At 75.2% G+C, this 115,343-nt stretch carries 85 protein-coding genes (1 of these 85 running past the window's edge); 53 read left to right on the forward strand and 32 right to left on the reverse strand.

All coding sequences use genetic code 11. The annotated features are described in order from the left end of the window. The 9 genes from ABZ881_RS02170 to secA form a co-directional block, all read left to right on the forward strand. Nucleotides 1–114, forward strand: a 114-nt coding sequence (locus ABZ881_RS02170) for an adenosylhomocysteinase (protein WP_358481565.1), incomplete at its 5' end; no start/stop codon positions are given. 79 nt (nucleotides 115–193) lie between these two features. Then, a complete protein-coding gene (locus tag ABZ881_RS02175; protein ID WP_344029581.1) occupies nucleotides 194–673 on the forward strand; it encodes an NUDIX domain-containing protein in 480 nt (159 codons plus the stop codon). 11 nt (nucleotides 674–684) lie between these two features. Further along, entirely contained in the window at nucleotides 685–1,371 is a 687-nt protein-coding gene (locus ABZ881_RS02180) for a dTMP kinase (RefSeq protein ID WP_358481113.1), read from the forward strand. Between the two features lie 47 nt (nucleotides 1,372–1,418). Beyond that, nucleotides 1,419–2,096 carry an MtrAB system response regulator MtrA gene (gene mtrA / locus ABZ881_RS02185; protein WP_344029587.1) on the forward strand — a complete coding sequence of 226 codons (678 nt, stop codon included), beginning with the start codon at nucleotides 1,419–1,421 and terminating at the stop codon, nucleotides 2,094–2,096. Nucleotides 2,097–2,118: 22 nt separating this feature from the next. Next, nucleotides 2,119–3,924 (forward strand): MtrAB system histidine kinase MtrB, encoded by a 1,806-nt coding sequence (gene mtrB / locus ABZ881_RS02190; RefSeq protein WP_358481114.1) that lies wholly within the window; start codon nucleotides 2,119–2,121, stop codon nucleotides 3,922–3,924. Next, nucleotides 3,921–5,651 carry an LpqB family beta-propeller domain-containing protein gene (locus ABZ881_RS02195; protein WP_358481115.1) on the forward strand — a complete coding sequence of 577 codons (1,731 nt, stop codon included), beginning with the start codon at nucleotides 3,921–3,923 and terminating at the stop codon, nucleotides 5,649–5,651. Before mtrB ends, ABZ881_RS02195 begins: the two co-directional genes overlap by 4 nt. 149 nt (nucleotides 5,652–5,800) lie before the next feature. Continuing rightward, nucleotides 5,801–6,529 (forward strand): phosphoribosyltransferase family protein, encoded by a 729-nt coding sequence (locus ABZ881_RS02200; protein WP_358481117.1) that lies wholly within the window; start codon nucleotides 5,801–5,803, stop codon nucleotides 6,527–6,529. Nucleotides 6,530–6,860: 331 nt separating this feature from the next. Then, complete coding sequence (gene raiA / locus ABZ881_RS02205) at nucleotides 6,861–7,511, forward strand: ribosome-associated translation inhibitor RaiA (RefSeq protein ID WP_358481119.1); 651 nt, start codon at nucleotides 6,861–6,863, stop codon at nucleotides 7,509–7,511. A gap of 208 nt (nucleotides 7,512–7,719) precedes the next feature. Then, entirely contained in the window at nucleotides 7,720–10,608 is a 2,889-nt protein-coding gene (gene secA, locus ABZ881_RS02210) for a preprotein translocase subunit SecA (protein ID WP_358481120.1), read from the forward strand. Between the two features lie 6 nt (nucleotides 10,609–10,614). On the opposite strand, the gene ABZ881_RS02215 is transcribed toward secA, so the two are convergent. Then, on the reverse strand, nucleotides 10,615–11,310 hold the full coding sequence (locus ABZ881_RS02215) for an Rv3235 family protein (RefSeq protein ID WP_358481122.1): 696 nt from the start codon (nucleotides 11,308–11,310) through the stop codon (nucleotides 10,615–10,617). Nucleotides 11,311–11,514: 204 nt separating this feature from the next. Here ABZ881_RS02215 and ABZ881_RS02220 point away from each other — a divergent pair, with 204 nt between their 5' ends. Genes ABZ881_RS02220 through ABZ881_RS02235 form a run of 4 tightly spaced genes read left to right on the forward strand, consistent with a single transcriptional unit; the run spans nucleotide 11,515 to nucleotide 14,240 of the window. Beyond that, nucleotides 11,515–12,063: a MarR family transcriptional regulator gene (locus ABZ881_RS02220; protein WP_358481123.1), complete on the forward strand. Its 549-nt coding sequence runs from the start codon at nucleotides 11,515–11,517 to the stop codon at nucleotides 12,061–12,063. A gap of 10 nt (nucleotides 12,064–12,073) precedes the next feature. Then, nucleotides 12,074–13,057 carry an ABC transporter ATP-binding protein gene (locus ABZ881_RS02225; RefSeq protein ID WP_358481125.1) on the forward strand — a complete coding sequence of 328 codons (984 nt, stop codon included), beginning with the start codon at nucleotides 12,074–12,076 and terminating at the stop codon, nucleotides 13,055–13,057. Beyond that, nucleotides 13,054–13,818, forward strand: a complete 765-nt coding sequence (locus ABZ881_RS02230; RefSeq protein ID WP_358481127.1) for an ABC transporter permease — start codon at nucleotides 13,054–13,056, stop codon at nucleotides 13,816–13,818. The genes ABZ881_RS02225 and ABZ881_RS02230 overlap by 4 nt, the downstream gene beginning before the upstream one ends. Nucleotides 13,819–13,835: 17 nt before the next feature. Next, the gene (locus ABZ881_RS02235) at nucleotides 13,836–14,240 is read left to right on the forward strand and encodes an HAD-IA family hydrolase (RefSeq protein WP_358481128.1); all 405 of its coding nucleotides are present in this window, start codon (nucleotides 13,836–13,838) and stop codon (nucleotides 14,238–14,240) included. A 99-nt stretch (nucleotides 14,241–14,339) separates the two neighbouring features. On the opposite strand, the gene ABZ881_RS02240 is transcribed toward ABZ881_RS02235, so the two are convergent. Together ABZ881_RS02240 and ABZ881_RS02245 are read right to left on the reverse strand one after the other, a co-directional pair. After that, nucleotides 14,340–14,624 (reverse strand): antitoxin, encoded by a 285-nt coding sequence (locus ABZ881_RS02240; protein ID WP_344029619.1) that lies wholly within the window; start codon nucleotides 14,622–14,624, stop codon nucleotides 14,340–14,342. 19 nt (nucleotides 14,625–14,643) lie between these two features. Beyond that, nucleotides 14,644–15,915: an alpha-hydroxy acid oxidase gene (locus ABZ881_RS02245; protein ID WP_358481131.1), complete on the reverse strand. Its 1,272-nt coding sequence runs from the start codon at nucleotides 15,913–15,915 to the stop codon at nucleotides 14,644–14,646. Between the two features lie 58 nt (nucleotides 15,916–15,973). Between ABZ881_RS02245 and ABZ881_RS02250 the strand changes: the two genes are divergently transcribed. Then, nucleotides 15,974–16,111 (forward strand): hypothetical protein, encoded by a 138-nt coding sequence (locus ABZ881_RS02250; RefSeq protein ID WP_358481133.1) that lies wholly within the window; start codon nucleotides 15,974–15,976, stop codon nucleotides 16,109–16,111. Further along, nucleotides 16,108–16,239, forward strand: coding sequence for a hypothetical protein (locus ABZ881_RS02255; protein ID WP_358481135.1), 132 nt, complete (start codon nucleotides 16,108–16,110; stop codon nucleotides 16,237–16,239). Before ABZ881_RS02250 ends, ABZ881_RS02255 begins: the two co-directional genes overlap by 4 nt. Here the strand turns inward: ABZ881_RS02255 and ABZ881_RS02260 are convergent. After that, nucleotides 16,215–17,045, reverse strand: coding sequence for an RNA methyltransferase (locus ABZ881_RS02260; RefSeq protein WP_358481138.1), 831 nt, complete (start codon nucleotides 17,043–17,045; stop codon nucleotides 16,215–16,217). The genes ABZ881_RS02255 and ABZ881_RS02260 overlap by 25 nt on opposite strands. Between ABZ881_RS02260 and ABZ881_RS02265 the strand changes: the two genes are divergently transcribed. Next, nucleotides 17,044–18,486 (forward strand): wax ester/triacylglycerol synthase family O-acyltransferase, encoded by a 1,443-nt coding sequence (locus tag ABZ881_RS02265; protein ID WP_358481140.1) that lies wholly within the window; start codon nucleotides 17,044–17,046, stop codon nucleotides 18,484–18,486. The genes ABZ881_RS02260 and ABZ881_RS02265 overlap by 2 nt on opposite strands. Nucleotides 18,487–18,503: 17 nt before the next feature. Next, nucleotides 18,504–19,010 (forward strand): hypothetical protein, encoded by a 507-nt coding sequence (locus tag ABZ881_RS02270; protein ID WP_344029630.1) that lies wholly within the window; start codon nucleotides 18,504–18,506, stop codon nucleotides 19,008–19,010. A gap of 19 nt (nucleotides 19,011–19,029) precedes the next feature. Here the strand turns inward: ABZ881_RS02270 and ABZ881_RS02275 are convergent, their stop codons facing one another. From ABZ881_RS02275 to aroA, 3 genes are read right to left on the reverse strand one after another with little or no spacing between them, the layout of a single operon-like run. Further along, nucleotides 19,030–19,860 carry a hypothetical protein gene (locus ABZ881_RS02275; protein ID WP_358481142.1) on the reverse strand — a complete coding sequence of 277 codons (831 nt, stop codon included), beginning with the start codon at nucleotides 19,858–19,860 and terminating at the stop codon, nucleotides 19,030–19,032. Between the two features lie 20 nt (nucleotides 19,861–19,880). Next, the gene (rsgA, locus tag ABZ881_RS02280) at nucleotides 19,881–20,891 is read right to left on the reverse strand and encodes a ribosome small subunit-dependent GTPase A (RefSeq protein ID WP_358481144.1); all 1,011 of its coding nucleotides are present in this window, start codon (nucleotides 20,889–20,891) and stop codon (nucleotides 19,881–19,883) included. Between the two features lie 2 nt (nucleotides 20,892–20,893). After that, a complete protein-coding gene (gene aroA, locus ABZ881_RS02285) occupies nucleotides 20,894–22,189 on the reverse strand; it encodes a 3-phosphoshikimate 1-carboxyvinyltransferase (RefSeq protein WP_358481147.1) in 1,296 nt (431 codons plus the stop codon). Nucleotides 22,190–22,224: 35 nt separating this feature from the next. On the opposite strand from aroA, the gene ABZ881_RS02290 reads away from it, so the two are divergent. Both ABZ881_RS02290 and ABZ881_RS02295 read left to right on the forward strand, forming a co-directional pair. Beyond that, nucleotides 22,225–23,052, forward strand: a complete 828-nt coding sequence (locus ABZ881_RS02290; RefSeq protein WP_358481148.1) for an SOS response-associated peptidase — start codon at nucleotides 22,225–22,227, stop codon at nucleotides 23,050–23,052. After that, nucleotides 23,049–23,660, forward strand: a complete 612-nt coding sequence (locus ABZ881_RS02295) for an alpha/beta family hydrolase (protein WP_358481150.1) — start codon at nucleotides 23,049–23,051, stop codon at nucleotides 23,658–23,660. Before ABZ881_RS02290 ends, ABZ881_RS02295 begins: the two co-directional genes overlap by 4 nt. Before the next feature lie 13 nt (nucleotides 23,661–23,673). Here ABZ881_RS02295 and ABZ881_RS02300 read toward each other — a convergent pair whose 3' ends face one another. From ABZ881_RS02300 to ybaK, 4 genes are all read right to left on the reverse strand, one after another. Continuing rightward, entirely contained in the window at nucleotides 23,674–25,101 is a 1,428-nt protein-coding gene (locus ABZ881_RS02300) for a gluconate:H+ symporter (RefSeq protein ID WP_358481152.1), read from the reverse strand. Between the two features lie 143 nt (nucleotides 25,102–25,244). Then, nucleotides 25,245–27,488: an EAL domain-containing protein gene (locus ABZ881_RS02305; protein ID WP_358481154.1), complete on the reverse strand. Its 2,244-nt coding sequence runs from the start codon at nucleotides 27,486–27,488 to the stop codon at nucleotides 25,245–25,247. A 43-nt stretch (nucleotides 27,489–27,531) separates the two neighbouring features. Further along, nucleotides 27,532–28,335 carry an SAM-dependent methyltransferase gene (locus ABZ881_RS02310; protein ID WP_358481156.1) on the reverse strand — a complete coding sequence of 268 codons (804 nt, stop codon included), beginning with the start codon at nucleotides 28,333–28,335 and terminating at the stop codon, nucleotides 27,532–27,534. Between the two features lie 85 nt (nucleotides 28,336–28,420). Further along, nucleotides 28,421–28,900, reverse strand: coding sequence for a Cys-tRNA(Pro) deacylase (ybaK, locus tag ABZ881_RS02315; RefSeq protein ID WP_358481157.1), 480 nt, complete (start codon nucleotides 28,898–28,900; stop codon nucleotides 28,421–28,423). A gap of 234 nt (nucleotides 28,901–29,134) precedes the next feature. Between ybaK and ABZ881_RS02320 the strand changes: the two genes are divergently transcribed. The 3 genes from ABZ881_RS02320 to ABZ881_RS02330 all read left to right on the forward strand — a co-directional run bounded on the left by ABZ881_RS02320 (nucleotide 29,135) and on the right by ABZ881_RS02330 (nucleotide 31,950). Then, nucleotides 29,135–29,815, forward strand: a complete 681-nt coding sequence (locus ABZ881_RS02320; protein WP_344029654.1) for a sigma-70 family RNA polymerase sigma factor — start codon at nucleotides 29,135–29,137, stop codon at nucleotides 29,813–29,815. Next, the gene (rsrA, locus tag ABZ881_RS02325; RefSeq protein ID WP_344029656.1) at nucleotides 29,812–30,180 is read left to right on the forward strand and encodes a mycothiol system anti-sigma-R factor; all 369 of its coding nucleotides are present in this window, start codon (nucleotides 29,812–29,814) and stop codon (nucleotides 30,178–30,180) included. The genes ABZ881_RS02320 and rsrA overlap by 4 nt, the downstream gene beginning before the upstream one ends. A 243-nt stretch (nucleotides 30,181–30,423) precedes the next feature. Next, the gene (locus ABZ881_RS02330; protein WP_344029659.1) at nucleotides 30,424–31,950 is read left to right on the forward strand and encodes a histidine kinase N-terminal domain-containing protein; all 1,527 of its coding nucleotides are present in this window, start codon (nucleotides 30,424–30,426) and stop codon (nucleotides 31,948–31,950) included. Nucleotides 31,951–32,260: 310 nt separating this feature from the next. Here ABZ881_RS02330 and ABZ881_RS02335 read toward each other — a convergent pair whose 3' ends face one another. Further along, the gene (locus ABZ881_RS02335) at nucleotides 32,261–32,512 is read right to left on the reverse strand and encodes a WhiB family transcriptional regulator (RefSeq protein WP_043277332.1); all 252 of its coding nucleotides are present in this window, start codon (nucleotides 32,510–32,512) and stop codon (nucleotides 32,261–32,263) included. Between the two features lie 432 nt (nucleotides 32,513–32,944). Then, a complete protein-coding gene (locus ABZ881_RS02340) occupies nucleotides 32,945–33,895 on the reverse strand; it encodes a diacylglycerol kinase family protein (RefSeq protein WP_344029664.1) in 951 nt (316 codons plus the stop codon). A gap of 68 nt (nucleotides 33,896–33,963) precedes the next feature. Here ABZ881_RS02340 and ABZ881_RS02345 point away from each other — a divergent pair, with 68 nt between their 5' ends. Continuing rightward, a complete protein-coding gene (locus tag ABZ881_RS02345) occupies nucleotides 33,964–34,392 on the forward strand; it encodes a hypothetical protein (RefSeq protein ID WP_358481158.1) in 429 nt (142 codons plus the stop codon). Here ABZ881_RS02345 and ABZ881_RS02350 read toward each other — a convergent pair. Beyond that, complete coding sequence (locus ABZ881_RS02350) at nucleotides 34,389–34,874, reverse strand: GNAT family N-acetyltransferase (RefSeq protein ID WP_358481159.1); 486 nt, start codon at nucleotides 34,872–34,874, stop codon at nucleotides 34,389–34,391. The genes ABZ881_RS02345 and ABZ881_RS02350 overlap by 4 nt on opposite strands. Beyond that, nucleotides 34,871–35,485, reverse strand: a complete 615-nt coding sequence (locus ABZ881_RS02355) for a histidine phosphatase family protein (RefSeq protein WP_358481161.1) — start codon at nucleotides 35,483–35,485, stop codon at nucleotides 34,871–34,873. The genes ABZ881_RS02350 and ABZ881_RS02355 overlap by 4 nt, the downstream gene beginning before the upstream one ends. Nucleotides 35,486–35,656: 171 nt before the next feature. On the opposite strand from ABZ881_RS02355, the gene ABZ881_RS02360 reads away from it, so the two are divergent. The 8 genes from ABZ881_RS02360 (at nucleotide 35,657) to ABZ881_RS02395 (ending at nucleotide 45,593) form a co-directional block, all read left to right on the forward strand. Further along, nucleotides 35,657–36,748, forward strand: coding sequence for a serine protease (locus ABZ881_RS02360; protein ID WP_358481162.1), 1,092 nt, complete (start codon nucleotides 35,657–35,659; stop codon nucleotides 36,746–36,748). Nucleotides 36,749–37,001: 253 nt separating this feature from the next. Next, a complete protein-coding gene (locus ABZ881_RS02365; protein ID WP_358481163.1) occupies nucleotides 37,002–38,180 on the forward strand; it encodes a malic enzyme-like NAD(P)-binding protein in 1,179 nt (392 codons plus the stop codon). Between the two features lie 311 nt (nucleotides 38,181–38,491). Then, a complete protein-coding gene (locus tag ABZ881_RS02370; RefSeq protein ID WP_358481165.1) occupies nucleotides 38,492–41,320 on the forward strand; it encodes an EAL domain-containing protein in 2,829 nt (942 codons plus the stop codon). 98 nt (nucleotides 41,321–41,418) lie between these two features. Continuing rightward, the gene (locus tag ABZ881_RS02375; protein ID WP_358481167.1) at nucleotides 41,419–42,498 is read left to right on the forward strand and encodes an ATP-binding cassette domain-containing protein; all 1,080 of its coding nucleotides are present in this window, start codon (nucleotides 41,419–41,421) and stop codon (nucleotides 42,496–42,498) included. 8 nt (nucleotides 42,499–42,506) lie between these two features. After that, the gene (locus tag ABZ881_RS02380; protein ID WP_358481168.1) at nucleotides 42,507–43,172 is read left to right on the forward strand and encodes an ABC transporter permease; all 666 of its coding nucleotides are present in this window, start codon (nucleotides 42,507–42,509) and stop codon (nucleotides 43,170–43,172) included. Next, a complete protein-coding gene (locus ABZ881_RS02385) occupies nucleotides 43,169–43,879 on the forward strand; it encodes an ABC transporter permease (RefSeq protein ID WP_358481169.1) in 711 nt (236 codons plus the stop codon). The genes ABZ881_RS02380 and ABZ881_RS02385 overlap by 4 nt, the downstream gene beginning before the upstream one ends. Then, nucleotides 43,876–44,787, forward strand: a complete 912-nt coding sequence (locus tag ABZ881_RS02390) for an ABC transporter substrate-binding protein (protein ID WP_358481170.1) — start codon at nucleotides 43,876–43,878, stop codon at nucleotides 44,785–44,787. The genes ABZ881_RS02385 and ABZ881_RS02390 overlap by 4 nt, the downstream gene beginning before the upstream one ends. Continuing rightward, entirely contained in the window at nucleotides 44,784–45,593 is an 810-nt protein-coding gene (locus ABZ881_RS02395; RefSeq protein ID WP_358481171.1) for an MOSC N-terminal beta barrel domain-containing protein, read from the forward strand. The genes ABZ881_RS02390 and ABZ881_RS02395 overlap by 4 nt, the downstream gene beginning before the upstream one ends. Here the strand turns inward: ABZ881_RS02395 and ABZ881_RS02400 are convergent. Further along, the gene (locus tag ABZ881_RS02400) at nucleotides 45,565–46,977 is read right to left on the reverse strand and encodes an Nramp family divalent metal transporter (protein ID WP_358481174.1); all 1,413 of its coding nucleotides are present in this window, start codon (nucleotides 46,975–46,977) and stop codon (nucleotides 45,565–45,567) included. The genes ABZ881_RS02395 and ABZ881_RS02400 overlap by 29 nt on opposite strands. Before the next feature lie 253 nt (nucleotides 46,978–47,230). Here ABZ881_RS02400 and ABZ881_RS02405 point away from each other — a divergent pair, with 253 nt between their 5' ends. The 3 genes from ABZ881_RS02405 to ABZ881_RS02415 are packed head-to-tail and all read left to right on the forward strand — an operon-like array spanning nucleotide 47,231 to nucleotide 50,667. Then, entirely contained in the window at nucleotides 47,231–47,491 is a 261-nt protein-coding gene (locus ABZ881_RS02405) for a hypothetical protein (RefSeq protein WP_344029695.1), read from the forward strand. A gap of 40 nt (nucleotides 47,492–47,531) precedes the next feature. Next, nucleotides 47,532–50,312: an FtsK/SpoIIIE domain-containing protein gene (locus tag ABZ881_RS02410; RefSeq protein WP_358481176.1), complete on the forward strand. Its 2,781-nt coding sequence runs from the start codon at nucleotides 47,532–47,534 to the stop codon at nucleotides 50,310–50,312. After that, nucleotides 50,305–50,667, forward strand: coding sequence for a hypothetical protein (locus tag ABZ881_RS02415; protein WP_344029701.1), 363 nt, complete (start codon nucleotides 50,305–50,307; stop codon nucleotides 50,665–50,667). Before ABZ881_RS02410 ends, ABZ881_RS02415 begins: the two co-directional genes overlap by 8 nt. A gap of 52 nt (nucleotides 50,668–50,719) precedes the next feature. Here the strand turns inward: ABZ881_RS02415 and ABZ881_RS02420 are convergent, their stop codons facing one another. From ABZ881_RS02420 to ABZ881_RS02435, 4 genes are all read right to left on the reverse strand, one after another. Further along, nucleotides 50,720–50,896 (reverse strand): DUF6104 family protein, encoded by a 177-nt coding sequence (locus ABZ881_RS02420; RefSeq protein WP_093340837.1) that lies wholly within the window; start codon nucleotides 50,894–50,896, stop codon nucleotides 50,720–50,722. Nucleotides 50,897–50,959: 63 nt separating this feature from the next. Then, the gene (locus tag ABZ881_RS02425) at nucleotides 50,960–54,841 is read right to left on the reverse strand and encodes a multifunctional oxoglutarate decarboxylase/oxoglutarate dehydrogenase thiamine pyrophosphate-binding subunit/dihydrolipoyllysine-residue succinyltransferase subunit (RefSeq protein ID WP_358481186.1); all 3,882 of its coding nucleotides are present in this window, start codon (nucleotides 54,839–54,841) and stop codon (nucleotides 50,960–50,962) included. 145 nt (nucleotides 54,842–54,986) lie between these two features. Further along, nucleotides 54,987–55,766: a hypothetical protein gene (locus ABZ881_RS02430; RefSeq protein WP_344029707.1), complete on the reverse strand. Its 780-nt coding sequence runs from the start codon at nucleotides 55,764–55,766 to the stop codon at nucleotides 54,987–54,989. Nucleotides 55,767–55,966: 200 nt separating this feature from the next. Further along, nucleotides 55,967–56,983 (reverse strand): LLM class F420-dependent oxidoreductase, encoded by a 1,017-nt coding sequence (locus ABZ881_RS02435; RefSeq protein ID WP_358481567.1) that lies wholly within the window; start codon nucleotides 56,981–56,983, stop codon nucleotides 55,967–55,969. A gap of 132 nt (nucleotides 56,984–57,115) precedes the next feature. Here ABZ881_RS02435 and ABZ881_RS02440 point away from each other — a divergent pair, with 132 nt between their 5' ends. After that, entirely contained in the window at nucleotides 57,116–58,087 is a 972-nt protein-coding gene (locus ABZ881_RS02440; protein WP_358481188.1) for an acyl-CoA desaturase, read from the forward strand. A gap of 68 nt (nucleotides 58,088–58,155) precedes the next feature. Here the strand turns inward: ABZ881_RS02440 and ABZ881_RS02445 are convergent, their stop codons facing one another. Further along, on the reverse strand, nucleotides 58,156–58,842 hold the full coding sequence (locus ABZ881_RS02445; RefSeq protein WP_358481189.1) for a LysR substrate-binding domain-containing protein: 687 nt from the start codon (nucleotides 58,840–58,842) through the stop codon (nucleotides 58,156–58,158). Nucleotides 58,843–58,885: 43 nt separating this feature from the next. Here ABZ881_RS02445 and ABZ881_RS02450 point away from each other — a divergent pair, with 43 nt between their 5' ends. Together ABZ881_RS02450 and ABZ881_RS02455 are read left to right on the forward strand one after the other, a co-directional pair. Further along, nucleotides 58,886–59,275 carry a DUF5997 family protein gene (locus ABZ881_RS02450; protein WP_358481190.1) on the forward strand — a complete coding sequence of 130 codons (390 nt, stop codon included), beginning with the start codon at nucleotides 58,886–58,888 and terminating at the stop codon, nucleotides 59,273–59,275. Nucleotides 59,276–59,328: 53 nt separating this feature from the next. Further along, complete coding sequence (locus ABZ881_RS02455) at nucleotides 59,329–60,036, forward strand: alpha/beta hydrolase (protein ID WP_358481192.1); 708 nt, start codon at nucleotides 59,329–59,331, stop codon at nucleotides 60,034–60,036. 78 nt (nucleotides 60,037–60,114) lie between these two features. Here ABZ881_RS02455 and katG read toward each other — a convergent pair whose 3' ends face one another. The 3 genes from katG to ABZ881_RS02470 are packed head-to-tail and all read right to left on the reverse strand — an operon-like array spanning nucleotide 60,115 to nucleotide 64,423. After that, on the reverse strand, nucleotides 60,115–62,328 hold the full coding sequence (gene katG, locus ABZ881_RS02460; RefSeq protein ID WP_358481569.1) for a catalase/peroxidase HPI: 2,214 nt from the start codon (nucleotides 62,326–62,328) through the stop codon (nucleotides 60,115–60,117). Nucleotides 62,329–62,353: 25 nt separating this feature from the next. Then, nucleotides 62,354–62,809: a Fur family transcriptional regulator gene (locus tag ABZ881_RS02465; protein ID WP_358481193.1), complete on the reverse strand. Its 456-nt coding sequence runs from the start codon at nucleotides 62,807–62,809 to the stop codon at nucleotides 62,354–62,356. 54 nt (nucleotides 62,810–62,863) lie between these two features. Further along, on the reverse strand, nucleotides 62,864–64,423 hold the full coding sequence (locus tag ABZ881_RS02470; protein WP_358481194.1) for a long-chain-fatty-acid--CoA ligase: 1,560 nt from the start codon (nucleotides 64,421–64,423) through the stop codon (nucleotides 62,864–62,866). Between the two features lie 206 nt (nucleotides 64,424–64,629). On the opposite strand from ABZ881_RS02470, the gene ABZ881_RS02475 reads away from it, so the two are divergent. The 3 genes from ABZ881_RS02475 to ABZ881_RS02485 all read left to right on the forward strand — a co-directional run bounded on the left by ABZ881_RS02475 (nucleotide 64,630) and on the right by ABZ881_RS02485 (nucleotide 70,371). Beyond that, complete coding sequence (locus tag ABZ881_RS02475; protein ID WP_358481197.1) at nucleotides 64,630–65,553, forward strand: ATP-binding cassette domain-containing protein; 924 nt, start codon at nucleotides 64,630–64,632, stop codon at nucleotides 65,551–65,553. Further along, on the forward strand, nucleotides 65,550–66,407 hold the full coding sequence (locus ABZ881_RS02480; RefSeq protein ID WP_358481198.1) for a hypothetical protein: 858 nt from the start codon (nucleotides 65,550–65,552) through the stop codon (nucleotides 66,405–66,407). Before ABZ881_RS02475 ends, ABZ881_RS02480 begins: the two co-directional genes overlap by 4 nt. Nucleotides 66,408–66,489: 82 nt before the next feature. Then, on the forward strand, nucleotides 66,490–70,371 hold the full coding sequence (locus tag ABZ881_RS02485; protein ID WP_358481200.1) for an ABC transporter ATP-binding protein: 3,882 nt from the start codon (nucleotides 66,490–66,492) through the stop codon (nucleotides 70,369–70,371). Between the two features lie 26 nt (nucleotides 70,372–70,397). Here ABZ881_RS02485 and ABZ881_RS02490 read toward each other — a convergent pair whose 3' ends face one another. Then, entirely contained in the window at nucleotides 70,398–71,891 is a 1,494-nt protein-coding gene (locus tag ABZ881_RS02490; protein ID WP_358481202.1) for a GAF domain-containing protein, read from the reverse strand. Nucleotides 71,892–72,150: 259 nt separating this feature from the next. On the opposite strand from ABZ881_RS02490, the gene ABZ881_RS02495 reads away from it, so the two are divergent. Then, nucleotides 72,151–72,879: a response regulator transcription factor gene (locus ABZ881_RS02495; protein ID WP_358481204.1), complete on the forward strand. Its 729-nt coding sequence runs from the start codon at nucleotides 72,151–72,153 to the stop codon at nucleotides 72,877–72,879. A 351-nt stretch (nucleotides 72,880–73,230) separates the two neighbouring features. Further along, the gene (locus tag ABZ881_RS02500) at nucleotides 73,231–75,231 is read left to right on the forward strand and encodes a PhoX family phosphatase (protein ID WP_358481571.1); all 2,001 of its coding nucleotides are present in this window, start codon (nucleotides 73,231–73,233) and stop codon (nucleotides 75,229–75,231) included. Here the strand turns inward: ABZ881_RS02500 and ABZ881_RS02505 are convergent. The 4 genes from ABZ881_RS02505 to ABZ881_RS02520 form a co-directional block, all read right to left on the reverse strand. Continuing rightward, complete coding sequence (locus ABZ881_RS02505; RefSeq protein WP_358481206.1) at nucleotides 75,228–76,025, reverse strand: hypothetical protein; 798 nt, start codon at nucleotides 76,023–76,025, stop codon at nucleotides 75,228–75,230. The two genes, ABZ881_RS02500 and ABZ881_RS02505, sit on opposite strands and share 4 nt — an antisense overlap. 266 nt (nucleotides 76,026–76,291) lie before the next feature. After that, nucleotides 76,292–76,540: a hypothetical protein gene (locus ABZ881_RS02510; protein WP_358481207.1), complete on the reverse strand. Its 249-nt coding sequence runs from the start codon at nucleotides 76,538–76,540 to the stop codon at nucleotides 76,292–76,294. Between the two features lie 342 nt (nucleotides 76,541–76,882). Then, nucleotides 76,883–78,928, reverse strand: coding sequence for an NAD(+) synthase (locus ABZ881_RS02515; RefSeq protein WP_358481209.1), 2,046 nt, complete (start codon nucleotides 78,926–78,928; stop codon nucleotides 76,883–76,885). A 45-nt stretch (nucleotides 78,929–78,973) separates the two neighbouring features. Beyond that, nucleotides 78,974–80,758, reverse strand: coding sequence for a GNAT family N-acetyltransferase (locus tag ABZ881_RS02520; RefSeq protein ID WP_358481211.1), 1,785 nt, complete (start codon nucleotides 80,756–80,758; stop codon nucleotides 78,974–78,976). 407 nt (nucleotides 80,759–81,165) lie between these two features. Here ABZ881_RS02520 and ABZ881_RS02525 point away from each other — a divergent pair, with 407 nt between their 5' ends. Next, on the forward strand, nucleotides 81,166–81,984 hold the full coding sequence (locus tag ABZ881_RS02525) for a PRC and DUF2382 domain-containing protein (RefSeq protein ID WP_358481212.1): 819 nt from the start codon (nucleotides 81,166–81,168) through the stop codon (nucleotides 81,982–81,984). Nucleotides 81,985–81,993: 9 nt separating this feature from the next. On the opposite strand, the gene ABZ881_RS02530 is transcribed toward ABZ881_RS02525, so the two are convergent. After that, the gene (locus ABZ881_RS02530) at nucleotides 81,994–82,563 is read right to left on the reverse strand and encodes a helix-turn-helix domain-containing protein (protein WP_358481214.1); all 570 of its coding nucleotides are present in this window, start codon (nucleotides 82,561–82,563) and stop codon (nucleotides 81,994–81,996) included. Nucleotides 82,564–82,644: 81 nt separating this feature from the next. On the opposite strand from ABZ881_RS02530, the gene ABZ881_RS02535 reads away from it, so the two are divergent. Continuing rightward, nucleotides 82,645–83,685, forward strand: coding sequence for a zinc-binding dehydrogenase (locus ABZ881_RS02535; RefSeq protein WP_358481216.1), 1,041 nt, complete (start codon nucleotides 82,645–82,647; stop codon nucleotides 83,683–83,685). Between the two features lie 5 nt (nucleotides 83,686–83,690). Here the strand turns inward: ABZ881_RS02535 and ABZ881_RS02540 are convergent, their stop codons facing one another. Further along, on the reverse strand, nucleotides 83,691–84,605 hold the full coding sequence (locus tag ABZ881_RS02540) for a glycine betaine ABC transporter substrate-binding protein (protein WP_358481218.1): 915 nt from the start codon (nucleotides 84,603–84,605) through the stop codon (nucleotides 83,691–83,693). A 395-nt stretch (nucleotides 84,606–85,000) separates the two neighbouring features. On the opposite strand from ABZ881_RS02540, the gene ABZ881_RS02545 reads away from it, so the two are divergent. From ABZ881_RS02545 to ABZ881_RS02580, 8 genes are all read left to right on the forward strand, one after another. After that, nucleotides 85,001–85,393 (forward strand): DUF1707 domain-containing protein, encoded by a 393-nt coding sequence (locus ABZ881_RS02545; protein WP_358481219.1) that lies wholly within the window; start codon nucleotides 85,001–85,003, stop codon nucleotides 85,391–85,393. A gap of 173 nt (nucleotides 85,394–85,566) precedes the next feature. Next, on the forward strand, nucleotides 85,567–86,409 hold the full coding sequence (locus ABZ881_RS02550) for an ABC transporter ATP-binding protein (RefSeq protein ID WP_358481220.1): 843 nt from the start codon (nucleotides 85,567–85,569) through the stop codon (nucleotides 86,407–86,409). Continuing rightward, nucleotides 86,406–87,497, forward strand: coding sequence for an iron chelate uptake ABC transporter family permease subunit (locus ABZ881_RS02555; RefSeq protein ID WP_358481222.1), 1,092 nt, complete (start codon nucleotides 86,406–86,408; stop codon nucleotides 87,495–87,497). Before ABZ881_RS02550 ends, ABZ881_RS02555 begins: the two co-directional genes overlap by 4 nt. Beyond that, the gene (locus ABZ881_RS02560) at nucleotides 87,494–88,543 is read left to right on the forward strand and encodes an iron chelate uptake ABC transporter family permease subunit (RefSeq protein WP_358481224.1); all 1,050 of its coding nucleotides are present in this window, start codon (nucleotides 87,494–87,496) and stop codon (nucleotides 88,541–88,543) included. The genes ABZ881_RS02555 and ABZ881_RS02560 overlap by 4 nt, the downstream gene beginning before the upstream one ends. 37 nt (nucleotides 88,544–88,580) lie before the next feature. Then, nucleotides 88,581–89,366, forward strand: coding sequence for a class I SAM-dependent methyltransferase (locus ABZ881_RS02565; protein WP_358481226.1), 786 nt, complete (start codon nucleotides 88,581–88,583; stop codon nucleotides 89,364–89,366). Next, entirely contained in the window at nucleotides 89,363–91,147 is a 1,785-nt protein-coding gene (locus ABZ881_RS02570; RefSeq protein WP_358481228.1) for an ABC transporter ATP-binding protein, read from the forward strand. The genes ABZ881_RS02565 and ABZ881_RS02570 overlap by 4 nt, the downstream gene beginning before the upstream one ends. After that, nucleotides 91,140–92,942, forward strand: a complete 1,803-nt coding sequence (locus ABZ881_RS02575) for an ABC transporter ATP-binding protein (RefSeq protein ID WP_358481230.1) — start codon at nucleotides 91,140–91,142, stop codon at nucleotides 92,940–92,942. The genes ABZ881_RS02570 and ABZ881_RS02575 overlap by 8 nt, the downstream gene beginning before the upstream one ends. Then, a complete protein-coding gene (locus ABZ881_RS02580; protein ID WP_358481231.1) occupies nucleotides 92,866–93,747 on the forward strand; it encodes a siderophore-interacting protein in 882 nt (293 codons plus the stop codon). Before ABZ881_RS02575 ends, ABZ881_RS02580 begins: the two co-directional genes overlap by 77 nt. A 6-nt stretch (nucleotides 93,748–93,753) precedes the next feature. On the opposite strand, the gene ABZ881_RS02585 is transcribed toward ABZ881_RS02580, so the two are convergent. Further along, on the reverse strand, nucleotides 93,754–95,877 hold the full coding sequence (locus ABZ881_RS02585) for a multicopper oxidase domain-containing protein (RefSeq protein WP_358481233.1): 2,124 nt from the start codon (nucleotides 95,875–95,877) through the stop codon (nucleotides 93,754–93,756). Between the two features lie 177 nt (nucleotides 95,878–96,054). Between ABZ881_RS02585 and ABZ881_RS02590 the strand changes: the two genes are divergently transcribed. Then, nucleotides 96,055–115,343, forward strand: partial view of an amino acid adenylation domain-containing protein gene (locus tag ABZ881_RS02590; RefSeq protein WP_358481235.1) — the 5' portion only. It continues 1,345 nt past the right edge of the window; 19,289 of the gene's 20,634 nt are visible here — the first part of the coding sequence; the start codon lies at nucleotides 96,055–96,057; the stop codon falls past the right edge of the window.

The raw sequence follows: 115,343 nt of genomic DNA on the forward strand, positions 1-115,343 counted from the left end.
AAGGTGCACGTGCTGGCGCTGGGCGGGGAGCTGACGAAGCTGTCCAAGGACCAGGCCGAGTACATCGGCGTCGACGTCGAGGGCCCGTACAAGCCGGAGCACTACCGCTACTGAGCAGGTCCGCTCTCCCGACCGGCGGCGCGGTGGCCTCGACGGCCATCGCGCCGCCGGCGCGTGTTCAGGATCGGTGACGATGATCGAGATCGGTTCCGGGGACGGCTGGGTGCACTGCGCCGCGGGCCACCGGCACTGGGGCCTGTTCGGCGCGGCGGGCCTGCTCGTCCGGCACCGCGACGACACCGACCCGCCCGGCGTGGACCGGGTGCTGCTGCAGCACCGCGCGTCCTGGAGCCACCACGGCGACACCTGGGGGATCCCCGGCGGCGCCCGGGACCGCGGCGAGCCCGCCCGAGCGGCCGCGCTGCGCGAGGCCGCCGAGGAGAGCTCGCTGGACACTGCGGCGGTGCGGCTGCTCGACGAGTTCGTCGACGACCACGGCGGCTGGAGCTACACGACCGTCGTGGTCCGGGCCCCGTCCGCGCCGCCGGTGGCGGTGCGCGGGCGGGAGAGCACCGAGCTGCGCTGGGTGCGCACCGACCGGTTCGACGAGCTGGCCCTGCACCCCGGCTTCGCGACGAGCTGGCCGCGGGTCCGGCTGCTCGGCACCGGTTAGGCTCTGCGCCCGTGGGACGGCTGGTGGTCATCGAGGGACTCGACGGTGCCGGCAAGCGCACCCTCGCAGCGCGGCTGACCGCCGAGCTGGTCGCGGCCGGTGCGTCCGTGCGCACCACCGCCTTCCCCCGCTACGACGACGACGTGCACGCCGAGCTGGCCCGCGACGCGCTCTACGGCCGGATGGGCGACCTGGCGTCCTCGGTGCACGCGATGGCGGTGCTCTTCGCGCTCGACCGGCGCGCCGCCGCCCCCGGGCTGCGCGCCGACCTCGATGCGCACGACGTGCTGCTGGTCGACCGGTACGTCGCCTCGAACGCCGCCTACAACGCCGCCCGGCTGGGGCAGGACGCCGCCGGCGAGATCGTCGGCTGGGTGCGCGAGCTGGAGGTGCAGCGGTTCGGCATCCCGGTGCCCGACCACCAGCTGCTGCTCGCCCCGCCGCGCGAGGTGGCCGCCGGGCGGGCCCGCGCCCGGGAGCTCGCCGAGCCGGGCCGGGCGCGGGACGCCTACGAGAGCGACGACGGGCTGCAGGCCCGCACCGACGCGGTCTACCGGCAGCTCGCCGCCGCGAGCTGGCTGAGCCCGTGGACGGTCGTGGGAGCCGACGGCGCTGCCGGAGCCGACAACGCTGCTGGAACCGACGGTGCTGCCGGGGTCGCCGGGCTGGCCCGGCAGGTGCTCGCCGGCCGCGGGTAGGGCCCTCCCCGGTCGCCCTCCGGAGCCGGGGTGGGATATTGGGACGCATGAAGTCGCGCGTGCTGGTGGTCGACGACGACCCGGCCCTGGCCGAGATGCTCACCATCGTGCTGCGGGGCGAGGGGTTCGAGACCGCGGTCGTCTCCGACGGCACCCGGGCGCTGCCCGCCGTCCGGGACTCGCAACCGGACGTGATCCTGCTCGACCTGATGCTGCCGGGCATGAACGGCATCGACGTCTGCCGGGCCATCCGGGCGGAGTTCGGCATCCCGATCGTGATGCTCACCGCCAAGAGCGACACGGTCGACGTCGTGCTGGGGCTGGAGTCGGGTGCCGACGACTACGTCATCAAGCCGTTCAAGCCCAAGGAACTCGTCGCCCGGATCCGGGCCCGGGTGCGGCGCAACGAGTCCGAGCCCGCCGAGCAGCTGTCCATCGGTGAGATCGACATCGACGTGCCCGCGCACCAGGTGACCCGGGCCGGCCGGCCGATCGCGCTCACCCCGCTGGAGTTCGACCTGCTGGTCGCGCTCGCCCGCAAGCCGCGCCAGGTGTTCACCCGCGAGGTTCTGCTCGAGCAGGTCTGGGGCTACCGGCACGCCGCCGACACCCGGCTGGTGAACGTGCACGTGCAGCGGCTGCGGTCGAAGGTGGAGCGTGACCCGGAGCGCCCCGAGGTGGTCCTGACCGTCCGTGGGGTGGGGTACAAGGCCGGGCCGCCGTGATGGCGGAGCCGGTGCGCCTGCGATGAGCCGGCTCGGTATCCGGCGCCGGCTCGGCCGGCTGCCGGGCGTCGGGCGCCTGGTCCGGGGGCTCGCCCCGCTGCGGGCCCAGGCGCACGAGCTCGGCGCGCTGGTCGCCGCGTCCTGGCGGCGGTCGCTGCAGCTGCGGGTCGTGGTGTCGACGCTCGCGTTGTCCTCGGCGGTGGTGCTGGTGCTGGGCCTGGTGCTGCAGAGCGAGATCGCCGAGCGGCTGCTGCAGAGCAAGATCAACGGCGCGCTCGTCCAGGCCGAGACCGGCCGGGTGGTACTCGAGGGCGAGCTCTCCGGTGTCGACCCGGACCGGGAGGGCGCGCAGGAGATCCTCAACGCGGCGCTGCAGCGGCTGACCAACACCGAGGACGCATCGCCCGGCACGTCCACCGCCGGTGAGTTCCGGGCGGCCCTGACCAGCGGGATCGGCAACGGGCCCGAGGTCTTCTCCGGCCCGGTGGACGAGGTCACCCCGGAGCAGCGGGCCACCGTCGCCGAGGGCGGTGTGAGCCGCCAGTACACGACCGTCGACGGCGTGCCGACCCTGGTGATCGGGCAGCCGGTCTCCACCGCGGGCCGTGACCTGCAGTTCTATCTGCTCTTCCCGCTGGAGGGGGAGCGGCTGACGCTCAACCTGGTGCAGAGCACGCTGATCGTGGGCGGGCTGGTGCTGCTGGTGCTGCTCGCGGCGATCGCCAGTCTCGTGACGAGGCAGGTGGTGCGGCCGATCCGGGAGGCCGCCGACGTGGCGGAGCGGTTCGCGGGCGGTCATCTCGACGAGCGGATGGCCGCGCGGGGCGAGGACGAGGTGGCGCGGCTCGCCGAGTCCTACAACGAGATGGCGGGCAGCCTCGCCGCCCAGATCGCGCAGCTGGAGGAGTTCGGCGCGCTGCAGCGCCGGTTCACCTCGGACGTCAGCCACGAGCTGCGCACCCCGCTGACCACGGTCCGGATGGCCGCCGACGTGCTCTACGCCTCCCGCGACGAGCTGCTCCCGGCGCTGCGCCGCAGCTCCGAGCTGCTGGTGACCGAGCTGGACCGGTTCGAGGAGCTGCTCGCCGACCTGCTGGAGATCTCCCGGCTGGACGCCGGCGTCGCCGAGCTGGGCGCCGAGCAGATCGACCTGTCCGCGGTGGTGCGGCGCGCCGTCGGAGCCGTCCGTGGCCTGGCCGCCGACGCCGGCACCGAGCTGGTGCTCGACCTGCCGTCCGGCGAGTACGTCGAGGCCGATCCGCGGCGGGTCGAGCGCATCGTGCGGAACCTGGTGGCGAACGCGATCGACCACGGCGAGGGCATGCCGGTGGAGGTGACGATGGCGGGCGACCCCGCGTCGGTGGCGGTGCTCGTGCGCGACCACGGCGTCGGCCTGCGGCCCGGCGAGGCGGACCTGGTGTTCAACCGGTTCTGGCGGGCCGAGGAGTCCCGGGCGCGGCGCAGCGGCGGCACCGGCCTGGGCCTGTCGATCAGCATCGAGGATGCCCGGCTGCACGGCGGCTGGCTGCAGGCGTGGGGCGAGCCCGGCAACGGATCGGCCTTCCGGCTGACCCTGCCCCGCCTCGTGGGTGGTCACATCTCCGCCTCTCCGCTGCCGCTCGGCCCGCCGTCGGGTGATGACGACACCGAGCGCCGCCGGGACGGCCGCCCCGGCACCTCGGTGCCGACCCCGCCCCGCGGCGTCGTCAGCCGCCGGGAGGAGACCCGGCCGGCGTGCGAGGACGAGGTCCGCGCGCTGCGCGCCGACGAGCCCGCCCCGGTGGTTCCCGCGGAACGGGCGATCACCGACCCGGGGGTGCAGCGGTGAGCGGGGTGCTGCACCGGTTCATCGGCGGGCTGGGGATGCTGATCTGCCTGGTCGTGCTCGCGGGATGTGCGAGTGTGCCCGACCACTCCTCGGTGCAGGTGCTGCGGCAGACCGGGGACACCGGGGCGGCCGTGCCGGACGGCCCGATCGAGGACGCCGACCCGCTCGGCCTGGTCCGCGAGTTCGTCTACGCCTCCGGGCGGCCGGACGACCGGCACGCCTCCGCCCGCCGCTACCTCGCCGCCTCGGCCGCCGACTGGGACGACGGCGCCTCGCTGACCGTGCTCACCGAGCGCTTCGACACCGTGTTCGCACCGGACAGCGCCGAGCACGGCGGGGACCGGGCGGTGGTGCGGCTGCGCGGTACCCGGCTCGGCACGGTCAGCCCCTCGGGTGCGTTCGAGACGGCCACCGGACCCGTCGAGATCGACATCGGGGTCGTCCGGCAGGAGGACCACTGGCGGATCGACCGGCCCCCGCCGGGAGTCATGGTCCGGCTGTCGGACTTCCGGACGAACTACCGCTCGCTGCGCGCGTGGTTCGCCGATCCGCAGCGCGGCACGCTGATGTCCGATACCCATTACATCCCCAGTACCCGGCCGATCCAGCTGGCCTCCCGCGCGACCGAGGTGCTGCTCGGCGGGCCCTCGGCGGGGCTGGCCGGTGCGGCCGTGACGATGTTCCCGGCGACCGCCCGGCTGCGCTCGGCCGTCGCCGAGTCGCCGGACGGGGTGAGTGTCGTCGATCTGACCGGTGTGTCCGGGTTGTCGGTGGCCGACCGCCGGCTGCTCGCCGCCCAGGTCGCCCTCACCCTGGCCGAGGTCAGCGTGCCGCGGGTGCGGGTGCTCTCCGACGGCGAGCCGCTGCTGCCCGAGCTGCCAGAGATCACCCGGGACGACGTCGCCGGCCTGGTGGCCGCGCCCGACCGGCTCCCGGCGTTCCCGCTGGTGGTCGACGGCGGGCGGGTCCGGCAGCTGGCCGACGGCGGCCAGGACACCCCGGTACCGGGACAGGCGGGCAACGGCTCGTTCGACGTGGTCGAGGCGGCCGCCTCGGCGCGCGGTGACGGGATCGCCGTCGTCTCCCGGGAGGAGACCGGGACGCACCGGCTGCTGACCGGCCCGATGGAGGGTGAGCTGACCGCGACCCCGGTCTCCGGTGCCGAGGTGACCTCGCTCAGCTGGAACGGTGCCGGCGACGAGATCTGGGCGGTCGCCGACGGCCGGCTGCGCCGGGTGCTGGTCCCGGCGACCGGGCCGCCCGCCGAGGCGCCGCTGGACACCCGGCGGCTGGACGGGCTCGGCGAGATCGCCGACGTGGCGCACTCCCGGGAGGGTGGCCGGATCGCGGTCGTCGCGGGCGGCACGGCCCTGGTCGGCCCGGTGGTGCCCGGGGAGGGCGGCGAGGCCGCGATCGGGCCGCTGCGCGAGCTGCGCCCGAACGAGCTGCAGGACGTCGTCGCCGTGGACTGGCGGTCGAGCGAGCAGCTCGCCGTGGCGTCCGACTCAGACCGCCCGGTCGCACTCGTGACGATCGACGGCCTGACGCTGGACCCGGTACCGGGCACCAACCTCACCTCCCCGTTGCGTGCGGTGGCCGCCGCTCCCGGACGGCCGATCTACGTCACCGACCGGACCGGCCTGTGGAGCTACACCGGCGGTGACCTCGACGCGTGGCGGCAGACGGTGGGTGCCTCCACCGCTGCCCGGCCCTTCTACCCGGGCTGAACCGGCGCCGGGGACCAGCCTGCACCGGCGGGCGGCCGGTGACCGGGCCGGTTCGCCGCCTGTGGACAGATCCGGCACTTGTGGACAACTCCGGGTTCCGGGGCCCGGTCCGGGGCTCCCGGCGGCCGGCGTCGGGCAGCATCCCCGGCATGACCGCTCCGGCCCCCTCACCCCTGGCGTCGCTGCTCGACCTGCTGTTCCCGCGGACCTGCGGTGGCTGCGGTGCCGGGCCGCCCGGCAGCGGCGGCTGGTGCCCGTGGTGCGCGGAGAGCACCGCGGGCCCGTGGTCGGTCGGCGTGCCCGGCGCCGGCCGGGTCGCCGTGGCCGGGCGCTACCGCGGGCCGCTGCGCCGCGCGGTGCTGGCCTACAAGGAGCGCGGCCGCCGCGATCTCGCGGCGGACCTGGCCGGGTTGCTGGTGGCCCCGCTCGCGGTCGTGCTGCCGGTGGCGGCCGGGCGGGCGCCGCCCCGCATCCGGCTGGTGCCCGTCCCGTCCCGCCCGGCGGCGGCCCGGGCCCGCGGCGGCGACCACGTGCTGCGGCTGTGCCGGGCGCTGGAGCCACGGCTCGCGGCCGCCGGCCTGCCGGCGAGCACCGCCCCGCTGCTCGCGCTCGACCGCCGGGCCCGGGACTCGGTCGGCCTGGACGGGGCGGCCCGGGCGGCGAACCTGGCCGCCGCGCTGTACCCGGCCGGCCGCGGGCGGGCCGACCGCGGGCGGCGGCCGCCGCCGGACCCCGGTGCACCGGTGGTGCTGGTCGACGACGTGGTCACCACCGGGGCGACCCTGCGGGCGTGCCGGCGGGCCCTGCGCGGGCTGGGCTGCGAACCGGTCGGCTCGGTGCTGCTGGCCGACGCCACCACACCCGGCCGAAAGCAGTGACCGCCGTCACATCCGTCCGACGGGTCGGGGGCGCGTCCGGGCGGCCGCCTCCGATGGCCGGTGAGTGCCGCATCCGACGACCCGCCGGTGGGTGCAGGAAGTGACGGCCGGGTATCACCCGGTTGCCGCGTGCCGGTCGCAGAACGGGATCGACAGCGGGCCGAACGTCCCGCTTCCGGGTCGACGAGCGGCCTGTCCCGTCGGCGGATTTCCCGATAGCGTCCGATGAACTCCGACCCGATAGCACACCAGGAGGAACGACCGATAGCCCACCCCCCGGGGCCGTCGTCGAGTCCCGGGTTCAGCACGAGGCGAAGCGAGGGATGTCCGAGTGGAAATCGTCGTCACCGGCCGGAACGTGCAGGTACCGGACCACTTCCGCGGTCTGGTCGAGGAGAAGCTGACCCGCCTGGAGCGGCACGATCACAAGATCGTCGGAATGGAGGTGGAGCTCTTCCACGAGCCGAACCGCCGACAGCAGAAGTCCTGCCAGCGTGTCGAGATCACCGGCCGCGGCGGCTGCGGTGCCGTGGCCCGCGCCGAGGCGTCGGCGCCCGACTTCTACGCAGCCCTCGACATGGCCGTCGGCAAGCTCGCCGAGCGACTCCGCCGTTCGCACGACCGTCGCAAGCCCAGTCGGCGCGACCGCGTGCACGCCTCGCGGGTCGCCGCGAACGCCTCCGCCGTCGCGCTGATGGAGGCGGCACCGCCCACCACCGACACCATCCCCGCGCCCCGCTCGCACGACGAGTCCCTTCCCGGTGCCGAGTTCGAGGAGCAGTGGGCGGCGGAGTACCTGCCCGGCCGCATCGTGCGCGAGAAGACCCATCAGGCCGACCCGATGACGGTCGACGAGGCACTGTCCCGGATGGAGCTCGTCGGACACGACTTCTATCTGTTCGCCGACACCGACTCCGGGCACGCCTCGGTGGTCTACCGGCGTCGCGGCTACGACTACGGAGTGATCAGGCTCGGCGGCTGACCGCTCGGCGCGGGTGCCCGGCCGTCCGCGGCGGCACCCGCGCCCGGCGGTGCCGTCCCGTGCCCCGTTCGCCGCCACCGGTCGCGGCGCGCGGGGCCTCGCCGAAGCGGCGCGGGACCCGCGACGGCGGGCCCGTACCATGGGTTTCGGGGCGGTGTGACCTCGTCCGGTGAGTGACACCCGTCCCGTGTCCTGACCGCGAACGTGAATGAGGTCGGCAGTGCCCTTCCTGAGTCGACTCCTCCGGGCCGGCGAGACCAAGCTGGTGAAGCGGCTCGGCAAGATCGCCGCGCACATCGACGGCCTGGAGCCCGAGTTCGAGGGCCTCACCGACGCGCAGCTGCGCGCGAAGACCGACGAGTTCCGGCAGCGGCTCGCCGGCGACGAGACCCTCGACGACCTGCTGCCCGAGGCGTTCGCGACGGTCCGCGAGGCGGCGCAGCGGACGCTGGGCCAGCGGCCGTTCACGGTGCAGCTGATGGGTGCCGGCGCACTGCACCTGGGCAACGTGGCCGAGATGGGCACCGGTGAGGGCAAGACCCTGACCTCGACCCTGGCCGTCTACCTCAATGCCCTCGAGGGCAAGGGCGTGCACGTCGTCACCACGAACGACTACCTCGCCAAGCGCGACTCCGAGACCATGGGCCGGATCCACCGCTGGCTCGGTCTGACCGTCGGCGTGATCCTCTCCGAGATGACCCCGGTCCAGCGCCGCGAGCAGTACGCGCAGGACATCACCTACGGCACGAACAACGAGTTCGGCTTCGACTACCTGCGCGACAACATGGCGTGGAACGTCGCCGACATGGTGCAGCGCGGCCACAACTTCGCGATCGTCGACGAGGCGGACTCGATCCTGATCGACGAGGCGCGGACCCCGCTGATCATCTCCGGCCCGGCCGAGCAGAGCGCCCGCTGGTACCAGGAGTTCGCCCGGCTGGCGCCGATGCTGTCCAAGGACATCCACTACGAGGTCGACGAGCGCAAGCGCACCGTCGGCATCACCGAGGAGGGTGTCGCGCTGATCGAGGACCAGCTCGGCATCGACAACCTCTACGAGTCCGCGAACACCCCGCTGGTCGGCTACCTGAACAACGCCGTCAAGGTGAAGGAGCTGTTCAAGAAGGACAAGGACTACATCGTCGCGAACGGTGAGGTCCTGATCGTCGACGAGTTCACCGGCCGGGTGCTCGCCGGGCGCCGCTACAACGAGGGCATGCACCAGGCGATCGAGGCCAAGGAAGGCGTCGAGATCAAGCCGGAGAACCAGACCCTCGCGACGATCACGCTGCAGAACTTCTTCCGGCTCTACGACAAGATCTCCGGCATGACCGGTACGGCCCAGACCGAGGCCGCCGAGCTGCACGAGATCTACAAGATGTCGGTGGTGTCCATCCCGCCGAACAAACCGCGGGTGCGCGCCGACCAGCCGGACCTGATCTACAAGACGGAGGCCGCGAAGTTCGAGGCCGTCGCCGACGACATCGCGGAGAAGCACGCGAACGGCCAGCCCGTCCTGATCGGTACCACCAGCGTCGAGAAGTCCGAGTACCTCGCCAAGCTGCTCCTGCGGCGCTCCGTGCCGCACGAGGTGCTGAACGCGAAGAACCACGCGCGGGAGGCGGCGATCATCGCCCAGGCCGGGCACGCCGGCGCCGTCACCGTCGCGACGAACATGGCCGGTCGAGGCACCGACATCATGCTCGGCGGCAACCCGGAGTTCCTGGCGGACCTGGAGCTGCGCGGGCAGGGGCTCGACCCGGTCGAGACCCGCGAGGAGTACGAGGCCGCCTGGGACGCCGTCCTGGACCGGATGCGCAAGCAGGTCCGGGCGGAGGCCGACGAGGTCCGCGCGGCGGGCGGGCTCTACGTGCTGGGCACCGAGCGGCACGAGTCGCGCCGGATCGACAACCAGCTGCGCGGCCGCTCCGGCCGGCAGGGCGACCCGGGCGAGTCGCGGTTCTACCTCTCGCTCGGCGACGAGCTGATGCGCCGGTTCAACGGCCACGTGGTCGAGTCGATCATGAACCGGTTCAACCTGCCGGACGACGTGCCGATCGAGGCCAAGATGGTCACCCGCGCCATCCGGAGCGCGCAGACGCAGGTCGAGCAGCAGAACTTCGAGATCCGGAAGAACGTCCTCAAGTACGACGAGGTCCTCAACAAGCAGCGCAAGGTCATCTACGACGAGCGCCGGCGGGTGCTCGACGGCGAGGACGTGCAGCGCCAGACCCGGAACATGCTCGAGGACGTGATCCACGGCTACGTCGCCGGGGCGACCGCCGAGGGCTACGCCGAGGACTGGGACCTGGAGAAGCTCTGGACCGCGCTGCGCGGCCTCTACCCGGTGTCGATCGACCCGAACTCGCTCGCCGACGACCTCGACGATCTCACCGCGGAGGACCTGGAGAAGCAGATCCTCGCCGATGCCGAGCAGGCCTACGCCCGGCGTGAGGCCGAGATCGACGCACTGATCGGCGCGCAGGGCGGGATGCGCGAGCTCGAGCGCCAGGTGCTGATGCAGGTCATCGACCGCAAGTGGCGCGAGCACCTCTACGAGATGGACTACCTCAAGGAGGGCATCGGGCTGCGCGCGATGGCCCAGCGCGACCCGGTGATCGAGTACCAGCGCGAGGGCTACGACATGTTCACCGCGATGCTCGAGGGCATCAAGGAGGAGACGATCGGGCACCTGTTCAACGTCGTCGTCCAGGTGCAGCAGCCTGCGGCGCCGGTCCAGGAGGCCGAGCCCGCGACGACCGAGATCCCGGTGATCCGCCGCGCCCCCGCGGAGGACCCGAGCGAGAGCACCGTGGTCCTGCCGAACCTGTTCCGCACCACCCCGCCGCAGAACCTGCAGTACAGCGGTCCCGGCGAGGACGGCGGGGTCGCCCGGCGGGGAGAGGGCGCGGCGCCCGCGCCCGGTGGCCGGACCGGCCGCTACCGCGCGGCCGCACCCCGGAACCCGGTGCCCCGCAACGCTCCCGCGCAGAACGCCGCGCCGCAGAACGCGCCGACCGGCAACGGTGCGGGCGACGGTGGCGTCAACCGTGCCGAACGCCGTCGCGCGGAGAAGGCGAACCGCAGGCGCCGCTGACCGCGGTCACAGCAGCCGCGCGGCGGTGACGACCCACGGGTCGTCGCCGCCCGCGCGGTCGATCCGCAGGATCAGCGCCCGGTTCCGGCCGGCGAGCGGGACGGTCGTGCAGATCTCCGCGGCGTCCGGGTGCGGCTGGTCCACGTGCACCGGGTGGGCGCGGCGCTGCGCGCCCGGGGCCGCGCCGCAGCCCGGCGCCCGCTCCCGCCCGCCCGGGCGGCCGCGGTGCGGTGCCGGGCGGGCCGCCCGGATGTAGCGGAGCACCGGCGGCGCGGTGAGACCGGCGAGCTGGCCGGCCGGCCGGCGCCCGGTGAGCACCTCGCGGACCAGCCGCACCAGCTCGGCCGCCCGGGCCCGGGTCCGATCGGCGTCCGGGACGGTGATCTCGGGCGGCCGGACCTCCGCGCGCGGCGGTCCGGCGCGGTCCGGGGCCGGGGTCGCGCCCGAGTACATGCGGATCCCGCCCGGGAGGACGACGACCAGGCCGGGTGGGAGCTCGGGCGGTACCTCCTCCGGCGTCCGGGCGACCAGCACGCGGTACCGGTCCCCGGGCTGTTCGCCGCCGGGCCCGCCGGGATCGGGGAACGGACGGGGTGCCGGGGCCCCGGGCACCGGACCGGCGGGGGAGCCGGGGATCGGGCCGGGTGGCCGGCCGGCCGGGGTGTCGGGCAGCGGGCCGGCCGCGGGGCTGGACGTGGTCACCGGACGAGCGTGCGCCGTGCGCGGCGCGGCACGGTCCGATCGGCCCGGATTCGTACCGACACCGTCCGGTGGCGACACCGTCGGGGTCCGTACCGTCCGGGTCCGCACGGCGCACGGTCCGCGCCCGCCGGCGGATCGTTCGCAGCCGCAGGCAGGCGATCGCGATCGGGCCCGCGGGCGCCGGCGGCGGCCTACCCTGCCGCGATGCCCGAGCAACCGCGTCCCCACCCGTCCCGGCCCACCGAGCGGGGCCGGCACGCCGAGCCCGGCCGATCGCACGCGGAGCCGAGCGACCCGTCCATCGGCCCGCGCCCGGGTCCCGGCGGGCCGGACACGGTCGCCGATCTGCTGGTCCGCGCCGGCGCCGGGGTGACGGAGCACCGGCGCCGCCGGGCGGCGGAGCACGGCCTGTCGCGGACCGGGCTCGCGGTGCTGCAGGTGCTCGACGGGACGGAGGGGCTCGTCCAGCGCGAGCTGGCGGCCCGCGTCCGGGTCGGCCCGACCACGCTCACCCCGGTGCTCGACGCGCTGGAGGAGGACGGTCTGGCGGCCCGCGCGGCGGTCGGCGGGGACCGGCGGGTCCGCCGCGTCGTCATCACCGACGCCGGTCGCGGCCGGCTGGTCGCCGCCCGGTCCGCGGACCGCCGGCGGCGTGTCCCGGATCCCCCGCGCGCACACGCCGGGGCCATCCGCGAGTATCTGCTCGCGGTGATCGTGGTGCTGGAGCAGGATCACCGCGGGCAGACGCGCTGAGGGAGACGTGATGGGACGGGCCGCGGTCGAGGTCGTCGACCTGGTGAAACGCTATCCGAAGTCGGACCGCAACGCGGTCGACGGCCTGTCCTTCGAGGTCGCCGAGGGTGAGATCTTCGGGCTGCTCGGCCCGAACGGGGCCGGCAAGACCACCACCGTGGGCGTCCTCACGACCCGGGTGGTGCCGACGTCGGGGACCGCACGGGTGGCTGGGCTGGACGTGCTGCGCGACTCCGTCGCCGTCTGCGCGAAGCTCGCGGTGGTGCCGCAGCGGCAGAACCTGGACCGCTCGCTCGGCGTCCGCGACAACCTGGTCTTCCACGCCGCGTACCACGGCGTCGGCCGCGCCGAGCGCAACCGGCGGGCCGACGAGCTACTGGAACGGATGGGACTGGCCGACCGGGCGAAGGCGGTCGCCGACGATCTCTCCGGCGGCCAGGCGCAGCGGATCATGATCGCCAGGGCGCTCATGCACAAGCCCGAGGTGCTCTTCCTCGACGAGCCCTCGACCGGCCTGGACCCGCAGGCCCGGCTGTTCGTGCACGACTACGTGCTCGGCCTGCGGGACGAGGGCATCACCGTGGTGCTGACCACCCACGACATGGACGAGGCGCAGAAGCTCTCGCACCGGATCGGGATCGTCGACCACGGCAGGCTGCTGGCCCTCGACACCCCGGACGCGCTGGTCCGCTCGCTGCCCGGCAGCGGGAGCATCGAGATCGTCGCGGAACCGGGCCCGGCGGGGACCGAGCAGATGCGGGCCGCGCTGTCCGGGCTGGCCGACGTCGCCCGGGTGGAGAGCCCGCCCCGGCGTGCCGACGACGTCGAGGGCACCGTCGCGTTGCGCCTGTCGGTGGTCGGCGACCCGGCGACGCTGCTCGCGCCGGTCGTCGACCTGCTCGGCAGGCACGGTGCGGCGGCGCGGGACGTGCGGCTGGGGTCCGCCACCCTGGAGGACGTCTTCATCGACCTGACCGGACGGGAACTGCGGTGAGCCGGCGCGCCTTCCTCGCGGTGCTGCGCCGCGACATCTTCGTCACCGGCAAAGAATTGCCCTCCTTCCTCGCCCAGGTGCTGGTGCAGCCGTTCTTCTTCCTGCTGGTCTTCGTGGTCGTGCTGGGCCGCGGCGGGTTCGTCGCCGAGGGCTACGGCGAGATCATGCTGCCCGGGCTGATCGCGCTGAACGCGCTGTTCGGGGCGCTGCAGAGCGTCACGCTGCCACTGGTGTTCGAGCTGTCGTGGACCCGGGAGATCGACGACCGGCTGCTGGCGCCGATGCCGGTGTGGGCGGTGGCCGTCGAGAAGATCATCTTCGCCGGCCTGCGCGGGTTGCTGGCCAGCCTGCTGATGGTGCCGATCGGGCTGCTGATGGTGGATGTGTCCTGGCCGGCCGCCGGGCTCCCGATGGCGCTGCTGATGGTGGTGCTGGGATCGCTGCTCGGCGCCGCCATGGGCCTCACCATCGGGACCGCGGTGCCACCGCGGCGGATCAACATCCTGTTCGCGGTGATCTTCACGCCGCTGCTGTTCACCGGCTCCGTGCAGTACCCGTGGCTGACCCTGGCCGACCTGCGCTGGTTCCAGGTGCTCTCGGCGCTGAACCCGCTGACCTACGTCAGCGAGGGGCTCCGGGCGGCGCTGGTGCCGCACGTCCCGCACATCCCGATGTGGATCTGCGTGCTGGTGCCGGTGCTCGCGATCGTGCTGTTCACCCTGCTCGGGATCCGCGGGTTCCTCCGCCGCGCCCTCGACTGACGGGTACCGTCGGCGGCGTGCCGGAACCACGCACGCTGCGCGGCCTGATCGTCGACTACGGCGGTGTCCTCGACGATCCGGACGGCGGCCCGCGCCTGCTCGCCTACGCCCGCCGGGCCGCCGCCGACGGGATCCGGACGGCCCTGTTCTCCGGGGCGCACGCGGTGCCCGACGGTTGCGCCGACGCCTTCGGCACGGTGCTGCTCGGGGCGGTCCGCGGGGCCCGCAAGCCCAGCCCGGACGCCTTCGCCGCGGCGGCCGCCGCGATCGGCCTGGACCCGGCGGACTGCGTGGTCGTCGACGACATGGGCGTCTGCGTGCGCGGCGCGGCGGCGGCCGGGGCGGTCGGGGTGCAGCACGTGAGCGCCGATGCGACGCTCGCCGAGCTGGAGATCCTGCTGGGCGTCGACGCCGGGTCGTGACGTGCGGAGGCGCCGCCCGCTGCTCGCGGACGGCGCCTCGATGGTCGGCCCGGCTGCTGCCGGGCCGGTCCCGCTACGGGCCGTTGTGACCGGCCCGGATCACTGCTGCGGGGGCGGCGGCTGCTGGCCGCCCTGCGGCGGCGGCGCCTGGCCGGGCTGCTGCTGACCCTGCGGCGGCGGGGCCTGGCCCGGCTGCTGCTGACCCTGCTGCGCGGTCGTGTCGCCGCTACCGGTCCGCTCGCGGGCGAACTTCGTCGCGGTGTCGATGTGCTGCTCGTTGCCGGCGAACTTCTTCTTGGCCGCGTCCCCGGCCTTGTTCAGCGCCTGGTCGACCTTGTCGTCGTGCTTGCCGAGCAGGTCCTTGGCCTTGTCCAGGAAACCCATGCCGACCATGGTCGCGCGCTCAGGCTCGCGGCGCACCCTCGGCACGTACCCCGTTCGGGTGAGCAGCGTCCACGATCGACGAACGGAGCCGCGCGTGCTCCGGCCGGAGGTCCGCCACCCGGGTCACCCCGAGCAGCTGCATCGTGCGCTCGACCTCGCCGCGCAGGATCTCCACCGCCCGGGCCACCCCGGCCTCGCCGCCGGCCATCAGCCCGTACAGGTAGGCCCGGCCGACCAGCGCCGCCCGCGCCCCGAGCGCGACGGCGGCGACCGCGTCCCCGCCGTGCATGATCCCGGTGTCGACCAGCACCTCGGCGTCGTCTCCGAGCTCCTGGACGACCGGCTCGATCAGCTCGGCCGGGACCGGGGCCCGGTCCAGCTGCCGGCCGCCGTGGTTGGACAGCAGCACGCCGTCCGCGCCCGCGTCGGCGACCCGGCGCGCGTCGGCCACCGACTGGACGCCCTTGACCACCAGCTTCCCCGGCCAGGTCTCGCGCAGCCAGGCCACGTCGTCCATCGTCAGGGCCGGGTCGAACACCCGGTTGATCACCTCGAACGGGGATCCGCCGCCCGAGGCGAGGCTCTCGAAGGCCAGCGGCTCGGTGGTGAGCAGGTCGAACCACCACCGCGGGTGCCGGGCGCCGTCGAGGAAGGTCCGCAGCGACAGGGCGGGCGGGATGGACAGGCCGTTGCGGACGTCGCGGCGCCGGTTGCCGCCGACCGGGGTGTCGACGGTCAGCATCAGCGTGTCGTAGCCGGCCGCCGCCGCCCGGGCGACCAGGTCGTGCGCGAACGACCGGTCCCGCCACAGGTAGAGCTGGAACCAGGTGCGGCCGCCGGCGCCGGCCCGGGCGACGTCCTCGATCGTCGTCGAACCCATGGTGGACAGCGTGTACGGGATCCCGGACCGGGCCGCGACGGCGGCGACCGCCCGCTCGCCCGCGGTGTGCATCATCCGGGTGAAACCGGTCGGGGCCAGCGCGAACGGCAGCGCCGAGCGGCCGCCGAGGACGTCGGTCCCGGTGTCGACCCGCGACACGTCGCGCAGCACGCTCGGCGTGAACTCGACCGACGCCCACGCGTCGCGGGCGCGGCGCAGGCCGATCTCGTCCTCGGCGGCGCCGTCGGTGTAGTCGAACACCGCCCGCGGCGCCCGTCTGCGGGCGAGCAGCCGCAGGTCACCGATGCTCGCCGCGCGGGCCAGCCGGGCCGCGGTGCGGTCCAGGGTGACGGGCGCGGGGCGCAGCAGCGGCGCGAGCTCGGACGGGCGCGGGATGCGACGGCGGACCATGGACGCCAGGGTAGGTACCCGAGCCGGGCATGTGTCGAGCACGGACGGGAGGAGCGGTATGGAGGTCCCGCGGGCGGTGCTGTGGACCGGCGCACATCCGACGACGCCATGGCCGGCCGCGGTGCTGCGGATCGTGGTCGGCGTGCTGTTCGTCGGGTACGGCTGCCGACGTTCACCGAGCACGACGGCTGGGTGAGCTCGTTCGGCGACTGGTCGCTGCCGGAGTCGTCGCTGCTGGTGTACGCGACCGCGCTGCTGCTGGGCTGCGGCCTGATCGCCTGGTCGACGACCGGCCGCGGTCAGCGGCGGCGCAGCAGCTCGTAGGCCGCGACCGCCCCGGCCGAGGCCACATTCAGCGACTCCACGCCGCCGAACATGGGCAGCGACAGGATGCCGTCGCAGCGCTCCCGGACGGCGTCGGTGAGGCCGTCGGTCTCGTTGCCGAGCACCAGCGCCACCCGGGGCGGCAGGTCGGCGTCGAGCAGCGACCCGCCGCCCGCGTCCAGCCCGAACACCGAGAATCCGGCGCCGTGCATCAGGTCGACGCCCTCGGCGGCGGTGGCGCAGCGCAGCACCGGCGCGAAGAACGCCACCCCGGCCGACGCCTTGATCACCAGCGGGTCGATCGCGGGCACCCCGCGCCGGGGGAGCAGCACGCCGTCCAGCCCGGCGGCGGTCGCGCTGCGCAGCAGCATGCCGACGTTCGACGGGTTCGTGACGGCGTCGAGCACCAGCACCGACGCCGGCCGCCTGGTGCCGAGATCGGACAGGAACACGCCGAGCGGCGCCATCCGCGGGGCGACGACGTCGGCGAGTACGCCCTGGTCGTGCCGGCCGTTGCCGGCGAGCACCTTCACCCGCTGCGCCGACGCTCGCTGCACCGGCACCCCGCGCCGGCGCGCGGCGGCGGTGATCTCGCGCTCCCCGCCGCCGCGGACCGAGTCGGCGAGGATCACCTTGTCCACCGCCAGGCCATCGTCGGCGAGCGCCTCGAGGACCGGTTTGCGGCCGTAGACGGTGATGAACCGGTCCTTCGGCGACACGGCCGGCGCGGCGGACTCGGACGGGGTGGACGGGGCGCGGTCGGTCACGACGGCCAGAGTCCCACGCGCACGTAGGATCTCGACCATGCCGTCCCGGCTCTCCGCACTCGACGCCTCCTTCCTCTACATCGAGGAGGCGACCACGCCGATGCACGTCGGCGGCGTCTCCGTGTTCGACCGCCCGCGTGACGGCCTGGACTACGACCGGCTGGTCGAGCTGATCGAGCAGCGGCTGGCGCTGGTCCCCCGGTTCCGGCAGAAGGTCCGGCACGTGCCCGGCAACCTCGCCCGGCCGGTCTGGGTGGACGATCCCGAGTTCGACATCGCCTACCACGTGCGGCGCTCCGCGCTGCCCCGGCCGGGCAGCGAGGACCAGCTCACCGACCTGGTCGGGCGGCTGATGTCCCGGCCGCTGGACCACTCGCGGCCGCTGTGGGAGATGTACCTGATCGAGGGCCTCGCGCCGGCCCCGACCGGCCGCGGCAGCGGGAAGGACGGCCGGGTCGCGATCCTCACCAAGACCCACCAGGCGATGGTCGACGGGATCTCCGCGATCGACATCGGACAGGTGATCCTGGACGTCTCCGCCGAGCCCCGCGAGACGCCGGACGAGCTGTGGATGCCGCGGCCGGAGCCGAGCGACGGTCAGCTGGTGCTGGACGCGATCGGCGAGGCCGTCACCCGGCCGACCGAGATCGTGGACAACGTCCGAGCGGCCACCGGGGACGCGCTGGCCACCGTCGGCAAGCTCGGCCGGGCCGCCGGCAAGGTGCTGACGATGGCGCGCACGGCGGGCCGCCGCGCGCCGGGGCTCCCGCTGAACGCCGAGATCTCCACCCAGCGGCGGTTCGCGCTGGCCCGCACCGACCTGGAGGACTACCGCAAGGTGCGGGCCGCCTACGGCTGCGACGTGAACGACGTCGTGCTGGCCGTGATCTCGGGTGCGCTGCGCACCTGGCTGATGTCGCGCGGCGAGCCGGTCGGCGGGTCGTCGTCGGTGCGCGCGCTGGTCCCGCTGTCGGTGCGCGGGGAGGGCGACGTGCCCAGCTCGGCGACCGGCGGCTCGCTGGGCAACCGGGTGGCGTCGTTCCTGGTGGACCTCCCCGTGGGCGAGCCGAGCCCGCTGGTGCGGTTGCACCAGGTGACCCACCAGATGCGCGAGCACACCGACACCGGCGACGCCGTCGGTGCGGACACGCTCGTCCGGATCGGCGGGTTCGCCCCGCCGACCCTGCACGCGGTCGGGGCGCGCGCCGCCAGCGGCATGTCCCGGCACTTCTTCAACCTGGTCGTCACGAACGTCCCCGGCCCGCAGTTCCCGCTGTACGCGGCCGGTGCCCGGATGCTGGAGATGTTCCCGGTGGTGCCGCTGGCCAAGGGCCAGGCCGTCTCCATCGGGCTCACCAGCTACGACGGCGGCGTCTACTACGGACTCAACGGCGACCGGGACGCGATGGGGGACATCGACGTGCTCGCCGGGATGGTGAACGAGTCGCTCGAGGAGCTCCTCGACACCCTGCGGCAGTAGCGAGAAAGGACCTACCCGTGCGGATCTACCTCCCCGCGACCTGGCCGATGCTGGCCCGGACCGTGTCCACCGGCACCTTCGAGCCGCTCGGCGGGACCGGGTTCGCGCTGACCCCGAAGCTGCGCGAGTCCTACGTGACCGGCGACGACGAGGAGCTGGAGTACGCCGCGCTCAGCGAGGCCGCGCGGGCGTCGCTGCGGCTGCTCGCCGTCGAATTCGGGCTCGGCGAGGACGGCACGCCGCCACGCCGGGTGGTCGTCGCCGCCGACACCGACGACGTCACCCTGCGCCCCGATCTCGACGACGGCGCGGTCCGGGTGACCGGCCCGGTCCCGGTGGCGAAGATCGCCGCCGTGCACGTCGACCTGCCGGAGGCCGAGCACGCCGTCCGCGAGGCCGCGGGTGCGGTCGACAAGGCCGATCTCGGCGACCTGGACGCCGAGTTCCTGGTCGGTGAGGCCGAGGACTTCGAGCTCGCCTGGTACGACGGGTCCGAGCTGCCGTTCCTGGTCGAGCTGGGCTGATCCGCCCGGCTACCGGCGCTCAGCCCCGCACCGGCGGCTCGATCGTGACCGGGCTGCCCCAGTCGCGATAGCGCAGCAGCAGGTCCAGGGTGCCGGCGTCGGGCAGCTGCTGGCGCAGCCGCGCCCGCAGCGGGCGCCGGTCGGCGTCCAGCCAGATCTCGGTGCTGATCCGGGTCACCCCGGCCTGCTGCTGCGCGGTGAGCGCCGCGAGGCGGTCCGGCTCGGTCTCCACCGCGATCGCCCGGACCAGGTCGACGACCAGGGTGTAGTGCACGACGGGGACGCCGTCGACGTCGGTGTCCCGGGCGTCGGCGACCAGCACCGCCCCCGGGTAGCGGGCGATCGCGGCCAGCGGATCGGCGCCGCCGGCGACGTTCGCGGCGAGGGTGGCGTCCGCGACCTGCTCCGGCGCGATCGGCCCGATCCCGGGCTCCACCCAGTCCGCGGCGCCCTGCGGGTGCAGCCAGGTGCGCTCGCCGATCCGGACGACGCCGGTGGTGCCGGGCGGGGCGCCCTCCGGCCCGGCCCGCAGGTCCAGGCGCACCGCGGGCGCGCCGCCCTCCGGGACGAAGCGGACCGCGCCCTCGCCGGTGACCGGGACCGGCCCGGCCTGGTCGGTCAGGGTCCCGGCTACGGCCAGCGCGGCGCCGCCGTCGGATCGGGTGCGGGCACCGACGTCGGCGATCAGCGGCGCCGGGTCGTAGTACTTCGGCAGCGTGCTGCCGGTGGCCGGCGGCGGCGGGGTGGAGCCCATCGAGCCGGGCCAGGCGCACCCGGTCAGCGGTCCGGTGAGCAGCGCGACGCCGAGCAGGACGGCACCGAGCAACGGTGCCGCTCGCCGTTCCGGCACGTCGCCTCCGCCCCTGATGATCAGCCCTGGTTGAGCGCCACGAGGATGCGGCGCAACGCGTCGAGTCTGCCTCCGCCGAGCGATCCGGCGGCGACCAGGTCGTCCAGTGCGCACTCCGGATCGGCGGGCGGCCCGAGGTGCCCGCAGCCGCGCGGGCAGTCGTCGATCGCCGCGGCGAGGTCGCCGAACGCGGCGACCACGTCGTCCGGCCCGACGTGCGCCAGCCCGAACGAGCGGATCCCCGGCGTGTCGACGACCCAGCCGTCGGCGTGCGGGAAGGCCAGCGCCGCGGTGGTGGTGTGCCGCCCCTTGCCTACCCCGGACACCCGGCCGGTGGCCTGGTCGGCGGCCGGGACGATCGCGTTCACCAGGGTGGACTTGCCGACGCCGGAGTGCCCGACCAGCGCGCACAACCGACCGGTCAGCGCGGACCGCAGGTCCTCCAGGCCGGCCGGCGGGCCGTCCGCGGACCGCCCGGTGACGACCAGCGGCACCCCGAGCTCGCGGTACTGCGCGGCGAACGGCTCCGGATCGGTGAGATCGGACTTGGTCAGGCACAGCACCGGCTCCAGCCCGCCGGCGTAGGCGGCGACCAGGCAGCGGTCGACGAACCCGGTGCGCGGCGGCGGATCGGCCACCGCGGTGACGACGATCAACCGCTGCGCGTTCGCGACGACGACCCGCTCGTAGGGGTCGTTGTCGTCGGCGGTGCGGCGCAGCACCGTGTCCCGGTCGGCGACCCGCACGATCCGGGCGAGCGTGTCCGGCTCCCCGGACAGGTCCCCGACCAGGTCCACCCGGTCCCCGACGACGACCGGCGTGCGGCCCAGCTCGCGGGCCCGCATCGCGACCACCGGCGGCCGCTCCGGATCGGAGTCCGGGGCACACGTCCAGCGGCCGCGGTCGACGGCGGTGACCATCGCCCGGGACGCGTCGGCGTGCGCGGGGCGCCGCTTACTGCGCGGGCGGGACCCGCGCCGGCCCGGGCGGACCCGGACGTCGGACTCGTCGAGCCGGTCGTGCCTGGGCACCCTCAGCGCCCCTCGGCGATCCCGAGCAGCGCCGACCAACGGCCGGGGAAGTCGGGGATCGTCTTGTCGGTGCAGCTGATGTCGTCCACCGCGACGCCCGGCACCACCAGCCCGATGATCGCGCCCGCGGTCGCCATCCGGTGGTCGGCGTAGGCGCCCCACGGCCGGTCCGGCCGCCCGGCCAGCGGCTTCGGGTCGATCACCAGGCCGTCGTCGGTCTCGGCGACCGAGCCGCCGAGCGCGGTGATCTCGGTGGCGAGCGCGGCGAGCCGGTCGGTCTCGTGGCCGCGCAGGTGCCCGATGCCGCGCAGCCGGGACACCCCGTCGGCCAGCGCGGCGACCGCGGCGACGGTGGGGGCCAGCTCGCCGGCGTCGCGCAGGTCGACGTCGATCCCGGACAGCCGGTCCGGGCCGGTGACGGTGAGCCCGTCCGGTCCGGTCGCGATCCGGGCGCCGAACCGTTCCAGCACCGGCAGCACGTGCGCGCCGGGCTGGGTGCTCCCGGCCGGCCAGCCGCGCACCGTCACCCGGCCGCCGGTCACGGCGGCCGCCGCCAGGAACACCGCGGCGTTCGACAGGTCCGGCTCGATCGCCCAGTCCCGCACCGCGACCGGGCCGGGCTCCACCCGCCAGATGTCCGGCTCGTCGTCGTGCACGGTGACGCCGGCCGTCCGCAGCATGTCGACGGTCATCGCGATGTGCGGCAGCGACGGCACCGGCGGGCCGGCGTGCCGGACCGTCACCCCGCGCTCGAACAGGGCGCCGGAGAGCAGCAGCCCGGACACGAATTGGGACGACGCCGACGCGTCGATCGTGACCTCGCCGCCGCGGGCCGGCCGGTCGCCGTCGAGCCGGAACGGCAGCGCGTCCCCCTCGATCCGGGCGCCGAGGGTGCGCAGCGCGCCGAGCACGATGCCCATCGGGCGCTCCCGGGCGCGCGGGTCGCCGTCGAACCGCACCGCGCCGCGCGCGGTCGCCGCGGCCGGCGGGACGAACCGCATGACCGTCCCTGCGAGCCCGCAGTCGACCTGCGCCGGGAACTCGGGCGTGCCGCCGCGCAGCCCGCCGTGCGCGCCGGTCCGCACCGTGTCGCCCTCGGTGGTGACGGGCACGCCGAGCGCGGTCAGCGCGCCGGTCATCAGGGTGGTGTCGCGGGTCGGTGGGGCGCCGTCGACCCGGCAGGCGCCGCCGGACAGCCCGGCGAGCAGCAGCGCCCGGTTGGTGACCGACTTCGAGCCGGGCACCGAGACGGTGCCGGTCACCGGGGCGGCGGGTGTGGGTGCGGACCAGGAGCTCACGGTCCCATCTTTCCCCACGTGGGAGGATGGGACGCATGTGCGGCCGTTACGCCTCCACGAAGGCCCCCGCCGACCTGGCCGACGAGTTCCACGCCGTGGACGCCACGGCGGAGTCGTCGCAGCGGCCGGACTACAACGTCGCGCCGACCAAGGACATCACCGTCGTCGTGCAGCGGCACCCGCGCGACGACGACGGCGAGCCCGATCCGGCCGTCACCGAGCGGTCGCTGCGCACCGTCCGGTGGGGCCTGGTGCCGTTCTGGGCGAAGGACCCCTCGGCGGGCGCCCGGATGGTGAACGCCCGCTCCGAGACGGTCACCGAGAAGCCCGCGTTCCGCCGCGCCGTCGCCTCCCGGCGCTGCCTGTTCCCGGCCGACGGCTGGTACGAGTGGCAGCGCCGGGACGCCGTGCCGAAGGCGGAGGGCGGTTCGGGCAAGCCGACCAAGCAGCCCTACTTCACCGGCTACGCCGACGGCGCGACCCTGGCGATGGCCGGGATCTGGGAGTTCTGGCGTCCGAAGCCGGACGCCGGCGGCGATCTTCTCGAGAAGTACCCGGACGGCCTGGTGACCGCCTGCGTGCTCACCACCGAGGCGGTCGGCCCGCTCGGCCAGGTGCACGACCGGATGCCGCTGGTGCTCGCCCCCGGCGACTGGGACGCCTGGCTGGACCCGGACGCCTCGGTGGCCGACGGGCCGGTCGCCGCGCTGCTCACCCCGCCCGCCCCGGAGCTGGTCGCGATGCTGGCGATCCGGCCGGTGTCGTCGCAGGTCAACAGCGTCCGCAACAACGGCCCCGAGCTGCTGGCTGAGCTGCCCGCCGACCAGGTGCGGGAACCGATCCAGCTCGACCTGCTCTCGTGAGCGGGACCGGCGGCACCGTCGAGGAGATCGACACCCCGCGCGGCCCGGCCCGGGTGACCCGGCATCCGGCGGCGTCCGGCGCGCCGCGCGGCCTGCTGCTGCTCGGGCACGGCGCCGGCGGCGGCGTCGACGCACCCGACCTGGTGGCCGCGACCGGTGCGGCCACCGGCGCCGGGTTCGACGTCGGGCTGGTCGAGCAGCCCTACCGGGTGGCGGGCCGGCGCGCCCCGGCCCCGGCCGGGCACCTCGACGAGGCGTGGCTGGCGGTCGCCGCCGCGGTCCGCGGCGACCTGCCGCTGGTCCAGGGCGGACGTAGCTCCGGCGCCCGGGTGGCCTGCCGCACCGCCGCGGCCACCGGCGCGTCCGCCGTGCTGTGCCTGGCGTTCCCGCTGCACCCGCCGGGCCGGCCGGAGCGGAGCCGGCTGCCGGAGATGGCCGGCGCCGGGGTGCCGGTGCTCGTCGTGCAGGGCCGCAGCGACCGGTTCGGGATCCCGGACGACGGCCCCGGCCGCCGGGTGGTGCAGCTCGACGGCGACCACGGCCTGAAGAAGGACCCGGCCGGTGTGGCCGCGGCGGTCCGCGACTGGCTGGCCGGCATCCTCGGCTGACCGTCGGGCCGGCTCAGGACACGATCAGCCACAGTCCGCTCACCAGCAGCATCCCGGTCCAACTGAGGACCGTCATCATCACCGTCCAGGTGCGCAGGCCGTCGGCGACGGAGAGGCCGAGGAAGCGGGTGACGATCCAGAACCCGGAGTCGTTGACGTGCGACAGCGACGACGCCCCGCAGCCGATCGCCAGCACGATGAGCACGACCTGCAGGTTCGTGAAGTCTCCGGCGGCCACCGTCGACTGCACCAGGCCCGCGGCCGCCAGCGTCGCGACGGTCGCCGATCCCTGGGCCACCCGGAAGATCGTGGCGAGCAGGAACGCGAGCAGCAGGACCGGCACGCCGGACTCGACGAGTACGCCGGAGACGCTGTCGCCGATCCCGCTCTCCGAGAGCACCTCCGCGAATACCCCACCGGCGCCGGTGACGAACACGACGATGGCGGCCGGGGCCAGCGCGGCGTTCATCAGCGAGCCGAGCCGGTCCATCGACCAGCCGTGCCGGACGCCGAGCACGAGGCTGCTGAGGACGACGGCGAACAGCAGTGCGAAGGCCGGGGCGCCGGCCAGTGAGGTGACGCCGTGCAGCGTCGATCCCTTCGCCAGCACCAGCTCGCTGACCGTGCCGATCGCGATCAGTACCACCGGGACGAGGATCATCGCGGCGACCGTGAACGGTCCCGGTCCGCCGTCGCGCCCGGTGTCGGCGGTCGTGTCGGCGGTCAAGTCGGCGCTGTCCCCGGCCGGGTCGTCGTCCGGCCGGACGGGTGCGGCCCCGGCCGACCCGTCGAACCTGCGCTGGACGTCGGTGTCCACCCGGAACTCGCGCCGGGCGAACATCAACCGGCCGACGTAGTAGGCCTGCACCCCGAGCGGCACGCAGACCCCGAGCCCGACGAGCACGACCAGGCCGACGTCGGCGTCGAGCAGCGTTGCGCCACCGGTGATCCCGGGATGCGGCGGGACGAGACCGTGGATCAGGGCCATGATCCCGCCGACCGGGATGCCGACGATGACCGGTGAGACCTGTCCCGCCGCCTTGGCGAAGCTGAACAGGATGGGCAGCAGGATGATGTAGGCGACGTCGAAGAAGATCGGGATGACCACGATCGAGGAGACGACGAGCAGTGCCGGACCCACCCGCTCCGGCCCGAGCCGCCGGGTGAAGCGCTCGGCGAGGATCCGGGCACCGCCGGTCTTCTCGACGACGGCGCCGAGCATCGCGCCCAACCCGACCAGGAGCGCGACGTTGCCGAGCGTGCTGCCCATGCCCTCGATGACCGTGGGCATGATGTCGGCCGGGGCCATCCCGCCGGCGAGCGCGGTCGCGACCGCGACGATCAGCAGCGCCAGGAACGCCGGGACCTTCAGCCAGATGATCAGCGCGAGCAGCAGCGCGACCGCCGCGACCGCGATGCCGATGAGGGCGACGACGCTCATGATGGTGGCGAGTCCTTCCGTTCGTCGTCGAGCGGAGTGGTCGCCGTGCGGCCGACCGTTCGGACGCTCACCGATGGTGACGGTGGACGCCACCATCGTGCGTTTCCGTCACCGAGGCTCGTTGATATCAACGAGCCTGTCAATCAATCGGACGATCCCTGCTGGTCCGTTCGGCGGTCCGGGAGCTGACGGTGCATGACCGGGGTGCGCCGGTCCAGTGCCCGGGGGACGTCCGCCGGGTGCAGCGGCGCCGAGAGGTACCAGCCCTGGCCGATGTCACAACCCAGCGACCGCAGCCGGGATGCCTGCTCGGCGGTCTCCACCGACTCGGCGACCACCTCCAGCCCGAGGCTGTGCGCGAGCTCGATCATCGCCGACAGCACGACCGGGCTGTCCAGGTCGCGGCCGGGATGCCGGTCCGCCCGGGCCGGCATCGGGCCCTTCGCCGAGACGAACGACCCGGCGAGCTTCAGCACGTCGACCGGCAGCCGGTGCAGGTACGCCAGGTTCGAGTAGCCGGTGCCGAAGTCGTCGATCGCGATCCGCACGCCGAGCCGGGACAGCTCCTCCAGGGCCGCGATCGGCTGCCCGCCCGCGGACATCAGGTCGCTCTCGGTCAGCTCCAGCTGCAGCGCCCTGGCCGGCCACCCGGTCTCGCCGAGGATCTCCACGATCCGCTGCACGGCGTCGTCCTGGCGGAGCTGGCGGCCTGCCACGTTGACGCTGAGCACGAACCGGCGCGCCGGATCGGCGTCGGCCCAGGCGCGGGCGTCGGAGCAGGCCCGGCGCAGCAGGTACAGGCCGAGCGGGACGATCAGGCCGGTCTGCTCGGCCAGCGGGATGAACAGGTCCGGCCCCAGCTTCTCGCCGTCGGCCGCCCGCCACCGGGCCAGCGCCTCGACCCCGGTGACCCGGCCGTCGGCGAACGACACCAGCGGCTGGTACTCCAGGTCGAACTCGCCGCGCTCCAGCGCGCCGGGCATCCGGCCGGCCAGCTCGAACAGGTGCACGTCGTGCCGGTGCCGCTGCGGGTCGAACGCGGCGATCCGGTCCCGCCCGTCGCGCTTGGCCCAGTACATGGTGGTGTCCGCGGCCTGCATCAGCGCCGCGGCGCCGTCGTCGCGCGGGGCGGGATCGCCGTCGCAGGCCGGCACCGGCCAGGACACGATGCCGATGCTGGCGGACACCACGATCTCGCGGCCGCGCAGCGACACCGGCCGCCGGACGGTCTCCAGCGCCTGCTGGGCGACCGCGGTCAGCTGCTCCGGGCCGGTGCACTGCTCGATGAGCACGACGAACTCGTCGCCGCCCATCCGGGCGACGGTGTGCCCGAGGCTCCCGAGCTCGGCCTGCATGCGGTGCGCGACCGCGGTGAGCAGCTGGTCGCCCGCGTCGTGCCCGAGGGTGTCGTTGACCGCCTTGAAGCCGTCCAGGTCCAGGTAACAGACGCCGACCGTGGCGCCGCCGGGGTCCAGCGCCTCCAGCGCGGTGGTGAGCCTGCGGAAGAACAGCGCCCGGTTCGGCAGCCCGGTGAGCGGGTCGTGCTCGGCCTGGTGCTGCAGCCGGGACTGCAGCAGGTGCCGCTCGGTGACGTCGGCGACCATCGCGACCAGGTAGCGCGGGGCGCCGTCGCGGTCCCGGATCAGCGAGACGACCAGCTCGGTCCAGACCTGCCGCTCGTCCTTGCCGAAGTACGCCTTCTCCATCCGGACGTGGCCGACCCGGCCGGCCAGCATGGCCTGGATCTTCGGCCACATCTCGGGGGTGTCCTCGGGATGGATGAACTCGAAGACCGAGCGCCCGACGATCTCGTCCGGCGGGTACCCGAGCATCTCGGCGAGCGCCCGATTCGCCTCCAGGATCTGCCCGCCCGCGTCGGACACGCTGATCCCGAGCACCGCGTGTTCGAACACCGCGCCGTAGCGGGCCTCCGAGCGCCACCGGGCGTCCTCCGCGGCGCCGCGGGCGGCGAACGCGGCCGCGCTGATCCGCTCCTGCTCGGTGCGGGTCCGCTGCTGCAGGGTCCGCGCGTAGCCCGCGGACAGTGCGCCGACCGCGGCGGTGAAACGGCGCAGCCGGACCGGATCGGCGATCCGGTCGGCGAAGTGGGTGGCCAGCACGTCCAGCGAGCAGCGCAGCGCCGCCGTGTCGGTCAGATGCGCGGAGATCAGCTCGGCGCCGATCTCCCGGGCGGTCTCGATCTCGGCCCGCCCGTCGACGACGGCGGCGATCCAGTAGGCGGCACCGGCCAGCACGGAGCGCAGCTCGGCCCGCCCGGCCGAGACGAACCCACGGGCGTGGATCGCGGCGACCCAGGCGTCGGTCAGCCGCTCCACGCCCTGGTCGGGCCGGACCTCGCCCGTGCCCGCCGGTGCGGCATCGCCCACGTCGGCCTCCTGTCCTGCATGTCGTGTCGCCGGTCGGGCGAACTCAGCGGCGTGCCACGCCGGCCAGCCCCGGATAGCGCTGGACCTCCGGCCCGACCGGGGACTCCGGCCGCCACAGCGGGATCCGGACGACGCCGGGCTCCAGCAGCTCCAGGTCGCCGAACAGCGCGGTGACCTCCTCGGTGGAGCGCATCCGCATCGCGTTGGGCGAGCGGTCCCGGTTGTAGATGCTCTGCGCCTCGTCCGCGCCCGCGTGCCCGCCCTCCGCGGTCGCGTGGCTGATCACCAGGTAGCTGCCCGGGGGTGCCGCGCCCAGGTAGGTGCGCACGACCTCGGCCGGGCGGGCCTCGTCGGGCACGAAGTGCAGCACCGACACCAGCAGCACCGCGATCGGCCGGGAGAAGTCGAGGTGCGAGCGGGTCAGCGGGTTGTCCAGCACCTTGGCCGGGTCGGTCAGGTCGGCGGCGAGCACCTCGGTGCGGTCGTCGGCGTCGAGCAGGGCCCGGCTGTGCACCACCGCGATCGGGTCGTTGTCGACGTAGAGCACCCGGGCGTCCGGGATCTCGGCGGCCGCGATCTCGTGCACGTTGCCCGCGGTCGGGATGCCCGAGCCGAGATCGAGGAACTGGGTCACCCCCTGCGCGCACAGGTGGCGCACGGCCCGGCGCAGGAACGCCCGGTTCGCCTGGGCGACCGACGCCATCTCCGGCAGCACGCCGAGGATCTGCTCGGCGAACCGTCGGTCGGCCTCGAAGTTGTGCGAGCCGCCGAGGTAGTAGTCGTAGACCCGGGCGACGCTGGGACGGTTCATGTCCACCTCGTCGGGTGCCCACGCCGGCCTGTCCATTCTGTGCTCCCCGCAACGGATTCGACGTCTTTCGACCAAGAGGGACCCTACTGGCCGGACGGCGCCCTGAGGGGGCACGCGCCGCTCAGTACAGCGCGATCGTGGCGACAGCGGCCCCGGTGAGTGACACCAGGTCGTCCGGGGCGAGCTCGATCTCCAGCCCACGCCGGCCGCCGGAGCAGTAGATCGTGCCGAACCCGGCCGCCGACGCGTCGAGCACGGTGGGCAGGCGCTTGCGCTGGCCGAGCGGCGAGATCCCGCCCGCCACGTAGCCGGTGGTCCGCTCGGCGTCGGCGATCTCGGCCATCGCCGCCCGCTTGCCGCCCACCGCCGCGGCCAGCGCCTTCAGGTCGAGCTGCGCCGACACCGGCACGATCCCGACCGTCATGGCGCCGTCGACGACGGCGACGAGCGTCTTGAACACCCGGTCCGGGTCCTGGCCCATCGCCCGGGCAGCCTCCGGGCCGTACCCGGTCTCCCGGTCGTCGTGGGTGTAGCTGTGCACCCGGTGCCTGATCCCGCGTCGCACCAGCAACGCCGTCGCCGGGGTGCCCCTGCCCGCCATGTCCGCCTGACCTCCCGCGCTCGCCGACGGCCCCGCCCGCCGCGGCCGTCGCGGGCAACCTACGGGAATGCCGTTCCGGCGCGTGACGTTCCCGGTGGTGTGACGACAGCAGTGATGGAGGCCCCCCGGGCGTCCGAGGCCGGACGGAACCGGTGGGGACGCGTACCCTCCGACACGACCGCCGCGCCGGTGACCCGCACCGGCGCGCGGCCCGTGTCACTGGAGAGGGGACCCTTGTCAGAACAGCCGGATCGGTCCGGGAACGAGCCGGTCGAGCAGGTCGGCACCGCCGATGCCGAGGGCAACCGGGCGCCGGAGGACGAGACGGTCGAGGAGCGCACCGCCCGCTTCGAGCGGGACGCGATGCCGCTGCTGGACCAGCTCTACGGTGCCGCGCTGCGGATGACCCGGAACCCGGCCGACGCCGAGGACCTGGTGCAGGAGACGTTCCTGAAGGCCTACTCGGCCTTCGGCTCGTTCCGCCGCGGGACGAACCTGAAGGCCTGGCTGTACCGGATCCTGACCAACACCTACATCAACGGGTACCGCAAGCGTCAGCGCCAGCCGCTGCAGGCGCCGACCGACGAGATCACGGACTACCAGCTGGCCCAGGCGGGCGAGCACACGTCCACCGGCCTGCGCTCGGCCGAGGTCGAGGCGATGGACGCGCTGCCCGACGACGACGTGAAGGAGGCCCTCTCGGCGCTGCCGGAGGACTTCCGGATGGCCGTGTACCTGGCCGATGTCGAGGGGTTCGCCTACAAGGAGATCGCCGAGATCATGGGCACCCCGATCGGCACCGTGATGTCCCGGCTGCACCGGGGCAGGCGCCAGCTGCGGGACATGCTGACCGATGTCGCCCGCGACCGCGGTTTCGTGCGCGGGGCGGGCAGCCAGGAGGTGACGGCGTCGTGAGCGCCGAGGAGGTTCCCGCCGAGCGCAACCCGCTGGCCGGTGACACCGCAGGCTGCAGCGAGGTGCTCGCGGAGGTGTGGCTGTTCCTGGACCGCGAGTGCGACCAGGAGCGCAGGCGGCTGCTGCAGCACCATCTCGACGAGTGCGCACCCTGCCTGGCCGAGTACGGCATCGACGAGAAGCTGAAGGCCCTGCTGGCCCGCAAGTGCGGCGGGGAGTCGGCGCCGGAGGCCCTGAAGGACCGGCTCCGCACCCAGATCCGCTCGGCGGTGCTGGAGCAGGCGCAGGTGCGGGTCGAGTCCGGCCCGGAGGGCACCAGCGTGTCGGTGTCCCGGCGGCGCACGGAGTACCGGCGCGAGGGCTGAGCGCGGCGTGAGCCCAGCACGCACGAAGGGCGGGTACCGGGACCGGTACCCGCCCTTCGCACGTTCGGACGGCGACTCAGGTGTTCGGCTTCTTGCCGTGGTTCGCCTTCTTCTTGCCGCGGTCGCGGCGCTTGCGGGCACGCTTCGACATGATCGGCCCTCCTCTCCTCAGGGGTCACGGTTCCGCGGCGGTGCCGCGGGAGCTCGTGGCCGTGATTCTCGCATGTGGTGGGATGGGCGACCGTGACCACGCTCAGCCAGCTGCTCGCCGAGCACACGACGATGGACGGCGAGACCGCCGACCACCTCCAGCGGGTGGTGGGGGAGTGGCAGCTGCTCGCCGACATGTCGTTCGCCGACTTCCTGCTGTGGGTGCCGCTGGACGACCTGCACGCGGCCACCGACTTCACCGCCGAGGGATCGTCGCGGACGTCCACCGCCCAGTTCCTGTGCGTGGCCCAGGCCCGGCCGACCACCGCACCCACCGCGCACCCGGACGACGTCGTCGGCCGCCGGGCCGCCCCGGTGGAGGTCGGCCAGCTGCGCCGGGCGGTGCTGGAGGGCCGGATCTGCCGGGACGACGACCCGCGCTGGCACCTGGAGGTGCCGGTGCGCCGGGAGACCATCCCGGTCCGCTACCACGGCCGCACCGTCGCGGTGCTGTCCCGGGACACGAACCTGTCGACCCCCCGGGTGCCCTCCCCGCTGGAGATCGCCTACCTGGGCAGCGCGTCGGACCTGTGCCAGATGATCGTGGACGGCACCTTCCCGCCGCAGTCCGGGCCGCCCGGCAGCGCGGAGGGCAGCCCGCGCGCCGGTGACGGCCTGGTCCGGCTGGACGCGCACGGCAACGTCGCCTACGCCAGCCCCAACGCGTTGTCGGCGTACCACAGGATGGGTCACGCCAGCGACGTCGCCGGGGCCGACCTGACCGCGGTGACCAGGGCGCTGGTGCTCGACCCGTTCGACGCCAAGGACGTCGCCGCCCGGATCGCCGACGCGCTGGCCGGCATCCCGTCGAGCCGGATGGAGATCAAGGGCAGGCGGGCGACGATGCTGGTCCGCGCGCTGCCGCTGCGCCCGCGCGGCGACGCCGCCGGCGCGCTGGTGCTGGTCCGCGACGTCACCGACCTGCGCCGCCGGGACGCGGCGCTGATGTCCAAGGACGCCACCATCCGGGAGATCCACCACCGGGTGAAGAACAACCTGCAGACCGTCGCGGCGCTGCTCCGGCTGCAGGCCCGGCGCAGCGAGCACCCGGAGGCCAGCCGGGCGCTCGAGGAGTCGGTCCGCCGGGTCACCTCGATCGCGCTGGTGCACGAGGCGCTGGCCTACTCGGTGGCCGAGGTCGTCGAGCTCGACGAGCTGCTGCCGAAGGTGCTGCCCGCCATCCGGGACGGCGCGACCACCGAGTCGCGGGCCCGGGTCCGGGTGGACGCCGGGTTCGGCGCGCTGCCCGCGGCCAAGGCCACCCCGCTGGTGCTGGTGCTGGCCGAGCTTGTGCACAACGCGCTGGCGCACGCCTACGACCCGGGCGTCGCCGGTGAGGTGGTGGTCAGCCCGCGACGGTCGGCGAGCCGGCTCGAGGTGTCGGTGGCCGACGACGGGCACGGGATGCCCGCCGACTTCGACTTCGAGCAGTCGAAGGGCCTGGGCCTGCAGATCGTGCGCACGCTGCTGAGCTCGGAGCTGGAGGCGACGATCACCGTCTCCGCGCGGGACGGCGGCGGGACGGTGGCGCTGATCCGGCTGCCGCTGGGCGGCGGCTGAGCGGCAGCACGTCCGGGCCCGGTGGTCGCAACGGTCGCGGGCCGGATCGTCCCCGGGCGGTCGGTCCGGTGCGCCGGGTGACCGCTTCGGTCACTGCGGGTGACCCGGGGCGTGAGCGGGCCCCCTGGCGGCACCGGATACCCTCGACCCGTGACCGTTGATCCCGGTGCCGTGGTCGCGCCGGCACCGTGGTGGACAGGTCACGCGGGGTGGCAGATCACCCCGAACGCACCTCGGGCCCGTGGCCGGTGGCGTCCGGCTACGGGCCCGAGGTCGGGGAGCTACTTCTCTACTTCTTCGATCCGTGCGATCAGGCGGTGCGGGCGCGCGGGCGGGTGCTGCGCCGCTTCAGGGCGCGCCGCTCGTCCTCGCTCATGCCGCCCCAGACACCCGCGTCCTGCCCGGACTCGAGAGCCCACTGCAGGCACGACTCGGTGACCGGGCAACGCCGGCACACGCTCTTCGCCTCGGCGATCTGCATCAGGGCGGGGCCGCTGGTGCCGACGGGGAAGAAGAGCTCCGGGTCCTCGTCGCGGCAGATCGCGTCGTGACGCCAGTCCATGATTGCTTTCTCCTCTGGTGCGCGATCGGGGTCGCGCCGATCGTCATCTGTTACGTCCGTGTTTCGGAGCTTGTGAATACTTTCACGAGCTCCGGCGGTCCTCAACGGGAAACTGCTCATCGGATACGTGAGTGGCCTCATAGCCGCTCGCGCACGACAGACCTGTGCCCCGAACTTTTCAGCCGCGGGCCGGTTCCTGTGAACCAGTGTCCCTGTCCGACACGGAAACGGCCACCCGAATCCCGTGTAGTACCCGACACCCCCTGGCGGCGTTGCCCGGGGCCTCCCGCTTGCGTAGGGACCACCTTGGATCACCGGTTTGGGCTGGTGTAAGCCCCAACGGGACCGACGGTCCGCTCACATCGGTGAATGGCGGGGTTGCTCACTCCGGCGTGTGAGAGCGCCCGCACGGGGCGCGACGAACTGCCCATCTCACACGACGACGCGTAACGCTCCCGGCACGCTCAGGAATTCCACGTCGGTCCGCTCGCCCAGGTGGTCGCCGTCGAGCTGCAGCGCCAGCGGCCGATCGGAGGTGATCCTGACCTGGGGGACGGCGTCGTGGCGCACGACGTGCCTGCCGTGCGGGTCACCGTCGGCAGCCAGCATCTGACGCAGCGTCGTCGCGATCGTCCTGGGCCCCAGGCCGGTCAGCGCGAACAGCCCGAGCCCGCTGCCGAACGACGAGCGGGGGTTCGTCCGGACCGCGCGGCCCGACAGGTAGGTCCACGGGTCGGTGTTCGAGACGAACGCCAGCCGCACCCCGCCCAGCGGCGCGGCCCCCGGGATCTGCACCGTCATCGACGGTGGCCGGTGCAGCTGGGCCAGGTACTGCCCGATCGCGGTGATCGCGTACCGGCCGGGGCTGGCCTCGTACCCCTGCGCCCTGGCCCGCTCGACGGCGGCGACCACCTCGGCGTCCCAGCCCATGCCCGCGTTGAAGGTGAACCACCGGTCGTCGGCGTGGCCGAGGCCGACCAGCCGGCGCCGCCGGGCGGCGAGCGCGGTCAGCACGTGGCCGGTCGCCTCGACCGGGTCGCGCGGCATCTCCAGGGCGCGGGCGAACACGTTCGCCGAGCCGCCGGGCACCACGGCCAGCATCGCGGTGGCGTCCGGGTCCGGCCGGGGCGGGCCGCTCCCGGTGCCGGTCTGCGCGGCGAGCAGCCCGTTGACGACCTCGTTGACGGTGCCGTCGCCGCCGAGCGCCACCACCAGCTCGACCCCGTCGGCGACGGCAGCCGCGGTGGCCTCCGCGGCGTGCCCCCGGTAGCGGGTCTGCAGCACGTCCAGCTTGAGCTCGCTGGCCAGCGCCTTGGTCAGCACGTCCCGGCCGGCCGCCGTCGTCGACGTGGCCTGCGGGTTGACCACGAGCAGCGCGCGCACGGGCCGACTGTAACGACCACCGCCGCCCGGCGGGTCCGGGCGGGTGCGTGCTGCCTATCCTCGGAGCCGTGGCCGAGGAGCAGCGCAACGACGTCCCCGCCGCGCCGCGCGTGCCGGAGAACGTGAAGGTGTCCGGCCTGCTGGTGGCCGTGCAGGGCGTGGTCGGCGTGGTGGTGGCCGTCGTGCTGGGCCTGCGGGCGTTCGAGGCGGGTGGCCCCCGGCTGTACTACGGCCTCGCCGAGTCCGGGATCTTCCTGCTGATGGGCGGCGCCGTCGTCGGCATCGGCTACGGCCTGGTCCGCGGCCTGCACGGCTGCCGCACCCCGGCGATCGTGGTGCAGCTGCTGCTGCTGCCGGTCGTCTACAGCCTGCTCGGGCCGTCCCGGCAGCTGTTGTGGGGCATCGTCTGCGGGCTGTACGTGGTGCTCACCTTCATGCTGCTGATCAGCGAGCAGTCCAAGCGCTGGGCGCTCGGCGAGGACGGGCCCGGTTCTTAGCCGGCCCGGCCGGCGAGCGCCGCGAGCGGGCCGCCGGTGAGCCGGTAGGTGGTCCAGCCGTCGTTCGGCCCGGCGCCGATCGCGCGGTAGAAGCCGATCGCCGGTTCGTTCCAGTCCAGGACGTTCCACTCCAGCCTGGCCCAGCCGCGCCGGGTGCACTCCGCGGCGAGCGCGGCGAGCAGCCGCAGGCCGTGCCCCTCGCCGCGGTGCGCCGGGCGGACGTAGAGGTCCTCCAGGTGCATCCCGGCGACCCCCTCCCAGGTGGAGAAGGTGCGGAACCAGATCGCGGTGCCGACCACCGCGCCGTCGGCGGTGGTGGCGACCAGCGCGGCGGCCGACGGGTCCGGGCCGAACAGCGCGGCGTGCAGCCGGTCGTCGGTGAGCCGGCACTCGTCGGCGGCCTTCTCGTACCCGGCGAGCTCGTGCACCAGCGCCACGACGGCCGCGACGTCGCCGGGCCCGGCCGCCCGGACCCCGCTCACCGCGGGCCCCGGGTCGGGCGCTGGTTGACGTGGTCCAGCCGCGGGACGCCGCGCTCGAAGCCGAGGACCGTCACCCCGGCCGGGTCCATCGCGACGTGCACCCCGCCGGTGGCGGGCAGGCCGATCCAGCGCGCGGTCAGCACCCGCGAGAAGTGGCCGTGCCCGACCAGGACGACGTCGCCGCCGTCGAGCAGGGCGCGCGCCTCGGCCAGCACGGCGTCGGCCCGCCGGCACACGTCGTCCGGCGTCTCGCCGCCCGGCCACGGGCCGTCCCAGATGGTCCAGCCGGGCAGCGTCTCGCGGATCTGCGGGGTGGTGCGGCCCTCGGCGTCGCCGTAGTCCCACTCGGCGAGCCGGTCGTCGATCGCGTCCACGGTGAGCCCGGCGAGCGCGGCCGTGTCCCGCGCGCGCGTGCGCGGGGAACAGAGGACCCGGGCCGGCGGCGCGGCGTGCCGGACCAGGGCCAGCGCGTCGCGCACCGCACAGGCGGCGTCCCGGCCGTCGTCGGTGAGCCCGATGTCGGTCCGCCCGGTGTGCCGCCCGGTCCGGGACCACTCGGTCTCGCCGTGCCGGAGCAGCAGGATCCGGCCGCGGGGGGCGTCGTCGCTCACGGTCGCCGACGCTACCCGTCCGGCGGGCCCTCGCGGTCGTCCGCGCATGGCCCCGGGTCACCCGGACGGGTCGGTGTCCCACCCGACCGGGTCGTCGGCCGTGGCGACGGCCCGGCGCGGCCGGTCGGTCCGATGAGATGGGGCCGGTCCCGTCCGTTCCCGAGGAGTGACATGTCGCAGCACCGCCGCCGGGCCGCCCGGCGGATCGCCGGGCTCGGCACCGCCGCCGGCCTGGTCCTCGCCGCCGCGTTCGGCGCGGCCGCCGCCGATCCGGCCGGCGCCGGTGCGGGTGCCGCACCGCCGGTCGCTGCCGGTGTGGCTGCCGCGGTCCCGCTCGCCGCGGTCCCGGCGGTCGTTCTCCCGGCCGCGCAGTCCGCGCCGTCCGGTCCGGCGGTTCCGGCGGCGCAGCCGGCCGGCGCCGGGATCGGCCCGGGCGTGCAGATCGCCACCCCGGTGGCCGGCGGGGCGGAGCTGTGCACCGCCAACTTCCTCTTCACCGCGGCCGGGGCGGCCGACGGGCAGCGCGACGACGACGGGCCGGTGCACCGACGCGTCCCGGCCGGGGCGCTCTACCTCGGCACGGCCGCCCACTGCATGGTGGCGGAGAGCGCGCGGTCCTCGGTCGACGGCTGCGTGGAGCCGGTGCAGCCGCACGGCACCGAGGTCGGGATCGTCGGCCGGGACGGCACCGTGCACAGCGGCCGGGTCGCCTACAACTCGTGGGCGGTGATGCAGGAGCGCGGGGAGCGCGACCCGCAGCTCTGCCTCTACAACGACTTCGCGCTGATCGAGCTCGGCCCGTCCGCCGCGGCGGTCGCCGACCCGACGGTGCCCGGCTTCGGCGGCCCGTCCGGGCTGAACACGGCGGGCACCGCGGGCGGTGACCGGGTCTACAGCTACCAGCCGAACCAGGCCGCGCCGACGCCGTTCAAGCAGGGCGTGTCGTTCGGCAGGCCGGAGGGCCCGCGCACGCACGTCGTCGCCACGCTCCCGCCGGGCGTGCCGGGGGATTCCGGCGCCGGCTACCTCGACGCGCAGGGACGCGCGTTCGGGGTGCTGTCCAGCCTGATGCTGCCGACTGCGACGAACGGGGTCACCGACATCGCCCAGGCGCTCGGCTACGCCGCCGCGTTCGGCACGCTGGGGCCGGTCGAGCTGGTCCCGGGCACCGCCGGGTTCGCCCCGCGCGGGACGCCGCTGACCGAGCTGCCGGCCGTCCCGGAGCGGCCGCTGCCCGAGGCGCGGCCGGTGCCGCTGCGCTGAACCGGCGGCGCCGTACGCGCGTCCTGTGCCCATGCCCACTCCGGCGGCGCGGGACGCGCGGAACCCGCCGGTGTCCCGGTTAGACTCCGGCCCAGACCCGACAGCCGTGTCCCGGCGCGGGGCCGCATCCGGCCCCGGCCGCCGGGATGGCCGTCCGGCACCGAGAGCAGGTCGACGACCCCGCGACCCCCGGTGCAACGGCAGGCGCCACCCGCTCCGGCGCCGCTCATGTACCTCACGTATGGAGTCTTCGATGACGCTCGCCCAGGACCGGCCCGGAACCACCGCCCCCGCGCGGGACGAGGTGTTCGGCGCGCACGAGGGCGGCAAGCTGGCGACCGGTCTGACCGCACCGCTGGCCGACGCCCGCGATCTGTCCATCGCCTACACGCCCGGGGTCGCGGACGTGTGCCGGGCGATCGCCGACGACGCGGCCCTCGCCGCCCGCTACACCTGGGCGCACCGGCTGGTCGCCGTGGTCAGCGACGGCACCGCTGTGCTCGGGCTCGGCGACATCGGCCCGCGCGCGTCGCTGCCGGTGATGGAGGGCAAGTCGGCGCTGTTCAAGTCGTTCGCCGGGCTGGACTCGATCCCGCTGGTGCTCGACACCACCGACGTCGACGAGATCGTCGAGACGCTGGTCCGGCTGCGGCCCACCTTCGGCGCGGTCAACCTGGAGGACGTCGCGGCGCCGCGCTGCTTCGAGCTGGAGCGTCGGCTGATCGAGGCGCTGGACTGCCCGGTGATGCACGACGACCAGCACGGCACCGCCGTGGTCCTGCTGGCGGCGCTGAACGGTGCCTGCCGGGTGCAGGACCGTGCGCTGCGCGACCTGCGGATCGTCATCTCCGGCGCGGGCGCCGCCGGGATCGCCTGCGCCCGGATCCTGCTCGCGGCCGGAGCGTCGGACGTGGTGCTGCTCGACTCCCGCGGGATCGTCGACGCCGCCCGCGGCGGGGTGAAGGCGGAGCTGGCCGCGCTGACGAACCCGCGCGCGGTGACCGGCGGGATCGCCGAGGCGCTCGCCGGTGCGGACGTCTTCGTCGGCCTGTCCAGCGCCACCCTGCCGGAGGACCTGCTGGCCACGATGGCTACGGAGGCGATGGTGTTCGCGCTGTCCAACCCCGATCCCGAGGTGCACCCGGACGTCGCCGCGCGGCACGCGGCGATCGTCGCGACCGGGCGCAGCGACTTCCCGAACCAGATCAACAACGTGCTGGCGTTCCCGGGGATCTTCCGCGGGGCGCTGGACGCGAACGCCCGGCGGATCACCGACCGCATGAAGGTGGCCGCGGCGACGGCGATCGCCGACGTGGTCGCCGACGAGCTGTCGCCGACCAGCATCGTCCCCGGGCCGTTCGACCCGCGGGTGGCGCCCGCGGTGGCGGCGGCCGTCGCCCGGGCCGCCGTCGCCGACGACGGGGCCCGCTGAACCGGCCGTCGGCACCGGGCAATCGGGTCACGCAGCGTGCACGTACGGTCGCTGCGCCGAACGGCACGCCCCGCTGTGAGCGGTTGTTCACTGTAGGTCAAGTTCGTTGCCACCGCTCGCCGAACAGACGGATCCCTTCGGCGTGACCAAACACCCGGTCATCAACGCTGCGCCGGTGACGGGCCGGTCGGATTGGTCCGATCGGCGGCATTACCCGCTGTGCAGGGTCGCTCGATCGGGCTACCAGGGCGGATCGCCCGGCCCGGTATCTCGTTGAGCGGGTGGAGCTGCCGAACGGAACGGAGGCCGGCGTGGCCGAGGTGGAACCGCGGGCGGGACATCGTCCGGGTGGTGCGTCCCAGGATGTCGCCGGCGAACCGGGTGTCGACCCGGTCGAGCCGACGTCCCGGGCGACCCGCGACGCGGACCGGCCCGCCGGGCTGGCCGGTGACCTCGCACGGGCCTTCGCCGGTCCGGGCGGCGGCCGGGCCGGCCGGGTGCGCCCCGCGCCGGACCGCGGCCCGTACGCCGATTCCGCCGACGTGCCGGTCGCCGACGTGCCGGCCGCCGATCCCGGCCCGGGCCCGGATCCCGCCGCCCCGTTCGACGGGCCGGCCGGCACGGACGCCCCGGGCGTCGCCGGCGCCGGGTTCGGTGAGCCGCCGTTCGGCAGGCCCCGCCCGACCCCGCGGCCCTCGCCCACCGCCCGCCGCCCGCAGCCGCCCGCCGCGGCCCCGGACGGCAGGCCCGACCCGGCCGACCACTCGGCGGTGCAGCTCCCGCCGTCGCCCGCGCTGCTCTGCGACGCCGCCGGGATCGTGCTGCACACCAACGCCGCGCTGCGCCGCCTCGCCGGGTCGGCCGACCCGACCGGGATGAAGCTGCCGCAGCTGCTGGTCGGCCCCGACTCCGACGCCCGCCTGGTCCGCGCCGACCGCAGGCTGGCCCGGGTGAAGGTGGTCCGCTGGCCGCAGCCGGGCAACCGGACCGTCGTGCTGCTCACCGCGTTCCCGGACGCGACGGCGGCCCCGTCCGACGAGGCACCCGCGCTGGACCTGGAGCGCGCCACCCGGTCCGGCACCTGGACCTTCGACCTGCAGGCCGGCACGCTCACCCGCAGCGAGGGCCTGGTCGAGCTGTACCGCTCGCTGGGCGTGCGCCCGGACGGCGTCGACGGGCCGATCGAGGGCGAGCAGGTCGAGCGGGTCTGCCGGCTGCTGCGCCGCGGCCCGGAGGAGCTGTCGACCGCGAGCCGTCCCGCGCACTCCTCGGAGATCCGGCCCGAGGGCGGCGCGGTGTTGTCCTGCCGGACCCGGATCGACCGGACCCCCGGCGGCGCGCCGCTGCGGCTGATCGGCACCGTGCAGGACGTCACCGACCGGCGGCGCGCCGAGTCCCGCGCGCAGCGCTCCGGCCAGCGGTTCGCCGAGCTGGTCGCCACCATCACCACCGGCGTCGCGATGCTCGACGGCCGCGGCCGGATCGTCGACGCCAATCCGGCGCTGTGCCGGCTGCTCGACGCCGACCTGGAGACGCTGCGCGGCGTCCCGGCCCGCAGCCTGTCCGCGGAGCCGCAGTCCGGCGACCGCAACGGCCTGCCGGACTGGCTGCGCGCGCCGTCCGACCCGGAGTCGACCTACCGGATCGACTCGCTGCCGCTGCTGCGCGCTGACGGCACCCGGGTGGACTGCGAGGTCGTCGTCAACGCGGCCCCGTCCGACGACGGCAGGCCGTTCTGGCTGCTCGTGGTCACCGACGTGGGCGAGCGCCGGCGCGCCGCCGACGTGCTGCGCGAGGCGAACACCGTCGACCCGCTGACCCGGTTGCCGAACCGGGCGGGCCTGCTCGAGGTGGCCGACCGGGCGCTGGCCGGTCCGGACGCCGGACGGGTCGCGGTGGTCGTCGGCGACGTCGACGACTTCGCCCGGGTCAACACCGGCCTCGGGCACTCCGACGGCGACGCCCTGCTGGTCGAGCTCGCCGGCCGGCTGCAGCGCGATCTCCCGCCGCTGTGCACGGCGGGCCGGCTGTCCGCCGACGAGTTCGCCGTCGTCTGCTCCGACGTCGACGCCGCGGGCGGCCCGCAGGCGCTCGGCGCGACCGTCGCGGAGCTGCTGCGCGGCACCGTCACCGTCGGCGGGCGGCCGGTCACGCTGACCGCCTCGGTCGGGGTCGCCACCCCGGACGCGGTGCCCGCCGGGCCGCACCCGCCGCGCGGCGACGACCTGCTGCGCTCCGCCGAGGTCACCGTGCAGCAGGCCAAGCAGCGCGGCCGCGGCACCGTCGCGATCGCCGATCGCGGCACCGTCGGCCCGGCCTGCCGGCAGCTGGAGCTGGAGGCGGAGCTGCGCGCCGCCATCGAGTCCGACGCGCTGCGCCTGGAGTACCAGCCGGTCGTCGCGCCGGACGGCACCGTGCTGTCCGCCGAGGCGCTGCTGCGCTGGTCGCACCCGGTGCACGGGGAGGTCTCGCCGGGCGAGTTCCTGCCGGTCGCGCAGCGCAGCGGCCTGCAGCGCGATCTCGACCTGTGGGTGCTGCGCACCGCCGCCGCCGAGGCCGCCACCTGGCCGCGGCACGGCCAGCGGATCGCCGTCGCGGTGAACCTGGCCGGCCTGCTGCCCGCCGACCCGGCCTTCCTCGACGAGGTGACCGCCGTCGTCGAGTCGTCCGGGCTGGGCTGGGACCAGCTGGTCCTGGAGCTGGTCGAGACCAGCCTGGTCGCGCTGCCGCGCCCGGCGCTGGACGCGATGAGCGAGCTGGTGCGCCGCGGCGTCCGCTTCGCCGTGGACGACTTCGGCACCGGCTACTCCTCGCTGGCCCGGCTCAAGGAGCTGCCGGCGCAGACGGTCAAGGTGGACCGCGCGTTCGTCACCGGCGTCGGCACCGACCCGGCCGACTTCGCGCTGGCCCGCGCCGTCGTCGAGGTGGCCAGGGCGATGGGCCGCGCCACCGTCGCCGAGGGCGTCGAGACCGCCGAGCAGTTCCACGTGCTGCGCGGGCTCGGGGTGAACGCGTTCCAGGGCTGGCTGTTCGCCCGCTCGCTGCGCCCGGAGGACCTGCACCGAGTGCTGCGCGGCGGCGGGCTCCCGACCCCCGCCACCACCGGAACCCCGCCCGGCGGCACCCCCGGCGCCTGGTAGGCCGCCGGGAGCGGTCGCCGCTGTCGGTGGTCCGGGATACCGTGCCCGCAACAGGCGGCTGCCGGCCGGGCGGCCGCCGGGGGCAGGGGGAGCCCGCGATGATCGAGTTCCGGGGCGTCACGAAACGCTTTCCGGACGGTACGGTCGCCGTCGACGAGCTGGACCTGGTGGCCGAGCAGGGGCGGATCACGGTGTTCGTCGGGCCGTCCGGCTGCGGCAAGACCACCTCGCTACGGATGATCAACCGGATGGTCGAGCCGACCTCCGGCGAGCTCCGGGTCGACGGGCAGGACGTTCTGGCCGCCGATCCGGCCGAGCTGCGCCGCGGCATCGGCTACGTCATCCAGCAGGCCGGGCTGTTCCCGCACCGGACCGTGGTGGACAACATCGCGACCGTGCCGATGCTGCTGGGCACCGGCCGGCGGGCCGCCCGGGGCCGGGCGATGGAGCTGATGGAGACGGTCGGCCTGGACACCGCGATGGCCGGCCGCTACCCGAGCCAACTCTCCGGCGGCCAGCAGCAGCGGGTCGGTGTGGCCCGCGCGCTCGCCGCCGATCCGCCGGTGCTGCTGATGGACGAGCCGTTCTCCGCGGTCGACCCGGTGGTCCGGGAGAGCCTGCAGGAGGAGCTGCTGCGGCTGCAGTCCGAGCTCGGCAAGACGATCGTGTTCGTCACCCACGACATCGACGAGGCGATCAAGCTGGGCGACCGGGTGGCGGTGTTCCGGGTCGGCGGCCGGCTCGCCCAGTACGACGAGCCGGGCGTGCTGCTGTCCCGCCCGGTCGACGACTTCGTCGACACCTTCGTCGGACGCGACCGCGGCTACCGGGGCCTGGGCTTCCTCACCTCCGAGGCGATCCCGCTCGGCACCCTCGACATGGTCTCGGTCGGCGACCCGCGGCCCGGCTCGGGCTGGGCGGTCGTGCTGGACGACACCGGCCGGCCGCTGGGCTGGGTCGAGGCGGGCGACGGCGTCGTCACCGAGGACGGGATCGTCCCCGGCGGCTCGCTGTACGCGGTCGGCTCCGGCTCGCTGCGCGGCGCGCTGGACGCGGCGCTGTCCTCGCCGTCCGGGCAGGGCGTCGCGGTCGACGCCGACGGCCGGGTCGCCGGGTCGGTGACCGCCGACGCGGTGCTGGCCGCGCTGCCCGCCGCCCGCGACGACTCCGCCGCGTAGGGGCCGGCATGGACTGGGTCTTCCACAACTCCGCGCTGGTCCTGGAGCTGACCCGCGAGCACCTGGTGCTGTCGCTGGTCCCGGTGCTGATCGGGCTGCTGCTGGCGATCCCGCTCGGCTGGCTCGCCAACCGGCGGCCGTGGAGCCGGACGCTCACGTTGAACGCGGCGGGTTTCCTCTACACGCTGCCGTCGCTGGCGCTGTTCGTGTTCCTCCCGCCGATCATCGGCACCCGCATCCTCGACCCGGTCAACGTGATCGTCGCGCTGACCGTCTACGTGCTGGCGCTGCTGGTCCGCACGGTCGCCGACGGGCTCTCCGCGGTGCCGCACCGGATCGTCGACTCCGCGACGGCGATGGGTTACCGCCCGGTCCGCCGGTTCCTGGCCGTCGAGCTGCCGATGGCGATCCCGGTGATCACGGCCGGCCTGCGGGTCGCCGCGGTCAGCGCGATCAGCCTGGTCACCGTCGGCTCGGTGATCGGCTTCGGCGGGCTGGGCAAGATGTTCACCGAGGGCTTCCAGCGGGAGATCCCGCAGCAGACGATCGCCGGGATCGTGCTGGTCCTGCTGCTGGCGCTGGTGGTCGACGGGCTGCTGGTGCTGCTCGGGCGGCTGCTCACCCCGTGGGAACGGGTGCAGCACCGGCGCAGCCGGACGGGGGCCGGCCGATGACCTACCTCGGCTGGCTGTTCACCGGCGAGAACTGGACCGGGCCGGACGGCATCCTGGTCCGGCTCGCCGAGCACCTCGGCTACACCGCGCTGACGATGCTGATCGCGATGGCGATCGCGCTGCCGCTGGGCGCCTGGATCGGGCACACCGGGCGGGGCGGCGTGATCGTCGTCGGGTTGGCGAACGCGCTGCGCGCGCTGCCCACCCTCGGCCTGCTGGTGCTGCTGTTCCTGCTGGTCGGGCTGGGCCTGCTCGGCCCGCTGATCGCGCTGGTGATCATCGCGGTGCCGCCGCTGCTCGCCGGGACCTACGCCGGCGTGCGCAACGTCGATCCGGCCGTGGTCGACGCCGCCCGCGGGATGGGTATGCGCGGCCCGGAGGTGTTGTGGAAGGTCGAGCTGCCGAACGCGCTGCCGCTGATCGTCGGTGGCGTCCGCAGCGCGACCCTGCAGGTGATCTCGACGGCCACCGTTGCCGCCTACGTGGGCATCGGCGGCCTCGGCCGGTTCATCATCGACGGTCTCGGCCAGCGCGACTTCGGCGCCATGATCGGCGGCTCGATCCTGGTGGCGGCGCTCGCGGTCGTCGCCGATCTGGTGCTCGGCGGGCTGCAGCGGCTGATCGTGTCGCCGGGCCTGCAGCAGCGGGCGGGGCCGAAGCGGCCCCCGCTGCGCCTGGTCCGGGGCGGGGAGGCGAGCGCGGCATGAGGAAGCAGTTGCTGGCCGGCCTGCTGGTGGTGGCGTTCGCGCTGGCCGGCTGCGGCGGCGACCCGCTGGCCGGGGGCGCCGACACCGATCCGGACGTGATCGCCATCGGCTCCGGCAACTTCACCGAGTCCCAGCTGCTCGCCGAGGTCTACGCGCTCGCGCTGCGCGACGCCGGGGTGCAGGTCGAGAACCCGGTCGCGATCGGCTCCCGGGAGGCGTACTTCCCGGCCCTGCAGGACGGCTCGGTCGACCTGATCCCGGACTACTCCGGGGCGCTGCTGACCTACCTCGACCAGGAGGCGACCGCTGTCGAACCGGACGACGTGTACACCGCGCTGCAGGCGGCGCTGCCGCCCGGGCTGGTGCTCGGCGAGCGGTCCGAGGCGGAGAACAAGGACGCCGTCGTCGTCACCCGGGCCACCGCGGACCGGCTCGGCCTGCGCACCATCGCCGATCTCGCCCCGTACTGCCCGGAGCTGACCTTCGGCGGCGGCCCGGAGTTCCAGACCCGGCCGGACGGCATCCCCGGCCTGGCCCGCAACTACGGCTGCGCGTTCGCCGACTACCGCTCGCTGGACTCCGGCGGGGTGCTCACCGTCGCCGCGCTGGGCAGCGATGCGGTGCAGGCCGCCAACCTGTTCACCACCGATCCGGCCCTCGAACAGAACGACTTCATGCCGCTCGCCGATCCGGCCGAGAACTTCTCCGCGCAGAACGTGGTGCCGGTGCTCGCCGAGCGGAAGGCTGCACCAGAGGTCCGCGCCGTGCTGGACCGGATCTCCGCCGCGCTGTCCACCGAGGAGCTGCTCGCGATGAACGTCGAGGCCGCCGGCCCGGACAAGCCCGCCCTGCGCACCGTCGCCGCCGACTGGCTGGAGCGCAAGCGGATCACCGGAGGTGGGGCGTGAACGTCCTGGCCCTGTACCGCTACCCGGTGAAGTCCATGCTCGGCGAGGAGCTGGGCGCGTTCGAGCTGGACGGCGCCGGCGTCGTCGGTGACCGGGAGTTCGCCCTGCTCGACGCCGGCGACGGCCGGGTCGCGACGGCGAAGCAGCCGCGGCACTGGCGGGCGCTGCTGCAGTGCCGCTCCACCGGCAGCGGCCCCGCGGCGCAGGTGACCCTGCCCGACGGCCGCACGCTGCCCGCCGCGTCGGCGGCCGGACCGCTGTCCGAGCTGCTGGGCAGGCAGGTCGTGGTGAGCGGTGCTCGCCCGGACGGCGCCGTCGTCGAACGGCCGGACGCCGAGGCCGTGCTCGCCGCCGGCCTGGACGCCGAGATCGACGCGCCGCTGCTGGAGATCGCCCAGGGCACCGAGGGCGGCCGCTTCGTCGACCACTCGCCGGTGCACCTGATCAGCACGGCCACGCTCGATGCGCTCGGCGTGGACGCGCTGCGCTACCGGCCCAACATCGTCGTCGCCACCCCGGCGGGCACCCCGGCGTTCGTCGAGAACGACTGGCTCGGCCGGACCGTCACGATCGGCGGCGTCACCCTGGTGCCGACGCTGCCCACCCCGCGCTGCGTGGTGCCGACCCTGGAGCACGGCGACACCCCGCGCGCACCGGAGGCGCTGCGCGGGCCGGCGCAGCGCAACCGGGTCGAGGTCGAGGGCTTCGGGGTGCTGCCGTGTGCGGGCTGCTACGCCCGGGTGGAGGTGCCGGGCACCGTGCGCCGCGGCGACCCGGTCAGAACAGACGCTCCTGCAGGTCGGTGACCAGCAGCACGGCGAACAGGATCGACGCGACCACCAGCAGCGAGTTCGACAGCCACCCGCTGCGCCCCTCCCGCGGGACCAGCCTGGTGTTGAGCAGCAGGAGCAGGGTGATCGCCAGGAACGGCATGAAGAACGAACCGAGCACGCCGTAGACCAGGGTCAGCGCGAACGGCCGGTCGAGGAACAGCAGACCCATCGGCGGGAAGGTCAGCCACAGCAGATAGCCGCGGAAGGCCCAGGAGCGTTCGGCAGCAGCCGCCTCGTACACGCCGGCCCGTCCGGGGCCCTCACCGCGCTCGGCGTCGACGGCACCGCTGCGCTCGGGGTCCGGGTCACCGGCCTCGGCCGACTCCTGCGCGGTGAGCACGGTCGGGGTCGCGGCCTCGGTCCCGATCGCGGCCCGGGTGCCGTGCGGCAGCCGGATCGACCGGGTCCAGTCGGTGAACAGCAGGGAGACGCCGTTCCAGACGCCGATCAGGGACGTCACCGTCGCGGCCAGGAACCCGATGAGGAACAGGATCCGGACGCCCTCGCCGTGGAGCTCGCCGAGCCGGTCCCCGAGGATCAGCAGGCCGCGGTCGCTCTCGGTGATCTCCATCCCGAACAGGATGGTCGAGCCGACGACCAGCATCGCGATCACGAACAGGCCGGTCAGGAAATAGCCGACGGCGTTGTCCAGACGCATCATCGACAGCCACTTCGGGCCCTTCCAGCCCTTGGCGTACAGCCAGTAGCCGTAGCTGGACATGGTGATCGTGCCGCCGACGCCACCGATCAGGCCCAGCACGTACACGGTCGAGCCGCTCGGCAACCGCGGCACCAGGCCGGAGGCGATCGCTCCGAGGTCCGGGCCGACCAGGATCGCGATCCCGATCACCGAGACGAACATGACGCCGACCAGCACCGTCATGATCTTCTCGAACAGTCCGTAGCGCTGGAACCAGACGAGCAGCAGCCCGGCGATCCCGGCGAGGATGCCCCACCAGCGCACGGAGAGGCCGTCGAACATCGCGTTCAGCGGCAGCCCGACCGCGGACATCGCGGTGGCGCCGTAGACGAAGCCCCAGATCACGATGTAGACGCCGAAGAAGACCGTCGCCCAGCGGCCGAGCCGGCGCCAGCCGTCCAGCATGGTGGCGCCGGAGGCGAGGTGCCACCGGCCGACGGCCTCTCCGAGCGCGAGCTTCACCAGCGTCCCCGCGATCGCGGCCCACAGCAGGACGGTGCCGAAGCTCGCCCCGGCGACCATCGTCGCGACCAGGTCACCGGCCCCGACGCCGGTCGCCGCCGCGACCAGCCCGGGCCCGATCGACCGGATCCTCCGGGCGCCGGTGGGTGGTTCGAGGACGTCGGTGCCCGGTCCGGGTGGGGTCGGGGAGGTCATCGTCACACTCCGGTGCGCGTCGTCGTGGACGGAGGGTCGGAATGCACGCTAGGGCGGCGGATCCGGACTTTCCACATCGAAACGGTCACGATCGGCCGCGTACCGCTGACGGCAGCCGCGGCATCGCCCGACGAGCGGTGGCGTGTCGCGGACGGCCGCCTCACCATGGTGGAGACCGACCGGCGATAGATTCGGCGCACACCCGCGGCCGGTTCCCCGGCCGCCGGACGACGCACGCGCGGGAGAGGGCGGAATGGCGAACATCGACGAGATCCGGGCCGGTATCGGGGCGGCGAACCAGCGGGCCACCGAGAGCCTGGGCGCGTTGCGCCACGTCCGGAACGCGATCGAGGAGGCGGGCGCGGCGCTGTCCCAGCAGACCTACGGCACCGCCCAGCAGGACGCGGAGCAGGCCCGCGCGCTGTTCGCGGCCGCCGCCGCGAAGGTCGACGAGGTCGAGCAGGCCGTGCACGTCGCGATGAACGCCGCCGACGACATCACCGCCCGGCTGTGAGGGACGCGGTTCCCGTCCGCGTCGTCCGGGCCTGAGCGCGATGGTGGGACGACGGGGGCGGCGTGACCGCGTCCGCGCCGCGTTCGACCGGTTCCACATGGCGGCCTCGGTCGCGCTCGGCGCCGCCGAGGTGCGCCGGGACCGGGCGGTCCGCGCGCACGCCGAGACGATGGCCGAGCTGTGGCTGCGCGAGACCGGGTACGACGCCGCGCAGCGCGATCCCGCCCTGCGCGCGGTACTGGACAACCCGACGCTGGCCGGCGCCGTCGCCCGGGTCGCCGAGGACCGCGCGCACGCCTTCGACGGCTGGCAGGGCGGTTCGCCGGAGCTGCTGTCCCGGATCGTCGCCGACGCTGCACCCGGCGCGGCGGGGGAGGACCCGCGGAGCTGGCCGCCCGGGGCGGGCGAGACCGAGGGCACCGGACCGGTGCCCGCGATGTGGCAGCTCGGCACCGGATCGGTGGAGGGCGGAGCGCCGTTCCGGGTCGGCGTGCCGTTGCTCGACGGCGCCCACCTGCAGATCACCTCGACCCCGGGCACCCGGGAGCACGCGGAGTCGATGGTCGAGACGCTGCTGCTGCGGGTGTTGCGCTACTTCCGCCCCGGCGTCGTCGGCGTGCACGTGTGGGACGTCGGCCAGCTCGCCGGCGCGCTGCCCGGCCTCTACCCGCTGACCCGCACCGGTCTGCTCACAGTGCACGACCCGACCCGGCTGGAGCCGCTGCTCGACCAGCTCGCCGACCGGATCCGCCGGGTGCAGACCCGGGTGCTCGCTGCCGGCCACTCCTCGCTGCGCGAGCTGGCCGAGCGCGGCGACGAGCGGCCCGAGCCGTGGCTGGTCGCGGTGCTCGCCGGGAACGGCACCCCGCTGCCCGAGGACCAGCACCGGCAGCTGCAGCGGGTGGCCCGCGGCGGGATCGCCGCTGGGGTCGTGCTGGTGCTGCTCGACGTCCCGGTGGCGCTGCGCAATCCGGTCGAGTCCGTCGAGTTCAGCGGGAACGGCAGGGGCGACGACCCGGTGGTCGCACGCACCTCGCTGACCGGGCCGCACGTCGTCGTCGAACCGGATCCGGCGCTGCCCGCCGATCTGGTGACCGACACCTGTCACCGGCTCGCCGACGCGCACGAGGCATGGCGCGGGCGGCTCGGCGCGTTCGCCGACCTGCTCCCGCCGGTGGACCGGCGCGGCCGCGCCAACTCCCGGGACGGGCTGTACGCGCCGGTCGGGTACGAAGACGGCATCCCGGCCGGGCTGTCCCTCGACGACCACTCGCCGCACGCGCTGGTCGGCGGCCCGAGCGGCTCCGGGAAGACGAACCTGCTGCTCGCCTGGATCTCCGCGCTCGCCGCCCGCTACCCGCCGGACGAGCTGGAGCTCTACCTGCTCGACTTCAAGGAGGGCGTGTCGTTCGCCCAGTTCGCCCCCGATCCGGAGGGCAACCGGGCGGGCTGGCTCCCGCAGGCGCGGCTGATCGGCGTCAACATCAACACCGACCGCGAGTTCGGGCTCGCCCTGCTCCGGCACCTGGCCGAGACCATGCGGGTGCGGGCCGAGCAGGCCCGCCGGCACGGCGCCACCAAGCTCGCCGAGCTGCGCGACGAGCTCGCCGAACGCGGCGTCACCGGCGCCGCCGCCCGGCTCCCGCGGATCGTCGCGGTGATCGACGAGTTCCAGTTCCTGTTCAGCGGCCGCGACGCCGTCACCGCCGAGGCGACCGCGCTGCTCGAGGACGTCGCCCGGCGCGGCCGCTCGCAGGGCGTGCACCTGGTGCTGGCCAGCCAGGACGTCTCCGGGATCGAGGCGTTCTGGGGCCGTCCGGCGATCTTCGAGCAGTTCGTGCTGCGGCTCGCGCTGCCGCGCGCCCGGCGGGTGCTGGCGCTGGAGAACGAGCTGCCGATGACGATCCCGCGCTGGCACACCGTGGTGAACCACGACTCCGGCGTCGTGCACGGCAACCAGGTCGTGCGGGTCCCGGAGGCCGGCGGGCCGCTGGTCCGCGAGGTCCAGGACGCCGCGTTCGCCGCGCACCCGCCGGACCGCGAACCGGTGGTGTTCGACGGCGCCCGCGCCCCCTCGCACAAGGCGCTGGTCGCGACGCTGCCCGTCGACGGACCGCCGCGGGCGCTGCTCGGCCAGTACGTCGACGTCGACGGCACCGCGGCCGTCGTCGAGCTGGGCGACTCGCCGGGCCGCAACATCGGCGTGATCGGGCCGGACGCGACGGTCGCCGGCCCGCTGCTGTGCTCGGCCGCCGACGCGCTCGCCGGCCAGCTCGTCCGGCGTGACGACCGCACCCGGTTCGTGCTGTTCCCGCTGGTCTCCGAGGCCGTCGGGTACGCCGCTGAGCTCGCCGGGCGGATGCCGGTGCCGTCCGAGACGGTCCCGGCCGCCGACGTCGCGATCCGGATCGCCGCGCTCGCCGCCGAGGTCAGGGCCCGGTCCGGCGACGGTACCGGCGACCATCCGCCGCTGGTGCCGGTGCTGTTCGGCGCGGACGCCGCCGAGTCGCTGCTCAGCCTCGGCGGCACCGAGGAACTGCGCACCGTGCTGCGGCACGGCCCGGCGGCCGGGGTGCACCTGCTCGGCTGGTGGCGCGGGGCGCAACGGCTCAAGGCACTGCTGTCCCCGCCCGGTGCGACCGTCGACGACCTGGGCGTGTGGATCGCGACCGGGGTGCAGGGCGCCGATCTCGGCCCGCTGGTGGGCGGGCCGCCGCCGGAGTGGCAGCCGTCCCGTGGGCGGGGCCTGCTGCTGGACCGGGCCCGGCGGTCGCGCCCGGAGCTGGTGATCCTCGCCGAGTGGGGGACGACGGATGAGTGACGCCGTCGAGCGCTACCGGGAGGTCGTCGCGGGTCTCGCCGACGCGGTGGGGGAGCTGCGCGCCCGGGACGCCGCGCGCGCCGAGGAGCTCCGCCGTGAGCTGCGCGAACGCGACCGCGAGCTGGTCCGGGCCACCGAGCGGGTCACCCTCGGGCGCGGCATGTTCGAGCTGCGCTGGGAGGCCGCGCTGCAGGTGCTGTGGTCGGTGGAGGAGCCCGGCAAGCCGCGGCCGCGGCCGGACCGGCGCGCCGATCCGGCCCGGCACGACGAGCTGGAGCGGGCCGCCGACGACGCCCTGGAGGAGCTGCGTGCCTCCGGCGACCGCCGGCTGTTCCGGCTCCGCCGCAACGACTGACCCCGCCCCGCCGCGCATACATCGCGGTGGCATGCCGCGCGCTGCCCGCGGGTTACTCGTCGTCGGCGTCGTCCCGGGCGAGGAAGCTGGACAGCCGCTCGACGGCCGTCTCGAACTGGGGGTTCAGGTCCACGAAGGCCCGCAGCCGGTCGGCGAGCCACTCGACGCTGACCTGCTCGTCGCCCCGCCGGTCGACGAGCTCCTCGATGCCGCGGTCGGTGAAGTACACGCCGGTCAGGGTAGACGCCGGCGGCCGCGCACGGAGCACCGTGCCCGGCCGCCGGGGAGTGGATCAGACCTTCGCGAAGGCCTTGTCGATCAGCTCGGCCTGCTCGACCTCGTGCACCTTCGACGAGCCGGCGGCCGGGGCCGCCATCCGCCGCCGGGACACCCGGGTGAACCGGCCCTGCAGCTGCGGGAGCTTCTGGGGCAGCTCCAGGCCGTAGTACGGCCAGGAGCCCTGGTTGGCGGGCTCCTCCTGGACCCAGCGGATGTCGCCGGCCTCGGGGTAGCGCTCCAGCGTCTCGGCGATCTGGTCGGTCGGCATCGGGTAGAGCTGCTCGACCCGCACCAGCGCGACACCGTCGACCGAGGAGTCGCCGTTCTTGCGCCGCTTGTCGCGGGCGGCGGCCAGCTCCCAGTAGATCTTGCCACTGCAGAACAGGACGCGATCGACGTCGGTGACGGGCCCGCTCTTCGTGCGGTGCTCCGGGTCGTCGATGACCGGGCGGAACCGGCCGTCGGTGAAGTCGGACAGCGGGCTGACGACCTGCTTGGCGCGCAGCATCCACTTCGGCGTGAAGACCACCAGCGGCCGGCGCACCCCGTCAAGGGTGTGCTGGCGGAGCAGGTGGAAGTAGTTCGCCGGCTCGGACGGCAGCGCGACCGTCATCGAGCCCTCGGCGCACAGCTGCAGGAACCGCTCGATGCGGCCGGAGCTGTGGTCGGGGCCCTGGCCCTCGAGCCCGTGCGGGAGCAGCAGGGCGACGTCGGACAGCTGGCCCCACTTCGCCTCACCGGACGAGATGAACTCGTCGATGATCGACTGGGCGCCGTTGACGAAGTCGCCGAACTGGCCCTCCCACATGACGAGCGCCTCGGGGTTGGCGACCGAGTAGCCGTACTCGAAGCCGACGGCCGCGAACTCCGACAGCGCCGAGTCGTAGGGCAGGAAGCGGCCCTGTTCCTCGGCCAGGTTGCGCAGCGGGAAGTACTCGGCACCGGTCTTGCGGTCGATCAGGACCGAGTGCCGCTGCACGAAGGTGCCGCGCCGCGAGTCCTGGCCGGAGAGCCGGATCAGCCGGCCGTCGACGGCGAGCGAGCCCATCGCCAGCAGCTCGGCGAAGGCCCAGTCGACGTCGCCCTCACGGGACATCTTCTCGCGCTTCTTGAGCACCGGCTCGACCCGCTTGTGCACCGAGAACCCCTCGGGGAGGTTCGTGTGCACGTCGCCGATCCGGTGGATGATCTCCAGCGGGATCGAGGTGTCCAGGTCGGACGGGACCTGCTGCACGTCCTCGATCGACGGCGAGATGACCGGCGGCGTCTTCTCCAGCTCGCGCACCTCGTTGAAGACGTGCTCGAGCTGGTTGGAGAAGTCCTTGAGGGCCTGCTCCGCCTCGTCCATGGTGATGTCGCCGCGGCCGATCAGCGACTCGGTGTAGATCTTGCGGACGCTGCGCTTGGCGTCGATGATGTCGTACATCGACGGCTGGGTCATCGAGGGGTCGTCGCCCTCGTTGTGGCCCCGGCGCCGGTAGCAGATCATGTCGATCACGACGTCGTTGTTCCAGCGCTGCCGGTACTCGACGGCCAGCTTGGCGACCCAGACGCAGGCCTCGGGGTCGTCGCCGTTCACGTGGAAGACCGGGGCGCCGATCATCTTCGCGACGTCGGTGCAGTACTGCGAGGAGCGCGAGTGCTCGGGGGCGGTGGTGAAGCCGACCTGGTTGTTGACGACGACGTGCACGGTGCCGCCGGTGCGGTAGCCGCGCAGCAGCGCCAGGTTCAGGGTCTCGGCGACCACGCCCTGGCCGGCGAACGCGGCGTCGCCGTGCATGAGGACCGGCAGCACGGTGAAGCCGCCGTCGCCCTTGTCGAGCAGGTCCTGCTTGGCCCGGACGATGCCCTCCAGGACCGGGTCGACGGCCTCCAGGTGCGACGGGTTCGCGGTCAGCGAGACCGTCGTCTCGCCGTCGCCGAACATCCGGAAGTACTTGCCCTCGGCGCCGAGGTGGTACTTCACGTCGCCGGAACCGTGGGCCTGGCCCGGGTCGAGGTTGCCCTCGAACTCGCGGAAGATCTGGCTGATCGGCTTGCCGACGATGTTGGCGAGCACGTTGAGCCGGCCGCGGTGCGGCATGCCGATGACGACCTCGTCGAGCTCGTTCTCGGCGGACTTGTCCAGCACGGCGTCGAGCAGCGGGATGACGGTCTCGCCGCCCTCCAGCGAGAACCGCTTCTGGCCGACGTACTTGGTCTGCAGGAAGGTCTCGAACGCCTCGGCGGCATTGAGCCGGGAGAGGATGTACTTCTGCTCGCTCGCCTCCGGCTTGACGTGCGGGACCTCGATCCGCTCCTCGAGCCACTTGCGCTGCTCGGGATCGGCGATGTGCATGTACTCGGTGCCGATGGTGCGGCAGTACGAGGCGCGCAGCAGGCCGAGCACGTCGCGCAGCTTCATGTGGCTCTGGCCGCCGAAGCCGCCGACCGCGAAGTCGCGGTCAAGGTCCCACAGGGTCAGGCCGTGCGACAGCACGTCGAGGTCGGGGTGCCTGCGCTGGCGGTAGTTGAGCGGGTCGGTGTCGGCCATCAGGTGGCCGCGGGTGCGGTAGGACTCGATCAGCTCGAGCACCCGGGCGGTCTTGTCGACCTCGCCCTCGGGGAAGTCCTGCACCCAGCGGATCGGCTCGTAGGGCACCCGCAGCGAGGCGAAGACGTCGTCGTAGAAGCCGTCCTCGCCGAGCAGGAGCTGGTGCACCCGGCGCAGGAAGTCGCCGGACTCGGCGCCCTGGATGATCCGGTGGTCGTAGGTCGAGGTCAGCGTGATGATCTTCGAGATGCCGAGCTCGGCGAGCCGCTCCTCGGAGGCGCCCTGGAACGCGGCCGGGTACTCCATCGCGCCGACGCCGATGATCGCGCCCTGGCCGACCGACAGCCGCGGCACCGAGTGGTTGGTGCCCAGCGTGCCGGGGTTGGTGAGGCTGATGGTGGTGCCGGAGAAGTCGTCGGCGGTCAGCTTGCCGTCGCGGGCCTTGCGGACCATGCCCTCGTAGGCCGCCCAGAACTGGGCGAACGACATGTTCTCGCAGCCCTTGATCGAGACCACGATCAGCGAGCGGGAGCCGTCCTTGCCCGGCATGTCCATCGCCAGGCCGAGGTTGACGTGCTCGGGCGCGACGACGGTCGGCTTGCCGTCGGTCTCGGCGAAGTGCCGGTTCATGTTCGGGAAGTCGGCGAGGGCCTTGACCAGCGCGTAGCCGATCAGGTGGGTGAACGACAGCTTCCCGCCGCGGGTGCGCTTGAGGTGGTTGTTGATGACGATGCGGTTGTCCGCCAGCAGCTTGGCCGGGACCGCTCGGACACTCGTCGCGGTCGGCAGCTGCAGCGACGCGGTCATGTTCTTGGCGATGGCGTTCGCGGCACCGCGCAGCGGGGTGGTGGTCGCGCCACCCCCGTCCTGAGCGGGCTTCGCGGCCTTCGAGCCGCTGCTGCCCGCGGCCGGCTTCGCCGCCCCGTTGGACGAGGGCGAACTCGCCGTGCGCAGCCGCTCCTCGGCGGGCGGCGGCTCGGCCTTCGGCGTGACCGGTGGGGGCACGTCGCGCGAGCGGGAGGCCCGCCCGGTCTCGGTGGCCCCGTTGCGGACGGCCTTCTGGGCGGGTGCCGACGCGGTGTCGTCGCCCTCGTCGTCCTCGGTGGCGGAGCCGCGGGTCACCCCGCCGGGGTACGCCTTCGGTGCGGCACCGTTGGACGCGGTGTCGGTCGCGCCGGAGCCGTCGGCGGACTCCCCGGGGCCCTGGCGCTGCTCACCGTCCTTGCCGTAGTCGGCGAAGAACTCGTGCCAGGCCGGGTCCACGGCCGACGGGTCCTCCTGGAAGCGCTGGTACATCTCCTCGACGAGCCACTCGTTGGGACCGAAATCGCCCGCCGGATGGGAGGTACTGCTCGATGACACTCTGCGTCAACCGCCTTGTTAGCTGCTCGATTTGTCGCGACCGGGTACCAGGTTAGTCCCCTTCGCGCGAGCCGTGGCAGTGCGCCGGGTCGCACTTCGTGATCGTTTCGTGATCGTTCTCTGCGGAACCGGTTCAGGAGCCGATTCAGAAGCCGGGCGGGGACCCCAGGACGTCGACCACCGAGGTCTGCACGGCGGCCTCGGCGACGACCGTGCCGACCGGCGGCCCGACCCGCGCGACCCGGCGGACGGTGTCGCGCTCACCTGCGTACTGACCGTCCACCGGGGAGATCAGCAGCTCGGTGCGGACCGGGCCGTCGTCGTGCACGAGCGCGGGATGCCGCTCGCCGTCGAGGTTCACGGCCTCGCCGACCTCGACCGCGGGCAGCGTGCGCAGTGCGGCGTAGATCACCGATCGCAGCGGCGCGGGCACCCGGCAGGTGCGCAGCGCGTCGACCGCGCTGGGGAACGGGCCGGTGTAGCCGCGGCCGGGCGGGCTGTCCTCGATCAGCCGCCGGAGCATCGCGGCCGGGTCCTGCGGCAGGGTGGCGAGGAACTCCGGGGTCGGGTTCGACCAGGAGCCGGGCCGGGCGGTCGGCCGGTTGCCGTGCAGCTCGGCGTAGAAGTCGCCGTGCGGGGCGCGGAACCGCCCGGTGGGCCAGGCGTCGGCGATCCGGAAGCCGCTCTCGACGGCGGCCGCGCCGTCGCCGGACAGCCACCGCACCTGGCCGGTGAGCTCGCGGTCGAGCAGCCAGTCGGCGTGCGGGTCCACCGGCGTCCACTGCTGGAGGAGGTGCTCGGAGTAGTGCACGCACAGCTCGTCGCCGGCGAACCAGGTGCCCATCCACCAGGCGTGCGTCGCGGTGTGGCGGTACTGCCCGGGGGAGATCGGCTCGTCGGAGGTCCGGATGGCCAGCTCCAGCAAGTCGCTCCTCCTCGATGTCACTGAGGTCGATATCGCCGCGGTCGACGTCGCCGGGGCCGGTGACCGTGGACGACGTCACACATTCTCTACGGCGCGGATACGGGCCGTGACGCGACCCCCGTCATTGGGCCGAACGGAGCAGGGCGTTCCGCGGTGTGCGCGGGGGCGGCCGCGGTGCCGCCGCCCCCGGCGCGCGCCGGTCAGCCGATCCAGGACTTGAGCTTCTCGAAGGTGCCGTTCACGTCGCTGGTCATCGGGTTCACGTGCAGGTGGGTGATCCCGTTCTCGCGCAGCGCCGCGATCCGCTCGCGGACGTGGCCCTCCGGGCCGATCAGCGAGACCTTGTCGATGAAGTCGTCGGGGAGGGCGGCCATCGCCTCCTCCTTCTTCCCGTCCAGGTAGAGGTCCTGGACGATCTTCGCCTCGTCCGCGTAGCCCTGCCGCGCGAAGACGGTGTTGTAGAAGTTCCGGCCGCGGGCCCCCATCCCGCCGATGTAGAGGGCGTACATGCCGCGGGCGGCCTGGCGGGCCGGCTCGAACATCTCCTCCTCGAGCGCACAGATCCCGCCGCCGGTGATCTGCAGCGGGCCCAGCTCGGGGGCGCGCTTGGCGGAGCCGGCGTCGAGCGCGGGGCCGAACACCTCCCGGATCATCTCCGGCAGGACGACGTGCGGCAGCCAGCCCTGGGCGAGCTCGGCCGTCATCTCCAGGTTCTTGTCGCCGAGTGCGGCGACCCAGATCGGGATGTCGGCGCGCTTCGGGTAGTTGATCAGCTTCAGCGGCTTGCCGAGGCCGGTGCCCTGCCCCTCCGGCAGCGGGATCGGGTACAGGCCCTCGTTGGTGATCCGCTCCCGCCGCCAGGTCCGGCGGCAGATGTCGATGATCTCCCGGGTGCGGGCGACCGGCTTGTCGTAGGGGACGCCGTGGAATCCCTCGATCACCTGCGGGCCCGACGCGCCGAGGCCGAGATTGAACCGGCCGCCGGACAGCGCGTCCAGCCCGGCCGCGGACATCGCCGTCAGGGTCGGGGTGCGGGAGTAGATCGGCAGGATCGCCGAGCCGATCTCGACCCGCTCGGTCCGGGCCGCGAGGTAGCCGAGCAACGAGACGGCGTCGAAGCTGTACGCCTCGGCGGCCCAGACGACGTCCAGGCCCGCCCGTTCCATGTCTGTGACCGCGTCCGCGTTGCGGATCGGGTCGTCGCCGTAGGGCAGCATCGTGGAGAGCTTCACAGCACGTGGGTAGTCCTAAGTTACTCGCGGGTCAAGTACCTGCGCCGTGGAACCCGAAGCGCGATAGGGGGGTTAGCCGCACTGCCCGGGACCCGGCGGCACGGGTGTCATGGAGCCATGACGCTCGAGGCCGCACCCCCGGACACCAGCACCCGCAGCAGCGGACCCGCTCCCATCACCGACGGCCGGCGCCCCCCGGGTGCCGCCTTCCTGGTGGGCGTGTTCGTGATCGTCCCGACCCTGGCGCTGTTCGCCGCGGTCCCGCTCGCCTGGGGCTGGGGGCTCGGCTGGGTCGACGTCGCGCTGTTCGTCGTCTTCTACGCGATCAGCGGTCTCGGTGTGACCGTCGGCTACCACCGCTACTTCACGCACGGCTCGTTCAAGGCCAAGCGCCCGCTGCGGATCGCACTCGCGATCGCCGGCAGCCTGTCGCTGCAGGGCAGCGTGCTGGACTGGGTCGGCGACCACCGCCGGCACCACGCGTTCTCCGACAAGGAGGGCGACCCGCACTCGCCGTGGCTCTACGGCACCGGCGCCAAGGCGCTGGTCAAGGGCTTCTGGCACTCGCACCTGGGCTGGGTCTTCGATCGCGACCTGACCAACATGAAGCGGTTCGCGCCGGACCTGCTCGAGGACCGCGACATCATGCGCGTCGAGAAGGCCTTCCCGCTGATCGTCGTGGTCAGCCTGCTCGGCCCGGCGCTGATCGGCGGCCTGGTGACCATGTCCCTGTGGGGCGCGTTCACCGCGTTCATCTGGGCCGGCCTGATCCGGGTCGCGGTGCTGCACCACGTCACCTGGTCGATCAACTCGATCTGCCACATCTGGGGCGAGCGCCCCTTCGCCTCCCGCGACAAGTCCGCCAACGTCTGGTGGCTGGCGGTGCTGTCGTTCGGCGAGTCCTGGCACAACCTGCACCACGCCGACCCGACCTGCGCCCGGCACGGCGTGAAGAAGGGCCAGGTCGACATCTCGGCGGTCGTCATCCGCGGCTTCGAGAAGGCCGGCTGGGCGACCAACGTCCGCTGGCCCACCACGCGGCGCCTCGAGCGGCTGGCCGCGAAGAAGGAAGCCGCCGTGGCGGCCTGAGCCACCCCGCGTCATCCCGGCAGGGCCCCCGCAGCATCCGCTGCGGGGGCCCTGCCGTTCGTCCGGGGCTAGCGGCGGGGCCGGTTGCGGCGGACCGGGCGCCGCCGGCCCGGGATCCTCGCGGGTGCCGCCGGGCGCCGGTCGGTGCTGCGCGGCGGGGTGCGGGAGCTGTTCACGGTGCGCCCGCGGACGATCCCGATGAACTGCTCCATCAGCTCGGTCGTCGCGTCCTCGGGCCAGGTGAGCACCACGCCCGACGCCGGCCCGCCGGTCAGCGGCCGGTAGGTGAGGTCGCGGCGGTGGTGCAGCCGCGCCAGCGACTGCGGGACGACCAGCACGCCGACGCCCGCGGCGACCAGCTCCACCGCCTCGGCCGTCGTCGCCGGGGCGCTCACCGGTGCGCTGCCCGGCGCGGGGTCGTCCCAGGTCAGCGCGGCATCCGGCGGCCGGAGGACGATCTCGCCGGCCAGGTCGTCGACGGTGAGTTCGTCGACCGCGGTGGCGACGTGGTCCTTCCCGACGACGACCACGGTCGCCTCGGTGTAGAGCGGGATCGCGTGCAGCCCGGCCCGGTCGATCGGCAGCCGGACGACGCCGGCGTCCACCGCGCCGGACCGGACGGCGTCCTCGGCGTCGGCGACGGTCAGCCCGACCAGGTCCAGCGCGACGTCGGGCAGGCGCTCGGCCCAGATCCGTGCCCACTTGCCCGGGGTCACCCCCGGTACGTAGCCCAGGCGGAAGGATGCGGGGGTCACCTGCCCAGGCTATCCGCCGTCCGGGCCCCGATATCCTGGGGACATGACGCGTCAGCGGTCCACCCAGACGATGAAGCCCGCCACGGCGGCGAAGAAGCTCGGGGTGTTTCTCGACGCGACCCCGGCCGAGTTCCGGGACGGGGTGATCTCGCGCGACGAGCTCGACGCCCTGCAGGCCGATCCGCCGGCCTGGCTGCGCGATCTGCGCCGGGACGGCCCGCACCCGCGGCCTGTCGTCGCGGACCGGCTCGGCGTCTCCATCTCCGGGCTGGCCCGGGCCGGGATCACCGAGCCGCTGACCACCGAGCAGATCACCGCACTGAAGCAGGAGAAGCCGGCGTGGCTCGGCCGCGAGCGCGCCACCCGGGCGGAGTCGCAGCGCGAGGCCGCCCGGATCGCGGCCGCGCGGCCGCCGGAGCGACCCGGCAGCTGAGCTGCCGCGAATGAGGACCGGAACTGTCCTCATCGGGTGACATGGTCCGGGGCATGACGACCTACCTGCTCGTTCCCGGTTTCTGGCTCGGCGCATCGGCGTGGGACGCGGTGGCCGCGGACCTGCGCGCCCGCGGCCACGAGGCGACCGCGGTCGAGCTCGGCCACGCGCCCGGCGACACCGCGGAGTCGCACGTGTCCGACGTGCTGGCCGCGCTGGCCGGGGCGCCCGGGCCGGTGGTGCTCGTCGGGCACAGCGGCGCGGGCCCGGTTTGCGTCGCGGCCGCCGAGCGCGCCCGGGACCGGATCGGGCGGCTGGTCCTCCTCGACACCGGGCCGCTGCCCGACGGCGTCGCCCAGATCGACTTCACCCCGCCGGAGGCACAGGCGGCGACCCGCGCGATGCTCGCCGCGCACGGTGCTCTCCCGATGCCCCCGCGGGCCGAGCTCGACGCGGCGGGCAGCAGCACCGCCGGTATCCCGGATCCGCTGTTCGACGAGGTCCGCGCCCGTTCGCTCGCCGAGCCGGCCGGGGTGGTGCTCACCGGCGTGCGCCGGGGCGAGACCGACGAGACCCTGCCGAAGACCGTCGTGGCGTGCAGCTTCACCCCCGACGACATCCGACCGCTGATCGACGCCGGGGCGCCCGGCTTCGCCGAGCTGGGCGGGCCGGACTGGTCGTTCGTGTCGCTGCCGACCGGGCACTGGCCGATGCTCTCCGAGCCGGAGCGTCTCGCGGAGCTGCTCGCCGCCGGCACCTGATCCCCGCACATCCCGGCGGGTGACGCGCCGATGCCCGGGCCGGCGGACCGGCCCGGGCATCGGGGTGTCAGACGATGATCAGATGTCGTAGCGGTCGGCCGTCATGACCTTGTCCCAGGCGGCGACGAAGTCGTCGACGAACTTCTGCTTCGCGTCGTCGGAGGCGTAGACCTCGGCGACGGCGCGCAGCTCGGAGTTCGACCCGAAGACCAGGTCGGCCCGAGTGCCGGTCCACTTCACCGCACCGGAGTCGTCGACGGCCTCGAAGGCGTCGTCGTCGCCGGCCACCGAACGCCAGGTGATGCCCGGCCCCAGCAGCGTGGTGAAGAAGTCGTTCGACAGCGTGCCGACGCGCTCGGTGAGCACCCCGGCCGTCGAGCCACCGGTGTTGGCGCCCAGCACCCGCAGGCCGCCGACCAGCACGGTCATCTCCGGCGCCGTCAGGCCGAGCAGGTTCGCCCGGTCCACCAGCAGGAACTCGCCGGGCAGCGTGTGGCCCTTGCCGCGGTAGTTGCGGAAGCCGTCGGCGGTCGGCTCCAGGTAGGAGAACGACTCGACGTCGGTCTTCTCCTGGGTGGCGTCTGTCCGGCCCGGGACGAACGGCACGGTGATGTCGTACCCGCCGTCCGCGGCGGCCTTCTCGACGGCCGCGGCGCCGGCCAGCACGACGAGGTCGGCGAAGGAGATCTTCTTCCCGCCGCCGAGCGAGCCGTTGATCTCGGACTGGAGGGACTCCAGCTTCGAGATGACGGTGCGCAGCGTGTCCGGGTCGTTGACCTCCCACTGGAGCTGCGGCTCGAGGCGGATGCGCCCGCCGTTGGCCCCACCGCGCTTGTCGGACTGGCGGAACGACGAGGCCGCGGCCCAGGCGGTCTTGACCAGGTCGGTCACCGGCAGGCCGGACTCCAGCACCTTCGCCTTGATCGAGGCGACGTCGTCGGCGTCCACCAGCGGGTGGTCGACGGCCGGCACCGGGTCCTGCCAGAGCAGCTCCTCGGTCGGGACCCAGGCGCCGATGTAGCGCTCCTTCGGGCCCATGTCGCGGTGCGTCAGCTTGTACCAGGCGCGGCGGTAGGTGTCCTCGAACTCGGACGGGTTGTCCAGCCAGCGGCGGGTGATCTCGCCGTAGACCGGGTCGACCCGCAGCGCGACGTCGGTGACCAGCATCCGCGGCTTGCGGTTCGGGTAGCCGGGCTCCGGGTCGGGGATGATCTCCGGGGCGTCCTTGGCGACGAACTGCTTGGCGCCGGCCGGCGACTGCTCCAGCTCCCACTCGTAGGCGTAGAGGTGCTTGAGGTAGTCGTGGCTCCACCGGTTCGGGGTGCGGGTCCAGATGACCTCGAGCCCGGAGGTGATGGCGTCGCGGCCCTTGCCGCTGCCGTAGTTCTGCTTCCAGCCCAGGCCCTGCTCGGTGATGTCGGCGGCCTCCGGCTCCGGGCCGACGTTGCCGTTCTCGTCCGGGTTCGCGGCGCCGTGCGTCTTGCCGAGGGTGTGCCCGCCGACGATGAGCGCGGCGGTCTCCGCGTCGTTCATCGCCATCCGGCCGAAGGTCTCGCGGATGTCGCGGGCCGCGGCGATCGGGTCACCGCTGGCGTCCGGGCCCTCCGGGTTGACGTAGATCAGGCCCATGTGCGACGCGCCGAGCGGCTTCTCCAGCTCACGGTGCGCGATGTCGGTGTTGCCGCCGTAGCGCGCGTCGTTGCCCAGCCACTCCTTCTCGGAGCCCCAGTAGACGTCCTCCTCCGGCTCCCAGACGTCGGCGCGGCCACCGGCGAAGCCGAACATCGGGAAACCGGAGATCTCGTGGGCGCGGTTGCCCGCGAAGACCATCAGGTCGGCCCAGGAGACCTTGCGGCCCCACTTCTGCTTGACCGGCCACAGCAGCCGGCGCGCCTTGTCCAGGTTGCCGTTGTCCGGCCAGCTGTTCAGCGGCGCGAACCGCTGCATGCCGGCGCCGGCGCCGCCGCGGCCGTCGAAGGTCCGGTAGGTGCCCGCGGAGTGCCAGGCCATCCGGATGAAGAACCCGGCGTAGCTGCCGTGGTCGGCCGGCCACCAGTCCTGCGAGGTGGTGATGACGGCGTCGACGTCACGCGCCAGCTCGTCGAGGTCGACGGTCGCGAACTCCTTCGCGTAGTCGAAGTCCGGTTCCATCGGGTCGGACGCCGGGCTGTGCTTGCGGAGGATCTTCAGGTTGAGCTGGTTCGGCCACCAGTCCTGGTTGCTCCCGCCCTCGGTGGGGTGGGCGATGCGGCCGTGAGCGACGGGGCAGCCCCCGTCCTCCTCACGGTTCATCTCGGCCTCGACGGTGACGTGCTCGTCAGACACGGGCACTCCTTCCAGGATCTGTGGTGGTGGTGGTGGAGCAGGCGGGGCAACGGCCCCAGTAGACGACCTCGGCCTCGTCGATCACGAAGCCGCTGTCGTCGGACGCGGTGAGGCAGGGCGTGTGGCCGACGGCGCAGTCGACGTCGGCGATGGCCCCGCAGGATCGGCAGACCACGTGGTGGTGGTTGTCGCCGACCCGGGCCTCGTACCTCGCGACGGAGCCCGACGGCTGGATGCGCCGCACGAGACCGGCCCCGGTGAGGGCCCGCAGGACGTCGTAGACGGCCTGGTGGGACACCTCGCCGAGGTCCGACCGCACGACCCGGATGATCGTGTCCGTGTCCGCGTGCGGATGGGTGTGCACGGCGTCCAGCACGGCCAGCCGGGGGCGCGTCACGCGCAGCGCGGCTCCGCGCAACATGCCCTCGTGGTCCGAAGCGATCGACACGGGTCGAGCCTGCACACTTTTCTGGAACAGGTCAAGTTTCGGCGTGTCTCACTTTCAGACGGTGTTGCGTTCCCGGCCGGCCCAGTGCGGCGCCCGCAGGTCCTTCTTGAGGATCTTGCCGGTCGCGTTGCGCGGCAGCTCATCCAGCACGTCGACCGTCTTCGGGCACTTGAACGAGGCCAGGTGCTCGCGGGCGTGGGCGATCAGCGCCTCCGGGTCGACGGTCGCCCCCGGCGCGGCCACCACGCACGCCTTCGGGACCTCGCCCCAGCGCTCGTCCGGCACGCCGATCACCGCGACGTCGCCGACCGAGGGATGCTCGGCCAGCACCCGCTCGATCTCGGCCGGGTACACGTTCTCCCCGCCGGAGACGATCATGTCCTTGATCCGGTCGGTGATGAAGACGTACCCGTCGGCGTCGACGTGCCCGCCGTCGCCGGACCGGAGCCAGCCGTCCGGGGTGATCGCCGACGCGGTCGCCTCCGGCTTCTGCCAGTACCCGCTCATCAGCTGGTCGGTCCGCACCCAGATCTCGCCGGGCTGGTCGGTGCCGAGCCGGTCGCCGGTCGCCGGGTCCCGGACCTCGATCGTGACGCCGCTGATCGGCGTGCCCGCCGAGACCAGCCGGTGCGCCAGGGCCGGATCGGCGTGGTCCTCGGGGCCCAGCGAGGTGACCACGCCGCACGCCTCGGTCATCCCGTACACCTGGTGCAGCCGCGGGCCGAACAGCTCCAGCGACGCCCGGAGCACTGGCAGCGGCATCGGCGAGGCGCCGTAGGAGATCGCGCGCAGCGACGAGTAGTCGCGGTCCGCCGCGCCGGGCACCTGGGTCATCGCGCCCATCAGCGCGGGCACCCAGAACGTGTGCGTGATCCGCTGCTCGGCCACCATGTCCAGCAGGGCCGCCGGATCGGGCATCCGGGCCATCACGATCCGCGCGCCCTGGGCGAGCGCGACGAAGGCGTAGCTCGTGCCGCCCACGTGGAACAGCGGCATCGCCACCTGCACCACGTCGGCCGGGCCCAGCTCGAAGTCGGCCGCCACGTGCGCGGCGTGCGCCAGCATCCCGGCGTGGGTGAGCATCGCGCCCTTCGGGAAGCCGGTCGTCCCCGAGGTGTAGAGCTGCACGAAGCAGTCGTCCGGCGCGGCGTCGTAGGGCTCGGTGTCCGGGTCGTGGGCGGCCAGGAACGCCTCGTACTCGTCGGTGTCGCCGCCCACCGGGAGCACCCGCTGCACGGTGTCCAGCTTGTCCCGCAGCCCGGCCGCCGCCGCGGCGAACTCGGGGCCGACGACCAGCAGCCGTGCCTGCGCGTCGTTGATCACGTAGAGGATCTCCGGCGGGGCGAGCCGGAAGTTGACCACCGCGTTGGCCGCGCCGATCCGGGCGCAGGCCAGCGAGAGCTCCAGGCACGACGGGTGGTTGAGATCGAGCACCGCGATCCGGTCGCCGGGGCCGATCCCCTCGGCCCGCAGCGCCGCGGCCAGCCGGCGGACCCGCTCGTCGAGCTCGGCCCAGGTGCGCACGACCCCGCCGAACCGCAGGGCCTCGTCGTCCGGCCGTTCGGAGGCGTGCCGCCGCAGCAGGGACGAGACGGTGCTGTTCGGGTCGATCACGAGGTAGCTCCCTTGCGACTCGGTCGTGCATGTGACGCACGCCATCCTGTCCGTTCCGTCCGCCCCGCACCAGGGGGTCGGCCGGCCTGTGGACAACTCCGGTGCGCCCCGCCTCGGCCGGGTTGCCGGCGCTGGGTCAGGATGGCCCGGCACGCGGTGTCCGGGCGCGAGCCCGGGACCGGCCGAGAGCGGCGGAAGGGCCTGGAGTGCAGGAGACGGCACCGGCCGGACCCGGCCGGATCACCGTGGAGGGTCTGGGCAAGCGGTTCGGGCCGGTGGAGGCGGTGCACGACCTGAGCTTCACCGTCGAGCCCGGATCGGTGACCGGGTTCCTCGGGCCGAACGGCTCCGGCAAGACGACGACACTGCGGATGATCCTCGGCCTGGTCCGGCCGAGCGCGGGCCGGGCGCTGGTCGACGGCGTCCCGTACGGCGCGCTGGATTCGCCCGGCCGGGTGGTCGGCGCCGTGCTGGAGGTCCAGGGGGTGCACCCGAAGCGGACCGCGCGGGCGCACCTGCGGGCCGCCGCGGCCGCGATCGGCGTCCCCGACACCCGGGTCGACGAGGTGCTCGCCCTGGTCGGCCTGGCGGCGGCCGGCGACCGCCCGGCCGGCGGGTTCTCGCTGGGGATGAACCAGCGGCTGGCGCTGGCCGCCGCGCTGCTGGGGGATCCGCGGATCCTGGTGCTCGACGAGCCGGGCAACGGCCTCGACCCGGACGGCATCGCCTGGTTGCGGTCGTTCCTCAACGCCTTCGCGGCGTCCGGGCGCAGCGTGCTCGTGTCGTCGCACCAGCTCGCCGAGATGGAGCTGACCGCCCGGCGGCTGGTCGTCATCGACCGCGGCCGGTGCCGGTTCGACGGTGAGGTCGCCGAGCTGCGCGCCGGGCACGACGCCCGGGTGCTGGTCCGCGCCGCCGACCCGGTCCGGCTGGCCGAGGCGCTCGCCGCCGCCGGGATCACCGAGATCGACCGGATCGACGACGGGCGGCTGGCCGTGGCCGGTGCCGACGGCGTGCGGGTCGGCGACCTCGCGCTCGCGGCGGGCGTCGCGGTGCACGGGCTGACCGAGGAACGGGTCGGCCTGGAGCAGATGTTCCTGCGGCTGCTCGCGGGGGAGGAGATCGGATGACCGTCGGTGCCCCGCACCGCTGGATGGCGGTGCTGCACGCGGAGATCCGCCGCACCCTGTCGGTGCGGCTGTGGTGGCTGATGCTGATTCCGGTGCTGCTGCTCGCGCTGGCGATGAGCCTGTTCGGCAGCCTGATCACGCTGCTCGTCCCGGCGGCGACCGAGACGTCGTCGATCCTGCTGCTCACCGGGATGGCCTCGACGCTGAGCATGACCACCGTCGTCGGCGCCGCGTTCGGCGCGCTGCTCGCCGCCGGCGAGTTCCGGCACCGGACGGTCACCCTCGCCTACCTGATCGGCGCGCGGACCCAGGTGCTGGGCGCGAAGGTGGTGGTCGGCGCCGTCGTCGCCGGGATCTACGGGCTGGTCGTCGCGCTGCTCGGACCGCTGCTCGGCGGCGCCGTGCTCGGCGGCCAGCAGCTCCCGGGCTGGGGTCAGCTGGCCGGGCTCGGCGCGGTCGGGGTGCTGGTCTGCGCGCTGTGGGGCGGGCTCGGGGTGGCGATCGGGACGCTCGTGCCGAACCAGGCCGGCGCGGTCGCGCTCACCGTCGGCTATCTGTTGCTCGGCGAGAACATGATCGCCGGGGCGCTGCGCGCCGGCGAGTCGTCGTTCGGCGACCCGTCGGTGTTCGCCCGGCTCACCCCGTTCCTGCCCGGCAACGCCGGCGACGTGGCGCTCTACGAGGCACCGGTCCGGACCGCCGGCGCCGGCACCGACGGCCGGATGGTGCTGGAGTTCCTCGCCGGGGTCAGCGCGCCGCCGCCCGGCTGGGTGGCGCTGCTGGTGCTGCTCGCCTGGACCGCCGCCGGGGTCGCGCTCGCGGTCGTCGTCGGCGGGCGGCGGGACATCACCTGATCCGCACCTGACCAGCCACCTGACCAGCAGCCCGGCCGGACCGGCAGGCTTTCTGTCGGGGGTCGGGCATAGCCTGATCCACGTGTCCCGTCCCCCGCACGACGATCCGGCCCGGCCGGGCTGGATCCGCCGCCTCGCGCAGGCCTGCCTGCGGCACCGCCGCGTCACCCTCGGCGCGCTCGCCGCCTCGATGGCCGGCGTCGGGCTGGAGGCGGTCGGCCCGCTGGTGATCCGCGAGGGCGTCAACGGTGTCGTCGCCGGCGACACCGGGGTCCTGCTGCCCGCCGTACTCGCGCTGCTGGTGCTGGGCGTCGTGAAGTTCGCCGGCGCCTTCGTGCGCCGCTACCTCGGCGGCAAGATGGCGCTGAACGTCCAGCACGACCTGCGCCGCGCGGTGTTCGCCGCGGTGCAGCGGATGGACGGGGTCCGGCAGGACCGGTTGCGCACCGGGCAGGTCGCCTCCCGGTCGATCTCGGACCTGCAGCTCGTGCAGGGCTTCCTGTCGATGGTGCCGCTGTCGGCGGGCACCGTGGTGCTGGTCGTCGTCGCGATCGCGGCGATGCTGTGGCTGTCCCCGCTGCTCACGGTGATCGCGCTGGTCATGCTGCCGGTGGCGTTCCTGGCGACCAACCGGATCCGGCGCGCGCTGTTCCCGGCGACCTGGTCGGCCCAGCAGCGGGCCGCCGAGATCGCCCAGCAGGTCGAGGAGACCGTCACCGGTGTCCGGGTGGTGAAGGGCTTCGGCCAGGAGGCGCGGGAGTCCGCCGAGCTGGAGCGCCGGGCGCACCGGCTCTACGGCGAGCGGCTGCGCGCCGCCGGGCTGACCGCCCGGCTCAATCCGGCGCTGCTGGCGCTGCCGGGCCTCGGTCAGGTCGCGGTGATCGGGGTCGGCGGGCTCATGGCCGCCCGCGGCTCGATCGATCTCGGCACCTTCCTGGCCTTCACCGCCTACGTCGGGATGCTGGTCGGGCCGGCCCGGCTGATCGGCGCGCTGGTGGTCACCGGCCAGCTCACCCGGGCCGCCGCGGAGCGGGTCTACGAGATCGTCGACGCCGAGTCCGAGATCGTGGACCCGGCCGAGCCCCGCGAGCTGCCGGCCGGGCCGCTGGTCGTCGAGCTCGACGCGGTGCGGTTCGGCTACGAACCGGCGGGCTCCGGGCCGGACGGGCACGCCGCACCCGATCCGGTGCTCGACGAGCTGTCGCTGCGGGTCGAGCCGGGGGAGACGCTCGCGCTGGTCGGGCCGGCCGGCTCCGGCAAGTCGACGGTCGCGCTGCTGCTCCCGCGCTTCTACGACCCGCAGGCCGGTGCGCTCCGGATCGGCGGCGTCGACCTGCGGGAGCTGCGGCTGCACGACCTGCGGGCCGAGCTGGGGGTGGTGTTCGAGGAGGCGTTCCTGTTCTCCGACACGATCCGCAACAACATCGCCTACGGCAGGCCGGACGCGGGGGAGGACGAGATCCGGGCCGCCGCCGAGGCGGCGCAGGTCGCCGGGTTCGTCGAGGACCTGCCCGACGGCTACGACACCGAGGTCGGCGAGCGCGGGCTGACCCTGTCCGGCGGCCAGCGGCAGCGGATCGCGCTGGCCCGCGCGATGCTGTCGAAGCCGCGGGTGCTGGTGCTCGACGACGCGACGTCCGCGGTGGACACCGCGACCGAGGCGGCGATCCACGAGACGCTGCACGAGCTGACCGCGCAGCGCACCACCCTGCTGGTGGCGCACCGCCGCTCGACGCTCGCGCTGGCCGACCGGATCGCGGTGCTCGACCGCGGCCGGGTGGTCGACATCGGCACCGAGGACGAGCTGCGCGGCCGATGTCCGCTCTTCCGGGAGCTGCTGGCCACCGGATCGGTCGACGAGCTGGGCGGCGCCGCCCGGCGCGAGCCCGGTGACCCGGGCGACGGCCGGTCGCCCGCCGACCCGGCGGTCGTGCTCGGCTCGGCGACCACCGCGACCACCCCCGACACCGGGGCCGCCGTGACCGCGGGCACCCCGGAGCTGTGGCCGGCGACCGCGGAGGCGGCGGCCGACCCGGACCGGGCGCTCGGCCGGGAGGCGGGCGGCGGCGCCGCCGGCTGGGCCGGCTCGGTGAGCGCCACCCCGGAGCTGCTGGAGGCGGTCGCGAAGCTGCCCCCGCCCACCGAGTCGCCGCGGCTGCGCGGCGGCGGCGACCCGACCGCGCCGGACCCGGACTTCCGGCTGGCGTCGCTGCTGCGGCCGGTGCGTCCGCTGCTCGTGCTGGGCATCGCGCTGATGGCCACCGACGCGCTGGCCACGCTCGCCCTGCCCACCCTGGCCCGGGTCGCCGTCGACTCCGGCATCGTCGACGGGGCGACCCGGGTGCTGGTCGTCGCGGCGCTGGTCGGGCTGCTGATCGTGCTGATCGACGCCGTCGTCGTCGGGTTCCAGACACTGGTCACCGCCCGGGCCGGGGAGAGCCTGCTCTACCTGCTGCGGATCCGCAGCTACGCGCACCTGCAGCGGCTCGGCCTCGACTACTACGAGCGCGAGCTCTCCGGCCGGATCATGACTCGGATGACCACCGACGTCGACGCGCTGTCGACGTTCCTGCAGACCGGTCTCGCGCAGGCCGTGGTCAGCCTGCTGACCATCGCCGGCGTCGCGGTGGCGCTGGTGCTGACCGACGCCGAGCTGGCGCTCTACGCCCTGGGCTGGCTGCTGCCGCTGCTGCTGGCCGGCACCGTGGTGTTCCGCCGCTACTCCTCGCGGGCCTACGCCGAGGCCCGGGAACGGGTCAGCGTGGTCAACGCCGACCTGCAGGAGAACGTCACCGGCGTCCGGATCGCGCAGGCCTACGTGCGCGAGGAGCTCAGCTACGACCGGTTCGGCGAGCGCTCGGACGCCTACCGCCGGTCCCGGCTGCGGGCCCAGCGCTACATCGCCACCTACTTCCCGTTCGTCGCGCTGCTCTCCGACGTCGCGACCGCGGTGGTGCTCGGCATCGGCGGTGCCCGGATCGCCGCCGGCGAGATGACACCCGGCGTGCTGTTCGCGTTCCTGCTGTACCTGACCCTGTTCTTCGGCCCCGTCCAGCAGCTGTCCCAGGTGTTCGACGGCTACCAGCAGGCCCGGGTCGGGCTGAACCGGATCTCCGAGCTGCTGCGCACCCCCACCTCAGTGCCTGACCGGGCCGGTCGCGGCGGCGACCTGGAGCCGGTCGAGGTGCCGGAGCGGCTGCACGGCGAGGTGGAGCTGGACCACGTCACCTTCCGCTACGCCGGGGTGGACCGTCCGGCGCTGGACGACGTCTCGCTGCGGGTCGCGCCCGGCGAGACGGTGGCGCTGGTCGGGGCGACCGGCGCCGGGAAGTCCACGCTGATCAAGCTGCTGGCCCGGTTCTACGACACCGGCGACGGCCAGGTGCGGGTCGACGGGGTCGACGTCCGCCGCTATCCGCTCGCCGGGTACCGCTCCCGGCTCGGCGTCGTCCCGCAGGAGGCGCACCTGTTCACCGGCGACGTCGCGTCCAACATCGCGTACGGGCGGCCGGACGCCTCGCCCGCCGCGATCGAGGCGGCGGCCCGTGCGGTCGGTGCGCTCGACCTGGTGCGGTCGCTGCCCGCGGGGTTCCGCACGCCGGTCGGGGAGCGCGGGCTCGGGCTGTCGGCCGGGCAGCGCCAGCTGGTCGCGCTGGCCAGGGCCGAACTGGTCGACCCGGACGTGCTGATCTTCGACGAGGCCACGGCCGCGCTGGACCCGGCGACCGAGGCCACGGTGCTGGCCGCCGGGGAGCGGGTGTCCTCGCGGCGCACCGCGTTCGTGGTGGCGCACCGGTTGCAGACCGCCCGTCGGTCGGACCGGATCGTCGTGCTGGCCGACGGGCGTATCGCCGAGCAGGGCACGCACGACGAGCTGGTCCGGGCCGGGGGCCGCTACGCCGCGCTGTGGCGGGCCGGCGAGCTGGAACCGGAGCCGGACAGCCCGCTGGCCATCCGGCCCTGAGCAGGGCCGGGCAGCCGGGTGCCGGCTCAGCCGAGCAGGCGCTCCGCGCGGGCCGCGACGGCGGGTCGTCGCGGGTCGTCGCGGTCGAGCAGCTCCAGCAGGCGCTCGTGCACCTGCAGGTCGTCGCCGCCCAGCGGATGCCCGGTGTAGCGGTGCAGCAGCCCGGCGTCGTCGGTCGCGAGGATCGCGTGCCGCAGGCCGGCGACCAGCTCGTCGCGCAGCTCGCGCACCGCCGGGGCGTCCGAGCGGGGCAGCAGCTCGCCGTGGCTGGCGTCGAGCGCGTCGGCGACCCGGCCCTCGCGCAGCGCGTCCCGCATCCGCAGGAAGTCGGCGTCCGGCTCGGTCGCCAGCCGGTACGGCCGGGTCAGCAGCAGGTCGGCGCCCAGCGAGCTGCGCAGCCGGTGGATCTCGCCGCGCACGGTCGTCGGGTTGCCGTCCTCCCCGTAGAGCATCAGGGTCAGCTGCTCGCCGGACAGCCCGTCCGGGTGCAGGGCCAGTGCGGTGAGGATCTCGGCCGGGCGCAGGGTGGCCGCGGTGTCCGTCCCGTCCAGGGTGATCCGCGGCCCGGCACCGCCGGTGAACCGCAGCGCCAGCGACGAGCCGGTGGACCGGGTCACCCGGCCGCGCCGCCGCGACGGCGGCACCAGCAGGTATCCCTCGGTCAGCGGTTCGACGGCCATCTCGCGGCCGTCCCCGAGCCGGACCCGCTCCGCGCCCTCCTCGACCCGGATCCGCTCCGGGAACCGGCCGTAGGGCTCGCTCGCGATCACCCGCCCGCTCGGCGAGAGCAGCGCGCCCTCGGCGCCGCGCAGCGCGGACAGGTGCGGCATGTTCTTCACCCGCAGCCGCTCGTCGGCGATCGCGAGCCGCACCCGCAGCTGGTTCTCGGCGAGGTGCGCGGTGGCGGTGACCAGCTGGACCAGCGCCGGGTGCACGGTGTGCAGCGGGCCGGAGATGTCGATCGCGCCGATGGTGTCGCCGGTGTCCGGGTCGTGCACGGGGGCGGCCACGCACGTCCAGTCGTGGTAGGTGCGCACCAGGTGCTCCGCGGAGTGGATGCGGACCGGCTCGTCGAGGGCGAGCGCGGTGCCCATCGCGTTGGTCCCGATCGCGTCCTCGGTCCAGCGGGTGCCCTCGCAGAGCCCGACGTCGTCGGCGGAGTGCAGCAGGCCGTGCGCGCCGTCCCGCCAGAGCACGTGGCCGTCGGCGTCGGTCACCAGCATGACGTGCATCGCCTCGTCGGCGATGCTCACCAGGGTGGTGCGCAGCAGCGGCATCACCGCGTGCAGCGGATGGTTCTCGCGGACCTCGCGCAGCTCGTCGGCGCGGTACACCAGCGGGGGCAGCCGGCTGTCCGGGTCGACCCGGGCGGCGAGGCTGCGCTGCCAGGAGTCGGACACCACCGGCCGCGGGGCACCGGTCGATCCGCCGGTGCCGAGCCCGTCGTCGTAGATGCGGCGCAGCCGGTTCGCGTCCGCGACGAGCTCGTCGGCGGCCGATCCACCGTCTGCATCGAGCATGTCGCCTCCCCGTTCCAGCCGCGGACGCCACGCGGGCGCCACGTCGTGCGGTTCCGCTGCGTCGCGGGATCGCCACCGTGGGTTCGCCAGTCCTGGAAACGGGAGCATACCCGCAGATACTGCCCGGCAGACCTGCCTGCTCAGACGGTTGCACCCACCGTGTCCGTGCGAGCGCAACGTGCGGGCAACGTAACCCGCCCTACGGTGGCGGCCGGGTCGTCACGGAGGCGGCCCGGCGAGGACGTACCGGAGGACAGCGATGACGCTCGAAGCCGTTCGTGGAGCCACCGACGTGCAGGTCCGTGGTGGCGACTCCGCCGAGGTGATCCGGCGGGCGGCCCGGGTACTTGTCATCGACTCCGAGCCGATCGTGCGGCACGGTCTGCGCGCGTTGCTGACCGCGGAGCCCGATCTCGCCCCGGCGGGTGAGGCGTCCTCCCCGCGCGACGCGCTGATGGCCGCCGAGCGCTCCCGCCCGGACGCGATCATCGTCGACATCGAGTTCGGCCGCGACGAGCGCCCGGGGCTGGACCTGGTCCGGGCCCTGCTGGAGCGCTGCCGCGGCGCGAAGATCCTGGTGCTGACCGGCTGCCGGGACCGCGACGCGATGATGCGCACCGTCCGCCTCGGCGTGCACGGCTACCTGCGCAAGGGCGCCGACACCGGGGAGATCGTGCGGTCGGTGCGGGCGGTGCTGCGCGGCGAGGGCGTCTTCGATCCCGGCACCGGCAGCGCCGGGCCGCTGCAGGTGCTGCGCGAGAACACCCAGGACACCGGCCCCGACCTGTGCCGGACCTCGCTGCTCACCGACCGGGAGAACCAGGTCCTGCGGCTGCTCGCGGTCGGCATGAGCAACCGGGAGATCGGGGCCCGGCTGCGGATCTCCGAGGCGACGGTGAAATTCCACGTGCGGAACCTGCGCGACAAGCTGGAGGTCCGGCGGCGCACCGAGATCGTCTACACCGCGGCCCGCCAGGGCATCGTCTGAGGACCCTCGGGCGGCACGGACCGCCGGGCCGGGGTGCGCGGAGATCCCGCCCCGGCCCGGTTTCTCCATGATCCCTGTTCGGTGAGCGCAGGCGTGCGCTGCACTCCCGGGACGCGGATCATGGTCGTGGCCGAGACCACGTCGCCGGGTGAGGTCGTTCACCCGGCGGCCACTCCTGGATCACCCGGTAGGTGGATTCGCCTGTTGTGATGCGGGCACCGGACGGTTGCGACCCGACACCGTCCGTCCCCACCACGTTCCAGGAGGACGACCGTGGCCCAGTGCCGCCCGGATCCCCACGACGCAGGCGACCGCCCGGCGCTGCGCCTGCTCCCGCTCGGCCGGCAGGGCCTGACCTGCCGCTACCGCTGCGGTGACGCCTGCTCCCGGCCGGAGCCGAACACGTCGTCGAACGGGTACTTCGGTGATGTCCTGCGTACCGTGCTGGACCGCCGCGGGGTGCTCCGGGCCGGTGCGGTGCTCGGGCTGACCGCGGGCGCCGGGCTCGCCACCACCGGCGCGGGAACCGCGGCCGGGACAGGAAACGGCACAGGAAACGGCCCAGCGCACCCGGGTCCCCCGCCCCGGGGGCTGCGCTACGAGACCGTCGCCCCGAACCTCGACGACGCCGTGCGGGTCCCGTCCGGCTACGCGAGCAACGTCGTCGTCCGCTGGGGCGACCCGATCTTCCCGGACGCCCCCGAGTTCGACTTCGAGAACCAGACCGCGGCCGCGCAGGCCCGCCAGTTCGGCTACAACAACGACTTCTGCGGGATCCTGCCGCTGGACGCCGCCGGGAAGCGGCACGTCATGTACTCCAACCACGAGTACACCCTCGAACCGCTGATGTTCCGCGGCTTCGACGAGGAGAACCCGACCGAGGAGCAGATCCGGATCGGGATCGCCGCGCACGGTGGCGCGGTCGTCGAGGTGGTCCGCGACCGGCGGACCGGCGAGCTGCGCCACGACCGGGCCGGCCGGCTCAACCGGCGGATCACCGCGGACACCCCGATGGTGTTCGACGGCCCGGCGGCCGGTGCCGAGGTGCTGCGCACCGCCGGCGACCCGAGCGGCCGCGCGGTGCTGGGCATGATCGGCAACTGCGCGGGCGGCACCACCCCGTGGGGCACCTTCCTGACCGGGGAGGAGAACGTCGACGGCTACTTCGCGTCCGGCCCGGTGACCGATCCGCGGGCCGAGCGGTACGGCATCGCCGAGGGCCCGTCCGAGCGCCGCTGGGAGCGGGTCGATCCGCGCTGGGACCTCGCCCGGGAGCCGAACGAGGCGAACCGGTTCGGCTGGATCGTCGAGATCGACCCGCACGATCCGTCGGCGAAGCCGGTCAAGCACACCGCGCTCGGCCGGTTCAAGCACGAGGGGGCCACCGTCGCGCTCACCCGGGACGGACGCCCGGTCGTCTACATGGGCGACGACGAGCGCTTCGACTACGTCTACAAGTTCGTGTCCGACAAGCGGATGCGCAGGGGGAACAGCCGGGCCGCCCGCGAGCACAATGCCGGTCTGCTCGCCTCCGGCACCCTCTACGTCGCGACCTTCACCGGGAACAGCCCGGCCGCCGAGATCACCGGCGACGGTGCGCTCCCGGCCGACGGCGCCTTCGACGGTGGCGGGACGTGGACGCCGCTGGCCTCCACCACGACGTCCTACGTGGACGGGATGAGCGTGGCCGACGTCTTCGTGTTCACCCGGCTCGCCGCCGACCGGGCCGGCGCGACCAAGATGGACAGGCCCGAGGACATCGAGCCGAACCCGCGGACCGGCAAGGTGTACATCGCCTGCACCAACAACTCCGACCGCGGCAAGGCGGGCGAGGCGGGCGCCGACGAGGCGAATCCGCGGCACGCCAACCAGCACGGGCACGTGATTGAGCTGACCGAGCGGGGCGACGACCCGGCGGCCACCACGTTCGGCTGGACCATCCTGCTGGTGTGCGGCGATCCGGCGGACCCGTCGACGTACTTCGGCGGCTTCGACAGGTCCCAGGTCAGCCCGATCACCTCGCCGGACAACCTGGCCTTCGACCGGCACGGCAACCTGTGGATCTCCACCGACTCCAGCCAGGCACTGGAGATCAACGACGGGCTGTACGGCGTCGTGCTGGAGGGACCGCAGCGCGGGTCGACCCGGCTGTTCGCCAGCGTGCCGGTCGGCTCGGAGTGCTGCGGGCCGGTCGTCACCGAGGAGTTCGTGCTGGTCTCGGTGCAGCACCCGGGTGATCTCGACGACGCCTCACCGGAGCAGCCGGCGTCGCACTGGCCGGACGGCGGCGCCACCCAGCCGCGGCCGGCGGTGGTGTCGATCCGGAACCGGCGCGGGGCGATCGGGGTCTAGGCGCACTTCCCCAGGTCGGGATCGCCGGAGCCGGCGCTCTTCTCGAACGAGATGTGCACGTGGTCGACGTGGTTCGCGGTGTCGTCGCCGCGGTCCTCCATCTCGGTCCAGCCCGAACCGTGGTTCATCTGCTGCTCCCAGATCACGTACTTGACGCCCAGCTCGTCGGCGTTGGCGAGCGCGCACTCGGCGATCCGGTCGCCGGTCTCGCCCCGGACCATCAGGTCCAGGGCGTGGCCGGATGGGTGGTCGGAGGCGTTGCCGCGCTGCGCGACGCCGATCAGCTCGGGCTGGCCGTAGGCGCAGCCGAGGAACTCGGCGGCGTCGGCGACCCAGCTCTGCACCGGGCCGAGGCCGCTGGTGTCGATGTCGCAGGCCGCGCTGCTCGGGCCGCCGCGGCCGGCGCCCTCGCCGGGCTGCGGGCGGTCGCGGCCCGCGGCCGAGCGGGCCTGCTCGGCGGCCTCCCGGGCGATGCGCTCGGCCTCCTCGCCGGCGGCGCGGCCGGCGTCGGCGGTGGCATCGAGCAGGCCCGCCGAGCGGACCAGGTCGGCGCCGAGCACCGGCTCGTCGCGCGGCGCGCCGGCGGCGGGCGCGGCGCCGGCGAAGGCGGCGTCGAGATCGGGCTCGTCGGTGGACTCGGACGCCAGGCGCAGGTCCGCCTGGACCGGGCCGAACTCCAGACCGGCGACGGGGGTGACGACGGCGAGGGCTCCGCTGGCGACGGCAGCCGCGGTGGCGACGTGACGAAGACCGGACAGGGTCTCGTCCGCCCGCCGGTGGCGGTGTCGGGGCACGACAGTTCTCCTCCGGCACGCGGGCCGGGCGGGCTGCGGGGGAGCGTGGGATCGGGGGAATCCCTGCCCGTCGGGGGAACCGGACCGCGTGTTCCGTCCCGGACGCTAGCGAAAAGCACCGGTCCGGCCCGGCCTCCGGCGGCGACGGGAGATGACCGCGCCGTCCGCTGCGGCGAGTGGTCGCAACCTTCCCGCCCACCCGGGCGTCTGGATATGTCCGGACGCCGGCCCCGACCGGACGTTCGGTGCAGGGCCGGGGCGAGCGGTCAGGGGGAGCGGTGCCGGCCGTTGGTCAGCGCCGGCCGGGCGGGCGCGGAGCCGAGCTCGCGCGCCCGGCGGCGCCCGGCGACGGTCCCGGCGGGCGGGGCGCCGTTCATCGAGCGGGCCTGCTCGGCGAGCTCGCGGGTCACGCACGGCCAGGTCGCACTGACCCCGGTGGCGTCCCGGCACTCCCGGCAGAAGCCCTGGGCGTCGGGGGTGTGCTCCCTCAGGGTCCGCTCGAGCAGATCGGGCATCTCGGACAGGATGTTCGCGAGCGCCAAGACTCACCTCCAGGTCGATTGCGGGGGACAGTAGTAGTGCGGATCACCCGGGTGGCGCAGGGGCGGGACGGCGTCCGGGGGTCCGGACGCGGCCCCGGACGCTCCACTGTGGACGATCCGTTTCCGCTGCTCGGCCCGCCGGGCAGGCGCCGTTGCGCATCGGACCGGTGACCGGCCGTGACCGGCGCCGCAGGGCCGCGGGAGGCACCCGGACCGCGGACCGCTCGCCGAACCGGCAGGCCGATCGGCGGCCGGTCCGGCAGGTGCGACGACACGCACCGGGGCTGCGCCCGGCGCGGAAAGTGGATCACCCGATCAGGATGCCGGGATCTCCCGGGCGATCTCGTCCAGCCAGAGCACCGCCGACATGTCCGATGGCGCCCGCCAGTCCCCGCGCGGCGAGAGCGCCCCGCCCGCGGAGACCTTCGGGCCGTTCGGCAGCGCGGACCGCTTGAACTGGGAGAAGGCGAAGAAGCGCTGCGCGAAGACCTGCAGCCAGTGCCGGATCTCGGCCGGCGAATAGGCGGGGCGCTCGTCGTCGGGGAACCCGGGCGGCCACTGCCCGGCAGCCGCGTCGGACCAGGCGTGTTCGGCCAGGAACGCGATCCGGGACGGCCGGAACCCGTGCCGCAGCGTGTACCAGAGGGTGAAGTCCTGCAGTGCGTACGGACCGACCGTCGCCTGGCTGGACTGCACCTCGCGGCCGTCGCCCGCGGGCACCAGCTCCGGGGTGATCTCGGTGTCGAGCACCGAGCGGAGCACCGCGGAGACCGGCTCGTCGAACTGCCCGGACGAGACCACCCAGCGGATCAGGTGCTGCATGAGCGTCTTCGGCACCCCGCCGTTGACGTTGTAGTGCGACATCTGGTCGCCGACGCCGTAGGTGGACCAGCCCAGCGCCAGCTCGGACAGGTCACCGGTGCCGAGCACGATCCCGCCGCGCTGGTTGGCGAGCCGGAACAGGTAGTCGGTGCGCAGCCCGGCCTGGACGTTCTCGAACGTCACGTCGTACACCGGCTCGCCGCGGCCGAACGGGTGCCCGATCTCGGTCAGCATGGTCCGCGCGGTCGGCGTGATGTCGATCGTGGCGAAGGTGACGCCGAGCGCCTCGGACAACGCGACGGCGTTGTTCCGGGTGTGCTCGGAGGTGGCGAAGCCGGGCATCGTGAACGCCAGGATGTCGGTGCGCGGGCGGTCCATCCGGTCCATCGCCCGGGCCGCGACGATCAGCGCGTGCGTGGAGTCCAGCCCGCCGGACACCCCGATCACCACCTTCGGCTGTCCGATGGCGCGCAGCCGCTGCTCCAGCCCGGCCACCTGGATCGAGTACGCCTCGTAGCAGTCCTGCTCCAGCCGCTGCGGGTCGGCGGGCACGAACGGGAACCGCTCCACGGTGCGCCGCAGCCCGATGTCGTGGCCCGGCGGGTCGAGCCGGAAGCCCACCGTGCGGAACCCGCCGGTGCGCGCGGCGTGCGTCCGCCGGTTGTCGTCGAAGGTGCCCTGCCTGCGCCGCTCGGCGGCGATCAGGTCCAGGTCGACGTCGGCCACCGAGTACCGCGCGCCGAGCGGGAACCGGCCGGACTCGGCGAGCAGCACGCCGTTCTCGTAGATCATGGTCTGGCCGTCCCAAGCGACGTCGGTGGTCGACTCGCCCTCGCCGGCGGCGGCGTAGACGTACCCGGCGGTGCAGCGGGCGGACGCCGAGCGGCACAGCAGCCGGCGCTCGTCGGCGCGGCCGACGGTGATCGGCGAGCCGGACAGGTTCGCCAGCACCGTCGCCCCGGCCAGCGCGGCCTCGGCCGACGGCGGGATCGGCACCCAGAAGTCCTCGCAGATCTCGACGTGCAGCACGAAGCCGGGCAGGTCCTGCGCGGCGAACAGCAGGTCGGTGCCGAACGGGTGCTCGACGCCGCCGAGCCGGATGGTGGCACCGCGCACGTCGTCGCCTGCGGCGGTCTGGCGGCGCTCGTAGAACTCGCGGTAGGTGGGCAGGTACGACTTGGGGGCGACGCCGAGGATCCGGCCGCGGTGGATCACCACCGCGGTGTTGTAGATCCGGTGCCGGTACCGCAGCGGAGCCCCGACGACGAGCACCGGCAGCAGCTCGGCGGTCGCGTCGGCGAGCGCGACCAGCTCGCGCTCGACGGCCTCCAGCAGGGTGTCCTGCAGCAGGACGTCCTCGATCGAGTAGCCGGACAGCGTCAGTTCGGGGTACACGACCAGCCCGACGCCGTCGTCGTGGCAGGCGTGGGCGGTCTCCAGCACGGCGGCGGCGTTCGCGGCCGGCTGCGCCATCGTGGTGTGCAGGGTGGCCGCGGCGGAACGCAGGAAGTGCTGGCGGTACACGGAGCGGAAGTCCACATCGGCATTCTCCCCCGCGCGGCCGCCGCGCCGCCCGGGACCCGGTCAGCGGCGCAGCAGCCGCAGCACCGCAGGGGGCCGCCCGCCGAAGCCCTCCGCCTCCAGCACGACGAACAGGATCCGCGGCAGGTCCCGGACGGCCGGGAACAGCACGTAGCGCGGGTACCAGTCGGGCCGGAACTTGGCGTTGAAGCGGTACAGCGAGTCGATCTGCCACCAGCGCGAGGCCAGCCGCAGCAGCCGGGCCCAGCCGCGGGCGACCGGCCCGGCGCCGATCCGCTCGCCGCGTTCCAGCGCGGACCGGAACACCGCGAAGTTCAGCGACACCCGCCGTACGCCCAGCTGCGGGGCGGCCGCCATCAGCTCGGCGATCATCAGCTCGTTGATCCCGTTGTCGGCGGCGGCGTCGCGGACCATCAGGTCCAGCGACAGCCCGTCCGGGCCCCAGGGGACGAGCTGCAGCATCCCGCTCGGTTCGCCGTCGCGGAACACGGTGACGACCACTGCGTCCGGATCGGCCGGATCGGCCACCCGCGACGAAGCCATCGAGAAGCCGCGCTCGTGCTCGTCGCCGCGCCAGCGCTGGGCGCGCTGCGCGATCCGGGTGCGCTCGTCGTCGTCGTAGTCGCGCAGCCGGCGCACGACCGCGGTGTGCCCGAGCCGCTGCATCCGCTTCACGGTCTGCCGCACGCCGCGCATAGGCCGCCCGTCCAGGATGAACGTGGCCGTGTCGAGCACCGCCTCGTCGCCGAGTTCCAGCGCGTCCAGCCCGGCCTTCGCCCAGGCGGTCGCGCCGCGCTCGGAGCAGCCGAGCACCGCGGGTGACCAGCCGTAGCGGGTGCACTCGTGCAGGAACGCCTCGATCGCGCCGGGCCAGGCGCCGACGTCGCCGACCGGATCGCCGGAGGCCAGCGCGACCCCGGCCAGCACCCGGTAGGACACGGCGGACTTGCCGCCGTGGGCGAACACCGCGGCCTTGTCCCGGCGCAGCGCGAAGTAGCCGAGCGAGTCGCCGTCGCGCTGCCGCAGCAGCGCGCGCAGCCGCTCCTCGTCCTCCGGCAGCAGCGACGGGCGCGGCTCCGGCGAGCGCAGCAGGTGGTACCCGGCGGTGAGCACGGCGACGACGCCGAAGGTCAGCCCGGCCGCAGCGGTCAGGTCGTCGAGCCAGAGCGCGTGCGGGGCGAACGTCACCGGCCCGGTGACCCCGATCAGCGACAGCCCGGCATGCGCGGCCTGCGCGGCGATCGACGGGTCGTCGGCCAACCGCCGCGGGTTCAGGGCGAGCAGCACCCAGACGATCAGGAAGCCGGCCAGCCCGAACTGGACGAGCGTGCGGACCGCCCGGCCGAGCCCGCCCGGGTCCTGGCGGGCCACGAAGTACCGGCGGGTCGCCAGCAGTGCCACCAGCAGCGCGCCGACCAGCACCGCCGGGGTGAGCCCGTGCCGCTGGTCGACGACGTGCAGCACGTTGACCACCAGCAGCACGGCGGTCGTCCCGGTCGCCACCCACCAGGCCCGCTGCTTGCGCCTGCGCAGCCCGGTGGCGAGCAGCAGCAGCCCGACCCCGGCGACCGCCGTCACCACCAGACCGGCGAGCCCGACGCCCGGCGGGAGACCCAGGGAGCTGCGCAGCTCGCTGCCCAGCAGCCGGCGCGGCGCGGGCAGCACCGCGGTGGCGACGGTGAGCAACCCGACGATCCGGGCCGCCCACACGACCGCCCGGACGACGGCCGCCTCGGACAGCCGTCGCCGCCGCGCCTCCGGATCCGGGCGCGGGTTCCCGGCGCGGACCGGGCCGCGCCGTTGTCCACCGGCGGTGTCGGCCGCCACGCGATCCTCCTGTCGATCCGCCCCGCCCGGGCCCGGTGCGGCCCGGCGGCGGACGGTAGCCGCTCCGGACGCTAGCGCCGCGGGCCCGTCCGGCGCGCGCGGCCCGGCCCGCGTCGCCGGTCGGGGCGGTGAGGTGCAGCAGATCGGGCGAACCGGACGTCCCGGGAGGACCTGCCGGTCGGACGTCCCGGGTGATGGTGTCCCAAACATCTCGTACGAAGTCGCCCGCAGCGGTCACCGGATGGACCCTGCGTTGTCCCGCAACGCTTCCCGCTGGTCCGACGGCGTGACGGTGCACACCCGTCCGACGGGTGCCGGGCCGGTCGGTGCATGGAGCGGGCCCGGGTCGTCGATCCCTGGGGTGTCCGGATGTGCACCGCATCGATCGACTTACGGAGGCGAACAGGATGATCACGAAGGACATGACCCGGGACCTGATCGGGCGCCAGGCGGTCGACTCGCACGGCGAGAAGGTCGGCAAGATCGGCCAGGTCTACCTGGACGAGAACGACGGCACGCCGACCTGGGCCACGGTGAACACCGGCCTGTTCGGCACCAAGGAGAGCTTCGTCCCGCTGCGCAACGCCGACCTCAGGGACTCCGGCGTCGAGCTGCCGGTGGAGAAGCAGCAGGTGAAGGACTGCCCGCACGTGGGCCGGTCCGACGAGCGGCTCACCGGGTCCGAGGAGGACGAGCTGTACCGCCACTACGGCACCGCCGCGACCGGTACCGCCGGCACCGCGGGCACCGCCGGTGACGGCAGGCACGCGGCCGGCACCGCCGAGGCCGGCCGCGCGGGCGCCGGCGACGGGCGGTCCGCCGGGGTGTCCGGTGACTCCCCCGGGATGTCCGGTGACGACGCGATGGTCCGGCACGAGGAGCGGCTGCGGGTCGGCACCGAGTCCGAGGAGACCGGGCGGGTGGCGCTGCGCAAGTACGTCGTCACCGAGGACGAGACGGTCACCGTGCCGGTCAGCCGCGAGGAGGTCCGGCTCGAGCGGGAGCCGATCACCGACGGCGCCGCAGCCGGATCGTCCGGCGCGATCGGCGAGGAGGAGCACGAGGTCACCCTGCACCGCGAGCGCCCGGTGGTGGACAAGACCACCGAGGCCGTGGAGAAGGTCCGGCTGGGGACCCGCACGGTGACCGAGGACGAGACGGACTCCGACACGGTGCGCAAGGAGCGCATCGACGTCGACGACCCGTCGGAGAACCTGGAGCGCTGACGAGGGGCGTCAGCGTGTCAGGGCGCGGTCCCGCACGGCGGCGGCCTCCCGGCGGGCGGCCTCGGCGGCCCCGGGCAGGCCGCCGGCGCCGGTCGTGGCCAGCGCCCCCTCGTGCAGCAACAGCAGTACCAGCGCTCCGCCGTCGGGATCCGCGGCGCCCGCGGCGGCCAGCTCGTCGCGCAGCAGATCGCGCAGCCAGCGCTTCTCGTCGGCGATCACCGCCCGGCCGGGGTGCCCGGGATCGGGCAGCTCGGCGAAGGCGTTCACGAAGGCGCAGCCGCGCTCGTTCGCCGCGGTCCACGGCACCAGCACGTCGAACGGGGCGAGCACCCGCTCCGCCGGGGTGTCCAGCGCGGCCAGCCGGGCGCGCACCGCGTCGCGCCAGCGCTCGTCGCGTTCCTGCAGGTAACGGGCGACGAGTGCGTCCTTGGAGCCGAACCGGTCGTAGAGCGTGCGCTTGGTGACGCCGGACTCGGCGGCGATCAGGTCGACCCCGACGGCGTGGATGCCGCGCTCGTAGAACAGCACCGCGGCGACGTCCAGGATCCGCCGGGCGCCCGGCGTGAGCGTCGGTGACACGCGTCCCCCTTCGTTGTTCACAGAACTGTGTACTGTTGCGCCGGCAGTTTACTTCACAGATCGGTGAACTCGGAGGGCGGCATGGCGGACACGATGCGGGCGTGGGAGCTGACCGGGCACGGCGGGCCGGAGATGCTGCGGTGGCGGGAGCGGCCGGTGCCGGACCCGGGCCCCGGGCAGGTGCTGGTGCGGGTCACCGCCGCGGCCCTGAACAACACCGACGTCTGGACCCGGACCGGCGCCTACGGCCTGCCCGGCGATCCCGCGGCCCGGGCCGGCTGGCGCGGACCGCTGCGGTTCCCGCGGATCCAGGGCGGCGACGCGGCGGGCGTGGTGGCGGCGGCCGGCCCCGGGGTGGACGGGGTCCCGGCCGGCCGGCGGGTGCTCGTCGATCCGGCCCGGTACGAGCGGGACGACCCGGACGCCGGGCCGGTCGGGCTGCTCGGCAGCGAGGCGGACGGCGCGTTCGCCGGCTTCCTGCTCGCCGACGCCGGCCGGGTGCACGACGTCGGCGGCTCCCCGCTGACCGACGCGCAGCTGGCCGCGCTGCCGGTCGCATACGGCACCGCCGCCGGGATGCTGGAGCGCGGCCGGATCGGCCCTGGCGAGACCGTGCTGGTCACCGGGGCCTCCGGCGGCGTCGGACTGGCACTGGTGCAGCTCGCCGTGGCCCGCGGCGCGCACGTGGTGGCGGTGACCTCGGCGGCGAAGGCGGCCGCCGTCCGCGCGGCCGGGGCCGGTGCGACGGTCGACCGGGCGGGTGGCGCCGCCGCGGTCGCGGCCGCCGCGCCGGACCGGCTCGACGCGGTGCTCGACGTCGCCGGCGGCGACCTGCTGCCCGCGCTGCTGCCCGCGGTACGCGACGGCGGCCGGTGGGTGATCGCGGGCGCGGTCGCCGGGCCGGTCGTCGAGCTCGACCTGCGCCGCCTCTACCTGCACAACGTCTCGCTCGTCGGGTCGTCGATGCACACCCGCACGCACTTCGACGGGCTGGTCGCGCAGGCGCGGGCGGGTACCGTGCGGCCGCGGATCGCCGCCCGGTACCCGCTCGCCGAGCTCCCCGCGGCGCAGGCGGAGTTCCTCCGCGGGCAGCACGTGGGGAAGATCGTGCTGGCGCCGTGAGTCGCTCAGACCCGGCTGATGAACCCGTGCGTGGCGAGCCACGCCCTGGCGACGTCGCGCGGTGACTCGTACCCGGCGGACACCTGGCTGTTCAGCTCCAGGATCGTCGGGTAGTCCAGCGCCGCGGAGAGCGGGTCGAGCACCCGCGCCACCTCCGGGGCGCGGTCGTAGGCATCCCGCCGCAGGGTCGGCACCGGGGTGTAGGTGACGTGGTAGTCGCGGTCGTCCTCGAGCACCTTCAGACCGAACTGCAGGATCCGCCCGTCGGTGCTGTACACCTCGCCGAACAGGCAGACCTGGTCCGCGGTGGACTGGTAGATCAGGTTCTCGCCGATGACCTGCACCCGGTCCGGCGGGATCTCCGCCTCGTAGAGCCGCTGCAGGCCGCGCAGGCCGTCCTCGCGGGAGTGGTACTCGGGCTCGACGCAGATCGTCCCGGCCTGGTCGGACCGCAGGTAGGTGAGCATGTCGCTGATCGTGTTCAGCTGCAGCGCCGCGGCCGGCCCGCCGGCGACGGCGAAGGCGTAGGTGTTGTTGAACCCGCCCGGCCGGAGCCAGACGATGTCGTTGTCGGCCAGATCGCGTTCGCGCACCTGGGCGAGCACGTCCGCGTCCGGGATCCGCTCCGGCTCGCGCATGAACGACGCCCATGCGGTGCCGGTGTACTCCCAGTACATCGAGATGTCGCCGTCGAGCAGCGCCTGCCGCGTCTCGTCGGTGCTGCCGAGGTCGCACCGGTCGGTGACCGACGCGCCGGCCTCCTCCAGCGCGGCGACGGTGATCTGGCAGAGGACGAGCTGCTCGTCGAAGTCCTTCGAGCCGACGACGTAGGTCTGGCCGGAGAGGTCGGCGGCGGAGGCGAGCGAGCCGGGGTTGGCGGGAGGCCCGCAGGCTGCCGTGACGATCAGGGCGGCGAGCACCGGTGCGAGGCGGGAGGAGCGTCGGAGAACGGTCGTACGAGCGATCACGAATGACTTCCCGGGGAGCGAAGGCCGATCACGGAGCGTATAGATGACCATGAACGTCGCTTGTGCGCAACGGGGAGTCTCGAAGTCGGCGACGTATGAAGAAGGCTGATATTCAGGGGAAAAACTACTGAGCGTAATTGGTTGTGCACGAAAGCAATCGGACCGCCGGACGGATTGTGATTACCTGGAGTGACCGCCGGGCGGACCGCGGAGCCGGTGCGGAAGGGGGCGGGCCGGTAGCGCGGACGTCCGCCGCTGTCGTCCCGATCACGGAGAGTCCGTTGACCGATGCTCTTGTTTAGGTTTGCCTAACTATATAGGTTGGCGAGGGAGCGAGGAGGGGACGGGTGACAGCTGAGCAGCGCCCCGGGATCCCCGGCCGGATCCGGGCCGGGGCGGCCGACCGGTCGGCCGCGCTGCACCGGCTCGGCGCGCATCTCGCCGAGGGCAGGCTGACCGTCGCCGAGTACGACGAGCGGGCCGGCGCCGCCGCCCGGGCGGTCCATCTCGACGAGCTCGGCACGCTGCTCGCCGATCTGCCGCCGGACCCGACCGGCCCGCCGGAGCCCGGTCCGCCGGAGCCGCCGCGGGCCGCGGCGTGGCTCTGGTGGGCGGCCTCCGGCACCCCGGTCGCGGCCCTGCTCCTGCACCTGGGGACCGGCTCCACCTGGTGGTACCTGCTGCCGGCGGCCGGGGCGCTGGTGTTGTTCGCCTCGCCACCCGTCCGTCCGCGCGGGTGAGGTTAGGCTCGGTTGAATCGGCGGAGCTCCGCCTGCTGGAGAAGAGGAACGATGTCCACCAACCCGTTCGACGACGAGGGGCGCCACCTCCTCCGGCCGGGCACCGTCCCGGCGGCCGGCGGACGGCGCCGGGCCACGTCGAGGCGGACCGGGGCGCGGCCGCGGGCCGACCGGTGACCACCCACGCCCCCGATCCGGCCGCCCCGCCGGCCTGCCGGCTCGGCACTCGCGATCTCGAGGTCGGCTACGACGACCGGACCGTCGTCCGCGGCCTGACCCTGGACATCCCCGACGGCGGGTTCACCGTCATCGTCGGGCCGAACGCCTGCGGCAAGTCGACCCTGCTCAAGGCGCTGGCCCGGGGCCTGCGCCCGCGCGGCGGCGCGGTGCTGCTCGACGGCTCCCGGATCGAGAGGCACCGCAGCAAGGAGGTCGCCCGCCGGCTCGGCCTGCTGCCGCAGACCGCGCAGACCCCCGGTGGCATCTCGGTCGGCGATCTGGTGGCCCGGGGCCGGTACCCGCACCAGCGGATGTTGCGCCAGTGGACCCGCGGCGACGAGGAGGCGGTGCTGGCCGCGCTGCGCGCCACCGGTACCGAGGCGCTCGCCGACCGGCTGGTCGAGGAGCTCTCCGGCGGCCAGCGGCAGCGGGTGTGGATCGCGCTCGCACTGGCCCAGGAGACCCCGATCCTGCTGCTCGACGAACCGACCACCTACCTCGACGTCGCGCACCAGCTCGACGTCCTGGACCTGTGCGACGACCTGCGCAGCACCCGCGGCCAGACCCTGGTGGCGGTGCTGCACGACCTCAACCACGCCTGCCGCTACGCCACCCACCTGGTCGCGATGCGGGACGGCCTGCTGGTCGCCCAGGGCCCGCCGGCCGAGGTGGTCACCGCCGAGCTGGTCGAGCAGGTGTTCGGCATGCGGTGCCGGATCATCCCCGATCCGGAGACCGGCACCCCTTTGGTCGTCCCCGCCGACCGGCGGCGCCGCGCGGCGGCCGAGCGGCCGTGAGCGAGCAGAACGGCCGGGTCCCCGCGGCCGTCGCCGACCGGATCGCGCCGGCGGACCCCGGGGAGGAGACCGCCGCGGCGCGCCGCCGCCGGGCGCTGCTGCGGGTCGTAGGGCTGGTCGTCGCCGCGGTCGTGCTGGTCGTGCTGGCGGCGCTCAGCATCCGGGTGGGGGTGCGGTCGATCCCGCTCGGGACGGTCCGCGACGTGCTGCTCGGGACGCCCGGCACCGATCCGGACGCCGTCCGCATCGTGCTGGGCCTGCGGGTCCCGCGCACCCTGGTCGGGATCGTCGCCGGGGTGTGCCTCGGGCTGGCCGGCGCGATCATGCAGGGGCTGACCCGCAACCCGCTGGCCGATCCGGGACTGTTCGGGGTGGACATCGGTGCCGCGCTGGCGATCGTGCTGGCGATCTCGCTGCTCGGCGTGCGCACCCCGGACGGCTACGTCTGGTTCGCCTTCGTCGGCGCCGGTGTCGCGGCCGTGCTGGTCTACCTGCTCGGCTCGACCGGCCGGTCGGTGGCGCCGGAGAAGATGGTGCTGGCCGGTGCGGCGGTCAGCGTCACCCTCGGTGCGATCGTCTCCGGGGTGCTGATCCTGGACGGGGTCACCTTCGACGTCTACCGGTTCTGGGCGGTCGGCTCGCTGGCCGGCCGCGGCCCGGACGTGCTGGTCGCGGTGCTGCCGTTCGCGGTCGCCGGGGTGCTGCTGGCGGTCGCGCTGGCCCGCCCGCTCAACTCGCTGGCGCTCGGCGAGGACGTCGCTTCCGCGCTCGGCGTCAACCTGGCGCTCACCCGGACCGGCGCCGCGATCGCGGTCACCCTGCTGGCCGGGGCGGCGACCGCGGCGGCCGGGCCGATCGTGTTCGTCGGGCTGGCGGTGCCGCACCTGGCCCGGCTGCTGGTCGGGCCGGACCAGCGTTGGGTGGTCGGCTACTCGCTGCTGCTCGCCCCGGTGCTGCTGGTCGGCGCGGACGTGCTGGGCCGGGTGGTCTCCGGGACCGGTGAGATCGAGGTCGGCATCGTCACCGCGGTGCTCGGCGCCCCGGTGTTCCTCGCGCTCGCCCGCCGCCGACGGGTGGCCCAGCTGTGACCGGCGTGGTGAGCGGCCGGGCGCTGCGGACCCCCGGCGAGCGGATCGCGCTGCGGGTGCTGCCGCGGGCGGTGCTGGTCTGCGCGGTGCTGGTCGCGGTGCTGGCGGCGACCGCCGTCGTCGGGCTCACCGTCGGCGACTTCGACGTGCCGCTCGCCGACGTGCTGGCCGCGCTGCGCGGCGAGGCCACCGGCCGGGCCCGGTTCATCGTGACCGGCCTGCGGCTGCCCCGGCTGCTGGTGGCGATGCTGGTCGGCGCCGCGCTGGCGGTGGCCGGTGCGATCTTCCAGGGCCTGTCCCGCAACCCGCTGGGCAGCCCGGACATCATCGGGTTCACCGCGGGTTCGGCGACCGGTGCGCTGCTGGTGCTGCTGGTCGGCCGCGGCGGCACCGCCGGGATCGCGGCCGGCGCGGTGTTCGGCGGGTTCGCCGCCGCCGTCCTGGTGTACCTGCTGTCCTACCGGCGCGGGGTGTCCGGGTTCCGGCTGATCCTGGTCGGCATCGGGGTCAGCGCGATGCTCGGCGGCGTCAACGCCTACCTGGTCACCCGGGCCCAGCTGCGCGACGCCCAGGCGGCGCAGCTGTGGCTGACCGGCAGCGTCAACGGCCGCGGCTGGGACCACGTGACACTGATCGGCCTGACCGTGCTGGTACTGCTCCCGTTCGCGGTGCTGCTCGGCCGCGCGCTGCCGCAGCTGGAGCTGGGCGACGAGGTGGCCAGGGCCCGCGGGCTGGTCGTGGAACGCTCACGGGCGCTGCTGATGCTGGTCGGGATCGGGCTGACCGCTGTGGCGACCGCCGTCGCCGGACCGATCGCGTTCGTCGCGCTGGCGGCACCGCAGATCGCCCGCCGGCTCACCCGCACGCCCGGCCCCGGCCTGGTGCCCGCCGCGCTGACCGGGGCGGCGCTGCTGACCGTCGGCGACGTGGCCGCCCAGCGGCTCTTCGCGCCGGTGCCGATCCCGGTCGGGGTGGCGACCGCGGCGCTCGGTGGGATCTACCTCGCGTGGCTGCTCGCCCGGCAGTGGCGGAGCGGACGCGGATGACCGGGCCGGACAGGACCAGGGCAGGAGAGGACACACGATGACGGGGACGACCGGGACGACCGGGACCGCTGCGGCGGAGCCGCAGGTGGCCGAGGACCGCTACGCGCGGTTCTACGCCGCCCAGGCCCGGTCGGCGACGCTGCGCCGGATCTACCGGGAGGCCTACGGCGAGGATTACCCGGAGGAGATCGACCCGTTCGGTTTCGTCACCCGAGCCGACCTGGCCCGGATCGGCGAGCTGGTCGGTGTCGCGCCCGGCAGGACGCTGGTCGACCTGGGCTGCGGCCGCGGCGGGCCGGGGATCGTGGTGGCCCGTGAGCGGCGGGCCCGGCTGGTCGGCGTCGACCTGGTGCCGGTCGCGGTCGCCGACGCGGCCCGGCGCAGCAGGGAGCTCGGCCCGGCCGGGGCGCGCTTCGTCGTCGGCTCGTTCACCGGCAGCGGCCTGCCCACCGGCGGCGCGGACGCGGTGATGAGCGTCGACGCGCTGTGGATGGTGCAGGACAAGCCGGCCGCGCTCGCCGAGGTGCACCGGATCCTGGTGCCCGGCGGCCGGTTCGTGCTGACCACCTGGGAGCCGGCGCACGTCGACCACCGGACGCTGCTGGACGAGGCCGGGTTCGACCTGGAGGTGCGGGAGGAGACCCCGGACTGGCTGGCCCGTCAGCGCGCCGTCTACGCCGGGATCACCGCGGCGGCCGCCGAGCTGGCCGACGAGCTGGGCGCCGAGGGTGCCGAGGTCATCCTGACCGAGGCGGAGCAGGCACCCCGGGTCCTCGCCGGGACCCCACGGCTGCTGCTGGCCGCACGGCGGCGCCGGCCGTGACCGGCCCGGCCACCGGCAGCCCGGCCACCAGCAGCCAGGACACCCCGGCCGGCCCGGCCGCCGGGACCGGGGATCCGGCCCCGGCCCTGTCGCCGGAGTCGCACGCGCGCAGCCGCGCCTTCCTGCGCTGGTGCCTGCGCGCGCAGTGGCGCGGGCTGGCGCTGGCCGCCGGCACCGGGATCGTCGTGCAGGGGCTGTTCGTACTGCTCCCGTGGGGTGTCCAGCAGGCCGTCGATCGCGGCATCACGCCGGGCGACGCGGTGCAGACGGCGTTCTGGGCGGCCGCCGTCGCCGGACTGGGGCTGCTGATCACCGTCGGGCAGATCGCGTTCCAGTGGTGGAACTACCTCTCCGGCGCCCGGGTGATCAAGCAGACCCGGGAGCGGCTGGCCGCGCACGTGCTCGAGCTGGACCGGGCCGCGCTGGCCGGGCACGGCCCCGGCGAGCTGGCGGTGCGCGGCGGCCGGGACGCCGAGGCGCTGTGGAACTGGCTGTCCGGGGTGGTGGAGACCGTCCAGCTGATCGCCGGACTGGCCGTCATCCTGGGTGCGCTGCTGCTGCTCGACCCGCTGCTGGCGGTGATCGGGGTGGCCGTGATCCCGCTGCTGCTCGGGCTGGCCGCGGTGTTCCCGCGCCGCTACGAGGCGGCGTCGCTGGTGCTCGGCGCCGCGCACGGCGACCGCGGCGCCGCGGTGGAGGGGCTGCTGTCGGGCACCGCGGCGGTGCGCGGCGTCGGCGGCGAGCACGTGCTCGTCACCCGGCACCATGACCACAGCGCCGAGGTCACCCGGCAGACCGTGCGGGTGGCCCGGATCGGCACCCTCTGGGGTGCGCTGGCGTCGTTCGTGCCGCTCGCCGCGGCGGCCACCGGGCTGTTCGTCGGTGGCCTGGCCGCCGTCGACGGCCGGTTGACCGTCGGTGGCCTGCTCGCCTTCGCCTCCTGGATGGCGATGCTCGCGCAGCGGGTGGACACCCTGGTCGGGCAGCAGACGATGCGCCGGCAGGCGGCCGCGTCGGCGGCCCGGATCGCCGAGGTTCTCGCCCTGACCCCGCGGCTGCCCGAGCCGGCCGATCCGCTGACCGCCCCGCCGGCCGGGCCGGCCCGGCTGGCCGGGACCGGGATCCGGGTGGTGCACGGCGACCGCCCGGTGCTCGACGACGTCGGGCTCGCGGTGCGCTCCGGGGAGACCGTCGCGGTCACCGGCGTCACCGGCTCCGGGAAGACGTCGCTGCTGCGGGTGCTCGCCCGGCTCGATGCCCAGGACGCGGGCACCGTCACCCTGGACGGGGTGCGGCTGGACCGGCTGCGCCGCCGCGACGTGCGCGCCCGGATCGGCTTCGTGCCGCAGCGCCCGGTGCTCACCTCCGGCACGCTGCGCTCCGCCCTGCTGCTGGGCGCCGAGCCCACCCCGGACCGGGACGGCGAGCTCCGCGCGGCCTGCCACGTCGCCGCGTTCGACGACGACCTGGCCGGTTTCCCGGACGGCCTCGACACCGTCGTCGGCGAGGGCGGCACCACCCTGTCCGGCGGCCAGGTGCAGCGGATCGCGCTGGCCAGGGCGCTGCTGCGGGAACCGGACGTGCTGCTGCTCGACGACGTGACCTCGGCCCTGGACACCGGGACGGAGAACCTGGTGCTGACCCGGCTGCGCGCCGCCCGGCCGGATCTCGCGATCGTCTTCGCCGGGCATCGGGAGGCGGTGCACGCGCTCGCCGACCGGGTGGTCGCGCTGCCCGCGCCGCCGGTCACCGACGCCACCTCCGGAGCCGGACGTGGCTGAGGTCGCGCTGCTCACCGAGGAGCCGTCGCTGCGCGGCACGCTGCGCAGGCTCGCGCCGTTCCTGCGGCCGCACGCGCTGCCGGCGGTCGTCGCGGTGACGCTCACCCTGTCCGCGTCGCTGGCCTGGGTGCTGGTCGCCCCGATGGTCGGCGCCATCACCGCCGCCGTGCTCGACGCCGACCGGGACGGCGTGCTGGTCGCCGGGCTGGTGCTGCTCGGCCTGGCGGTGGCCCGCACCGTGCTGTCCTGGGCAGGCGAGCTGCTGCTCGCCGTCGTCGGGGAGCGGGTGGTGCGCGGGATCCGGGAGAAGGTGGTCGACCGGCTCGCCGCCGCCCCGCTGCGGTTCGTCGAGGCGCACCGCGGCGGCGAGCTGCTGACCCGGGCGACCACCGAGATCGAGCTGCTGTCCACCTTCGTCCGCTCGCAGCTGCCCGCGGCAGTCTCGGTGCTCGGCTACCTGGTGTTCGCGGTGGTCGTGCTCGTCGCCTACTCGTGGCTGCTGGCGGCACTGCTGCTGGTGCTGTTCGTGCCGCTGTCGCTGCTGGTGATGCGCTCCTTCGAGCGGGCCGCCGGATCGGCCTTCACCGCCGAGGCGGCCGCCCGCGCCGCGGTCGCCGCGACCTTCGGCGAGACCGTCGCCGCCCGCGAGGCGGTGCAGGCGGCCGGCGCCGAGCAGGTCTGGGGGCGCCGGTTCGCCGAGCGCACCGGCGCGCTGCTGGCCGCCGTGCGGCGCACCATCCGGGCGCTGAACCGGCTGCCGCTGGCGGTGGCCGTGGAGGCGGTCACCACCGCGGCGCTGCTCGCCGCCGGGGGCGCGCTGATCGCCGCCGGCCGGATCGACGTCCCCACCGTGGCGGTGTTCGTGGTCGCCACCCGCACCCTGTTCGACTCCTTCACCGAGGCGACCGGGCTGGTCGGCGAGTTCCAGGAGTCCCGGGTCGCGGTGGCCCGGCTGACCGATCTGCTCGCCGCCACCGGGCCCGCCGCGCCGGCGGCCCCCGCACCGGACGCCCGCACGGCCCGGCACCCGGCCGGGCCCGGCCGGCTGGTGCTCGACGGCGTCGGGTTCGGCTACACCGCCGGCACCCCGGTGCTCGACGGCGTGTCGGTCACCGTCGACCCCGGCGAGCGGCTCGCCCTGGTCGGCCGGACCGGCGCCGGGAAGAGCACCCTCGCCAAGGTCGTCGCCGGGCTGTACCCGCCGGACCGCGGCCGGGTCACGGTGGACGGCACCCCGCTGGACGCGCTGGGCCCGGACGAGCTGCGGCACCGGGTCGCACTCGTCGGCCAGCAGGTGCACGTCGCCGCCGGCTCGGTGCTGGACAACGTCACCCTGGTGCTCGGCACCCCCGGCCGGGACGAGGTGGAGCGGGCGGTCGACGCGCTCGGGCTGCGCCGGTGGATCGCCGGGCTCGGCGGCCTGGACGCCGATCTCGGCGCCCGCGGCGACCGGCTCTCCGCGGGGGAGCGGCAGGTGCTCGGCCTGATCCGGGCGGCGCTCGTCGCACCGGCGGTGCTCGTCCTGGACGAGGCGACCGCCGATCTCGACCCGACCACGGCGGGCCTGCTGGAGGGCGCGCTGGAACGGATCCGGGACGCCAGCACGCTGGTCGTGATCGCGCACCGGCCGGACACCGTGGCGCGGATGGACCGCGTCGTCACCCTGGACGGAGGCCGGGTCGTCGCCGACACCGGCACACCCACCGAAGGAGCAGGCAGTGCCCTACTGGATCACGACCGTCCGCGACGTCCGGCGGATCACCCCGCACATGGTGCGGGTGGTCCTGGACGGTGACGAGCTCGCCGGCTACCAGGCGAAGGGCCTGGCCGACGACTACTGCCGGGTGCTGTTCCCGCATCCCGGCGAGGACTCGCCGGTCGTCCCGGTCGAGATCGACGGCACCGAGCAGGACCCGCCCGGCGCCGTCCCGGCGCCGGTGCGGAACTACACGATCCGCCGGCACGACCCGGACACCGGCGAGGTGTGGATCGACCTGCTGCTGCACGAGGGCGGGATCGGTGCCGGCTGGGCCGCGCAGGCCCGGCCCGGCGCCCGGATCGCGCTGGGCCCGGCGCACGGCCGCTACCAGCCGCCGGACGGCACCCGGCGGGTGGTGCTGGTCGGCGACGCGACCGCGCTGCCCGCGATCGGCCGGATCCTGGACGAGCTGCCCGCGGGCCGCTCGGCGCTCGCGGTGATCCTGGTCGCCGACGCCGCCGAGGAGCAGGAGCTGCCGGCCGGCGACGGCGTCGAGATCCGCTGGCTGCACGTGCCCGACCCGGCCGCGCTGGGCGAGCGGCTGCTGGCCGAGGTGCAGTCGTGCGAGCTCGCCGCCGACGGGACCGACTACGTGTGGGTGGCCGGGGAGACCGACGCCTGCCGGCTGGCCCGCAAGCACCTGCGCCACGAGCGGGGCCTTCCGGCGGGCGCCTACACCGTCGTCGGGTACTGGCGCCCGGATGCCGAGCGCTGGCAGGCCCGCTACGACGCACTCGCCGAGGAGCTCGCCGCGAAGCTCGCGGTCGCCGACGCCGAGAACCCGGACGACGACGACTATGACGACGCCGTCGACCGGATCTACACCGACGCCGGGCTGTAGCCGGGGTCAGGCGTGCTCGGGCGGGGCGAGCGCCACGACCCCGTCCGGCAGCAGCGAGATCGGCCGCATCATCCGGTGGTCCTCGTGCTCGTAGACGTGGCAGTGGTGCACGAACCGCCCGGCGTGCGGGCCGAACCGGCCGATCGCGGTGACCAGCTGCCCGCCGCCGAGCGACACGACGTCCTTCGCGCCGGCCTCCGGGGCGGTCACCGTGCCCGCCCGGTCGAACCGCAGCGGGCGGGTCGTGCCGCCGCCGAACGACCCGTCCGGTCGCACCAGGTAGGTCCAGCCGGAGACGTCGTAGTGGTCGCGCCGCTGCACCTGGAAGGTGAACGCGTGCACGTGCATGGGGTGCGGCGCGCCGGGACCCTCCAGGTTCAGCCAGGTCCAGCGCTCCCAGCCCTCGGTGCGGGCGTGCACGGTGACCGGATCGGCCCAGGTGGCGGCGATCCGGCGGAAGGTGCGCAGGGCGCCATCGTGGTCGACGAGCTGGACGACGCCGTCCACCGGGCCGTCGGCGAGCGCGTCCGGCACGTCGTCGGTCTCGGTCATCTCCCACATCCGGGCCGACACCGGGAAGGCCGGGGTGATCAGCACGATCCGGTCGGTGATCGGGGCCGCGACGTCGGCGGTGATCCGGGTGAACCCGGGCGCCAGCTCGGTGCCGGCCCGCACGACGGTCGCCGCCGGCGCAGGCCCGGCCGGCCGGCCGCGGACCCGGAACTGCATGACGTCGTCGGACGGCGCGGGCGCGACCGAGCCGTCCACCCAGCGCAGGGTGCGCCCGGCGTACCCGCTGAAGTCGATCACGACGTCGGCCCGCTCGGCGGGGACGACCGCGAACTCCTCGGCGCCCGGCGCGGCCCGGGGGAGCAGCCCGGCGTCCGACCCGACGTGGTGCGCGACGCCCTCGGGGAGCACCTGCTCGTCCTCGTCGATCAGCATCAGGTGGTAGGGCCGGATCGACGAGGCGTTGAGCACCCGCAGCCGGTAGGGCACCGGATCGACCTCCAGGTACGGCCAGATGGTGCCGTTGACCAGGGTGAACGGGCCGGTGAAGGAGCGCGGCAGGCGTTCGGCCTGGCCGTCGTAGAGCACGATCTTGTAGAGCAGCTCGCCGGTCAGCCGGCCGGTCGGGTCGGTGTCGAGGTTGCGGTCGCAGATCACCAGCGGGATCTCGTGCTCGCCCGACGGCAGCCCGGCGGCGTCCTCCTCGTCGTCGCGCAGCAGGTAGAACCCGCCGCCGAGGCCGGCCATCGTGGTCAGCCGGGTCACGTGCATGGCGTGGTCGTGGTACCAGAGCGCGGCGGCGGGCTGGTCGTTGGTGTAGCGGGTCAGCTGGACGCCGGTCGGTGCGACGGCGTTCTCCGGCCAGCCGTCGGCGCCGCCACCGACCACCGCGCCGTGCAGGTGCACCACGGTCCACGGGGGCAGCACGGCGGCCGCCGGGAGCGGCTGCGCGCCGCGCGCACCGGGCAGGTCCCACTCGCGCAGGTCACCCCGGTTGTCCAGCACCTCGACCGCCTTCACCGGGTACGGCCCGGTCAGCTCGTTGGTCCAGGCGATCTCCAGCGGAACGCCCCGGCGGGCCTCGATCGTCGGGCCGGGGAAGCCGCCCTCGTAGGTCCACATCGGGGTGCCGGGCAGCGCCGAGTGCAGCCGCACCTGCGCGGTCCGCTGGCGCACGGTCAGCCGGGCCACGCCGTCGGTGCCGGGGGCGGCGGTGAGCACCGGCATCCGCGGCAGCGGATCGGTGAAGGGGCGCAGCTGCAGCAGGGCGCGGCCGTCGTCGGGCGGCGGCCGGTACACGCCGGTGACCGGATCGGCGCCGCCGTGGCCGCCGTGCGCGGCGCGGCCGCCGGGCGCGTTCACGCCGGGCAGCAGCACCCGGTCGGGCGGCGCCCCGGCGGGCCGGGCCCGGGTGGCCAGGCCGGCGACCGCGGCAACCAGCGCGGTGTGCGCGAGGAAGCGGCGCCGGCTGGTCCGCAGCACCCCGGGCGGTCGGGTCCGGGCCGGTGGGTGTTCGGGCCGGACGGCGGCCGGGACCGGGGTGACCGGGGGGCTCGGCGGCAGCGGTGGCGCCGGGCGGGGAACCCGGCTCCCGTCCGATGTGGACGAATCCTCGGCCATCCGCGGACTGCCTCCTCGTACTCAGTAAGTCTGACACGAAGCCTAAGTTAGGCAAACCTCTTAATCCATCACCCTCACCTCTGGACTCCTCTCCGCGGATCTGCTTAGGCTCAGCTAACTCGATCGGGTGGCTCCGTCGTCTCCACCCGGCCCTTCCTCCACGGGAGTTGCACCTCCATGTCCGCACGCGTCCCGCACCCGCGCCCGCTGGCGTTGCCGTTGACCGCCGCCCAGACCGGCATCTGGGTGGACCAGCAGCGGGACCCGGCGAACCCGGCGTTCGTCACCGCCGAGCAGGTCGAGCTGCGCGGCCCGCTGGACGTGGCGGCGCTGCGCGGTGCCGCGACGACGGCCGCCGCCGAGGTGCCGTGGCTGGGTGCGCGGTTCGAGACCGTCGACGGCGGGCGGGTCGTGCAGCACCCCGGGGCCTGGCCGGCCGGGTGCGAGCTGGTCGACCTCAGCGGGCACGACGACCCGGCCGCGGCCGCGGCCGGCTGGACCGGCGCCGACGTGCGCCGCCCGCTCGACCCGCACACCGAGCCGCTGCTGCGCCAGGCGTTGCTCGTGCTCGGACCGCAGCACCACATCTGGTACGTGCGCGCGCACCATCTGCTGCTCGACGCCTACGGCTACAACCTGCTCCGCCGCCGGGTCACCGAGCTGTACCGGGCGGCGGGCGATCCCGCGGGCTCCTCGCCCGCCCCGCGGCACGGCGAGCTCGCCGCCGTCGTCGAGGCGGACGCCGCCGATCTCGCCGACCCGGGCCGGGCCGCCGCCGAGGAGTTCTGGACGTCCCGGCTGGACGGCGCCGTGCCGGCCACCCTCGCCGCCGTACCGGCGCCGAACCCCAACCCGGCCCGCGAGCTGCACCGGGCCGACGGCGAGCTGGACGCGGCCGCCACCGCGGCGCTGCGCGAGATCGCGACCGCCGCCGGGGCCGGCTCGGTGGAGATCGTCGCCGCCGCGGTGGCCGCGCTGGTGTGGCGCCGCACCGGCGCGGCCGACGTCGTCCTCGATCTCCCGGCGATGCAGCGGCTCGGGACCCCGGCGAGCCGGGTCCCGACGACCGCGGTCACCGTGCTGCCGCTGCGGGTCCGGACCGGGCCGTCGGCCACCCCGGCCGGGCTCGTCGCCCGGGTGCACGAGGAGCTGCGCGCGGCCGCGGCACACCGCCGCTACCGCGGCGAGGACCTGCGCCGGGCGGTGCGCGCCCGGGCCGGGCGCGAGCCGTCCCCGGCGCTGGTGGTGAACGTCAAGCCCGATCCCGGCCGGGTCCGGCTCGGCGACGTGACCGGCGAGGTGCACGAGATCGCCACCGGCCCGGTGCGCGACCTGATGGTCACCGCCCGGCTGGGCGCCGGGACCGCCGGGGGCGCGCCCCGGCTGGTGGTCCGGGTGGACGCCGACGTCGCCCGCTACACCGCCGAGGAGACCGCGCGGCACCGGGACGCGCTGCTCGCGCTGCTCACCGAGGCCGCCGCCGAGCCGCACCGGCCGCTCGGGGAGCCGGACGCCGCGCTCCCCACATCGATCGGATCGACCGGATCGACCGCGCCGACCGGAGCGGCCGTGTCGACCGGATCGGGTGGGCCGACCGGATCGGGTGGACCGGCCGGGCCCGTGGCGCCCGGTGTCCCGGCCGCCGAGCGGGAACGGCAGGTCGCGGCGCTGGTCGCCGAGCTGCTGGAGGCCGATCCGGCGTCGGTCGACGCCGACACCGACCTGTTCGCCGCGGGCGGGCACTCGCTGCAGGTGCTCTGGCTGGTCGCGCGGCTGCGCGAGGGGCTGGACGCCGACGCGGACGCCCCCGGGCTCACCGTGCAGGCCGTGTTCGACCGGCCCACGGTCCGCGAGATCGCCGCCCTGCTGCCCGCCGGGGAGCCCGTCCGGTCCGCCGCGACCGGCCCGGCCCCGGCGCCCCGCCCGGAGCGGCCGCCGCTGTCGCCGGCGCAGCGCCGGATCTGGTCGCTGCAGCGGATCGAGGCCGGCGCGAGCTACGCGGTGCCGCTGACCGTGCAGCTCACCGGCCCGCTCGACACCGCGGCGCTGCGGGCCGCACTCGGCGACGTCGTCGCCCGGCACGAGGCGTTGCGCACCCTGCTCCCCGACGACGGCGGCGAACCGTGGCAGCAGGTGCTGCCGGCCGCCGACGTCACCGTCCCGGAGCTGCCGCTGCGCGAGGTCGCCGGAGCCGGCGCCGCCCGGGACGCCGTCCGGGAGCTGGCCGGCACCCCGTTCGACCTGGCCGCCGAGCTGCCGTGGCGGGCCGCGCTGCTGCGCACCGCACCCGGCGAGCACCTGCTGGCGCTGGTGCTGCACCACGTCGCCGTCGACGACCGGGCGCTCGCCGTGCTGGTCGACGATCTCGCCGTCGCCTACACCGCCCGGGCCGCCGGTGCGGCGCCGCAGCAGCCGCCCGCCCCCGGCTACGTCGACGCCGTCGTCGCCGCCGCGGCCCGCTTCGGGGACCCGGCCGATCCGGCCTCGCGCGCACACGCCGCGCTCGGGCACTGGCGCACCGTGCTCGACGGGGCGCCCGCCGAGACCACGCTGCCGGTCGACCTGCCCCGGCCGCCGGTGGAGAGCCACCGCGGCGCGGTCGTCCCGTTCGTCCTCGACGAGACGCTCACCGGCGCGGTGCAGCGGCTCGCCGCCGGCACCGGCAGCACCCCGTTCCTGGTGCTGCACGCCGCGGTCGCCGCGCTGCTGCACCGGATGGGCGCCGGTACCGATCTGCCGCTCGGGGTGCCCGTCATCGAGCGCGGCGCCGACGCCGCCGACGTGGTCGGGCTGTTCCTCAACACCGTCGTGGTGCGCACCGACGCGGGCGGCGACCCGTCGTTCCGGGAGCTCCTGGCCCGGGTCCGGGCCGCCGGTCTGGACGCGCTCGCCCATCAGGACGCCCCGTTCGACCAGGTGCTCGACGCCGTCGCCCCGGCCCGCTCGCTGGCCCGGCACCCGCTGTTCCAGGTGCTGGTCAGCCACCAGCACGAACCGGCGCACCGGCCGTCGTTCGCCGGGCTCAGCGCCCGCACCGCGATCGTCGGGACGCCGACCGCGAAGTTCGACCTGACCGTGCGCACCGTGCAGACCGGCGGCCGGATCGACGGCGAGCTGGAGTACGCCACCGACCTCTACTCGCCGGCCACCGTCGAGGCGTTCGCCCACCGGCTGCGCGGGCTGCTCGGCGCGGTCACCGCCGATCCCGGCCGTCGGCTGTCCGAGCTGCCGGTGCTCACCGACGCCGAACGCGCCGCGCACGACGGGGCCCGGGCCGCGACCGCGGTCCCGGCGCTGCCCGGGCTGCTGCCCGAGCGGTTCGCCGCCGCGGTCGCCGCCCATCCGGAGCTGCCCGCGCTGACCTGCGCCGGCGAGACCCTCGGCTACGCCGAGCTGGACGCCGCGGTGAACCGGCTCGCCCGGGTGCTGGCGGCCCGGGGCGCCGGGCCCGGCGCGCTGGTCGGGGTGCTGCTGCCGCGCGGCACCGATCTGGTGGTGGCGCTGCTCGCGGTGCTGCGCTGCGGCGCCGCGTACGTCCCGATGGACCCCGGCCACCCGGCCGAGCGGGTCCGCACGGTGCTCGCCGACGCCGCACCGGTGCTGCTGCTGACCACGACCGACGCCGATCCGGGCACCGGCACCGGCACGCTGCTGCTGGACGATCCGGCCGTCCGCGCCGAGCTCGCCGGGCTGCCCGCCGAGCCGCCGCCCGCCGTCGTCACCGATCCGGAGCAGCTGGCCTACGTGATCTTCACGTCCGGCTCGACCGGACGGCCGAAGGGCGTCGCGGTCCGGCACGGCGGGCTGCAGAACTTCCTCGACGACATGGCCCGCGACCTGGGTACCGGTCCGGGGCACCGCTGGCTGGGCGTGACGACGCCGGCGTTCGACATCGCCGCGCTGGAGTTCTACGGGCCGCTCGCGAGCGGCGGCACCCTGGTGCTGGCCGATCCGGACGAGGCGGGCGACCCGGTGGCGCTGCGCGGACTGGTCACCCGGCACCGGATCGACCACGTGCAGGCCACCCCGTCGCTGTGGCGGGCGCTGCTCGACGGCGCCGGGGACACCTTCGCCGGGGTGACCGCGCTGGTCGGCGGTGAGGCGCTGCCCGCGGACCTGGCGGCCGCGCTGCACGCGTCGAGCGCCCGCGCGGTCAACCTGTACGGGCCCACCGAGACCACGATCTGGTCCAGCCGCTGGCCGGTGGACCCGGCCGTCGCGGGCCCGCCGCCGATCGGCGGCCCGCTGGCGAACACCACGCTGAGCGTGCTGGACCACCGGTTGCGGCCGGTCGCGACCGGGGTGACCGGGGACCTCCACATCGGCGGTGCCGGACTGGCCCGCGGCTACCACGCGGACCCGGTCCGGACCGCCGAGCGGTTCGTCGCCGCACCCGGCGGGGAGCGGATCTACCGCACCGGCGACCTGGCCCGCCGCCGGTCCGACGGGCTGCTGGACTTCCTGGGGCGCTCCGACGACCAGGTGAAGCTGCACGGCTTCCGGATCGAGCCCGGTGAGATCGAGGCCGCCCTGCTGGAGCAGGACGTCGCCGCTGCGGCCGTGGTGGTGCGCGAGATCGGCCCCGGGCGTCCGGCGCTGGTCGCCTATCTGGTGCCGCGCGGTGCGGCCCCGGATCCGGCCGGGGTGCGGGCGGTGCTCGCGGCCCGGCTGCCGGAGTACATGGTCCCGGCGCACGTCGTCGTGCTCGACGCGCTGCCGCTCACCCCGAACGGCAAGATCGACCGGGCTGCGCTCCCGGCCCCGCAGCTCACCCGCGCGGCGCAGCGGCGGGAGCCGTCCGGGCCGGTCGAGCGGCGGCTGGCCGAGCTGGTCGCAGCACTGCTCCCGGACGCCGACGGCATCGGCGCCGACGAGGGCTTCTTCGATCTCGGCGGCGACAGCATCGCCGCGATCACGCTCGCCGCGCGGGCCACCGCCGCCGGGATCACGCTGACCCCGCGCGAGGTGTTCCTGAACCCGACGGTCGCCGGGCTCGCCCGGGTCGCCGCCGCTGCCGGGGACACCACCGCGGGTGCCGCGTCGGCGGGCCCCGTCTCGGCGGGCCTCGCGTCGGCGGGCATCGCAGCGGCGGGCTCCGTGTCGGCCCGGCCGTCGTCGGAACTGCTGCCGTCGGAACTGCTGTCGTCGGCAGCGCCCGAGCCGGTGCTGCCGGAACCGACCGCGGCGGAGCGGGTCGAGCTGGCCGCCGCCGTGCCGGGCCTGGAGGCGGTGCTGGCCTGCAGCCCGCTGCAGGAGGGCCTGCTGTTCGAGGCCGAGCGCACCGGGCGGGCCGGTGACCTGCACATCGTGCAGTGGTTCGTCGATCTCGAGCCGGCACTCGCCGATCCGCAGCGACTCACCGCCGCGACGGCCGCGGTCGCCGCGTGCCGCCCCGCGCTGCGGACCGCGTTCCGCCGGACCCGCTCCGGGCGGCCCTGGCAGCTGGTGCTGCGCGCGGCCGCCCCGGAGCTGAGCGTGCACCGCGGCGCCGATCCGGACGCCGTCGCCGACCGGGAGCGGGCCCGCTCGTTCGATCCGGCGACCGCGCCGCTGCTGCGGCTGGCGCTGGTCACCGGTCCCGACGCGCCGCCGCGTCTGATCGTCACGCACCACCATCTCGCGCTGGACGGCTGGTCGGTGCCGACCGTGCTGGGCGAGATCCTGCAGCGGGCCGGCACCGACGGCCCGGCGGACCCCGGCCCGGCACCCGACGGCCCGGCACCCGACGGCCCAGCGGCCGACGGCACAGTACTCGACGACACCGCAGCGCACGCCGACCTGCTCGCCCGGCTGGCCCGCCGGGCCGGCCGCGACCATCCCGCGGCGGTCGCGGCCTGGGCCGCCGCACTGGACGGGCTCGACGAGCCGTCGCTGCTGGTCCCGCCGACCGCACCGGGCACGCCCGCCGAGCCGGACCAGCTCGACGTCGAGCTCGATCCGCAGCTGCAACGCCGGCTGCTCGCCACCGCGCGGGCCACCGGGGTCACCGTGAACACCGTCCTGCAGTGGGCGTGGGGGGTGCTCGTCGCCCGGCTCACCGGCCGGTCCGAGGCGGTGCTCGGCGCGACCTCGGCCGGGCGCCCCGCCGACGAGCCGGGCACCGCCGACGCGGTCGGGATGTTCGTCAACACGGTCGCGGTCCGGGTGCGGCTGCGGCGCGGCGAGACCGCCGCGCAGAGCCTGCGCCGGCTGCAGCGCGAGCAGGCGGAGCTGATCGACCACCAGCATCTCGGCCTCGCCGAGCTGCATCGGATCGCCGGCCTGCCCGCGCTGTTCGACACGTTCGCGGTGTTCGAGAGCTACCCGTTCGAGGGTCTGCGGGCCACCGGCGCCCGGGTCGTCGGTGGCCGGGACGCCTCGCCGTACCCGCTGGGCGTGGTCGCGCTGCCCGGCGACGGGCTGCACCTGCGGCTGCGCTACCGGCGCGGGCCGGTCACCCCGGACGGCGCCGCCGTCGTCGCCGCCCGGCTGCGGACCGTGCTGGCCGCGCTCGCCGACGACCCGGACACCCCGGTCGACCGGATCGGCGTCTGCCCGCCCGAGGAGACCGCGGCGCTGCTGCGCGCCGCCGACGGCCCGACCGCCGCCCCGGCGGCGACGCTGCCGCAGATCGTCGGCCGCTGGGCGGACCGCACCCCGGACGCGCCCGCCGTGCACGGCCCGGACGGCCGGCTCGGCTACCGGGAGCTGCTGGACGCCGCCGCCCGGCTCGGGCACGAGCTGACCGCCCGCGGGGTGCGGCCCGAGCAGGTGGTCGCGCTGGCGCTGCCGCGTTCGGCCGAGCTGGTCGTCGCGATGCTCGCCGTGCACCACGCCGGCGCCGCCTACCTGCCGCTGGATCCCGGGCTGCCCGCCGCCCGGGTCGCCGCGACCGTCGCCGACATCGGCCCGGTGCTGCTGCTGGCCGCGGACGCGGTCCCGGCGGGCGTCCCCGGGACGCTGCCGGTGCTGCGCCCGTCGGACCCGGACACCGCCCGGCGGATCGCGGCACACCCGGTCACCCCGGCCCGCCCGGTCGATCCGGCGGCCGCCGCCTACCTGATCACCACCTCCGGCTCGACTGGCACGCCGAAGAGCGTCGTCGTCGCGCACACCGGTCTGGTCGCGCTGTCCGGGACGATGAACGCCGCGCTCGGCACCGGTCCCGGGCACCGGGTCGCGCAGTTCGCCTCCGCCGGGTTCGACACCTCGGTGTGGGAGCTGGTGATGGCGCTCGGCGCCGGCGCCGAGGTCGTCGTCGTCCCGGACGCGCAGCGGCTCGGCAGCGCGCTGTCGGAGTTCCTGCACGCCGGACGGATCACCCACCTGACACTGCCGCCGGCCGCGCTGGCCGACCTGCCGGTGCCGGACGGGGTGCCGCCGGGCGCGACGATCGTCGTCGCCGGCGAGGCCTGCCCGCCCGACCTGGCCCGGGCCTGGGCGGCCACCCACCGGGTGGTCAACTCCTACGGCCCCACCGAGACCACCGTCGACGCGACGATCTTCGACGTCGCCGAGGGCATCGAGCCGGACGCGCACGCGCTGCCGATCGGCCGCCCGGTGCACGGCACCGGCACGCACGTGCTCGATCCGGACCTGCGCCCGGTGCCCGACGGCGGCATCGGCGAGCTCTACGTCAGCGGCACCGGCCTGGCCCGCGGCTACCTCGGCCGGGCCGGGCTGACCGCCGCCCGGTTCGTCGCGCACCCGTGGGGCCCGCCCGGCGCGCGGCTCTACCGCACCGGCGACCTGGTGCGCCGCGGCCCCGGCGGGCTGCTCGTCTACGCCGGCCGCACCGACCACCAGGTCAAGATCCGCGGGTTCCGGGTGGAGCCCGGCGAGATCGAGGCCCGGCTCACCGAGCGCCCGGAGATCGACCGGGCGCTGGTCACGGCCCGGGACGCCGCGCTGGTCGCCTACGTCACCGGCCCCGGGCCGGTCGATCCGGCGCGGGTCCGCGCCGAGCTGGCCGCCACGCTGCCCGGGCACATGGTCCCGGCGTTCGTCGTGCCGCTGGAGGCGTTCCCGCGCACCCCGAACGGCAAGATCGACCGCGCGGCGCTGCCCGCGCCCGCACCGGCCGCCGGTGCCGCGGTGCGCGGCCCGCGGGACGCCGCCGAGCAGACCGTGCGCGACCTGTTCGCCGAGGTGCTCGGCCTGCCCGCCGACTCGGTCGGGATCGACGACGGGTTCTTCGACCTCGGCGGGCACTCGCTGCTCGCGACCCGGCTGGTGGCCCGGCTGCGCGCCGCGACCGGCGCCGCGGTCGGCCTGGGCACCCTGTTCGACACCCCGACCGTCGCGGCGCTGGCGGCGCTGCTCCCGGCCGCCGGGGCCGCCGTCCCGGGCCGCGCCGCGGTGACCCGGACCCGCCCGGAGCGGATCCCGGCCTCGCCCGGGCAGCGCCGGATCTGGTTCCTGGACCGGATGCTCGGCGACGGCCGCTCCGCCGCGACCTCGTCGATGCCGCTGGCGCTGCGCCTGGACGGCGAGCCCGACCCGGCAGCGCTGCACGCCGCGCTCGGCGACCTCACCGACCGGCACGAGGCGCTGCGCACCCTGCTGGTCGACGACGGCGGCGGCGAACCCCGCCAGCACGTCCTGGCCGCCCCGGTGCCGGTCCCGCTGGAGTTCCGCGCACCCACCGCCGACGAGCTGCCCGCGGTGCTCGACGAGATCGCCGCGCACCGCTTCGACACCGCCACCGAGCTCCCGCTGCGGGCCTGGGTGCTGCTCACCGGCGAACCGGCCGGCGCGGAGTCGGTGCTGGTGCTGGTGCTGCACCACGCCGCAGGCGACGAGGGCTCGGTCGCCCCGCTGCTCGACGACCTGCACACCGCCTACACCGCGCGGCTGGCCGGCGCCGCCCCGGCGTTCGCGCCGCTGCCGGTGCAGTACGCCGACCACACGCTGCGGCTGGCCGAGGTGCTCGCCGACGACGACGGCCCGGCCGCCGCCGATCTGCGGTACTGGCGGGACCGCCTCGCCGGGGCACCCGCCGAGCTGGAGCTGCCCCGGGACCGTCCGCGGCCCGCGGTCGCCTCCTACACCGGGATCGACGTCGAGTTCCGGATCGACCCCGGCCTGCACCGCGGCATCCGCCGGCTCGCCGGCGCGACCGGGACGACCGTGTTCATGGTGCTGCACGCCGCCGTCGCGACCGTGCTGCACCGGCTCGGCGCGGGCACCGACATCCCGCTCGGCGCCCCCGTCTCGGCCCGCCCGGACCTCGGCGGCGGCCCCGGGGAGCTCGACGACCTGGTCGGGCTGTTCCTCAACACCGTCGTGCTGCGCACCGACCTGTCCGGCGACCCGTCGTTCCGCACCCTGCTCGACCGGGTCCGGATCACCGACCCGGAGGCGTTCGACCACGCCCTGCTGCCGTTCGAGCGGCTGGTCGACGAGCTCGCCCCGGCCCGCTCCACGGCCCGGCACCCGCTGTTCCAGGTGATGGTGCTGCACCAGCGGCGCCGCTCCGCGACGCCGCCGCTCGGCGGGCACCCGACCACCGAGATCCCGGTCGGCACCGGCACCGCCCGGTTCGACCTGACCGTCGGCTTCCGGGAGCACGACGACGCCGACGGCCTGGACGGCGTCGTCAACGCCGCCGCCGACCTCTACGACCGGTCCGGCGCGCAGGCACTGGCCCGCCGGGTGCTGCGGGTGCTGGCCGCCGCGGTCGCCGACCCGGACGCGCCGGTGTCCGCCCACGACGTCCTCGACCCGGGCGAGCACGCCGCGCTGGCCGGGCTCACCGCCACCGCGGCCCGCCCGGAGCCGCGGCTGCTGCCGGAGCGGATCGCCGACCGCGCCGACCGGCACCCGGAGCGGATCGCCGTCCGGGCCGGTGACCGGGAGCTGGCCTACCGCGAGCTGTCCGCCGCCGCGGACCGGCTCGCCGCGGAGCTGGCCGCCCGCGGCGCCGGACCGGAGCGGGTGGTCGGGATCGCGCTGCCGCGCACCGCCGACCTGGTCGTCGCGGTGCTGGCGGTGCACCGCACCGGTGCCGGCTACCTGCCGCTGGACCCGGACTACCCGGTGGACCGGCTGCGGTTCATGATCGACGACGTGCGGCCGGTGGTGGTGCTCGCCGACGCCGCCGCAGCGGATCGGCTCGCCGGGACCGGCGCACCGCTACTGGATCCCACGCTGCTGGATCCCACGCCGCTGGATCCCGGGATGGCGCCCGCCGCCCCGGCGGCACCCGTGCCGCCGGTGGTCCCGGACCCGGACGGCATCGCCTACGTCATCCACACCTCCGGCTCGACCGGCCGCCCCAAGGGCGTGCTGGTCCCGCACGGCGCGCTGGCGAACTTCGCCGACGCCACCGCCGAGCTGGTCCCGCTCACCGCCGACGACGTCGTCGTCGCGGTGACCACGCTGTCGTTCGACATCGCGGTGCTGGAGATCCTGGTGCCGCTCTCGGTCGGCTCGACCGTGGTGCTCGCCGACGCCGCAACCGTGCGCGACCCGCGGCTGCTCGACGAGCTGGTGACCCGCTCCGGCGCGACCGTGCTGCAGGCGACGCCGTCGCTGTGGGCGGCGCTGCTCGCCGACCACGGCCGGGACCTCGCCGGGGTGACCGCGCTGGTCGGCGGCGAGGCGCTGCCGGCAGCGCTCGGCGAGCTGCTCGCCGCCCGCACCCGCACGGTCCGCAACATGTACGGGCCGACCGAGACGACCGTCTGGTCGACCAGCGCCGTCGTGCGCCCGGGGGAGCCGGTCACCATCGGCTCGCCGCTGCGCAACACCGGTGCGTTCGTGCTCGACGCCCGGTTGCGGCCGGTCCCGCCGGGCGTGCCCGGCGAGCTGTACCTGGCCGGGGCCGGGGTGGTCCGCGGCTACCACGGCCGCCCCGCGCTGACCGCGCAGCGGTTCGTCGCCTGCCCGGCCGACGGGCGGGCGTTCGGCCGGATGTACCGCACCGGCGACCTGGTCCGGGTGCGCGCCGACGGGACGCTGGAGTTCCTCGGCCGGGCCGACGACCAGGTGAAGGTCCGCGGCTTCCGGATCGAGCTCGGCGAGGTGGAGGCCGCGCTGGCCGCCGCTCCCGGGGTGGCCCGGGCCGTGGTGACGGTGCGCGGCGACGCGCTGATCGGGTACCTGCTGCCGGACACCGGTTCGCCGGACACCGGCCTGCCGGCCACCGGCCTGCTGGACACCGGTTCGCTGGACACCGCACGGGTGCGGGAGTCCGCCGCGCGCACCCTGCCGTCGCACATGTTGCCGTCGGTCCTGGTGGTGCTGGGGTCGCTGCCGCTCACCCCGAACGGGAAGGTGGACCGGGCGGCACTGCCGGACCCGGTCGCCGCGGCCGCGCCGGCCCGGACCGCGCCGCGCACCCCGGTCGAGGAGACCCTGGTGGCGCTGGTCGCCGAGGTGCTCGGCCGCGATCCGGGCACGGTCGGCGTGCACGACGACTTCTTCGCGCTCGGCGGGCACTCGCTGCTCGCGACCCGGCTGGTGTCCCGGGTGCGCGCGGTGCTCGGCACCGAGCCCGCGCTGCGCACCGTGTTCGAGGCGCCGACCCCGGCCGGGCTGGCCGCCCGGCTCGGTGCGGGCGACGGCGAGGGCCGGCCGCGTCCGGCGCTGCGCCCGGCCCGGCGTCCGGACCCGATGCCGCTCTCGCCCGCCCAGCAGCGGTTGTGGTTCCTGTTCCGGCTGGAGGGCCCGTCGGCGGTGTGGAACGTCCCGCTGGCCGCCCGGCTGCGCGGGCCGCTGGACGTGACCGCGCTGGAGGCCGCGCTCGCCGACGTCGCCGCCCGGCACGAGGCGCTGCGCACGGTCCTGCCGGACACCGCGGGCGTGCCCCGCCAGGTCGTCCTCGATCCGGCGCCGGTGCCGCTCGACGTGCACGAGGTGCCCGCCGGTGCCGATCTCGACGGGCTGCTGCAGGCAGCCGTCGGCACCCCGTTCGACCTGGCCGTGGACCGGCCGCTGCGGGCGGTGCTGCTGCGCCGCGCCGCCGACGACGCGGTGCTGGTGCTGGTGCTGCACCACGTCGCCGCCGACGAGTCGTCGGCCGTCCCGCTGCTCACCGATCTCGGCGCCGCCTACGCCGCGCGCTGCGCGGGCCGGCCGCCGCAGCTGCCGCCGCTGCCGGTGCAGTACGCCGACTACACGTGCTGGCAGCGGGAGCTGCTCGGCGAGCCGGGCGATCCCGGTTCGCTCGGCGACCGCCAGCTCGGCTGGTGGCGCGAGCGGCTGGCCGGTGCGCCGGAGGAGCTCGCGCTGCCCACCGACCGGCCGCGCCCGGAGATCGCGTCCGGCCGCGGCGGGTCGGTGACCTTCACCGTCGGCGAGCCGACCGCCCTGGCGCTGCGCCGGATCGCGGCCGGGCACGGCGCGTCGATGTTCATGCTGGTGCACGCCGCGTTCGTCGCGGTGCTGGCGCGCAGCGGCGCCGGGCGGGACGTGGTGCTGGGCACCCCGGTCGCCGGGCGGCCGGACGCCGCGCTGGACGAGCTCGTCGGGTTCTTCGTGAACTCGCTGGTGCTGCGCACCGACGCCGCGGGCGATCCGACGTTCGGCGCGCTGCTGGACCGGGTGCGCGAGGCCGACCTGGCCGCGTTCGGCCGGGCCGACGTGCCGTTCGAGCGGGTGGTGGAGGCGCTCGCCCCGCCGCGCCGCCCCGGCCGGCATCCGCTGTTCCAGGCGACGGTCACCTACCGCACCGCGACCGGGACCGATCTCGGGCTGCCCGGGCTGGTGACCGAGCCGGTGGAGCTGCCCGACCTGCACGCCAAGTTCGACCTGTCGCTGCTGATCGGCGAGCCGGAGCGGGGCGGGCACCTGGAGGGGCTGCTGCGCTACGCCGCGGACCTCTACGACCGGGAGACCGTCGCGGTGCTCGTCGCCCGCCTGGAGCGGGTGCTGGCGGCGGTCGCCGCCGATCCGCGGGTGCGGCTGTCCCGGCTGGATCTCGGTGACCCGGCCGGCCGGCACGGCGCCGTCCACGAGGTGGACCGGGCCGACCTGGCGACCCTGGTCCGGCGCGGCCTGGCGGGCGACCCGGAGGCCGAGGCGGTCCGGGTCGCCGGCGGCGCCGTGCTCACCCGGGCGCAGCTGCGCCACCGGGTGGACGCGCTCGCCGCGCGGCTCGCCGCCCGCGGCGCCGGTCCGGAGACGGTCGTCGGCACCGGTTTCCCGCGCGGGGTGGACGCGGTCGTCGCGCTGCTCGCGGTCGCCGCGGCCGGTGCGGCGCACCTGCCGCTGGACCCGGCGCTGCCCGCCGCCCGGCTCGCGCACATGATCGACGACGTCCGTCCGGCGCTGCTGCTCACCGACCCCGCGGGCGCCGAGGTGCTGCGCGACGTGGCCGGCGACACCGAGCTGCTGCTGCTCGACGACCCGGCCGGTCCCGCCGGCCCCGGGACGCGGGCGCCGCGGCCGGATCCCGACCACCCCGCCTACCTGATCTACACCTCCGGGTCGACCGGGCTCCCGAAGGCCGTCGTGGTGCCGCACGCCGGGCTGGCGTCGCTGGTCGAGACGGCCGCCGGCTGGGGCTTCGGGCCGGACTCGGTGGTGCTGACGACGTCGTCGCCGAGCTTCGACGTGTTCGTCTACATGGTGACCGCGACGCTGGCCCGCGGCGGCCGGCTGGTGCTCGCCCCGGCGGGCGTCCCGGACGCCGCCGAGCTGGTTGCCCACGCGGCCGAGCACCGGGCCACGCACGTCGTCGCACCGCCGGTGCTGATGGCGGAGGCCGCCCGGGCCGCGGGCGACGGCCCGGCGTTCCCGCCGGGCAGCACGCTGGTGGTCGGCGCCGACGCGCTGCCCGCGGCACTGCTGCGCCGGCTCACCGCCACCCACCGGGTGGTCAACGCCTACGGCCCCACCGAGGCGACGGTGAACGCCACCAGCTGGTCGGCCGGCCCGGTCCCGGGCGGGATCGTGACCGGCCCGACCGCGCCGATCGGGCTGCCCGACCCGAACGTCACCGCGCACGTCCTCGACGACGGCCTGGCCCCGGTGCCGTCCGGCGTCGCCGGTGAGCTGTACCTGGGCGGCGACGGCCTGGCCCGCGGCTACCACGGCCGGGCCGCGCTCACCGCGTCCCGGTTCGTCGCCGATCCGTGGTCGCCCGGGCGGCGGCTGTACCGCACCGGCGACCTGGTCCGCCGGTCCGCCGACGGCACCCTGCAGTTCCTCGGCCGGACCGACGACCAGGTGAAGATCCGCGGCTTCCGGATCGAGCCGGGCGAGATCGAGATGGTCCTGACCGGGCACGAGCGGGTCCGCGCCGCGGCCGTGCTGGCCCGCCGCGACGGTCCGGCCGATGCCCCGGCCCGGCTGGTCGGCTACGTCGCCGCCGAGCCCGGCGGTCCCGCCCCGGTCCCGGCGGAGCTGCGGGAGTTCGCCGCGGCCCGGCTGCCCGAGCACATGGTGCCGGTGGCCGTCGTCGTGCTGGACGCGCTGCCGGTGAACGCCAACGGCAAGATCGACCACCGCGCGCTGCCCGCCCCGGACACCGTCGCGACCGCCGGCGGCACCGGGCCGCGCACCCCGGCCGAGGCGGCGCTGGCGGCCGTCGTCGCCGAGGTGCTCGGCCTGCCCGCGGTCGGCGTGGACGACGATTTCTTCGCGCTCGGCGGGGACTCGATCGTCTCCATCCGGCTGGTCGGCCGGGCCCGTGAGGAGGGCTTCGACCTGGCCCCGCGGGACGTGTTCACCGGGCGGACGGTCGCCGCGCTGGCCGCGCTCGCGGCCGGCCGGGCCGGTGCGGTCGCACCGGCCGCCGGCGGCGCTGTTCCCGGCGCGACCGGGCGGACCGCACCGACCCCGGTGCTCGCCGCGTTCGCCGCGGCCGGTGGCGCGCGGGCCCGCCGCTACGCCCAGATCCGGACGGTCCGCACCCCGGCCGGGCTCACCGGACCGGAGCTGACGGCCGGGCTGGCCGCACTGCTGTCCACACACGACGTGCTGCGCGCCCGGCTGCTGCCCGACGGCGGCCTGGACGTCCCGGAGCCCGGCCCGGCACCGGACGGTCTGCTCACCCGGGTCGAATGGGACGGTGACCCGGCGCAGGTGCCGGTCGCCGCCGAGGCGGCGCTGCGCCGGCTCGACCCGGTCGCCGGGCCGACCGTGCAGGCCGTCTGGTTCGATGCCGGCCCGGCCGCCCCGGGACGGCTGTTCCTGGCCGTGCACCACATCGCCGTCGACGCCGTGTCCTGGCCGATCCTGCTGGCCGACCTGCGCCGCACGGTGACCACCGGCGAGCCGCCGGCCCGCACCGGCACCCCGTTCCGGGCGTGGTCGCACGGCCTGGCCGCCGCCGACGTCGGCGCGGAGCTGCCGTACTGGCGCGCGGTGCTCGGCGACCCGGCCGACGCCCGGATCCCGGGGCTCGACGTCCCGGCCGGCGCCACCGGCGACGGCGTGCGGGACCGCACCCTGCGGCTGCCCGCCGACGTCACCGGGCCGCTGCTGGACGAGCTGCCCGGGCGCTACCGGGCCCGCACCGAGGACGTCCTGGTCACCTCGCTGGCGGTGGCACTGGCCCGGTTCCGGGCCCGCTGCGGCGGCAGCCCGGACGCGCCGGTGCTGCTCGACCGGGAGGGTCACGGCCGCGACGAGGAGCTGGTCCCCGGCGCGTCGCTGTCCGGGACGGTCGGCTGGTTCACCGCGGTGCACCCGGTGCGGCTCACCCCCGCTGTCGCCCCGGCCGATCCGGATGCGGTCGTCGCGGGCGGCCCGGCCGCCGGTCACGCGCTGCTCGCGGTGAAGGACGCGCTGCGCGCCGTCCCCGGCACCGGGACCGGGTTCGGCCTGCTCGCCGGGCGGCTCCCGGCGCACCGGCCGCCGGTGCTGCTGAACTGGCTCGGCCGGGTCGCCACCGGTGCGCCGGACGGATCCGGTCCGGACGACTGGGGCGTCGACACCGATCTCCCGCCGGTCCCGGCGGACGCCGACCGGCCGGTCACCCACGCGCTGACCGTGGACGCCTACCGGGCGGCGGACGGGACCCTCGCGGCCCGGCTGTCCTGGCCGTCCGGCGTCCCCGGGGAGGCCGTCGCGGAGCTGGCCGCCGACTGGGATGCGGTGCTGCGCGGCCTGGCCGCGCACGCCGGGACACCCGGTGCGGGCGGCGTGTCGCCGTCGGACTTCCCGCTGGTCGCGCCGTCCGCGGACGATCTCGCGACGCTGGTCGCCGAGGCCGGCGAACCGGCGGACCTGCTGCCGGTCACCCCGCTGCAGCGCGGGCTGCTGTTCCACTCCGGGTTCGACGACACCGCGGGCGTCGACGTCTACACCACCCAGACCGAGCTGGAGATCGACGGCCCGGTCGATCCGGAGCGGATGCGCGCGGCACTGGGCGCCGTGCTCGCCGCGCAGCCGCAGCTGCGCGCCGGGTTCCGGCTGCTCGGCGACGGCCGGCACGTCGCCGTGGTGCCGTACGAGGCGGACGTGCCGCTGCGGGTCGTCGACCTGTCCGGCCGCGACCCGGGCACCGCCGAGGCCGAGGCCGGGCGGCAGGTCGCGACCGACCGGCTGGACCGGTTCGACCCGGCCCGGCCGCCGCTGGTGCGGCTGCTGCTCGTCCGGTTCGCCGCGGACCGCTGGCGGCTGGCCGTGACCACCCACCACGTGCTGCTGGACGGATGGTCGGCGCCGCTGTTCATGCGGGCCGTGCTGGCCGCCTACGCGGGCGATCCGCTCCCGCAGGCCCGGCCGTTCCGGGACTTCCTGGCGTGGCTGGCCACCCGCGACGACGACGCCGCCCGCACCGCGTGGGCGGCCGCGCTGGCCGGGCCGGTCGAGCCCACCCTGGTCGCCCCGGACGCGCTGCGCGGCATCCCGTCCGGGCTGCCCGCCGAGCTGGGCACGACGCTGTCCACGGTGGACACCGCCGCGCTGGCCGCGGCCGCGCGGACCGCCGGGGTCACGCTGAACACACTGGTCCAGGCGGCGTGGGCGCTGACCCTGGCGCGCACCCTGGGCCGCACCGACGTGGTGTTCGGCAGCACCGTGTCCGGTCGCACGCCCGACCTGCCCGGTGTGGACGGCACACTCGGCCTGCTGATCAACACGGTGCCGGTACGGGTGCGGCTGGACCCGGCCGAGCCGGTCGCTGCGCTGCTGGACCGGGTGCAGGCCGAGCAGGCCGAGCTGCTGGCGCACCAGCATCTCGGGCTCGCCGACATCGCCCGGGCGGCCGGCACCGGGGACCTGTTCGACACCCTGCTGGTGTTCGAGAGCTACCCGGTCGACGACGACGCGCTGGCCGCCGCCGAGCGGGCCGCCGGGTTCCGGGTGGCCGCGGCCCGCGGCCGGGACGCCACCCACTACCCGCTGAACCTGCTGGTGCTCCCGGCCGGTCGCGGCGGGGACCGGCTGGCACTGACCCTGCGGCACCGGGCCGAGCTGGTGGACGCCGGCACGGCCGCCACCGTGCTGGACCGGACCGTCCGGGCGCTGCACGAGCTGGCGGCGCGGCCGTCGGCCCGGGTGGGCGGGCTGGACCTGCTCGATCCGGCCGAGCGGGCGCTGCTGCGCGCCGGTGGCGGACCGTCCGGTGCGCCGGAGCCCGCGCACACCGGCCCGCACGACCTGGTGGCGCTGGTCCGGGCGAGCGTCGCACGGACGCCGTCGGCGATTGCCGTCGCCGACCGGGACACCCGGCTGGACTACGCCACGCTGGACGCGGCGTCGGCCCGGCTGGCCGGGCGGCTCGCCGCCCGCGGCGCCGGCCCGGAACGGTTCGTCGGGGTGGCACTCGGGCGCAGCACCGACCTGCTGGTCGCGTTGCTGGCGGTGCTCCGCACCGGTGCGGCGTACCTGCCACTGGACCCGGACTACCCGGCCGACCGGCTGCGGTTCCTGCTCGACGACGCCGATCCGGTGCTGGTGGTCGGGACGGCCGCGAGCCTGGCCGGGCTGCCGACGGCGGGCCGGGAGGTCGTCGTCCTCGACCGGGGCCCGGGGCCTGGGTCCGGCCCGGCGTCCGGTCCTGCGCCGGAACCGTCCGGCGTCGGGCCGGACGGGCCGGCCGACCCGGACGCGGCCGCCTACGTGATCTACACCTCCGGTTCGACCGGGCGCCCGAAGGGCGTCGTCGTGTCGCACCGCTCCGCGGCGAACCTGGCGGCCTGGGCGGCCGCCGAGTTCGGGCCGCGCCGGATGCTGGCGAGCACCTCGCTGAACTTCGACGTGTCGGTGTTCGAGCTGTTCGGGCCACTGGCCGCCGGCGGCACCGTGCTGCTCACCGGGAACGCGCTCGATCTCGCCGTGCCCGGCGCGCCACCGGCCGGCGCGGACGGCGCGATCCTGTCCACCGTGCCCGCGGTGCTCGCCGGGCTGCTCGGCGGGCCTGGCGTGGTCGCCGAACCGGCGTCGGTGGTGCTGGCGGGGGAGGCGTTCCCCGGCCCGCTGCTCGACGCCGTCCGGGCCCGGTTCGGGCCGGGCGTCGAGGTCCGCAACGCCTACGGCCCGACCGAGGCGACCGTGTACGCGACCGTCTGGCGGGACGACGGCGGCCCCGCCCGGGCGGCCGGGCTGCCGATCGGCCGCCCGCTGCCCGGCCTGCGCGCGCTGGTGCTCGACGCCGCGCTCACCCCGGTCCCGGTGGGCACCACGGGCGAGCTGTACCTGGGCGGCGTCGGCGTCGCGCGCGGCTACCTGAACCGGCCAGGGCTGACCGCGTCCCGGTTCGTCGCCGATCCGGCCGGTTCCCCGGGCGGGCGGCTGTACCGCACCGGTGACGTGGTGCGCTGGCGCGCCGACGGCGAGCTGGAGTACCTGGGCCGCTCCGACGACCAGGTGAAGGTGCGCGGTTTCCGGATCGAGCCCGGCGAGGTGGAGGCGGCGCTGTCCACCCATCCGTCGGTGGGGACGGCGGCGGTGGTCGCGTCCACCGGTCCGGCCGGTGCCCGGCTGCTCGGCTACGTCGTGCCCGCGGCCGGCGGCCCGGCCCCGGATCCGGCGGAGCTGCGCGAGCACGTCGCGGCGCGGCTGCCCGCGCACCTGGTGCCGTCCGCGGTGCTGGTGCTCGACGAGTTGCCCCGCAACGCCAACGGCAAGCTCGACCGGTCCGCGCTGCCCGCCCCTGGTGAGCAGAGCAGAGCGACCCCGGAACAGGCCCCGGCGCCGGAGCCCGCGGCGCAGCCGCGCGGTGACACGGCGGCGGTGCTCGCCGGGATCGTCGCCGCCGTGCTCGGGCTCGACGAGGTCGCCCCGCACGATGACTTCTTCACCCTCGGCGGCGACAGCATCGTCGCGATCGGGCTGGTCGCCCGGGCCCGCGCGGCCGGGCTGCGGATCACCCCGCGGCAGGTGTTCACCGAGCGGACCGCGGCCGCGCTGGCCGCGGTCGCCGAGCCGGAGGGCGCGGCGGCGCCGGCCGAGCCGGGCACCGGGCCGGTGCCGCTCACCCCGATCATGCGGGACCTGCTGGAACGGCCCGGCCCGATCGGCCGCTACGCGCAGGCCCGGCTGCTGCGCGCCCCGGCCGGCCTGGACGAGCGGCTGCTCGCGGCGGCGGTGAC

Source organism: Pseudonocardia sp. NPDC046786 (assembly GCF_040645415.1).
GTDB classification, from domain to species: Bacteria; Actinomycetota; Actinomycetes; order Mycobacteriales; family Pseudonocardiaceae; genus Pseudonocardia; species Pseudonocardia kongjuensis.

Bases quoted from the DNA above. Each gene is read 5' to 3' on its own strand.
- ABZ881_RS02175 (WP_344029581.1), top strand. From the start codon at position 194: ATGATCGAGATCGGTTCCGGGGACGGCTGGGTGCACTGCGCCGCGGGC.
- mtrA (WP_344029587.1), top strand. From the start codon at position 1,419: ATGAAGTCGCGCGTGCTGGTGGTCGACGACGACCCGGCCCTGGCCGAG.
- mtrB (WP_358481114.1), top strand. From the start codon at position 2,119: ATGAGCCGGCTCGGTATCCGGCGCCGGCTCGGCCGGCTGCCGGGCGTC.
- ABZ881_RS02200 (WP_358481117.1), top strand. From the start codon at position 5,801: ATGACCGCTCCGGCCCCCTCACCCCTGGCGTCGCTGCTCGACCTGCTG.
- secA (WP_358481120.1), top strand. From the start codon at position 7,720: ATGAGGTCGGCAGTGCCCTTCCTGAGTCGACTCCTCCGGGCCGGCGAG.
- ABZ881_RS02220 (WP_358481123.1), top strand. From the start codon at position 11,515: ATGCCCGAGCAACCGCGTCCCCACCCGTCCCGGCCCACCGAGCGGGGC.
- ABZ881_RS02225 (WP_358481125.1), top strand. From the start codon at position 12,074: ATGGGACGGGCCGCGGTCGAGGTCGTCGACCTGGTGAAACGCTATCCG.
- ABZ881_RS02240 (WP_344029619.1), bottom strand. From the start codon at position 14,624: ATGGGTTTCCTGGACAAGGCCAAGGACCTGCTCGGCAAGCACGACGAC.
- ABZ881_RS02245 (WP_358481131.1), bottom strand. From the start codon at position 15,915: ATGGTCCGCCGTCGCATCCCGCGCCCGTCCGAGCTCGCGCCGCTGCTG.
- ABZ881_RS02250 (WP_358481133.1), top strand. From the start codon at position 15,974: ATGGAGGTCCCGCGGGCGGTGCTGTGGACCGGCGCACATCCGACGACG.
- ABZ881_RS02265 (WP_358481140.1), top strand. From the start codon at position 17,044: ATGCCGTCCCGGCTCTCCGCACTCGACGCCTCCTTCCTCTACATCGAG.
- ABZ881_RS02260 (WP_358481138.1), bottom strand. From the start codon at position 17,045: ATGGTCGAGATCCTACGTGCGCGTGGGACTCTGGCCGTCGTGACCGAC.
- ABZ881_RS02290 (WP_358481148.1), top strand. From the start codon at position 22,225: ATGTGCGGCCGTTACGCCTCCACGAAGGCCCCCGCCGACCTGGCCGAC.
- ABZ881_RS02300 (WP_358481152.1), bottom strand. From the start codon at position 25,101: ATGAGCGTCGTCGCCCTCATCGGCATCGCGGTCGCGGCGGTCGCGCTG.
- ABZ881_RS02310 (WP_358481156.1), bottom strand. From the start codon at position 28,335: ATGGACAGGCCGGCGTGGGCACCCGACGAGGTGGACATGAACCGTCCC.
- ybaK (WP_358481157.1), bottom strand. From the start codon at position 28,900: ATGGCGGGCAGGGGCACCCCGGCGACGGCGTTGCTGGTGCGACGCGGG.
- ABZ881_RS02335 (WP_043277332.1), bottom strand. From the start codon at position 32,512: ATGGACTGGCGTCACGACGCGATCTGCCGCGACGAGGACCCGGAGCTC.
- ABZ881_RS02360 (WP_358481162.1), top strand. From the start codon at position 35,657: ATGTCGCAGCACCGCCGCCGGGCCGCCCGGCGGATCGCCGGGCTCGGC.
- ABZ881_RS02365 (WP_358481163.1), top strand. From the start codon at position 37,002: ATGACGCTCGCCCAGGACCGGCCCGGAACCACCGCCCCCGCGCGGGAC.
- ABZ881_RS02375 (WP_358481167.1), top strand. From the start codon at position 41,419: ATGATCGAGTTCCGGGGCGTCACGAAACGCTTTCCGGACGGTACGGTC.
- ABZ881_RS02380 (WP_358481168.1), top strand. From the start codon at position 42,507: ATGGACTGGGTCTTCCACAACTCCGCGCTGGTCCTGGAGCTGACCCGC.
- ABZ881_RS02385 (WP_358481169.1), top strand. From the start codon at position 43,169: ATGACCTACCTCGGCTGGCTGTTCACCGGCGAGAACTGGACCGGGCCG.
- ABZ881_RS02390 (WP_358481170.1), top strand. From the start codon at position 43,876: ATGAGGAAGCAGTTGCTGGCCGGCCTGCTGGTGGTGGCGTTCGCGCTG.
- ABZ881_RS02400 (WP_358481174.1), bottom strand. From the start codon at position 46,977: ATGACCTCCCCGACCCCACCCGGACCGGGCACCGACGTCCTCGAACCA.
- ABZ881_RS02405 (WP_344029695.1), top strand. From the start codon at position 47,231: ATGGCGAACATCGACGAGATCCGGGCCGGTATCGGGGCGGCGAACCAG.
- ABZ881_RS02410 (WP_358481176.1), top strand. From the start codon at position 47,532: ATGGTGGGACGACGGGGGCGGCGTGACCGCGTCCGCGCCGCGTTCGAC.
- ABZ881_RS02415 (WP_344029701.1), top strand. From the start codon at position 50,305: ATGAGTGACGCCGTCGAGCGCTACCGGGAGGTCGTCGCGGGTCTCGCC.
- ABZ881_RS02435 (WP_358481567.1), bottom strand. From the start codon at position 56,983: ATGCTGCCCTACGGCGACGACCCGATCCGCAACGCGGACGCGGTCACA.
- ABZ881_RS02440 (WP_358481188.1), top strand. From the start codon at position 57,116: ATGACGCTCGAGGCCGCACCCCCGGACACCAGCACCCGCAGCAGCGGA.
- ABZ881_RS02450 (WP_358481190.1), top strand. From the start codon at position 58,886: ATGACGCGTCAGCGGTCCACCCAGACGATGAAGCCCGCCACGGCGGCG.
- ABZ881_RS02455 (WP_358481192.1), top strand. From the start codon at position 59,329: ATGACGACCTACCTGCTCGTTCCCGGTTTCTGGCTCGGCGCATCGGCG.
- katG (WP_358481569.1), bottom strand. From the start codon at position 62,328: ATGAACCGTGAGGAGGACGGGGGCTGCCCCGTCGCTCACGGCCGCATC.
- ABZ881_RS02480 (WP_358481198.1), top strand. From the start codon at position 65,550: ATGACCGTCGGTGCCCCGCACCGCTGGATGGCGGTGCTGCACGCGGAG.
- ABZ881_RS02490 (WP_358481202.1), bottom strand. From the start codon at position 71,891: ATGCTCGATGCAGACGGTGGATCGGCCGCCGACGAGCTCGTCGCGGAC.
- ABZ881_RS02495 (WP_358481204.1), top strand. From the start codon at position 72,151: ATGACGCTCGAAGCCGTTCGTGGAGCCACCGACGTGCAGGTCCGTGGT.
- ABZ881_RS02510 (WP_358481207.1), bottom strand. From the start codon at position 76,540: ATGCCCGATCTGCTCGAGCGGACCCTGAGGGAGCACACCCCCGACGCC.
- ABZ881_RS02525 (WP_358481212.1), top strand. From the start codon at position 81,166: ATGATCACGAAGGACATGACCCGGGACCTGATCGGGCGCCAGGCGGTC.
- ABZ881_RS02535 (WP_358481216.1), top strand. From the start codon at position 82,645: ATGGCGGACACGATGCGGGCGTGGGAGCTGACCGGGCACGGCGGGCCG.
- ABZ881_RS02565 (WP_358481226.1), top strand. From the start codon at position 88,581: ATGACGGGGACGACCGGGACGACCGGGACCGCTGCGGCGGAGCCGCAG.
- ABZ881_RS02585 (WP_358481233.1), bottom strand. From the start codon at position 95,877: ATGGCCGAGGATTCGTCCACATCGGACGGGAGCCGGGTTCCCCGCCCG.